The organism is Parasphingorhabdus halotolerans (genome assembly GCF_012516475.1).
Classification (GTDB): domain Bacteria; phylum Pseudomonadota; class Alphaproteobacteria; order Sphingomonadales; family Sphingomonadaceae; genus Parasphingorhabdus; species Parasphingorhabdus halotolerans.
The window spans coordinates 2,056,084-2,170,971 of sequence record NZ_CP051217.1 but is presented as its reverse complement, the minus strand read 5'-3'; the positions used below and the strand labels follow the sequence as shown (position 1 = coordinate 2,170,971).

113 protein-coding genes, 1 tRNA gene and 2 pseudogenes (2 of these 116 cut by a window edge) are annotated in these 114,888 nt (G+C 53.2%); 61 read left to right on the top strand and 55 right to left on the bottom strand.

From position 1 onward, the window contains the following. From HF685_RS10685 to HF685_RS10655, 7 genes are all read left to right on the top strand, one after another. Window positions 1-1,952 carry the 3' portion of a 3-hydroxyacyl-CoA dehydrogenase NAD-binding domain-containing protein gene (locus HF685_RS10685; protein WP_168819885.1) on the top strand. It extends 238 nt beyond the left edge of the window, so 1,952 of the gene's 2,190 nt are visible here — the last part of the coding sequence; its start codon lies off the left edge, out of view; the stop codon is at window positions 1,950-1,952. Between the two features lie 114 nt (window positions 1,953-2,066). Next, complete coding sequence (locus HF685_RS10680; RefSeq protein ID WP_168819883.1) at window positions 2,067-3,689, top strand: acyl-CoA carboxylase subunit beta; 1,623 nt, start codon at window positions 2,067-2,069, stop codon at window positions 3,687-3,689. Further along, window positions 3,686-4,498, top strand: coding sequence for an enoyl-CoA hydratase/isomerase family protein (locus HF685_RS10675; RefSeq protein WP_168819881.1), 813 nt, complete (start codon window positions 3,686-3,688; stop codon window positions 4,496-4,498). The genes HF685_RS10680 and HF685_RS10675 overlap by 4 nt, the downstream gene beginning before the upstream one ends. 106 nt (window positions 4,499-4,604) lie before the next feature. After that, window positions 4,605-6,614, top strand: coding sequence for an acetyl/propionyl/methylcrotonyl-CoA carboxylase subunit alpha (locus HF685_RS10670; protein ID WP_168819879.1), 2,010 nt, complete (start codon window positions 4,605-4,607; stop codon window positions 6,612-6,614). An 89-nt stretch (window positions 6,615-6,703) separates the two neighbouring features. After that, on the top strand, window positions 6,704-7,846 hold the full coding sequence (locus HF685_RS10665) for an NAD(P)H-dependent flavin oxidoreductase (RefSeq protein ID WP_168819877.1): 1,143 nt from the start codon (window positions 6,704-6,706) through the stop codon (window positions 7,844-7,846). 13 nt (window positions 7,847-7,859) lie between these two features. Further along, window positions 7,860-9,023, top strand: coding sequence for a CaiB/BaiF CoA transferase family protein (locus HF685_RS10660; protein ID WP_168819875.1), 1,164 nt, complete (start codon window positions 7,860-7,862; stop codon window positions 9,021-9,023). Between the two features lie 86 nt (window positions 9,024-9,109). Continuing rightward, on the top strand, window positions 9,110-10,753 hold the full coding sequence (locus HF685_RS10655) for an acyl-CoA synthetase (RefSeq protein ID WP_168819873.1): 1,644 nt from the start codon (window positions 9,110-9,112) through the stop codon (window positions 10,751-10,753). Here the strand turns inward: HF685_RS10655 and HF685_RS10650 are convergent. The 11 genes from HF685_RS10650 to HF685_RS10600 form a co-directional block, all read right to left on the bottom strand. Then, a complete protein-coding gene (locus HF685_RS10650; RefSeq protein ID WP_168819871.1) occupies window positions 10,750-11,841 on the bottom strand; it encodes an NAD(P)/FAD-dependent oxidoreductase in 1,092 nt (363 codons plus the stop codon). The two genes, HF685_RS10655 and HF685_RS10650, sit on opposite strands and share 4 nt — an antisense overlap. Before the next feature lie 7 nt (window positions 11,842-11,848). After that, window positions 11,849-12,778, bottom strand: a complete 930-nt coding sequence (locus HF685_RS10645) for an alpha/beta fold hydrolase (RefSeq protein WP_211051130.1) — start codon at window positions 12,776-12,778, stop codon at window positions 11,849-11,851. Window positions 12,779-12,803: 25 nt separating this feature from the next. Further along, window positions 12,804-15,539, bottom strand: coding sequence for an MSCRAMM family protein (locus HF685_RS10640; protein WP_168819868.1), 2,736 nt, complete (start codon window positions 15,537-15,539; stop codon window positions 12,804-12,806). Window positions 15,540-15,597: 58 nt separating this feature from the next. Then, a complete protein-coding gene (locus HF685_RS10635) occupies window positions 15,598-16,446 on the bottom strand; it encodes a fimbrial biogenesis chaperone (RefSeq protein WP_246218584.1) in 849 nt (282 codons plus the stop codon). A 246-nt stretch (window positions 16,447-16,692) separates the two neighbouring features. Next, complete coding sequence (locus tag HF685_RS10630) at window positions 16,693-17,205, bottom strand: DUF4402 domain-containing protein (protein WP_168819866.1); 513 nt, start codon at window positions 17,203-17,205, stop codon at window positions 16,693-16,695. Between the two features lie 257 nt (window positions 17,206-17,462). After that, window positions 17,463-18,395, bottom strand: a complete 933-nt coding sequence (locus HF685_RS10625; protein ID WP_168821484.1) for a ParB/RepB/Spo0J family partition protein — start codon at window positions 18,393-18,395, stop codon at window positions 17,463-17,465. A 62-nt stretch (window positions 18,396-18,457) separates the two neighbouring features. After that, window positions 18,458-19,240: a ParA family protein gene (locus HF685_RS10620; protein WP_168819864.1), complete on the bottom strand. Its 783-nt coding sequence runs from the start codon at window positions 19,238-19,240 to the stop codon at window positions 18,458-18,460. 40 nt (window positions 19,241-19,280) lie between these two features. After that, window positions 19,281-19,907 carry a 16S rRNA (guanine(527)-N(7))-methyltransferase RsmG gene (gene rsmG, locus HF685_RS10615; RefSeq protein WP_168819863.1) on the bottom strand — a complete coding sequence of 209 codons (627 nt, stop codon included), beginning with the start codon at window positions 19,905-19,907 and terminating at the stop codon, window positions 19,281-19,283. After that, window positions 19,904-21,769 carry a tRNA uridine-5-carboxymethylaminomethyl(34) synthesis enzyme MnmG gene (mnmG, locus tag HF685_RS10610; protein ID WP_168819861.1) on the bottom strand — a complete coding sequence of 622 codons (1,866 nt, stop codon included), beginning with the start codon at window positions 21,767-21,769 and terminating at the stop codon, window positions 19,904-19,906. Before mnmG ends, rsmG begins: the two co-directional genes overlap by 4 nt. A 74-nt stretch (window positions 21,770-21,843) precedes the next feature. Continuing rightward, window positions 21,844-23,142, bottom strand: coding sequence for a tRNA uridine-5-carboxymethylaminomethyl(34) synthesis GTPase MnmE (gene mnmE / locus HF685_RS10605; protein ID WP_168819860.1), 1,299 nt, complete (start codon window positions 23,140-23,142; stop codon window positions 21,844-21,846). A gap of 21 nt (window positions 23,143-23,163) precedes the next feature. After that, window positions 23,164-23,433: a DUF6489 family protein gene (locus tag HF685_RS10600; protein WP_246218583.1), complete on the bottom strand. Its 270-nt coding sequence runs from the start codon at window positions 23,431-23,433 to the stop codon at window positions 23,164-23,166. A gap of 127 nt (window positions 23,434-23,560) precedes the next feature. On the opposite strand from HF685_RS10600, the gene HF685_RS10595 reads away from it, so the two are divergent. Together HF685_RS10595 and HF685_RS10590 are read left to right on the top strand one after the other, a co-directional pair. Beyond that, on the top strand, window positions 23,561-24,262 hold the full coding sequence (locus HF685_RS10595) for a dienelactone hydrolase family protein (protein ID WP_168819858.1): 702 nt from the start codon (window positions 23,561-23,563) through the stop codon (window positions 24,260-24,262). A 35-nt stretch (window positions 24,263-24,297) separates the two neighbouring features. Continuing rightward, a complete protein-coding gene (locus HF685_RS10590) occupies window positions 24,298-24,660 on the top strand; it encodes a nuclear transport factor 2 family protein (protein ID WP_168821482.1) in 363 nt (120 codons plus the stop codon). Between the two features lies 1 nt (window position 24,661). Here the strand turns inward: HF685_RS10590 and HF685_RS10585 are convergent, their stop codons facing one another. The 5 genes from HF685_RS10585 to hemE all read right to left on the bottom strand — a co-directional run bounded on the left by HF685_RS10585 (window position 24,662) and on the right by hemE (window position 28,865). Then, window positions 24,662-25,189: a hypothetical protein gene (locus tag HF685_RS10585; RefSeq protein WP_211051127.1), complete on the bottom strand. Its 528-nt coding sequence runs from the start codon at window positions 25,187-25,189 to the stop codon at window positions 24,662-24,664. Window positions 25,190-25,235: 46 nt separating this feature from the next. Next, window positions 25,236-25,964: a TerC family protein gene (locus tag HF685_RS10580; protein WP_168819854.1), complete on the bottom strand. Its 729-nt coding sequence runs from the start codon at window positions 25,962-25,964 to the stop codon at window positions 25,236-25,238. Window positions 25,965-25,979: 15 nt separating this feature from the next. After that, the gene (rho, locus tag HF685_RS10575; protein WP_168819852.1) at window positions 25,980-27,236 is read right to left on the bottom strand and encodes a transcription termination factor Rho; all 1,257 of its coding nucleotides are present in this window, start codon (window positions 27,234-27,236) and stop codon (window positions 25,980-25,982) included. Between the two features lie 154 nt (window positions 27,237-27,390). After that, entirely contained in the window at window positions 27,391-27,834 is a 444-nt protein-coding gene (locus HF685_RS10570) for a CopD family protein (protein WP_168819850.1), read from the bottom strand. Next, complete coding sequence (gene hemE, locus HF685_RS10565) at window positions 27,831-28,865, bottom strand: uroporphyrinogen decarboxylase (protein WP_168819848.1); 1,035 nt, start codon at window positions 28,863-28,865, stop codon at window positions 27,831-27,833. The genes HF685_RS10570 and hemE overlap by 4 nt, the downstream gene beginning before the upstream one ends. 302 nt (window positions 28,866-29,167) lie before the next feature. Here hemE and HF685_RS10560 point away from each other — a divergent pair, with 302 nt between their 5' ends. From HF685_RS10560 to HF685_RS10510, 11 genes are all read left to right on the top strand, one after another. Further along, window positions 29,168-30,013 (top strand): pyruvate, water dikinase regulatory protein, encoded by an 846-nt coding sequence (locus tag HF685_RS10560; protein ID WP_168819846.1) that lies wholly within the window; start codon window positions 29,168-29,170, stop codon window positions 30,011-30,013. 8 nt (window positions 30,014-30,021) lie between these two features. Then, complete coding sequence (locus HF685_RS10555; RefSeq protein WP_168821480.1) at window positions 30,022-30,615, top strand: Maf family protein; 594 nt, start codon at window positions 30,022-30,024, stop codon at window positions 30,613-30,615. Then, complete coding sequence (locus HF685_RS10550; RefSeq protein WP_211051124.1) at window positions 30,612-31,430, top strand: shikimate dehydrogenase family protein; 819 nt, start codon at window positions 30,612-30,614, stop codon at window positions 31,428-31,430. The genes HF685_RS10555 and HF685_RS10550 overlap by 4 nt, the downstream gene beginning before the upstream one ends. After that, on the top strand, window positions 31,427-32,026 hold the full coding sequence (gene coaE, locus HF685_RS10545) for a dephospho-CoA kinase (protein WP_168819844.1): 600 nt from the start codon (window positions 31,427-31,429) through the stop codon (window positions 32,024-32,026). The genes HF685_RS10550 and coaE overlap by 4 nt, the downstream gene beginning before the upstream one ends. Window positions 32,027-32,053: 27 nt before the next feature. Next, complete coding sequence (dnaQ, locus tag HF685_RS10540) at window positions 32,054-32,761, top strand: DNA polymerase III subunit epsilon (protein WP_168819842.1); 708 nt, start codon at window positions 32,054-32,056, stop codon at window positions 32,759-32,761. Between the two features lie 41 nt (window positions 32,762-32,802). After that, window positions 32,803-33,378 carry a ribosome hibernation-promoting factor, HPF/YfiA family gene (gene hpf, locus HF685_RS10535; protein ID WP_168819841.1) on the top strand — a complete coding sequence of 192 codons (576 nt, stop codon included), beginning with the start codon at window positions 32,803-32,805 and terminating at the stop codon, window positions 33,376-33,378. A 158-nt stretch (window positions 33,379-33,536) separates the two neighbouring features. Then, window positions 33,537-34,013, top strand: a complete 477-nt coding sequence (locus HF685_RS10530; RefSeq protein WP_168819840.1) for a PTS sugar transporter subunit IIA — start codon at window positions 33,537-33,539, stop codon at window positions 34,011-34,013. Between the two features lie 9 nt (window positions 34,014-34,022). Continuing rightward, the gene (locus HF685_RS10525; protein WP_246218582.1) at window positions 34,023-34,502 is read left to right on the top strand and encodes a PaaI family thioesterase; all 480 of its coding nucleotides are present in this window, start codon (window positions 34,023-34,025) and stop codon (window positions 34,500-34,502) included. Window positions 34,503-34,536: 34 nt separating this feature from the next. Further along, window positions 34,537-34,875 carry a DUF1491 family protein gene (locus tag HF685_RS10520; RefSeq protein WP_168819839.1) on the top strand — a complete coding sequence of 113 codons (339 nt, stop codon included), beginning with the start codon at window positions 34,537-34,539 and terminating at the stop codon, window positions 34,873-34,875. 188 nt (window positions 34,876-35,063) lie between these two features. Next, window positions 35,064-35,786, top strand: a complete 723-nt coding sequence (locus HF685_RS10515) for a cell wall hydrolase (protein ID WP_168819838.1) — start codon at window positions 35,064-35,066, stop codon at window positions 35,784-35,786. 79 nt (window positions 35,787-35,865) lie between these two features. After that, the gene (locus tag HF685_RS10510) at window positions 35,866-36,399 is read left to right on the top strand and encodes an MmcB family DNA repair protein (RefSeq protein ID WP_168819837.1); all 534 of its coding nucleotides are present in this window, start codon (window positions 35,866-35,868) and stop codon (window positions 36,397-36,399) included. Between the two features lie 22 nt (window positions 36,400-36,421). On the opposite strand, the gene HF685_RS10505 is transcribed toward HF685_RS10510, so the two are convergent. After that, entirely contained in the window at window positions 36,422-36,877 is a 456-nt protein-coding gene (locus tag HF685_RS10505; RefSeq protein WP_425500157.1) for an ankyrin repeat domain-containing protein, read from the bottom strand. Between the two features lie 312 nt (window positions 36,878-37,189). Here HF685_RS10505 and HF685_RS10500 point away from each other — a divergent pair, with 312 nt between their 5' ends. The 3 genes from HF685_RS10500 to HF685_RS10490 are packed head-to-tail and all read left to right on the top strand — an operon-like array spanning window position 37,190 to window position 38,968. Next, window positions 37,190-37,810, top strand: a complete 621-nt coding sequence (locus HF685_RS10500) for an SCO family protein (protein WP_168821478.1) — start codon at window positions 37,190-37,192, stop codon at window positions 37,808-37,810. Further along, on the top strand, window positions 37,810-38,244 hold the full coding sequence (locus tag HF685_RS10495; protein WP_168819835.1) for a YcgN family cysteine cluster protein: 435 nt from the start codon (window positions 37,810-37,812) through the stop codon (window positions 38,242-38,244). Before HF685_RS10500 ends, HF685_RS10495 begins: the two co-directional genes overlap by 1 nt. Further along, window positions 38,213-38,968, top strand: a complete 756-nt coding sequence (locus tag HF685_RS10490; RefSeq protein ID WP_168819834.1) for a M48 family metallopeptidase — start codon at window positions 38,213-38,215, stop codon at window positions 38,966-38,968. Before HF685_RS10495 ends, HF685_RS10490 begins: the two co-directional genes overlap by 32 nt. A 15-nt stretch (window positions 38,969-38,983) precedes the next feature. On the opposite strand, the gene HF685_RS10485 is transcribed toward HF685_RS10490, so the two are convergent. Both HF685_RS10485 and msrB read right to left on the bottom strand, forming a co-directional pair. Next, on the bottom strand, window positions 38,984-41,119 hold the full coding sequence (locus tag HF685_RS10485; RefSeq protein ID WP_168819833.1) for a transglycosylase domain-containing protein: 2,136 nt from the start codon (window positions 41,117-41,119) through the stop codon (window positions 38,984-38,986). A 100-nt stretch (window positions 41,120-41,219) separates the two neighbouring features. Beyond that, window positions 41,220-41,618, bottom strand: a complete 399-nt coding sequence (gene msrB, locus HF685_RS10480) for a peptide-methionine (R)-S-oxide reductase MsrB (protein WP_168821477.1) — start codon at window positions 41,616-41,618, stop codon at window positions 41,220-41,222. A 153-nt stretch (window positions 41,619-41,771) separates the two neighbouring features. On the opposite strand from msrB, the gene HF685_RS10475 reads away from it, so the two are divergent. After that, the gene (locus HF685_RS10475; RefSeq protein ID WP_211051121.1) at window positions 41,772-42,308 is read left to right on the top strand and encodes a DUF4402 domain-containing protein; all 537 of its coding nucleotides are present in this window, start codon (window positions 41,772-41,774) and stop codon (window positions 42,306-42,308) included. 17 nt (window positions 42,309-42,325) lie between these two features. Here HF685_RS10475 and holA read toward each other — a convergent pair whose 3' ends face one another. From holA to HF685_RS10455, 4 genes are read right to left on the bottom strand one after another with little or no spacing between them, the layout of a single operon-like run. Then, window positions 42,326-43,348, bottom strand: coding sequence for a DNA polymerase III subunit delta (gene holA, locus HF685_RS10470; RefSeq protein WP_168819829.1), 1,023 nt, complete (start codon window positions 43,346-43,348; stop codon window positions 42,326-42,328). A 47-nt stretch (window positions 43,349-43,395) separates the two neighbouring features. Next, window positions 43,396-43,917, bottom strand: a complete 522-nt coding sequence (gene lptE, locus HF685_RS10465) for an LPS assembly lipoprotein LptE (RefSeq protein WP_168819828.1) — start codon at window positions 43,915-43,917, stop codon at window positions 43,396-43,398. Next, window positions 43,914-46,448: a leucine--tRNA ligase gene (leuS, locus tag HF685_RS10460; protein ID WP_168819826.1), complete on the bottom strand. Its 2,535-nt coding sequence runs from the start codon at window positions 46,446-46,448 to the stop codon at window positions 43,914-43,916. Before leuS ends, lptE begins: the two co-directional genes overlap by 4 nt. A gap of 27 nt (window positions 46,449-46,475) precedes the next feature. Further along, window positions 46,476-46,934 carry a DUF3576 domain-containing protein gene (locus HF685_RS10455; protein WP_168819824.1) on the bottom strand — a complete coding sequence of 153 codons (459 nt, stop codon included), beginning with the start codon at window positions 46,932-46,934 and terminating at the stop codon, window positions 46,476-46,478. Window positions 46,935-47,308: 374 nt separating this feature from the next. Here HF685_RS10455 and HF685_RS10450 point away from each other — a divergent pair, with 374 nt between their 5' ends. Next, window positions 47,309-48,055: a hypothetical protein gene (locus tag HF685_RS10450; protein ID WP_168819822.1), complete on the top strand. Its 747-nt coding sequence runs from the start codon at window positions 47,309-47,311 to the stop codon at window positions 48,053-48,055. Window positions 48,056-48,098: 43 nt separating this feature from the next. Here HF685_RS10450 and HF685_RS10445 read toward each other — a convergent pair whose 3' ends face one another. Continuing rightward, window positions 48,099-48,605 carry a thiamine phosphate synthase gene (locus HF685_RS10445; protein ID WP_246218828.1) on the bottom strand — a complete coding sequence of 169 codons (507 nt, stop codon included), beginning with the start codon at window positions 48,603-48,605 and terminating at the stop codon, window positions 48,099-48,101. A 102-nt stretch (window positions 48,606-48,707) separates the two neighbouring features. Here HF685_RS10445 and HF685_RS10440 point away from each other — a divergent pair, with 102 nt between their 5' ends. Beyond that, window positions 48,708-49,358, top strand: coding sequence for a YggS family pyridoxal phosphate-dependent enzyme (locus tag HF685_RS10440; RefSeq protein WP_168819818.1), 651 nt, complete (start codon window positions 48,708-48,710; stop codon window positions 49,356-49,358). 15 nt (window positions 49,359-49,373) lie between these two features. Here the strand turns inward: HF685_RS10440 and HF685_RS10435 are convergent, their stop codons facing one another. Together HF685_RS10435 and pdeM are read right to left on the bottom strand one after the other, a co-directional pair. Next, window positions 49,374-51,209: a cation:proton antiporter gene (locus HF685_RS10435; RefSeq protein WP_211051118.1), complete on the bottom strand. Its 1,836-nt coding sequence runs from the start codon at window positions 51,207-51,209 to the stop codon at window positions 49,374-49,376. Between the two features lie 58 nt (window positions 51,210-51,267). Then, window positions 51,268-52,002 (bottom strand): ligase-associated DNA damage response endonuclease PdeM, encoded by a 735-nt coding sequence (gene pdeM / locus HF685_RS10430; protein WP_168819816.1) that lies wholly within the window; start codon window positions 52,000-52,002, stop codon window positions 51,268-51,270. 90 nt (window positions 52,003-52,092) lie between these two features. Here pdeM and trhO point away from each other — a divergent pair, with 90 nt between their 5' ends. Continuing rightward, window positions 52,093-53,031 (top strand): oxygen-dependent tRNA uridine(34) hydroxylase TrhO, encoded by a 939-nt coding sequence (trhO, locus tag HF685_RS10425; RefSeq protein WP_168819814.1) that lies wholly within the window; start codon window positions 52,093-52,095, stop codon window positions 53,029-53,031. Further along, window positions 53,028-53,666 (top strand): glutathione S-transferase, encoded by a 639-nt coding sequence (locus HF685_RS10420; RefSeq protein WP_168819812.1) that lies wholly within the window; start codon window positions 53,028-53,030, stop codon window positions 53,664-53,666. Before trhO ends, HF685_RS10420 begins: the two co-directional genes overlap by 4 nt. A 381-nt stretch (window positions 53,667-54,047) precedes the next feature. On the opposite strand, the gene HF685_RS10415 is transcribed toward HF685_RS10420, so the two are convergent. From HF685_RS10415 to HF685_RS10395, 5 genes and pseudogenes are all read right to left on the bottom strand, one after another. Continuing rightward, window positions 54,048-55,016: an aspartyl protease family protein gene (locus tag HF685_RS10415; protein ID WP_168819810.1), complete on the bottom strand. Its 969-nt coding sequence runs from the start codon at window positions 55,014-55,016 to the stop codon at window positions 54,048-54,050. Between the two features lie 100 nt (window positions 55,017-55,116). After that, a complete protein-coding gene (locus tag HF685_RS10410; protein WP_211051115.1) occupies window positions 55,117-56,067 on the bottom strand; it encodes a retroviral-like aspartic protease family protein in 951 nt (316 codons plus the stop codon). A gap of 60 nt (window positions 56,068-56,127) precedes the next feature. After that, window positions 56,128-58,481: pseudogene (locus tag HF685_RS10405) on the bottom strand (ligase-associated DNA damage response DEXH box helicase). 134 nt (window positions 58,482-58,615) lie between these two features. Next, window positions 58,616-59,290 carry a crotonase/enoyl-CoA hydratase family protein gene (locus HF685_RS10400; protein WP_168819807.1) on the bottom strand — a complete coding sequence of 225 codons (675 nt, stop codon included), beginning with the start codon at window positions 59,288-59,290 and terminating at the stop codon, window positions 58,616-58,618. A 104-nt stretch (window positions 59,291-59,394) separates the two neighbouring features. After that, window positions 59,395-60,339, bottom strand: coding sequence for an MBL fold metallo-hydrolase (locus HF685_RS10395; protein ID WP_168819805.1), 945 nt, complete (start codon window positions 60,337-60,339; stop codon window positions 59,395-59,397). A 182-nt stretch (window positions 60,340-60,521) separates the two neighbouring features. On the opposite strand from HF685_RS10395, the gene HF685_RS10390 reads away from it, so the two are divergent. After that, window positions 60,522-61,613, top strand: a complete 1,092-nt coding sequence (locus tag HF685_RS10390; RefSeq protein ID WP_168819803.1) for an AI-2E family transporter — start codon at window positions 60,522-60,524, stop codon at window positions 61,611-61,613. Here the strand turns inward: HF685_RS10390 and HF685_RS10385 are convergent, their stop codons facing one another. Then, on the bottom strand, window positions 61,614-62,018 hold the full coding sequence (locus tag HF685_RS10385) for a DUF1801 domain-containing protein (protein ID WP_168819801.1): 405 nt from the start codon (window positions 62,016-62,018) through the stop codon (window positions 61,614-61,616). A gap of 8 nt (window positions 62,019-62,026) precedes the next feature. Beyond that, complete coding sequence (locus HF685_RS10380; RefSeq protein WP_168819799.1) at window positions 62,027-62,716, bottom strand: winged helix-turn-helix transcriptional regulator; 690 nt, start codon at window positions 62,714-62,716, stop codon at window positions 62,027-62,029. Between the two features lie 83 nt (window positions 62,717-62,799). Here HF685_RS10380 and HF685_RS10375 point away from each other — a divergent pair, with 83 nt between their 5' ends. Genes HF685_RS10375 through HF685_RS10360 form a run of 4 tightly spaced genes read left to right on the top strand, consistent with a single transcriptional unit; the run spans window position 62,800 to window position 64,963 of the window. Beyond that, the gene (locus HF685_RS10375) at window positions 62,800-63,279 is read left to right on the top strand and encodes a VOC family protein (RefSeq protein ID WP_168819797.1); all 480 of its coding nucleotides are present in this window, start codon (window positions 62,800-62,802) and stop codon (window positions 63,277-63,279) included. Further along, window positions 63,279-63,761: an SRPBCC domain-containing protein gene (locus HF685_RS10370; RefSeq protein ID WP_168819795.1), complete on the top strand. Its 483-nt coding sequence runs from the start codon at window positions 63,279-63,281 to the stop codon at window positions 63,759-63,761. Before HF685_RS10375 ends, HF685_RS10370 begins: the two co-directional genes overlap by 1 nt. Window positions 63,762-63,784: 23 nt before the next feature. After that, window positions 63,785-64,156, top strand: a complete 372-nt coding sequence (locus HF685_RS10365; RefSeq protein WP_168819793.1) for a DUF1428 domain-containing protein — start codon at window positions 63,785-63,787, stop codon at window positions 64,154-64,156. Between the two features lie 12 nt (window positions 64,157-64,168). Then, the gene (locus HF685_RS10360) at window positions 64,169-64,963 is read left to right on the top strand and encodes a VOC family protein (protein ID WP_168819791.1); all 795 of its coding nucleotides are present in this window, start codon (window positions 64,169-64,171) and stop codon (window positions 64,961-64,963) included. A gap of 54 nt (window positions 64,964-65,017) precedes the next feature. Here the strand turns inward: HF685_RS10360 and pgmG are convergent, their stop codons facing one another. The 3 genes from pgmG to HF685_RS10345 form a co-directional block, all read right to left on the bottom strand. Further along, a complete protein-coding gene (gene pgmG, locus HF685_RS10355) occupies window positions 65,018-66,427 on the bottom strand; it encodes a phosphoglucomutase/phosphomannomutase PgmG (protein ID WP_168819789.1) in 1,410 nt (469 codons plus the stop codon). A gap of 155 nt (window positions 66,428-66,582) precedes the next feature. After that, window positions 66,583-67,020, bottom strand: a complete 438-nt coding sequence (locus HF685_RS10350) for a J domain-containing protein (protein ID WP_168819787.1) — start codon at window positions 67,018-67,020, stop codon at window positions 66,583-66,585. A 3-nt stretch (window positions 67,021-67,023) separates the two neighbouring features. Further along, window positions 67,024-67,872 carry a division plane positioning ATPase MipZ gene (locus tag HF685_RS10345; RefSeq protein WP_168819784.1) on the bottom strand — a complete coding sequence of 283 codons (849 nt, stop codon included), beginning with the start codon at window positions 67,870-67,872 and terminating at the stop codon, window positions 67,024-67,026. 90 nt (window positions 67,873-67,962) lie between these two features. Between HF685_RS10345 and panC the strand changes: the two genes are divergently transcribed. Beyond that, window positions 67,963-68,808, top strand: coding sequence for a pantoate--beta-alanine ligase (panC, locus tag HF685_RS10340; RefSeq protein WP_168819782.1), 846 nt, complete (start codon window positions 67,963-67,965; stop codon window positions 68,806-68,808). Between the two features lie 169 nt (window positions 68,809-68,977). After that, on the top strand, window positions 68,978-69,274 hold the full coding sequence (locus tag HF685_RS10335) for an SEL1-like repeat protein (RefSeq protein ID WP_168819779.1): 297 nt from the start codon (window positions 68,978-68,980) through the stop codon (window positions 69,272-69,274). Between the two features lie 64 nt (window positions 69,275-69,338). Here the strand turns inward: HF685_RS10335 and HF685_RS10330 are convergent, their stop codons facing one another. The 5 genes from HF685_RS10330 to HF685_RS10310 all read right to left on the bottom strand — a co-directional run bounded on the left by HF685_RS10330 (window position 69,339) and on the right by HF685_RS10310 (window position 72,686). Beyond that, on the bottom strand, window positions 69,339-70,433 hold the full coding sequence (locus tag HF685_RS10330) for a GNAT family N-acetyltransferase (protein WP_168819777.1): 1,095 nt from the start codon (window positions 70,431-70,433) through the stop codon (window positions 69,339-69,341). A 73-nt stretch (window positions 70,434-70,506) separates the two neighbouring features. Next, a complete protein-coding gene (locus HF685_RS10325) occupies window positions 70,507-71,274 on the bottom strand; it encodes a glycerophosphodiester phosphodiesterase family protein (RefSeq protein WP_168819775.1) in 768 nt (255 codons plus the stop codon). Further along, a complete protein-coding gene (locus HF685_RS10320) occupies window positions 71,246-71,713 on the bottom strand; it encodes a RidA family protein (protein WP_168819773.1) in 468 nt (155 codons plus the stop codon). Before HF685_RS10320 ends, HF685_RS10325 begins: the two co-directional genes overlap by 29 nt. A gap of 11 nt (window positions 71,714-71,724) precedes the next feature. Further along, window positions 71,725-72,351: an HAD family hydrolase gene (locus tag HF685_RS10315; RefSeq protein WP_168821475.1), complete on the bottom strand. Its 627-nt coding sequence runs from the start codon at window positions 72,349-72,351 to the stop codon at window positions 71,725-71,727. 47 nt (window positions 72,352-72,398) lie between these two features. Continuing rightward, entirely contained in the window at window positions 72,399-72,686 is a 288-nt protein-coding gene (locus HF685_RS10310; protein ID WP_168819771.1) for a DUF3572 domain-containing protein, read from the bottom strand. A gap of 52 nt (window positions 72,687-72,738) precedes the next feature. On the opposite strand from HF685_RS10310, the gene HF685_RS10305 reads away from it, so the two are divergent. After that, the gene (locus HF685_RS10305; RefSeq protein WP_168819769.1) at window positions 72,739-73,107 is read left to right on the top strand and encodes a response regulator; all 369 of its coding nucleotides are present in this window, start codon (window positions 72,739-72,741) and stop codon (window positions 73,105-73,107) included. Window positions 73,108-73,125: 18 nt separating this feature from the next. Here HF685_RS10305 and rpmG read toward each other — a convergent pair whose 3' ends face one another. Next, window positions 73,126-73,293 (bottom strand): 50S ribosomal protein L33, encoded by a 168-nt coding sequence (gene rpmG, locus HF685_RS10300; protein WP_066741431.1) that lies wholly within the window; start codon window positions 73,291-73,293, stop codon window positions 73,126-73,128. 220 nt (window positions 73,294-73,513) lie between these two features. On the opposite strand from rpmG, the gene HF685_RS10295 reads away from it, so the two are divergent. From HF685_RS10295 to HF685_RS10285, 3 genes are all read left to right on the top strand, one after another. After that, on the top strand, window positions 73,514-73,849 hold the full coding sequence (locus tag HF685_RS10295) for a hypothetical protein (RefSeq protein ID WP_168819767.1): 336 nt from the start codon (window positions 73,514-73,516) through the stop codon (window positions 73,847-73,849). Between the two features lie 14 nt (window positions 73,850-73,863). Beyond that, window positions 73,864-74,430, top strand: a complete 567-nt coding sequence (locus HF685_RS10290) for a TMEM165/GDT1 family protein (protein WP_168819765.1) — start codon at window positions 73,864-73,866, stop codon at window positions 74,428-74,430. A 315-nt stretch (window positions 74,431-74,745) separates the two neighbouring features. Continuing rightward, a complete protein-coding gene (locus tag HF685_RS10285; protein WP_168819763.1) occupies window positions 74,746-78,324 on the top strand; it encodes an autotransporter domain-containing protein in 3,579 nt (1,192 codons plus the stop codon). Between the two features lie 204 nt (window positions 78,325-78,528). Here HF685_RS10285 and HF685_RS16570 read toward each other — a convergent pair whose 3' ends face one another. Together HF685_RS16570 and HF685_RS10275 are read right to left on the bottom strand one after the other, a co-directional pair. Further along, on the bottom strand, window positions 78,529-79,203 hold the full coding sequence (locus tag HF685_RS16570) for a cold-shock protein (protein WP_168819761.1): 675 nt from the start codon (window positions 79,201-79,203) through the stop codon (window positions 78,529-78,531). A gap of 185 nt (window positions 79,204-79,388) precedes the next feature. Further along, window positions 79,389-79,751, bottom strand: a complete 363-nt coding sequence (locus HF685_RS10275; protein ID WP_168819759.1) for a DUF4870 family protein — start codon at window positions 79,749-79,751, stop codon at window positions 79,389-79,391. Window positions 79,752-79,892: 141 nt separating this feature from the next. Here HF685_RS10275 and HF685_RS10270 point away from each other — a divergent pair, with 141 nt between their 5' ends. The 5 genes from HF685_RS10270 to rpoN all read left to right on the top strand — a co-directional run bounded on the left by HF685_RS10270 (window position 79,893) and on the right by rpoN (window position 84,306). After that, complete coding sequence (locus HF685_RS10270) at window positions 79,893-80,510, top strand: ribonuclease D (RefSeq protein WP_168819758.1); 618 nt, start codon at window positions 79,893-79,895, stop codon at window positions 80,508-80,510. 62 nt (window positions 80,511-80,572) lie between these two features. Further along, a complete protein-coding gene (gene lptC, locus HF685_RS10265; RefSeq protein WP_168819757.1) occupies window positions 80,573-81,217 on the top strand; it encodes an LPS export ABC transporter periplasmic protein LptC in 645 nt (214 codons plus the stop codon). Between the two features lie 6 nt (window positions 81,218-81,223). Beyond that, window positions 81,224-81,769, top strand: a complete 546-nt coding sequence (locus tag HF685_RS10260) for an LptA/OstA family protein (protein WP_168821474.1) — start codon at window positions 81,224-81,226, stop codon at window positions 81,767-81,769. Window positions 81,770-82,004: 235 nt separating this feature from the next. Then, window positions 82,005-82,775, top strand: a complete 771-nt coding sequence (gene lptB / locus HF685_RS10255) for an LPS export ABC transporter ATP-binding protein (RefSeq protein WP_246218826.1) — start codon at window positions 82,005-82,007, stop codon at window positions 82,773-82,775. 19 nt (window positions 82,776-82,794) lie between these two features. After that, window positions 82,795-84,306 (top strand): RNA polymerase factor sigma-54, encoded by a 1,512-nt coding sequence (gene rpoN, locus HF685_RS10250; protein ID WP_168819755.1) that lies wholly within the window; start codon window positions 82,795-82,797, stop codon window positions 84,304-84,306. On the opposite strand, the gene HF685_RS10245 is transcribed toward rpoN, so the two are convergent. The 5 genes from HF685_RS10245 to HF685_RS10225 form a co-directional block, all read right to left on the bottom strand. Then, on the bottom strand, window positions 84,303-84,824 hold the full coding sequence (locus HF685_RS10245; protein ID WP_168819754.1) for a GNAT family N-acetyltransferase: 522 nt from the start codon (window positions 84,822-84,824) through the stop codon (window positions 84,303-84,305). The two genes, rpoN and HF685_RS10245, sit on opposite strands and share 4 nt — an antisense overlap. A 45-nt stretch (window positions 84,825-84,869) precedes the next feature. Next, entirely contained in the window at window positions 84,870-85,853 is a 984-nt protein-coding gene (locus tag HF685_RS10240; protein WP_168819753.1) for an oxidoreductase, read from the bottom strand. Between the two features lie 117 nt (window positions 85,854-85,970). Beyond that, window positions 85,971-87,086: an alanine dehydrogenase gene (gene ald / locus HF685_RS10235; protein WP_168819752.1), complete on the bottom strand. Its 1,116-nt coding sequence runs from the start codon at window positions 87,084-87,086 to the stop codon at window positions 85,971-85,973. A gap of 190 nt (window positions 87,087-87,276) precedes the next feature. Beyond that, window positions 87,277-88,290 (bottom strand): peptidylprolyl isomerase, encoded by a 1,014-nt coding sequence (locus HF685_RS10230; RefSeq protein ID WP_168819751.1) that lies wholly within the window; start codon window positions 88,288-88,290, stop codon window positions 87,277-87,279. 102 nt (window positions 88,291-88,392) lie between these two features. Next, on the bottom strand, window positions 88,393-89,442 hold the full coding sequence (locus HF685_RS10225) for a peptidylprolyl isomerase (RefSeq protein ID WP_168819749.1): 1,050 nt from the start codon (window positions 89,440-89,442) through the stop codon (window positions 88,393-88,395). Between the two features lie 228 nt (window positions 89,443-89,670). On the opposite strand from HF685_RS10225, the gene HF685_RS10220 reads away from it, so the two are divergent. Next, window positions 89,671-89,758: transfer RNA gene (locus HF685_RS10220), tRNA-Ser, on the top strand. Window positions 89,759-89,779: 21 nt separating this feature from the next. Here the strand turns inward: HF685_RS10220 and HF685_RS10215 are convergent. Next, window positions 89,780-89,986 (bottom strand): DUF6471 domain-containing protein, encoded by a 207-nt coding sequence (locus tag HF685_RS10215; RefSeq protein ID WP_168819748.1) that lies wholly within the window; start codon window positions 89,984-89,986, stop codon window positions 89,780-89,782. Between the two features lie 301 nt (window positions 89,987-90,287). Here HF685_RS10215 and HF685_RS10210 point away from each other — a divergent pair, with 301 nt between their 5' ends. From HF685_RS10210 to HF685_RS10200, 3 genes are read left to right on the top strand one after another with little or no spacing between them, the layout of a single operon-like run. Next, complete coding sequence (locus HF685_RS10210; RefSeq protein WP_246218580.1) at window positions 90,288-92,072, top strand: ShlB/FhaC/HecB family hemolysin secretion/activation protein; 1,785 nt, start codon at window positions 90,288-90,290, stop codon at window positions 92,070-92,072. Window positions 92,073-92,076: 4 nt separating this feature from the next. Continuing rightward, the gene (locus HF685_RS10205; RefSeq protein ID WP_168819746.1) at window positions 92,077-99,381 is read left to right on the top strand and encodes a DUF4097 domain-containing protein; all 7,305 of its coding nucleotides are present in this window, start codon (window positions 92,077-92,079) and stop codon (window positions 99,379-99,381) included. 20 nt (window positions 99,382-99,401) lie between these two features. Beyond that, window positions 99,402-102,464, top strand: a complete 3,063-nt coding sequence (locus HF685_RS10200) for a CHAT domain-containing protein (protein ID WP_246218579.1) — start codon at window positions 99,402-99,404, stop codon at window positions 102,462-102,464. A 146-nt stretch (window positions 102,465-102,610) separates the two neighbouring features. On the opposite strand, the gene HF685_RS10195 is transcribed toward HF685_RS10200, so the two are convergent. Next, complete coding sequence (locus HF685_RS10195; protein ID WP_168819744.1) at window positions 102,611-103,735, bottom strand: M14 family metallopeptidase; 1,125 nt, start codon at window positions 103,733-103,735, stop codon at window positions 102,611-102,613. Further along, the gene (locus tag HF685_RS10190) at window positions 103,732-104,337 is read right to left on the bottom strand and encodes a DUF4136 domain-containing protein (RefSeq protein WP_168819743.1); all 606 of its coding nucleotides are present in this window, start codon (window positions 104,335-104,337) and stop codon (window positions 103,732-103,734) included. The genes HF685_RS10195 and HF685_RS10190 overlap by 4 nt, the downstream gene beginning before the upstream one ends. A 172-nt stretch (window positions 104,338-104,509) precedes the next feature. Between HF685_RS10190 and galE the strand changes: the two genes are divergently transcribed. From galE to HF685_RS10175, 3 genes are all read left to right on the top strand, one after another. Then, complete coding sequence (gene galE, locus HF685_RS10185; protein ID WP_168819742.1) at window positions 104,510-105,511, top strand: UDP-glucose 4-epimerase GalE; 1,002 nt, start codon at window positions 104,510-104,512, stop codon at window positions 105,509-105,511. Window positions 105,512-105,643: 132 nt separating this feature from the next. Continuing rightward, window positions 105,644-105,769 carry a type B 50S ribosomal protein L36 gene (ykgO, locus tag HF685_RS10180; protein ID WP_011415100.1) on the top strand — a complete coding sequence of 42 codons (126 nt, stop codon included), beginning with the start codon at window positions 105,644-105,646 and terminating at the stop codon, window positions 105,767-105,769. 119 nt (window positions 105,770-105,888) lie between these two features. Next, window positions 105,889-106,521, top strand: coding sequence for an HAD family hydrolase (locus HF685_RS10175; protein ID WP_168819741.1), 633 nt, complete (start codon window positions 105,889-105,891; stop codon window positions 106,519-106,521). An 89-nt stretch (window positions 106,522-106,610) separates the two neighbouring features. Here the strand turns inward: HF685_RS10175 and pyk are convergent. Further along, window positions 106,611-108,061: pseudogene (pyk, locus tag HF685_RS10170) on the bottom strand (pyruvate kinase). A 91-nt stretch (window positions 108,062-108,152) separates the two neighbouring features. Here pyk and HF685_RS10165 point away from each other — a divergent pair. From HF685_RS10165 to HF685_RS10150, 4 genes are read left to right on the top strand one after another with little or no spacing between them, the layout of a single operon-like run. Beyond that, window positions 108,153-108,461 (top strand): DUF1244 domain-containing protein, encoded by a 309-nt coding sequence (locus HF685_RS10165; protein ID WP_168819740.1) that lies wholly within the window; start codon window positions 108,153-108,155, stop codon window positions 108,459-108,461. Window positions 108,462-108,505: 44 nt separating this feature from the next. Beyond that, complete coding sequence (locus tag HF685_RS10160) at window positions 108,506-108,748, top strand: DUF2312 domain-containing protein (protein WP_074203789.1); 243 nt, start codon at window positions 108,506-108,508, stop codon at window positions 108,746-108,748. After that, window positions 108,748-109,236, top strand: a complete 489-nt coding sequence (locus HF685_RS10155; protein ID WP_168819738.1) for an arsinothricin resistance N-acetyltransferase ArsN1 family B — start codon at window positions 108,748-108,750, stop codon at window positions 109,234-109,236. The genes HF685_RS10160 and HF685_RS10155 overlap by 1 nt, the downstream gene beginning before the upstream one ends. A gap of 57 nt (window positions 109,237-109,293) precedes the next feature. Next, complete coding sequence (locus HF685_RS10150; RefSeq protein WP_168819736.1) at window positions 109,294-109,614, top strand: heavy metal-binding domain-containing protein; 321 nt, start codon at window positions 109,294-109,296, stop codon at window positions 109,612-109,614. Here the strand turns inward: HF685_RS10150 and HF685_RS10145 are convergent. Then, window positions 109,611-110,378: a CPBP family glutamic-type intramembrane protease gene (locus HF685_RS10145; protein WP_168819734.1), complete on the bottom strand. Its 768-nt coding sequence runs from the start codon at window positions 110,376-110,378 to the stop codon at window positions 109,611-109,613. The genes HF685_RS10150 and HF685_RS10145 overlap by 4 nt on opposite strands. Window positions 110,379-110,428: 50 nt before the next feature. On the opposite strand from HF685_RS10145, the gene HF685_RS10140 reads away from it, so the two are divergent. The 4 genes from HF685_RS10140 to HF685_RS10125 all read left to right on the top strand — a co-directional run bounded on the left by HF685_RS10140 (window position 110,429) and on the right by HF685_RS10125 (window position 113,091). Next, window positions 110,429-111,178, top strand: coding sequence for a YebC/PmpR family DNA-binding transcriptional regulator (locus HF685_RS10140; RefSeq protein ID WP_168819732.1), 750 nt, complete (start codon window positions 110,429-110,431; stop codon window positions 111,176-111,178). A gap of 3 nt (window positions 111,179-111,181) precedes the next feature. Continuing rightward, window positions 111,182-111,670 (top strand): crossover junction endodeoxyribonuclease RuvC, encoded by a 489-nt coding sequence (gene ruvC, locus HF685_RS10135; RefSeq protein ID WP_168819730.1) that lies wholly within the window; start codon window positions 111,182-111,184, stop codon window positions 111,668-111,670. Between the two features lie 108 nt (window positions 111,671-111,778). Beyond that, on the top strand, window positions 111,779-112,384 hold the full coding sequence (gene ruvA / locus HF685_RS10130; protein WP_168821473.1) for a Holliday junction branch migration protein RuvA: 606 nt from the start codon (window positions 111,779-111,781) through the stop codon (window positions 112,382-112,384). After that, window positions 112,381-113,091, top strand: coding sequence for an HNH endonuclease (locus HF685_RS10125; RefSeq protein ID WP_168819729.1), 711 nt, complete (start codon window positions 112,381-112,383; stop codon window positions 113,089-113,091). Before ruvA ends, HF685_RS10125 begins: the two co-directional genes overlap by 4 nt. A 146-nt stretch (window positions 113,092-113,237) precedes the next feature. Here HF685_RS10125 and HF685_RS10120 read toward each other — a convergent pair whose 3' ends face one another. After that, window positions 113,238-113,552 (bottom strand): GIY-YIG nuclease family protein, encoded by a 315-nt coding sequence (locus HF685_RS10120; protein WP_168819727.1) that lies wholly within the window; start codon window positions 113,550-113,552, stop codon window positions 113,238-113,240. A gap of 61 nt (window positions 113,553-113,613) precedes the next feature. Here HF685_RS10120 and ruvB point away from each other — a divergent pair, with 61 nt between their 5' ends. Together ruvB and HF685_RS10110 are read left to right on the top strand one after the other, a co-directional pair. Further along, on the top strand, window positions 113,614-114,645 hold the full coding sequence (ruvB, locus tag HF685_RS10115; RefSeq protein WP_168819725.1) for a Holliday junction branch migration DNA helicase RuvB: 1,032 nt from the start codon (window positions 113,614-113,616) through the stop codon (window positions 114,643-114,645). A gap of 113 nt (window positions 114,646-114,758) precedes the next feature. Further along, window positions 114,759-114,888: the beginning of an agmatine deiminase family protein gene (locus HF685_RS10110; protein WP_211051109.1), read on the top strand. Its footprint extends 977 nt past the window's final position; 130 of the gene's 1,107 nt are visible here — the first part of the coding sequence; its start codon is at window positions 114,759-114,761; the stop codon falls past the right edge of the window.

Genomic DNA, 114,888 nt, shown 5'->3' with positions numbered 1-114,888 from the left:
CCACAAAAGAGGCCTTTGAAATGGCTTGGGGATTAAACGCCAATTTGCGCCGCATGGAAACCGGTGGTCATTCGGCCAAGGATTTGCTCAAAGGTACAGCCCACGCCAAACCCGTCGCATGTGCATTGCATGGCCTTGCTCTGGGTGGTGGTCTGGAACTGGCGCTTGCCTGCCATTACCGTGTCTGTTCAGACAATCCGAAGATTCAACTCGGCCTTCCTGAAGTACAAGTTGGTTTGCTACCGGGCGGCGGCGGCACGCAACGCCTGCCACGCCTCGCTGGTTTGCAAGCGGCAGGCATGGCGATCATGATGGGCCAACCGATGAACCCGCAAGCGGCACTGGCGCAAAATATCGTCAACGAAGTCGTTCCGCACGACGAAGTGGTCGACAAAGCCAAAGCATGGGTAAAAGCCAATCCGAAAGCATCCGCGCCCTGGGATAAGAAAGGCTACAAATTCCCTGGAGGCGCCGGTTCGATGGACCCGCGCGCCGTGCCGCTTTACATGGGCAGTTCCGCGATCGCACTCAAACAGTCGAAAGGCAATTATGAGGCGGTCAAGGCGATCCTCTCCTGCCTTTATGAAGGTTCGATGTTGCCGATGGACACTGCGCTGCGCGTGGAAAGCAAATATTTCACGAAGCTCTTGAGCGGCCCGCAAGCCAAAAACATGATCCGCACTTTGTTCATTAACAAACAGGCGGCTGAAAAAGGTGCGGCTCGTCCAAAGGGCGTTCCCGCCTCTGACCTAAAGACCGTTGGCGTACTCGGTGCTGGCCTGATGGGTTCCGGCATCACCCACGTTACGGCCAAAGGCGGGATGAATGTAATTGTCCTCGACCGGAGTATGGAAGAAGCACAGAAAGCCGTCGCCTATAGCCAGAAGATCGTCGACAAGAATGTCGCGCGCGGCAAGATGACCAAGGAAAAGGCCGAAGCTTTCATGGCCTTGATCACGCCTACCGACAATTATGACGACCTCAAGGATGTCGATTTGATCATCGAAGCGGTGTTTGAGCGCCCCGACATCAAGGCCGATGTGATCAAGAAAACCGAAGCAGTGATCCGCAAGGATGTGGTTTTCGCCTCGAACACTTCGACCCTGCCGATCACCGGCCTTGCCAAGAACAGCGAACGGCCCGATCAATTTATAGGCATGCATTTTTTCTCTCCTGTAGAAAGAATGCCCTTGCTGGAAATCATCCCTGGCGCAGAAACCGGTGACAAGGCTCTGGCCGTCGCGCTCGATTACAATGCTAAAATCCGCAAGACACCGATTGTGGTTAAAGACGTTCGCGGCTTCTACACCAACCGCGTGTTCCCGCCATATGCCAATGAAGCAATGCTAATGATCGCTGAAGGCGTGAAACCGGCACTGATTGAAAATGCAGCTGTTGCCATGGGTATGCCGATTGGTCCGCTCGCCGTGGTCGACGAAACCACCTTGCAGTTGGGCTACGACATCATGACTTCGACCAAAGAAGAAATGGGCGATTCTTACGTTCCAAGCGGAACAGAAGACTTGATGGAGATCATGGTCAAAAAGGTCGATCGTCGGGGTCGACGCTTTGGCGGTGGTTTCTATGAATATGCCGATGATGGTTCGAAGAAGCTTTGGCCGGGTCTGGCTGACCATTTCCCGCTCGCCGATGAGCAGCCGGATGTTGAAACCGTCAAACAACGTTTGATGTATATCCAGCTTATCGCCACCGCCCAATGTTATCACGAGGGCGTTGTATCCGATCCGCAATCTGCTGATCTCGGCGCAATTTTTGGCTGGGGGTTCCCGCCTTATACGGGCGGCCCGATGAGCGAAATTGATACAATCGGCGTCGGGAATTTTGTGCGCACGGCAGACACGCTAGCTCAAAAACATGGCGAACGGTTCAAGCCTCCTATGAGCTTCCGCGAAAAAGCGGATGCAGGGGAAAGCTTCTACAAGGCGGCTTAGCTCGCTTCACGGTCTTAAAAATTCGGGGTCGGTTGCATCATGCAAACGGCCCCTTTTTATTGCGTGCTGTTCATAGTAGAGCATAGATAGAGAGAGGCAGGATAAAGATAGTATATGCCACAATATAAGTCGAAGGTCGCAACCGCGTCCGATAGTTTCGTACAAAATCGCACTGATATGTTGGAACTCATCGATCACCTAAGGTCGTTGGAAAGGCGCGCGGTCGAAGCGTCCGAGAAACGTCGGCCCACTTTTGAAAAGCGCGGCCAGTTAACCCCGCACGAGCGGCTTGCGCGACTACTTGATCCTGGTATGCCTTGGCTGCGACTTTATAATATGGCGAATTATCTCGTCGAGGATAGCAATCCCGAGACCAGCATCCCTGGAGGCAGTGTCATTTTAGGCATTGGTTTTGTCAAAGGTGTCCGCTGCATGATTTGGGTTGATGATAGCGGCATTCGTGCAGGAGCTGCGACAACGGGCGGATGGGATGCTTGCAAGGGTGCTCAGAAAATTGCGCAAGATTTGAAACTGCCCTTTATTCACCTGGTCGAAAGTGCCGGCGCAAACCTGATGGAATATAAGGTCGAGCTTTGGGCCTATGGTGGGATGCTGTTCCGCAATCTGGCTTGGCTGAGCGCGGCTGGTATTCCAACCATGGTCATCCTGCATGGGCCTTCGACGGCCGGCGGGGCGTATATGCCGGGCATGTCCGACTATGTGGTCGGGATACGCGAAAACGGCATGGCCGCGTTGGGCGGAGCAGCTCTGGTCCATGCGGCAACCGGCGAAGTTGCCGATGACCGTGAGCTGGGCGGCACCGAGATGCACGCCAGCACAACCGGCACGGTGGAATATCTGGCCGACGATGACGCACACGGCATTGCCATTGCCCGTGACACTTTGGGACGATTGGACTGGAACAAAAACACCATGCCTATCCGTCGCAACGATTATGAAGAACCAATATACGACATTGATGAGATCGCCGGGATTGTGCCTATCGATTACACGATTCCTTATGACGTGCGTGAAGTTGCGGCACGGATTGTCGATGGCTCTGATTTTGAGGAATTCAAATCGCGCTATGGCCCCGGAACCGTCTGTATGCAGGCAAGCATCATGGGTCACGCGGTCGGGCTGATCGGCAATAACGGACCATTCGACCCCGAAGCCGCCGCCAAGGCGACGCATTTTTTCCAGTTATGCGACCAATCACAGCTGCCGATCATTTTCCTCAACAACACCACCGGCTATATTGTTGGTACCGAGTCCGAACATAAGGGAATGATCAAGCTGGGCTCTAAAATGATCCAGGCGGTTTCCAACGTCCGGGTACCGAAATTATCACTGTATATCGGCGCAAGCTTTGGCGCTGGTAATTACGGGATGAGCGGCGTCGCCTTTGAACCGGATTTCCTGTTTAGCTGGCCCAATGCCAAAACCGGCGTGATGGCGGGCGCCTCGGCGGCCAACACGATGAGCCATGTGGCGCGGGTGCAGGCCAAACGAAAGGGTGTGGAACCGGACGAAGAGATGATCGCCAAACAGGACAAACGGATTCGGGATATTTTTGAGGCGCAGGAAAGTGCGTTTTTCACCTCTGGCCGGGTTTTGGATCATGGGGTGATTGATCCGCGCGATACAAGGAAGGTTTTGGGCTTTGCGCTGGAAACAATATTTGAGGCGCAGAACCGGACGCTGCACCCCAATGCCTTCGGGGTAGCGCGGATATGACCGAACTGCCAAAAACCGAAACGCTCGAACTCGAACTTAAACAAGGCTGGCTTACCATCTGGTTCAACCAACCGGACAATCGCAACGCGCTAAGCGACGCCTTGGTGGCGGAGCTAGCTGCTGTTCTAAAAAGCGTTCGTGATGATCGTGCGGTACGCGGCATTACTTTGCGCGGACGCGGCGGGGTATTTTGTGCCGGCGCCGATCTCAAAAACTTCAAACAAAATTTTCAGACGAGCGGTGACCGCAATGCGATCATCCAAATGTCCAGCGGCGCAGCGGAAATCTTTGATCTGGTCAATACTGCGCCACAAGTCGTTATCGTTTTAATCGAAGGCGCGGCAATGGCTGGTGGCTTTGGGCTCTCATGCTGCGCCGACGTTGTACTCTGCGAAACCGGGGCCCGCTTTGCGATGACCGAGACGGCGATTGGACTGTCGCCTGCACAGATTTCACCCTTTGTAATTCAGAAACTCGGCTACGCGACCGGGCGCAGACTTATGCTGACAGCTGCCCGCTTTGACGGGGCCGAAGCACATGAACTGGGTTTTGCCGACTTTATTGCGGATGATGTCGCAGGACTGGAAATCATCGAAACGCAAATCCGCAAGCAGGTTCTGGGCGCTGCCCCCGGTGCTATTGCAGCGACCAAGGAATTGCTCGGTCAAATCTCAGGCAAACGTCGTGACGAAGTGATCCACCTGGCTGCAGAGAATTTTGCTGATCGCATGGTAAGCGACGAAGCGAAAGAAGGCGTCGCGAGTTTCTTTGAAAAGCGCAAACCCAATTGGGTGGTGAAACCAGAATGAGTCTCGTGCAGCCATCTAATCCGTTCGTCCTGAGCTTGTCGAAGGACAGATCGTGCGAATTCATGCTTCGACAGGCTCAGGACGAACGGAGTGCAGGGAACTACATATGACGAAAATCAACACCCTCCTTGTCGCTAATCGCGGGGAAATTGCCTGCCGGATCATGCGTACTGCCATAGCGCAGGGCCTGCGCACCGTCGCTGTTTATTCCGATGCAGATGCCAAAGCTCTTCATGTTAAAATGGCGGATGATGCCGTGTGGATCGGTCCGGCACCGGTTAATGAATCCTATCTGCTAATCGACAAGATCATTCAGGCCGCTAAAGATACCGGCGCGGATGCGATTCATCCTGGCTATGGGTTCCTGTCCGAGAACGCCGCATTCAGCCAGGCTTGCGCCAATGCCGGAATCATCTTTGTCGGCCCGCCCGAAAAAGCCATTGATGTGATGGGCGACAAGGCGCGATCAAAACGCGCGATGATAACCGCAGGCGTCCCTTGTGTCCCCGGATATCAGGATGATGACCAGTCCGACGAAACCCTGATCTCCGAAGCAAAGAAGATCGGTGCCCCGCTGATGGTCAAAGCGGCGGCTGGCGGCGGCGGTCGCGGTATGCGGCTAGTGCATGATCTGGGCGAGGTCCCGAACGCAATAAAGCTGGCGCGTTCCGAGGCGGAAAATGCTTTTGGTAATGGCGAGCTGATTCTTGAAAAGGCAATCATTAAACCGCGCCATGTCGAGATACAGGTTTTTGCCGATAGCCATGGCAATACCATTCATCTCGGCGAACGCGACTGTTCGGTTCAACGGCGGCATCAGAAGGTTATCGAAGAAGCGCCTTGTCCGGTGTTGACGCTTGAGCTGCGAGCCCAAATGGGTGCCGCAGCGGTCGAGGCGGCGCGGGCTGTGGATTATGTCGGCGCAGGGACGGTTGAATTTCTGCTCGACCAGTCCGGTGAATTCTACTTCCTCGAAATGAACACCCGTTTGCAGGTCGAACACCCTGTGACGGAAGAAATTACAGGCCTTGATCTGGTGGCGCTCCAACTCAAAGTTGCGCAAGGCGACTTGCTGGGCATTACGCAAGATGACGTCAAGCTGTCTGGGCACGCGATGGAAGTCCGGCTCTATGCGGAAGATCCTAACGACGATTTTCTGCCCAGCACCGGTCATATCGATCTCTGGAAGCCCTCTGATCTGTCCCGCGTCGATAGCGGGATCGAAACCGGTGGCGAGGTTTCGCCCTTTTACGATAGCATGGTCGCCAAGATCATCACCCATGGCGCAACCCGCGATGAAGCCCGGCGACGGATGATCAAGGCGCTTTCCGAAACCGCTCTATTCGGTCCAAAAACCAATCGCGATTTCCTGATCGACGCGCTCGACAAGCCGGACTTTGTCGATGGTCAGGCGACCACGGCGTTCATTGCCGAAAATTATGGAGAGGGCGGCGTTGATCTGGGCACCCTTAGTTTTGAATATTATGCGATAGCAGCTGTTTTGCAGCATAAATTGCGGCAGCGGGCCGCTCATAAAATGGCGCTGAATGTCAATACCGAAATGCTCGATTGGTCCAACACAGGGGCTTTGGAAACAGTTGTGCAATATACTGGGCAAAATGAAGGGGACGAAGACAAGCAGAGCATCCATGTCCATGTGTCAGACCCGCATAAGTATAAGGTGACCCGTGGTGGTGATGAGGCAGACGTCGAGCTGCTGTCCATGTCCACCGACAAAGCAAAACTCAAGGTCAATGGTCATAATGTTATTGCCATTTATCATCACAATCATCGAACCCTGCATATCGCAACGCCCAAACGCTCGCTGACGGTCACCGACCTCACCGGCCTGAGTGCAATGGAAGATGCCGGTGGTGGCGGGACTGTGGTTGCACCAATGCACGGCCAATTGCTGGAGATATTGGTTGAAGAGGGAATGCGCGTTTCCAAGGGCGACAAACTAGCCGTTCTTGAGGCGATGAAAATGCAGCATGAGATTCTGGCGGAGATTGATGGCACTGTGGAAATGATCGCCGCCAAAGCAGGGACGCAGATCGCGGCGGATGACTTGATCCTGGAAATCGCGGCTGACGAGGACAAGATTGATGATACCTAAACATCTCGCCCTTCGCCGTGAACTTGTTGCAGTGTTTCAAAAACCGTCGTCCTTATGTCGACGGGTTCAGCGCAAACGGGGTTAGACATATGAAAAATAAAATATGCAATATGCTGGGAATTGAATTTCCGCTCGTCGCCTTTTCCCATTGCCGCGATGTCGTTGCTGCCGTGTCCAAAGCGGGCGGGATGGGCGTTTTTGGCGGAGTGAATTGCACGCCAGAAACCCTCGAAGAGGAACTGAGCTGGATCGACGATCATGTCGGCGGCAAACCCTATGGTCTCGATATCATCGTACCGAACAAGGTTGAGGGTCGCGGCGAACCATTTGACGAAGAGGCCATGCTTGCCCGTATTCCGGCAGAACATATCGCATTTACAGAAGAGCTTATGAAACGCCATGGCGTCGATGCAGGTGATCTTGATCCTGTGCGCCGCGAGCATGTTGTGGGTTCGCAAAACCTGATTGGCGACAATGCCGATGCGATTCTGGAAGTGGCCTTCCGGCATCCGATCAAGCTCATCGCCAATGCCCTGGGCATCCCGCCACAGGTGATGTTGGAACTGGGACAGAAACACGACGTTCCCGTTGCAGCGTTGGTCGGAACCAGAGAACACGCCATGAGTCAGGTCGCTGCGGGTGTTGATATTATCATTGCCGTTGGCGGTGAAGCTGGCGGCCACACTGGTGATGTTGCAACTATGGTTTTAATTCCGGAAGTCTGTAACGCGCTAACCGAGATTGGCGAGGAAACACCGGTGCTCGCAGCGGGCGGCATTGCGACCGGTGCCCAAATGGCGGCCGCCATGGCAATGGGCGCGGCTGGCGTATGGTGTGGTTCGGTCTGGCTGACGACGGTCGAAGCAGAGACGAACCCGATCGTGAAAGAAAAAATGCTGTTGGCAACTTCTCGCGATACGGTTCGGGCAAGATCCCGCACTGGCAAGCCTTCGCGTCAATTGCGATCCCCCTGGACCGACGCGTGGGAGGCAGAAAGTGCCCCAACACCGCTGCCTATGCCGCTTCAGTCTCTGGTCTCGGAGCCGCCGCTTCGCACAATCGACAAACTGTCCCAGGGAGACAATCAGGGTGCAAAAGATCTCGCCACCTATTGGGTCGGGCAGGGTGTTGGGCTGATGAACGAGCAAATGACAGCTGGCCAAGTGGTGCAGGAATTCAAGGAAGATTTCCTTGCCGCATACGAAAGATTAGCCGCCAATCTGGAAGAATAAACGGGAGAGAAGCATGGCCAACGTAACAGCACAGCAACCACTGGCTGGGATAAAGGTCGTCGAGTTCTCCACCATGATTACTGCATCGCTTGCCACCATGATGTTTGCGCAGCAAGGGGCGGATGTCATCAAGGTTGAGCCCCCCGGTATCGGTGATCCAATGCGCTGGCTGGGCAGTCAGAAAGCGGGAATTTCGGGCTTGTTCAACAATTGCAACCGCGCCAAACGCTCAGTTACCCTGGATCTGAAACTGGCGGAAGACGTCGCCATTGCCCGGAAATTGTGCCTCGATGCCGACGTCGTGATTCACAATTATCGTCCCGGCGTGATGTCCCGGCTTGGGCTCAGCAGCACAAGTCTGCGGGTTGAAAAGCCAGAACTCATATATTGCGCGATTACAGGGTTTGGCCGCGATGGGCCGCTCGCCGGACGGCCCGCCTATGATCATGTGATGCAAGCAATGACCGGCTTCATGACCTTGCAGGGTAGTCCCGATAGCTTTGCCTATGTCAAAACCCTGATCTGCGACAAGGTTACAGCTTACACTGCTGCCCAGGCCATAACGGCAGCTTTGTTTGCGCGGGAACGAACCGGAGCAGGCCAGCATATTGATCTGTCTATGATCGAAAGCTGTCTTGCTTTCATTTGGCCGGACGGCGGAATGCATCTTACCTTGCTTGACGACGACGTCGCACATGGCGCACCTTTTTCTGACTATTACCAGATGCCGATGCGGACGACCGATGGGGCTATTGCATATGCCGCGATGAGCGATGCGCATTGGGAGGCTGTCTTTGATGCCGTCGGCAGACCCGACCTCAAAGCGGAAGAAAAATACAAAGGCCTCGCCAATCGCAGCATACACATGGCGGAGCTGGCACAGTTAGTTGCGAATGAGCAACCCGGATTGGCCAGCGCAGAATTGGTTGCACGACTAGCCGAAAAAGATGTTCCGGCTGCGCCATGCATAGCGTTGGCGGATATTCCGGACCACGAACAGACAATAGCGCTTGGCAGTTTTGAAGCTGAAAATCACCCTCTTCTCGGTTCTGTCCGCAATGTCGCACCGCCAGTTCACTTTGGCGGCAAGAGAACAAAGCCTGCTGGCAACGCTCCAGCGCTTGGCCAGCATAATGACGAAATCATTCGACCATTGCGAAAGTCGCTGGGCCAATAGATGTTATAAATCAATCCAGACGGAATCGATTATCTTGCGAAGAACCGTGATATGACTATGCTCCCAAACAAACGGGAGAGATTCTTATGACCTGGCAAATGGCAGATATCTGGGAAAATATCGCTAAAGCAATTCCGGACAAGCCCGCGGTCGTCGACGGCGAAAAATGCTATAACTGGGCCGAATATGAAAACCGCGCGGCACGGGTCGCACAAATCTATACCGATCACGGTCTGGAGGCCGGTGCTAAGCTGGCAATTTATGCCTATAATTCAGCAGAATATATGGAAGCGCAATTTGGTGCATTCAAAGCGCGGATCTGCCCGGTCAATGTCAACTACCGCTATCTCGAAGCCGAACTAACCCATGTTATCAATAATTCAGACAGCGAAGCTTTGGTATTTCAAGCACAATTTGCCCCGCGTGTTGCAGCAATCCGCGATCAGTTGGAACAGATCAAGCTCTTCCTCGAAATTGACGATGGGTCCGGTGAGCATCTTGCTGGCTCGATACCATATGAAGAAACATTGCAAAAAACGGAGCCGATGCCGGTGATTGAGCGATCAAATGACGATCTCTATATGCTCTATACCGGCGGCACCACCGGCATGCCCAAAGGCGTGATGTATGATCACAAGAGTTTCGCCAGCGCCCTGCTTGCCAAAGGTTTCGAGATGCGGGAAATGGTTCCACCGACAGATGCCAACGGCTTTGGCCCGCTCGTTCAACAATTACATGCCGCAGGTGCAACTTCGCGGGGCATTCCCGCTTGCCCGATCATGCACGGAACCGGCATGTGGATCGGTGCGATGATCCCGCACAGCCTGGGCGGCGCTGTGATCCTGTTTGACAATAGCCATTTTGATCCCAAGGCTCTTTGGCAGCTCGCAGCGGATCAAAAAGCAACGGATATAACCATCGTTGGCGATGTATTTGCCAAACCGATGCTTGCTGCGCTGGAGAATGCCAAGGCGGCTGGTCAAGCCTTTGATTTATCGTCCCTTCAGATGATAGGATCGTCCGGCGTGATGTGGTCCACCGACGTGAAACGTGGCCTTCTGGACCATCTCCCCCATATCATGATTGTCGATAGCATGGGCTCAACCGAAGGCAGTATGGGTTCATCGATCACGACCAAAGACAATATTGATATCGACCAGACAGCCAAGTTTGAAATGAACCCAACCACGAAAGTGCTAACCGAGGATGGGAAGCCGGTCGCGCCGGGCTCCGGTGAAATGGGTATGATCTGCAATGGCGGGATGGTGCCGCTCGGCTATTATAAAGATGAAGCCAAGAGCGCCGCTACGTTTAAAACATTTGATGGTGTGCGCTATTCAATCCCGGGTGATTTTGCGACGGTCGAGGAAGATGGCTCAATCACATTGCTGGGCCGGGGTTCCGCCTGTATTAATAGTGGCGGCGAGAAAATTTTTCCCGAGGAAGTGGAAGAAGCCTTAAAGACGCATGAAAGCGTTTATGATTGCCTAGTCGTCGGCATACCTGATGACCGGTTTGGCCAGAAGGTCACCGCAGTCTTGTCACTATGTGACGGAGCGACGTTCGATGCAGACGCTCTGCAGGAACATGTTCGTGGACAACTGGCAGCTTATAAAGCGCCCCGGGCGATACTGCAGGTCGATACAGTTCCGCGGGCCGCAAATGGCAAAGCCGGCTATAAAGATGCCAAAGAAATTGCGCTAAAAATGCTCGATCTGGAAATAGTCTAGGGCGTCCAGTTGAACTCTTTATGATAGCGCGGAATAAACAGTTTCTTGCCCTTGATCATTGATGTGAGAAACGGGCCGGTCACGCCAAATGGCAAAGCACTTGCACCTTTATCCGGTCCGAGAGGTAATAAAATCAATGACTTACTCCAAGGTTTGTAGGCTTTTTGCGTTTCCATCGCTTTCCCGCCAATATGCGCTTTGAGTGCTTTTTGGAGCCAGCCAACTTGGCGGGTCAACCCCACAATTGTCATCGTATCGCCGGTACTTGCAATATCCCCGACAACAAATAGGCCCGGATTGGTCGTCGGTCGCAGCCAGTTGTCAACAATGATCCGGCCATGTCCGTCGATTGCAACTCCTTCAACCGACTGCATGAGTTCCGTATTCGGCTTCGCTCCAACAACCGGAATTACCATGTCGACATCTATCGGAAAACCATCGGAAAGCTTCAACTTACCCTTGGCAAGAACATAAGGCTCATCAGATCGCTTTAACTTTGTAATATGTTCACCGAGACGGACCTTTACGCCCAACTCGCCCAATTGCCGAAGCATCGCCCGTCCGAGCTTTGGCGGATAATTGGCAAATAATTTGTCACCGGACGAGATAAGCGTGATCTGTTTCTCTGGCCGCGCAAAAGCAATCTCGCCAGCCAGTTCGCAGCCAACCGCGCCGGCACCGACGATGGCAATATTTTTTGACTTATCGACCGCTCGGGCAACCTGCTTCGCCTTGCTGATGAAGGCTGAACTTTCATCGCTTTGCATTTTAAACGGGGCGGCATAGCTCGAGCCGGTGGCAACGATAACGAGATCACCCGCTACTTCGCCGCCATCCTCCAGAATCACATTAGTGCCATCAATCGCGGTAACACGACTTCTCACAATTTTTCCGTTTTTGAGCAAACCGTCATAGGGCATGACGATCTGATCAAGTAGCTGTGGCGTTGCCATCGCCCGAATCATCGCGACATTGTGGACCCATTTATCTCGCGGTTCGACAAGGGTGATCTGCGCCACATCATCAAGCGACCGCGCGAGCATTGCGCCGGCATAACCCCCACCAACAATGGTAATCCTGCTGGTCATCTTCGCCTCACGCTGCCTTGCAATGTCCCGCTATCAGCGCAACCATCGCGGGCAATTTGCTCGGCGGCAAATCATGCCCCATGCCTTCGACAAGTTCGAAGCGGGCATTGTTGACATTGGCCGCAATATCGCGGCCGCAAGCCGACGGGATTAAAGGATCTTCCGCGCCATGTATGACCATAGTTGGCGCAGCGATCCGTTTTGCCACCGGCCGCAAATTACCGGTTTCAATAATCGCTGCCATCTGTCGTTTCGGACCGGGAGGATAAAAGCCGCGATCCTGGGCCAATCGCATCAATTCCTTGCGCTCTTCTTTGCGGTTACGTCCTTCTTCTGAAGCGATCAGAGAGGAAAATGCCAGTCCAAGCTCAAGCGCTTCCTCTCTTGTCTTAGCTTTCGCACGCGCCGTTCTGAACAGCACTTTTCGCACTTCAGCGTCGGCACCCGGCAATCCCGGAGCGTTGGTCGATGACATTATAGGCGTGAAAGACAAAACCCGATCGCTGTGGTCTGCTGCTATAAGCTGGCCGATCATCCCGCCCATCGAAGCACCGACAATATGGGCTTTTTCAATCTCTAGCGCATCTAGCACGCCCACCGCATCTCTCGCCATATCCCCAAGGTTATAAGGCGCCAGGTTGCGACTCGGCAAAAAGCGTTTGGCGATCATCTGTCGAATGGGGTTTGGGGCTTTTACGCCGTCAAACTTATAGGAAAGCCCAACATCGCGGTTGTCAAAGCGGATCACGCGAAACCCATGATCGACTAACCCGTTGACCAAATCCAACGGCCAATAAACCAGCTGCGCGGTATAGCCCATAACCAACAATATGGCCGGATCCAAAGGATTTCCGTGATCTTCGACTTCGATATTAATGCCATTGGCGACAATTTGCATGGGATATTCCTGATGATAAAGCTGTAAAAGCCGTATCACAACTCTCAGCATCTGCAAGCAACTATCAGGGTATCTGGTCGGTGGAGTCCGCAGCAGCCAGTGTCCGTAGACCCGAAACCGTCACCGCACCCAATCTGGCAATGGGATTCTGGTCATCGACAATCGCCCTTCCCGCTAGCTGTGGTGACAGCTTTGTCGCCTGCGCCGATAGTTGGTCAATACGAACACGGTATTCACCATACGGCACACCTTCAAACAGGAAAAAACCGTCAAATTCAGTCCGTGTTTCTCGCACGACACGCCCTTCGCCGTCGAGCAACTCCAGTCCGACGCCCGAAATTGCCCCGCCGCCCTGTCGTACTAAAGTACCTTCAACCTCTCCTGCCGCAACCAGTGGCAACTCAACGGTCATGGCGATCCCGGGTCGCGGAGTTATCACGACACCGGGCAACGACGGCTGCACATAAGGGTCTGGCAGGCTTCCGGTATCAATACCGATAAGCACCGGCCGGAATGGCTGGAGATTATCAACCACCGAGCGCCCGTTTTTGTCGGTTGGCGTCAAGGCGGTGGACTGCCCCGCTGTTATTTCTACATTTTCTTCCAGCGGTTCGTTAGGCTGCCTGATCCCGTCGCGGTTTTTGTCGCGGAAAACGATAGCCAGCGCCTGCCCATTATTGGCCAGCTTATTGCTGGAGAAACGGAACTTGCCATTGCGCGGATCGGGGCCAAGGCTGAAAGCGAGGTTCAGCCCAGCGGCAACCGAGCCATCGGTCGCAGCTTCTGCACTTGCGGTAAGCGAGAATTTGTCAAACCGCCGTACATAGCCAATGCCTGCGCGCGCACGGTTGAACGGAACATCATAGCCGAGTTCAGCCCGCCAGTTAGATCGCTCTCCTGCGCCCCATTCGCCGGTGAAATTGACTCGTTCGAAACGTTTTTCCGGTGCGATCCTGTAGCTAGCCTCGCCTCGGAGGCGAACCTTGCCAATCCGCCCGTTTACCAGAATCCTTCCGGTTATCTGGTCTGGCGGATCCGGCCCAAAGGCGCTGAATCTCTTGCCCCAGATCAATTCGCCGGTAACCGAGAAACGGCGTAAATTGAATGATGTTCTTGCTCTCAGATCGAGAGAGTTGTTCCCGTCCGTCTGCGTTTCATATTGCGCATCTATATGGAACGGCACAATTTTTTCACCGAGCGTGAAATTATGGTCCACAGACAAGCCATGCCTTCCGTTCACCTTTTGTTCAATTCGGTCAGAGGTAAAGCCGCCCCTTGCCCATATGGTCTCTGCCGTAATTTGCGTATCGCCAAGTGCACCCAGCAGCTGCCCGCGAAGCGCCGTGCCGCCGATGAGATTTGAAGAAGCGGAAAGCTCAACCAAAGTCGGCCCAACCGCCCGGCGTAGGGAGCCCTCGAGATAATTATAACGGTTTCCATCAATCTGCAGGCTAAATAGCGAGGCGGCGACCGATGTTTTGGCGTTAAGACCACGCTCGAACCCGATTCCACCGCGCCAACCTGCTTGGCGGCTTGATGAAAAACCGCTCAAACGGATCAGATCTTCGCCAGCCTCGTGAACGCCAGCCCAATAGTAGGTTTGTTTGGGTGGTATGGAGTCCAATCCCACCGGGACAGTCTTATTATCTCGCTTCACCTGGCCTTGCGGGCCGTATAGCACCACTTCAAAGTTATTCTGACCATAGAGAAGCGGCACATCGATAAACTCATAGCGGCCGTCCGTCCGCGTTTCAGCGAAAGCCAGCAGTTGACCATTACGATAGAGCTCGGCCTCCCATCCTTCAGGTAACTCGCCGCGAAAACTGGTGCGATCGAAACTATCGGGGCGATCAACCGGCCTGTTGGTCACAAATCCACCGCGCCCTACCGTCGATTGCGACACCAGCGGAGTGGAAACAGTGGAAACATCGCCGAGCGCGAAATGTGTGGCCTTAAGCGGTCCCAATAGCTGCCCTTTTGGATCAGTACGGTAGGCACGGACCCGCAAATTTTGAGGAATTCCCTTGTCGGTGGAAGACAGGCGCGCATCAAACGATGCTTTGCCAACTTCACCAGAAGCAAAAAGCTCGTAGCGTAGATCAAATTGCTGCCCGGAGCGGTTATCCCTCAATCCACCTGCCGAAACAACGGCATCAACTGACGGCGTCCGCCACAGCTTATAGGGTTCGGTGGATTGCGGCAGGCTGGAAAGATCGAAACTACGCCTCGGGCGAATTTTTGCCGCTCGCTCTTTTCTCTCCAGCGCACTCTGGAACGGCAGTTTAGTATCCGATTTAAGCACCAGAAGCGCATTGGAAAGATCGGCCTGCAGTGACACATCAAGCCAGTTTTCCAAGCTCTTTACGTTAACGCACCACCCCTCGGGTGTGTCATAAATATCGCTCTGCTTCAGCTTTTTCCGCTCGTTCACCTTTTGTACCGTGTTACTATCGCGCTCGATGGTAAGCGTCTGATTTTCACTAAATATCCAACCAGTTGCGCGGCGCGACTTTTTGTCCAGCCGTACCGGGAGATCGAGGGCGATGATAACATCTGCCAGATCAACGCACACACCGGTGGCGGTTTGATAACCGCGCACACCATCGCCAAGTCGGTATTTACCGGACCGGATATCAAACAAGAGTGAATCGTCGTCATTGGCCTGCCAGGTTTCTGCAGCATGAGCGGGCGTTGCGATAAATGGACCCATAAACAACGATGCCGCCGAGATCATGCTGACCCCTGCGGCAAAGGCCGTCGCTTTCGCGCTTCGGCAGATTATGGAAATTGCTTTTTTCATATCAAATATTTGATATCAAGACGCTGCGACGTCATACCAAACTATTGAAATATATCGCTTATCTGAGAACCAATTGGCTTTTTGTGATAAGTCCGCCGCCAGCATTATCTGGTTCATAATATTCCACCGAGACCGGACCCTTGAGCTGGGCAGCGATATCTGGACCAACAGACAGTGTCACTTTTCGGCTCGATACTTCGGGATAAACAGCTATGCCGCGCGCAACGATAAGCGGCTCGCTTTCTCCCTGCTTCACAACGCGGATCTCGCCATATGTTGATCGGTCGCCGGACCGGCTGAGATCAAAAGCAAATGCTGGTGTGCCGTCTTCGGCTGTTTCCATCCGGGCATTGGCAATACCGGCCGTTGCTTCAAGATTGCCCTGGCGAATGATAACTGGAATGGTGACGCCATAGATCGGCACCAACGAGATGGAAAAGCCGCCTTCCGGATTTTCAGCCTGTGTTACTGATGTTGCCTTGGGAATAGCTCGAAATAGCAGGTGCGCACGATATTCGCCGTCGGGCAAACCTTGTGGCGGACGAACACCCAAGCGAATCGCTTGTGGTTGGTTGGGTGGCAAAGTCACCCGGCGTGGCGCGTAGCGGATCATTTCTGTTGCTGCCTGCTCGATAGCATTGGCCTGTTCGGGTTCCACATTCTCGAGCCGACCATCCGCTGTCATTCGCCGCAACTCGAGAGATATACGGTAGGTCGCGGTTTCCGCACCAATATTGTTGAGGATCACTTCAGTTCCGCGCTGACCATCCAAAATGATGCGGGTCGGAGCGACCAACAAGTCACCAGCGGCCTGAGCAGGCATAGCGCCAAGAGCAAAAGCCGACGCTGCCAGTCCCAATCCGATATATTGTTTGCCCAATTGCTTCAGACCCTTGATCGTCATCATCTTCTCCGGTTTAAAAATCAGTACCCATCGTGCCTTGCAGCAACGGTTTTTCAAATTTCATTATGGCGAGATAGAGTTACCAAAGCGCTAACCATGCCCACAATATTCGGGCGCTGGGGAATATTTGGCGCAAAAAGAAAATGGCCCACTTGAGTCTTTCCCCAAGCAGGCCATAATTTATTTCAATCGCACCACGATCGGCGCAACAAGCTTATGCCCAAAGCGGATAGCCCGGGACTAGTACGCTCAAGGATAGTCAGCAGTTACCGTAAAGGTACCGGTGTAAGCACCGTCAGCCTGACCACCACCAACTGCGAGCGAACCGCCAACAGAAAAAGTCGCTGCGCCAGAGCCGTCAAGCGTAACTTGGCCGCCGGTTACCGATGAAGTCAAAGAAGCTGTCATCGTAGCACCGCCAGCGTTGGCAAGTGAAACCGTGCCTGGAATAGTCACATTCACCAGTTCAGCCGCGGTACCACCAACAGTGAAGTCAGCAGCATCGGTTGTGCCGGTACATACCAGAGCGCCGCCACAGCTGCTCAGTGCGCCTGCGTTATCCACAACTACAGAACCGCCGGTTGCGTCAACAACGATGGTACCGAAGTTAAGCGATGTATTTGCATCATTAACGAGGGTCACTTCAGCAAGGATGTTTGCACTTGCATCAGCAGAAGCAGTTGCAGCCTGAGCAACATTTGCACTCATCATAGACGCGACAAGTACGGAAGAAGCCAAAGCGGCTTTGATAAACTTAGACATATTATATGGTCCCTATTTTACTTTCAAAACAAACGAAGCCACCTGCGGTGCATCCGAACAATTCCCACTGATCACGACGTCGCCATGCCGCTCCATTCGAGATTGCTTATCGAAGAAAGGTTATAAGGTTTTACTGCCAGCCATGGTTAATGGTTTCCTAACACTGAAAACTGTTGAAGATTGGCGGTTCTTGCGGGATTTACGGCTGTCCGATTGGTTAGTCGTTACAGTTATTTGCGTATATTTGTGTAGCAATGCTAAATATGTTCACCCGTCAGCCGCTGGCAAATCAGATCTAGCTGATCAAGATTGCTAAAACTGATCGTCATCAATCCTGCACCGGACGGTCCTGACTGAATTGACACCTTCAAACCAAGCAAATCACCCAGATGGTTTTCCACGGCGCGGATATCAGCGTCCTCGCCCTGCGGAGCAGTAGCTTTACCGCTGGCGGCGTTTTTCGAACTGCCCAATTGCTTGCGAACGAGCTTCTCCACGTCGCGGACGGAAAGTCCCTGCTTGACTGCCTGATTGGCGAGCTCGATAGCATTGGGCGCATTGATTAGCGCTCGTGCATGTCCCATTGCCAGCTTTTCTTCTGCAACGAGCGCGCGAACCGCCTGCGGAAGCTCAAGAAGCCGCATGATATTGGCGACATGGCTCCGTGATTTTCCGACCAGTTCAGCAAGTCGTGCCTGACTATGCCCGTAATCCTCGGACAATTTCACATAGGCTTCCGCTTCTTCAATCGCATTGAGGTCGCGGCGCTGGACATTTTCGACGATCGCAATTTCCAGCGTTTCTTCGTCATTAAGCTGGCGGATAATCGCCGGTACATGATGAAGCCGCGCCCGCTGTGCGGCACGCCAGCGACGTTCGCCGGCCACAATCTGATAGTTTTTGCCGTGGGGGCGCACAACAATAGGCTGAATAACCCCGCGACGCCGCATACTCAAAGCGAGCTCATCCAGCGCATCATTATCAAATGTCTGGCGGGGTTGATCGGGGTTGGGACGAATTTCCGAAATAGCAATGGATCGCAGCCCTTCAACGGCAGGATTCGTTAAATCTGTGGCATAGTCAGTGCCATCACCACTCCGGTCCGAATCGGAGGCACGGCCTGGAGGCGCAATTGGTTCTTCTTTCTGAATATCTCCAAAAAGAGAATTCAGGCCCCTGCCCAACCCCATAGGACGTTTTGCAGCGGTTTTTTTTCCTGTCCGTTCGCCTTCAATTTCTTTGTTTTCCGCCACTATGCTGCAACCTTTCTAACCGGCAGCCGACCAATTAATTCTCTCGCGAGATTAATATAAGCTTCAGAGCCGCTACAGCGATGATCATAAATAAGCGCCGGCAACCCGTGGCTCGGCGCTTCAGACAAACGGACGTTTCGCGGAATCACCGTGTCAAAAACTACATTACCAAGACAGGCGCGGACATCGTCGGAAACCTGTTCTGTCAGCTTGTTGCGGCGATCATACATGGTGAGCACGACGCCCATCACCGAAAGCGCCGGATTAAACCGCGCCCTGATGCGCTCAACTGTTTGTAATAATTGACTTAATCCTTCGAGTGCGAAAAATTCACACTGCAACGGAACGAGCAGTGATTCCACTGCAACCATGGCGTTTAATGTCAACAACCCGAGTGATGGCGGACAATCAATCAGACAAATATCCCATCGCCCGTCATCGCCAGCATCCAGCGCCGTTTTGAGACGATGCGTGCGTTCTTCAAATTCTACCAGTTCAATCTCGGCTCCTGATAGATCAACGGTAGCAGGGACAATATCCAGACCGGGTACACGTGTGGGAGATACGCATTCTGCAAGCGATAGATCGGAAATCAGCAGATCAAAGCTGTTACACTCTCGATCTGCCTGGTTAAGGCCTAGGCCTGTTGACGCATTACCTTGCGGATCGAGGTCAATCAGCAAGACTTTCCAGCCGGTCGCGGCCAAGGCCGTAGCCATATTAATGGCTGTGGTGGTTTTTCCAACACCGCCTTTTTGATTGGCTATCGCGATACGGACCATATTTTTACGCAATCCTATAATAAGCTAAGATAATGAAAAGCTAAGATAACTTGCCTTTCCCTACCAATATTCCCGCTTCCGGATCGGTTAAACTCTGTTCCACGTGGAACATTTTTCTGAGCTTATGCGGAAGTTCACTTACCTCCCTTACCGCATTTTTGCCTTTTGGTAAGAGCCAAACGGTCTTTTCTGTGGAAAACCGGTGTGAAATCGAGATGAGCCGATCAAGCGGAGCAAAGGCGCGAGCCGTAATCACGTCTACCGGAAAGCTCTTTACTGCCTCCAATTTGCTGCCCAAAACGACTGCCTGTTCGCCGAGGCTCAGCGACGCAAGGACCTCATTTAGAAAAGCCACTCTTCTTGTTCGCGATTCAACCATCTTGACGGTATCGTTTGTTAGAATAGCGATAATAATTCCTGGAAAGCCCGCGCCTGTGCCTAAATCAAGCCATGTTCTCCGATCAATTCCCTGCCGAGCAAATGGGATCAGCTGAGCGCTATCCACCACATGGCGAGACCATATATGCTCGGCGCTTGCCTTTGATATCAAGTTCTGTCTGGCCATTTCATCGTGCAATAGAAACAGAAATTGATCGAGCCGCGCCCATGTTTCACGTGAAACATCAAATTCCCGCTGCAACCATATCTTCGCTTCTTCTTCGGTCACGCAGCCAGATTCTTTTCTTCACGTCTCCGTGCATGAACAAGAATGGCGGCCAAAGCGGCGGGTGTAATGCCGCGAACCCGCGAAGCAGCAGCCAGAGTTTCCGGTTTTGCCTTGTTCAAACGTTCGACCATTTCGTTTGAAAGCCCAGCTATTCCGGCATAATCAAGATCATCGTTCAAGCGAATTTGTTCATTGGCCTGTAAATCCCGCAACTCTGCATCCTGCCGCTGCAAATAAGGAGCGTAGCGCGCATCCTCTTCAATCTCTGCCGACAGAGCCGGATCCAAATTAGCTAATCGAGCCTCCATGTCCTCCATCGCAGCAATGGTGATGTTTGGAAAACGAAGCCAATCAAACAGGCTTTGTTTGGTACCATCTTTGCGAACATTGATTCCAGCCGCGAAAATCTCTTCCGAAGATTTGATCGTCTGCAGCGCAGAAACTATTTCTTCGCGCGTCGTCTGTCGTTCCTCAAACCAATTTCGGCGCTCTTTTCCAAGGCAACCCAGTTCCAACGCCATACCGCTAAGACGGGTCGTTGCATTGTCAGCCCGAAGTCTTAACCGATATTCAGCACGGGCTGTGAGCATACGATAAGGCTCCGTAACACCCTGCAAGGTAAGGTCATCGACCATCACCGCCATATAGCTCGAACCGCGATCAAGCTGCAAAGCCGGTCGACCAAGCACTGCGCAAGTTGCACTGATACCTGCAATCAATCCCTGCGCTGCCGCTTCCTCATATCCGGTCGTGCCATTAATCTGACCGGCACAATAGAGTCCATCGAGATCCCGAACTTTCAAACTACGATCCAGCGCGCGCGGATCGATATAGTCATATTCCACCGCATAGCCGGGTACCAATATCTTGGCATGTGCCAAACCATCCATCGTCCGCACAAATTCCAACTGAACGTCTGCCGGCAACGAGGTGCTGATACCATTGGGATAAACCAGGTTGGTATCTAGCCCCTCGGGCTCCAGGAATACCTGATGCGAATCGCGGTCCGCAAACCTGTGAATCTTGTCTTCAATGGATGGGCAATAGCGCGGCCCTTGTGCATCGATGGCACCGCTGAACAGTGGCGAGCGGTGCAGCGAGTTTCTGATGATATCATGCGTGGATGCATTGGTCCGACTCACTGCGCAAAAAGTCTGCGGGACTTTTCGCCTCACAGTTAACGGCGACATCGTCCAGTCTTCTTCATCGGAAGGTTGCTCCGGAAGGCGAGCCCAATCTATTGTGCGACCATCAAGCCGCGGCGGTGTTCCTGTTTTAAGCCGGGCTATCGGCAGACCCGCTTCCCGTATCTGCTGACCGAGTGAGATCGACGATGCTTCGCCGGTGCGTCCACCAGCAACCGTTTCCTCACCACGAAATAATTTTCCGTTCAAGAATGTGCCGGTTGCGAGAATCACAGCCGGTGCAACTATGTTGTCGCCGTTTGCAAGGCGAATTCCTGTCACTTTGGAATCATCAAATATGAGAGAGCAGACCTCTCCCTCAATAATCGAGAGATTCTGCTGCGCTTCCAGCATGGAGTGAATAGCGCGCTTGTACAATGTGCGATCCGCCTGAACCCTTGGTCCCTGGACCGCTGAACCCTTGGACAGATTGAGCATCCGATAGTGAATGGCTGCTGCATCAGCAGCGCGGGCAATGAGCCCGTCAAACGCGTCCACTTCGCGCACCAGATGCCCCTTGCCGAGTCCGCCAATAGCCGGATTGCAAGACATCGCACCAATGCTGTCCCTCGTGAAGCTGACCAAAGCTGTGTGCGCACCCATCCGCGCGGCAACCGCCGCTGCTTCACAGCCAGCATGGCCGCCACCTACAACAATGATGTCGAACTTCTGATCCATGCCGCGCCCATAGCGCAAGGCAGGTTTCAGGTCAAAACGGATTCATCCTCATTCCAATGTTCCACGTGAAACATCTATTTGCCGATACAGAATTTTCCGAACAACGCATCAAGCATGTCTTCCGTACTCGCTCGCCCGGTAATCGCATCCAAAGCGCTGCGCACTAGGCGTAGCTGTTCGGCGATGATCAGGAAATCGGAGTGGTCAGCGATATTTTCGAGATAGCTTTGTGCACCCATCAAATGGCCGGCCTGGCGATTGTTAACACTGACCTCGTCGCCTGCCGGCAGAATATCCTTTGCTTCGCGCACCAACATATCCACCAGCGTCGTCATACCTTCACCCGTCACCGGTGACACGGAGATTATAGAATCGCTCTTCGGCTGATAATCAGGATGATCGGACCGGGCACCTATCTCAATAACGTTTCTGTGTGCAGGGCCATCTCCTTCTGGCCCCAGCCAAAGAATGATATCAGCCAGATCAAATTGCTGACGGGCGCGATTTATGCCGATACGCTCAATTTCTTCCACTCCCTGATCTCGAACCCCGGCGGTATCAATGAACAGGAAAGGTATCCCGCCAATTGCAATCGGCACTTCAATTACATCGCGCGTGGTCCCGGCAATCTCCGATACAATCGCGGCTTCACGCTCGACCAGTGCATTGAGCAGCGTTGATTTTCCGCTATTGGGTGGACCGCCGAGAACGATCCGCACACCTTCCCTCAGTTTTTCAGCACGCGGTCGGCAAAGAAGCGTTGCCAATTCTGCAGCTACGTTTGCGGCACCTAGCTGGATCGTGTCGCTATGTCCTTCCGTCACGTCGTCCTCGTCGGAAAAATCCAGCTCTGCTTCCACCATCGCTGATAACCGCAGTACCTCTGATTGCCACCCCTCAATTTGTCGCGACAAGGCACCACCAGCCATCTTTACCGCTGCCCGCCGCTGCATCTCCGTTTCTGCGAATAATAGATCGGATAGGCCCTCCGCTTCTGCCAAATCCATACGGCCGTTGGTAAAGGCCCGGCGGGTAAACTCTCCCGGCTCAGCCCGACGCAATCCATCCATGTCGTCCAGAGCGCTCTCGATTGCCCGAACAACCGCCCTGCCCCCATGGCAATGAATCTCGGCAAGATCCTCACCGCTCGCGCTATTGGGACCGGGGAAAGCAATCACCAATGCCTGATCAAGCGGTTCATCGGTTACAGGGTCCGTCAACCTCCGTAGACTTGGTTTTCGCGGCTCTGGCAAAGACCCTATTAGTCTAGCCAGGCCGTCAAATGCTCGGTCGCCGCTTATCCGGATAATTCCGATAGCCGCTGGCGGCTGGCCACTCGACAGAGCGAAAATGGTTTCAGCCGCTGAATCCATATCTATATAAATAATTGATATCTAATCCTTTTTCTTCGTTGAAGACTTGCTGCGGCTAGAGCCGCCGCCCATGGCTCCGGTCAGGAAAGACGAAAACATTTTCACGCCCGCCTCACCCATAGGCGCAATAATCTTGGTGAAATTCTGGAGTTGTTCGACAGAGTTGGCGCCTTGAAGGAATTTGGACAATTCCTTCACATAAGTTTCATTAAGTTTCGCCACGTCCGGCAGTCCAATCAAAGTGCGCGCTTCTTCCGGTGTACAATCGAGTTCAACGGTAACTTTCATCATATATTCCTTACTTGCTCGCGCAGCGAAGGTCCCTCCCCACTGCGACAGATCATCTTCAACCTTGCTTGCACAGGATATGGGGATATTGTGACCTAAAGATCAAGTCATGATGTCAAGGAGCACGAAAATGGGAAGCATGGAAAATATCAATACGCTCAGCGGCGAGGCAGAATTTCCCTGTCATGTAGCGAAGCCCGGTAGCGGGAATGCCAAAGCGGCTATAATCGTGATTCAGGAAATTTTCGGTGTCAATAAAGGAATCAAGGCCAAATGTGACCGTTGGGCAAGTCTAGGCTATTTGGCTGTTGCTCCTGACCTGTTCTGGCGAGTTAACGACGGCACTGATCTGGATGCTGATGTGGAGGCCGAATTTCAACAAGCACTCGATCTGATGGGACAATTTGATCAGGATCAGGGCATTCGCGATATTGAAGCGACGATTCATTACGCGCAGAACGCCATTGGTAATCATAATGTTGGTTGCGTCGGTTATTGCCTCGGTGGCCGCCTCGCCTTCATGACGGCCTGCCGGACTGATATCCGGGCATCCGTTGGGTATTACGGCGTTGGCATTGATGGCTTGCTCGGTGAAAAACATGCGATTGCGCATGAAGTCATGCTCCATATTCCGACCGCCGACGGCTTTGTGCCTGCCGATGCGCAAGCAGCAATGCATAGTGGGCTGGATGATCATCCCAAGGTTACATTGCATGATTATGAAGGGCTCGACCATGGTTTTGCGGCAGAATTTGGTGAGCGCCGGGATGATGCGGCAGCAACACTCGCGGATCAGAGAACAGAAGCATTTTTCAAGGAACATCTAGCGTGAGTACGGCTGAAAATCTCAAAGTCTGGCACGAGCATATGGCGAGCAAAAGCGAGTCAGGCCTCAGTGAACAGCTTGCGGACGACGCGGTGTTCCACTCGCCCGTCGTGCACACCCCGCAAGCCGGAAAGCCTATCGTCATGGCTTATCTCTCTGCCGCTGATGTGGTTCTGGGCAATGACAGCTTCCGCTATGTCCGCGAAATTGTTGATGAAAGCGCCAATATGGCAATGCTGGAATTTGAGCTCGATCTGGACGGCATCCATGTCAACGGCGTCGATATTATCCAATGGAATAGCGCCGGTAAAATTCAGGATTTCAAAGTGATGGTGCGCCCCTTGAAGGCGATCAACAAAGTGTGGGATGAAATGGGCAAGATGCTGGAAAAGATGAAGGGTTAGATCAGATCAGTTTGACCAGCATTTTCTCCGCTTTGTTTCTGACAGATCTACGCTCATCTTTGCCATGCTTGTGCAAAAGGGGCTTTAGCTGTTTCTGTAACCCATCATCTCGCGTGGCCCAACTTGATAGAGTTTCCATAGTTTGTGTAAGCACAATCCAGTCATTCGAATGCTTGAGATTTGATAGCAAGATTGTGACGGCTCTATCATATTGAGAGTCAGTCAAATCCGGCTTCATTTTGCGAAATATTTGCGCAAGCGTCCACTGTGTTGATGCCTGATCAATCTGCGCGATATTTTCGAGCAGATGGTCTGTCCACCGCAATAACCAGCTTGGCCGCGCAAGCTGAACACGCTTCAAGGCATTTGAAGTACGCAGCCTCACGACCTCATCAGAGGAATCGTAACATTCAATCAATTCTGTAAGCTTTTCTTGATCGGCGAGAATGTCATCAACAACATTCAGAGTGTCTCCCAAAGAATTTGGGTGACCACCTGAAAGCCTGTTTTCAAAACTATCTGACATCATCAAATCCAGCAAAACTGCGCTAGCACCGATAAGCTCGAACCGTCTATTACCCAAAAAACGACATCACTCCGATTGTCTGGTTATCACCAACCCAGCCGGTATAAATCATTTTGCCAGCGACATAGACGATCACAGCAAGACCGAGATAGGCGATCCATTTGTAGCGTTCGATATATTTCGCGATTACATTGGCAGCTAGGCCCATCAGCGCAACAGATAACAACAATCCGACCACCAATATTCCGGGATGCTCACGCGCGGCTCCAGCCACGCCAAGCACGTTGTCGAGGCTCATCGAGACATCGGCGGCAGTGACAGCCCAAACCGCGCCCCAGAAGGTCTTGGTTGGCTTTATGCCGCTATGTTCATCGCCCTCAATTTCAGGAGAACCAGCAGATTCGCCACTGTGAAATATCTCGCGATAAAAATTCCATGCTACCCACAGGAGCAACAAGCCGCCAGCAAGGACCAACCCGACAATTTGCAGCAATTGCACCACAATCAATGCGAATAAAATCCGCAAAACCAGCGCAGCACCGATACCGATCAGAATGACTTTCCGGCGTTGCTCCGGAGGCAAACCACCTGCCAGCGCGCCCACGACAATAGCATTGTCAGCCGCAAACACGAGATCGATCAAGATTACCTGTCCGAACGCCGCCATCGCCGCTGGTGTTCCGATATTCTGAAAATCATGGACGATAGCCGCCCAGATATCCGACAAAGAGCCGAGTCCGGGAGTGGCGGCCGCAAGAAACGAGAAAATATCAATCATGGTTTGAAAAGCTTCTTACTGGTTCATGCTGTCGAAGAAATCGTCATTGGATTTGGAATCCTTCATCTTGTCAAGCAGGAATTCCATCGCGTCGATCGTACCCATTTGCATAAGAATACGGCGAAGCACCCACATTTTCTTGAGCTTCTCGTCCTCGACCAGCAATTCCTCTTTCCGCGTACCGGATTTACCGACATCAAGCGCCGGGAAGATACGTTTGTCGGAGACTTTGCGATCAAGCACGATTTCAGAGTTGCCGGTGCCTTTGAATTCCTCAAAGATAACCTCGTCCATCCGGCTGCCGGTATCAATCAGCGCGGTTGCAATGATTGAGAGGCTTCCGCCTTCCTCGATGTTACGCGCAGCACCAAAGAAACGCTTTGGACGCTGTAGCGCGTTGGCATCAACCCCGCCGGTAAGCACCTTGCCCGAACTTGGAACCACGGTGTTATACGCACGACCCAGACGCGTTATGGAATCGAGCAGGATTACAACATCATGTTTGTGCTCAACCAGACGCTTTGCTTTTTCTATCACCATTTCGGCAACTTGTACGTGGCGGGTAGCCGGTTCATCAAAGGTCGAGCTGATCACTTCGCCTTTCACAGAACGCTGCATATCGGTCACTTCTTCCGGGCGTTCGTCGATCAATAGCACGAGAAGATAAACTTCCGGATGGTTGTCTGTGATGGCCTTGGCAATATTCTGCAGAAGGACAGTTTTACCTGTCCGAGGCGGCGCAACGATAAGTGCGCGCTGGCCTTTGCCCTGCGGTGAAATAATATCAATGACCCGTGCGGACTTGTCTTTTTCTGTTGGATCATGACAATCCAGCGTCAATTTTTCATCGGGATAGAGCGGAGTCAAATTATCAAAATTCACCCGATGGCGAACGGCATCGGGATCATCAAAATTGATTTTGGTCAGCTTGGTCAGCGCAAAATAGCGTTCACCGTCTTTAGGCGCCCGAATTTCGCCTTCAACCGTGTCACCCGTACGCAAACCAAATTTGCGAACCTGGTTAGGAGAAACGTAAATATCATCCGGGCCAGCAAGATAATTGGCTTCTGGCGAACGCAGAAACCCAAAACCATCAGGTAATACTTCTATTGTGCCGATCCCCATTATGAGCTCGCCTTCTTCGGCTAGCTCCTTCAGGATCGCAAACATCAAATCCTGTTTACGCAGGGTGGACGCGCCCTCGACACCAATTTCTTCGGCCATAGACACGAGTCCAGCCGGGGTTTTTTCTTTTAATTCTTTAAGATGCATGGAGAATTATCCAGATTTTATAGGATGTTACATTATATTTTGCATGTGCGTGGCGTGTCGCCGTTCAATTGTCACATGAAAATTCGCCCGGACGGGCTTTGGTAATTAATTACGCCTTTGCTGATTGCGTGTCAACCAGCCGAGAGGAACGCGATCAAAAAGGCTTCACGATAACCAAAATCACAATGATCGCTGCGGTAATCCCCGGCACTTCATTGACCAGTCGCAAACCTTTATCCGACATGGTCCGCTCTCCGCTAGCAAGTTTTCTGGAATAGCCGATCATCCAGCCGTGATAGCCGGATAACGCCAATACAAAGAGTAATTTGGCGTGGAACCAGCCTTGGCTAAAAGCGTCAATATTATAGGCGAGCAACAATCCTACCACCCAAACAATAACCAGCGATGGATTGAGAATGATCTTGCGCAGCTTGCCTTCGCGCTCGATCCATTTCGCGTCCTCCTGCGAACCAACAGCACTTTCCTGATGATAGACAAAGAAACGCGGCAGCATGAACAACCCCGCCATCCAGAAAATGACAAAGATCAGATGCGCCGCTTTTAACCAGAGATAGAGCATGGAGAGGATCTCATTCATTGTCTGACAAGTGTAAGCAGCTTTTCTACATGTTCAATGGGTGTGTCCGGTAAAATGCCGTGACCGAGATTAAAAACATGGGGGCGTTCTGCGAAAGTCTTGAGAATATGCGCAGTGGATTTTTCCAGCGCTTCGCCTCCTACAATCAACGCCAAAGGATCAAGATTGCCCTGAACCGGTAGGTCTTTCGGGAGATTTTTATCAGCCCAAACGGGATCAACCGTTTCATCGAGGCCAAGCGCGCTTGCTCCAGTTTCGTTTGCATAGGCGATGAGTTTTGCACCAGCACCTTTTGGAAATCCGATGATCGGAAGATCGGGATGGACAGCCTTTAACCGCGCAATAATTTCCGCATTGGGTGCAATAACCCATTTTTGAAATTGCGCCGGTGACAATGACCCCGCCCAGCTGTCGAACAACTGCAAAGCATCAACGCCCGCTTCAATCTGGCCGAGCAAATATTCCACAGTGTTATCGATGATCGCATCAATGAGTTCCGAAAAAGCTAATTCATCCTGATAAGCATAGCGCCGCGTAACGCTCTGGTCTTTGCTACCCTGTCCATGTGTCATATAAGTTGCGACCGTCCACGGGCTACCGGCAAAGCCCATGAAGGTGGTTTTATCATCAAGCTCCGAAGCAACCCTGCGCACGGTTGCATAAATAGCCTCAAAATGCTCTGGAGCGGCCTCCAGAGACGACAACGCCGCATCGACGAGCCTTGGTGCCAAGCGCGGTCCTTCTCCTGCCTCGAACCATAGTTTCTGGCCCATCGCGTGTGGCACGATTAAAATATCCGAAAACAAGATAGCCCCGTCAAATCCAAATCGCTTGATCGGCTGAATTGTCACTTCTGCAGCTGCCTCCGCATCATAGCAGAGTTCAAGAAACCCTCCCTTTTGGGTGCGTAACTCCCGATATTCTGGGAGATACCGACCGGCTTGCCGCATCAACCACACCGGTGTCTGATCGGATTTCTTGCCGCGCAATGTCTGGAGCAATAGTTTTTGGGAATCGTAATTGTCAGGCATGAAGTAAGGTGGGTCCAATATAATATATAAGTAAATTTTAGAATCTTGTTGTTGATGATAGGCCGTGGAAAATGGAGTAAACGGGCAGCGCCGATATTACAAACAGATTGACAGATCAGTGTTAACGGAAAATTTACCGAGTCCCGTTTTTCATCCCCGCTATCCACAGATTGTGGAGAAAAACTATCAATGTTGGTGGGCTGTGGGTAAAATAACGGATGTCGGGGACACAAGTATAGAGGTGTTTTATCCCCATTTTCATCCCTTGCTTTATCCCCGCTGAAATCACAAAGCTATAAGCTATGAATCGTCTTCATCTTCACATGCTATCAGACTCCACCGGCGAGACGCTCGAAAATATTGCCAAAGCCGCGCTCGCGCAATTTGATGGTGTCGAGATAATCAAGCATTTCTGGCCAATGGTACGTTCGGAAACGCATTTGAACCGGATATTGAGCGAAGTCGCCGATAACCCGGGGCTGGTTATTTTTACACTGGTCAACCGCGATATCCGCCAGCGGCTGGAACGGGAATGCCGCCACTTGGGGCTACCAACAGTAGCAGCACTTGATACCGTCACCGATGCGCTTTCCAATATGTTGGGCCAGGAAGCCAAAGCTAGGCCGGGTCGCCAGCACATATTGGACGCCGCTTATTTTGAAAGGGTGGAGGCGATCCAGTTCACCATTGCGCATGATGACGGCATTGGTTGGGAAAATTGGGAAGAAGCTGACATTGTTCTGGCCGGGGTTTCCAGAACATCAAAAACGCCAACGTCGATCTATCTGGCTAACCGCGGTTATAAAACGGCAAACATGCCTATCGTACCGGAATCGCCACCGCCGGACGCGTTATTTCATCTCAAGAACCCCTTGGTGGTTGGGTTGATAACCGGAGCAAGTCGGTTGGTACAGGTCCGCAGAAACCGTTTATTATCGCTCAATCAGGCACCGGAAACGGACTATGTTGATGAAGGGGCAGTGAAACGCGAAACTCAATATGCACGGCGGATGTTTGCTGACAACGGCTGGCCGGTTATAGATGTTACCCGGCGGTCGATTGAAGAATCGGCTGCTGCCATCATAAATTTCTATAATGAGCGGCATCTGGGTGCGCAGGCCGCAGTTGATCAAGGCGAGAGCGGATGAGTGAACCGATGCTGGTTCTCGCGTCCAAAAGCAAAGCGCGGAGTGCCATGCTGAAAGCAGCAGGTATTACCTTTGAGGCGCTTGCGCCCAATGTCGACGAGGAAGCGCTCAAAGAGGGTCTACTCGCAGAAGGTATTAGCGCCCGCAATCTTGCTGACGCACTGGCAGAAGCAAAATCCGTTAAATTGTCGCGCCGGCTTGGACCCGCCCTGGTTTTGGGTGCGGATCAGGTCTTGGCAATGGAAGATGGCCAAATGCTCGGCAAACCGGCAGATAAGGACGACGCGAAAGCACATTTGCGGCTTCTCTCCGGGAAGAAGCATATATTATTCAGCGCTGCGGTCATTTCTGATCAAGGCTCTCCGGTCTGGCGGCATGTCGATGTTGCAACGCTCACGATGCGGGCTCTAAGTGATGCGTTTATAGATGAATATGTCGAGATGGAATGGAGCAATATCCAATATTGCGTGGGATGCTATAAAATCGAGGGTCGGGGCGCGCAGCTATTTTCTGATTTAAGTGGCAGCCAGTTTACGATTATGGGCTTACCGCTGCTTCATTTGCTAGACTTTTTGCGGATTCGAGGAGTGCTGCCTTCATGAGCAATGCATTGCCCTATGCTGAGGTTATTGGCGACCCGATTGCACAAAGCAAATCCCCGATTATCCATAAATTTTGGCTGGAAAAACTGGATATTAATGCAGATTATCGCGCTTGTCATATAACATCAGATGGCCTGAAAGATTATATTGCGAACCGCCGGGGCGACAAAAACTGGCGGGGTTGCAACGTGACTATGCCCCATAAGCAAATGGTGATGGATCATGTCGCCGATCCGGGGAAGGTTCGCCACTCAATAGGTGCGATGAACACGATTGCCCGTGACGAGCAAAATGCACTTTTCGGCACCAATACCGATGCCGGTGGGTTTTTTGCTCCGATCGCAGATATGGAACTGGCTGGTCAAGATGTTATTGTGATTGGTGCAGGAGGCGCAGCGCGCGCCGTACTGTTTGCACTATCCAAAATACACGTGGGGCTCGTGACCGTCGTCAACCGCAACGCGTTGAAAGCATCAGTTCTTCTCGCGCATTTTGGACTTAAAGGACAAGCGCTAGAGCATGGCGCAACGCTTCCCCATGCCAAGCTGCTAGTCAATGCCAGCGCGCTTGGCATGGCAGGACAAGATGAGCTGAATATTGATCTGAGTATGCTGCTGGATGATGCCGTTGTGTATGATCTGGTCTATTCACCGCTCGATACCCGTCTTTTAAAAGCGGCAAAAAAGCGTAATCTAGAAACGGTTGATGGCTTGGCGATGTTGATTGGCCAAGCGGCTTTGGCCTTTGAAATATTTTTTGGCAAAGCACCGCCGCTCGAGCATGATGACGAGCTCCGAAAGTTGCTGCTGGTATGAACAAACCGCTGATTATTGGTCTCACAGGCTCCATCGGGATGGGAAAATCTACCGTTGCCCAAATGTTTGTTGATGAAGGCGTGCCGCTATTTGATGCTGATGCTGCGGTGCATATTTTGCAAGGACCAGGAGGCGTGCTGGTTGATGAGATTGAAGCTCTGTTTCCGGGAACAACGGGAGCGCAGGGTGTGGACCGGCAAAAACTCGGAGCGCGGGTTTTGGGTGATCCTGAAGCCCTGAAGCGTTTGGAAACGCTAATTCATCCCGCCGTCGGTGTCATGCGTATGAAGTTTTTCGAGGACCATCGAAATGAACCATTAGTCCTCTTTGATATACCGCTTTTATTCGAAAAATCAGGCGCTGTGGGCGTTGACCATATCGTAGTCGTCTCGGCTACAAAAGAAGACCAAGAGGCTCGCGTTTTGGCGCGACCGGGAATGACGGTGAAAAAATTTGAGAAGATCAAAGGCCTGCAGATGCCCGACGCGGAAAAGCGCAAAAAGGCAGATTCGGTGATTGATACGTCGATGACTTTGGATGAAACACGACAGCAGGTGCAAAATCTTGTGCAAAAATTGAAAGCAAGCCTTGCGTAACGGAAATTTCGGTCCGATATTGGCGTTATGCGGGAAATAATTTTCGACACAGAAACTACCGGTTTTGATCCTCAAAATGGTGACCGGATGGTCGAAATCGGCTGTATTGAAATGGTCGATCGCGTTGAAACCGGACGGACTTTTCATTGCTACTATAATCCGCAATGCCCGATGCCCAAAGCCGCAGAGGAAGTGCATGGCCTAAGTGATATTTTTCTGTCGGACAAAAAGCTCTTTGCCGATGGCGCAGCAGAGCTGGTTGATTTCCTGGGTGACGCCAATCTGGTTGCGCACAACGCCCAGTTCGACTTTAATTTCCTGAACGCAGAATTGCGGCTTTGCGGTCATACGGAAATTTCGCAATTCCGTATGGTCGATACACTCGCAATTGCGAAATCCAAGCACCCGGGCGCCAAACTGTCTCTGGATGCATTATGCTCTCGCTATGGAATTGATCGCAGCCACCGGTTAAAACATGGTGCGCTGCTTGATGCTGAATTGCTCACCCAGCTCTATATTGAGTTAACTGGCGGTCGGCAAATTGGCCTCGGACTTGCCGATGACAAAAAAGCTGATCAAGTAGAGCCTGAACGAGCGGCCTCCCACCGAGCTGCCTTTCGCAAAGAGTTCATTCCCCCCGCCCCCACAAGGCGAGTGCAGAAGAATTGGAACGTCACTCTGCATTTGTCGACGGTATCAAAGATAACCTTTGGGCGAAAACCTAAACGACCTTAACTCAGTTTGTAATGTGCGTACCTAAAAAATGGAGATAAAATATGGAAATTCGTGTTTCAGGTCATCAAGTAGACACCGGCGATGCACTTCAAACCCATGTCGGAGAGCGGATGAACGCGATAGCCGACAAGTATTTTCCAAAGGCGATTTCCACGCACGCAACACTTAGCAAGGCACCCCATAACCATTTCAAATGCGATATTGTTACCCATGTAATGCAGGGACTGATGCTAAAAAGCGATGCCGAAGCCGGCGATGCGCACCAGGCCGTTGAGCAAGCGGCCGACAAGATTGAAAAGCAGCTTCGCCGCTATATGCGCCGCTTAAACGACCACCATGTTCAAGCCCAATATGCCGCCAAACAGGAAGAGGCAGCTTATCGTGTATTTGATAGTGGAGACGAGGAGGAGGACGAGGCTGAAGATACATCCGATGCGCCGCCAATCATCGCTGAAACCAGCACAGATATTCCTGTAGCTAGCGTATCAAATGCGGTCATGATGATGGATTTGCGCAACACCAGTGCCTTGATGTTTAAAAATGCTGGAACGGGGGCGCATAATATGGTTTATCGCCGTTCCGACGGAACGATCGGATGGGTCGAACCACGCGGATAAAATCACATTGGCTAATATCTGTTAGCGAACCTTTCGAATAACTCCTTCAGTTTCGGTCTTCCATGGCCAAACCGATATGTGATCTGCGGCACGGCGGAGGCTTGCTTTTCGTTGTATGAAGATTGCTAGATGTTCCGCTGATAAGTTGAGGATATGAGATGACAAATTTGTCCATCAGATTGGATTTTGATGCAATATTATATGATGTGGATAGTACAAACACCCCATCTAAACCGGCTGTTGTTAAGATAATTGCTGATCAGGCCGCCGCAGCATATGATCTGGATGCTGGAGAGATTTATGCCGGTCTGCTGGCGCGAGAAGCGCTAGGTTCAACCGGATTTGGTGGGGCAACAGCGATACCGCATGCCAAAATTCCTGACCTTGATGAATGTGTGGGCGTTTTCGTCCGGTGGAATAAGCCCATCGGATTTTCCGCACATGATGGAAAACCGGTCGACGTAGTCTTAGCCCTACTTTCGCCGGAGAATAGTGGTGCGAAGCATCTAAAGGCGCTTGCTGAAATATCGCGATTGCTGAGAAATGACCAATTCATGGGAAAACTAAGGGGCGCCAGCACCGTCGACGCACTTTTTGCCCTACTGTCTGGTCAGCGCGCGCAACAAGCGGCATAGACTTTCATCATGTCTATGAATCAAGAAAATGAAGGCGAGTCGAATGGTGCTATGGAGCATTTCCATGCGCTGGAGCGGCTCTATGCAGAGGCGCCGATCAACACTCTGTTTGATTCGAAGCTGAAAATTACCGAGCGCGGCCACGCCCGCATCACTTTTGAAGTCGATGAACGCCACTATCATGCTGCAGGCGCTGTACATGGCACCAGCTATTTCAAAATGCTCGATGACGCCGCCTTTTATGCAGCCAATAGTCTGGTATCAGACCGCTTTCTGCTAACAACCGCCTTTAACCTGCTATTTACACGACCGCTAAAGGCAGGAAAAGTCACGGCAGAAGGGCGCTGGGTCAGCGGTAAACGACGGGTTTTCGTAGCAGATTCGCGGCTGATTGATTCGCAAGGTGAAGAGATTGCCCGGGGAACCGGGACTTTCATGCGTTCGCATATCCCGCTGGCCGGTCTCCCCGGCTATAAAACCGGATCGTGAATATTGCCATTTCCGCGCGAAAAAGGCGATTCCTGTGATTGAACCCCGACTATCGAGCGAGTTCTTCATAACGGCGCTGCTCAAGAAAGTGAATCAGGAGGGCGGGTTTGGTGCGGTGATTCGCAAAGGCGATCGGATCTCGGGATCCATTCTTGTCATCTGCGTCGAAAAGGGTGAAAACCCTAGGCTCCTGGAGAAAATGCCAATGCTTGATGGGTCTTCGATGTGGCAGAAGATTTGGCCGCAAGACATTGAAAAACAACAGAATTTGGATGAGTATCTCGCGCGGCGTACCAAGTTTGACCCCGATATCTGGTTAATTGAACTGGATATCCCGGATGCTGAACGGCTCATCGCTGAAATGGGTCAGTAAGTTTGACTTTGTTGCAGTGCAGTATATCTGACGGTCAACTTTTGAAGCGAAGGTTGCCGCTGGGGATGTCATTCGGACAGGTGGTAAACACGCAGACGGGGGAACGGGGATAAGCCGTTGGCTGGTTTTTAGGCTTATTCAAATCTGCTTTTGCAGACACTGGACTCACCGCATAAATTAACAGGTTTATGAGCACAGTTTTTAAAGCAGCAAGCGCATTATCGCTTGCCCTTACAACAGTTGCGGCTTTGTCGGTTACCGATGCATCATTTGCTTTTGAAGCATCAGATGAGGTTCCCGAGGCGGATATTGTTATTGATCCGTCGCTTCTGGAAACAAGCGATGAAGCGGTTGACCAAAGAGTGGTTTTTGCTGACTTTGTAGAAGTTTCTTCAGAAATTCCGCAGGACGTTATCGAAGCTGACCGGCTCGCTAATGAAAAACGGGCAGAAGAGGCAGCTGCTGCTGAGCAAGATGCTGATTTCAACAACAGCGATGCATCATCATTGCAAGAACTGGTAAGCCAACAGTCGATTGACGGCCCCCTTAGCGACGAAATGCAGTGTTTGGCAGGTACGGTATATTTCGAATCCAAAGGCGAGACGTTGGCAGGCCAATTGGCTGTTGCCCGCGTCGTTATGGCTCGCGCCGAGTCCTCTCGGTTTCCAGACAGCATCTGTGGCGTCGTATACCAGCGTAGCCAGTTTTCGTTTGTTCGCGGTGGCAAGATGCCGCGCATCAATACCGGACATCGACATTGGCGCAATGCGGTTGCGATCGCGAAGATTGCAATGAATGACGCTTGGGACAGCAAAGTTGAAGGCGCTTTGTTTTTTCACGCCCGCTATGTATCTCCGGGCTGGCGCCTCCAGAGGATTGCAACCATCGACAATCATATTTTTTATCGCTGAAGCAGATGACAATGGAAATTTATAGAGGCTCCCAATCGGGGGCCTTTATTTTGTTCTTTTTATGTTCTAACGATCGAGAATGACAGCTTATAGCAATAATCCTGATCTGACAGAGCAAACCCAACCTGGACAAATAGATTCTGAGGATATTTTGTCTGGTGCCAAGGCCGTAGAGCGCGGAGTCGCTCGTCTATTCTATCGACATGACATATTGCTGATGCCGGAAATGAGCCTGCCCAATCATCGCAGGGCTGACCTTATGGGACTGGACGCCAAGGGGCAGATTATCCTCATCGAAATCAAGGTCGCGCGAGGTGATTTGTTGGGCGACAATAAATGGCGCGAATATCTGGACTATTGTGATCGTTTCTACTGGGCACTGCCGCCTGAATTGGATGCTTCACCGCTTGATCAGCCAGATTTTTTGCCCGAACGGGCCGGCGTTATTATAGCAGATGCCTATGATGCAGAGATTGTGCGACCGGCAAAAACTCAGGCGCTGTCAGCAGCGCGACGCAATAGCGAGACCCGCAGAATCGCGCGCAGAGCGATGCAGCGTCATGCTATATTAAAAGGCTGGGATGATTCTGACTTGAATCATGTCCATTTTTGAAACCGCGTCCGGCTGAGGTGACTTAGCCTTCTGGGCCGAAAAATTGGCCAGTTGACTCAGGCTTCTTTTTGCTATCCGCCTTTTCGATTTCCGCCAAAACTGCTGCCGCCCGCCGATCCCGCGTCGCGTAATCACGCGCAGAAAGGCCGGCAATTGTATCTGTAAGATCCGGATTGGCACCCTGTTCCAGTAACACCCTGGTCAGCTCTGAATCGCGAAGCTGGACCGCGCGGATTAACGCCGTCTCGCCTTGATTATTTGCCTCATCAATCTTGGCTTTTTGGCTGAGTAATACCCGCACGCCTTCAATGAAGCGCAATTGGGTCGCCAGCATCAACGGCGTTGTTCCGGACTTATCGCGCACATCGGGATTGGCCCCTTTTTGTAACAAAAACCCAGTCCAAGTGGCATCCCGGCGGGCAACAACAATATGCAGTGCGGTTTCACCGGTCTTGAAATCTCTCGTATTCACGATCACGCTGCCGGGCTCGTTCAAAAATTTTGTGGCCTCTGTCCCATCCCGATCCTTCACAGCTTTCAAAAAATTATAACTCGCTGAAAACTGAGCCGAAGCAGGGGTCGGAGATAATATTGCCAGCGCCAAAAAGAACCCAGCGAACAAACGCGGGACCTTGAAAAGTTTGGCGCCAGATTTTGAAATATTGGAAATAGCACTAAACATAATTTTGCCCTGTTAAACCGTTTATGCACCGCTTGTCGCGCTACAAGTCATTATAGCCCCATTTGCAGGTTGAATTATTTAATGTAGCAGACCATGTCTGGCCGCATGATGAACAAACTTAAAACCGCCTGCTTCGGATTGCTTGCAGTCTTCTTAGTCGCGGGATTATCAGGCTGCAACCCATCGGACTCCGCTGATATCGCGGCGCAATCTGCCGAACCACCGCTGGCTGGCGCTAAAATCGGCGGCAGTTTCATTTTAACCAATCAGGATGGCGGAAAAACGGCAGATAGTGATTTTGATGGCCAATATCGTTTAATGTATTTTGGCTATACCTTTTGTCCGGATGTTTGTCCGGTTGATTTGCAGCGATTGATGCAGGGATTGCGGCTGGCCGAAACAGCAGACCCTGCTTTGGAGCAGAAAATTCAGCCGATCTTCGTTACCATTGACCCGGAGCGGGATCAGCCAGAACAAATCAAACAATATGTTGCAGCTTTCCATCCGCGATTGATGGGGTTAACCGGTACGGCGGAAGAAATCGCGGATGTCGCCAAAAAATATCTTATTCTTTATGAAAAGCGCCAGGAAGACGGTGCGAGTGAATACCTTATGGACCATAGCAGGCAGGCGTATCTTTTTGGTCCCGAGGGCGAACCGATTGCGCTGTTGCCTTATGATGGCACGCCACAGGAAATTGCCGACGAAATCAAGCGATGGGCGCAATAATGAATGGCGCCCCTTTTTGGGAAGCACCCCTTGAAACGCTGGACCGTGCGCAGTGGGAAGCCCTGTGCGATGGCTGTGGAAAATGTTGCTTGCTGAAGGCGGAAGATGAGGATGATGGTCAGATATATATGACCAACATTGCCTGCAAATTGCTGGATGTGCAAAGCGCGCAATGCAGCGATTATCGCCGTCGGCGTTATTATGTGCCGGACTGTGTTCGTCTGACGCGGACGAAACTGGAGCAGTTTGAATGGTTACCGGATAGCTGCGCCTATAAAGTGCGTGCGCGAAACGAGCCGCTGCCTCAGTGGCATTATCTGATATCAGGCAGCCGCCAGACAATTCATGAAGCCGGGGCGTCTATTCGCGGGAAAGTAATAACGGAGGTGGAAGCTGGGCCGCTTGAACAGCATATTCTCGACCGGCCCCTCTAAGGTTGGGCCGGCAAGCGATACGCTGGAAATCTTGCTTAATGGCGAGGTTTATCCGTTGCGTGTTCGCAAACTCGCCCAGTCGCGCTCTATTGCGGTCTCGGCTGATACTATAAAGCGCGAGGTTCGGCTGACTATGCCGAAATACGCTAACACCGTTCAGGCTATACGATTTGCGCAATCAAAATCAGATTGGCTTGCCGCGCAATTTGCCAGTGCGCTGCCCTTGATACCCATTAAGAACGGCGCTCAAATAGCTATGTTTGGCGAACCAATCATTGTCTGTTGGTCGCCCCAGTTTGCGCGCAGGCCCGTGATTGCGGGTGGCGAGATACAAGTGGGCGGCCCCGAGGCTAACATCCAGAACCGAATATTAAACTGGATGAAAGAACAGGCGAAAGAAACCTATGCCGCAGACCTCGCCTTTTATTGTGATCGCGCGGAAACGCCCTTGCCGCTGTTATCGGTTGGCGACGCGCGCCGGCGATGGGGGAGCTGCTCCGGCCGGAAAGCCATCCGGCTGAGTTGGCGCCTGATTATGGCTCCGGTGATGGTTCGTCGTTCGGTCGTTGCGCATGAAGTCGCTCATTTGACGCACATGAACCATAGCGCGACTTTTTACGGCCTGCTTGACAGTATTTTTGAGGGGAACCGGCGCGCGGCAGACCGCTGGCTGAAACAGCATGGCAGCGCGCTGCACCTTATTGGCCCAAAGGTGGTAAGCTAAGCTTATCGATCGAGCTTATTCGTCCAGCGGAGCGGCCGGACCAACAGCTGGCTCTGTTCTTGCAGGTCTTGTCGGCTTTGGTTTGTCCGCAGGTGGTACCGCAGGCTTTGCAGATGGCTTGGCCGGCGGTTTTTTCGCTGCCGGATTGTCGCTACGGCCAAGGACCGAATCTATCCATTCTTGATCCAATTGCTGAGGGTCGTTGGCTGCATCGCCGCCTTCAAGATCATATTCATAAGGTGGGCCAGATTCTATCGGCATACCGTTTTCATCAACAAAAAGGCCTTCCTCAGGCTCGCCAAACAGTGCTTCGTCATCCGGCTCAAGCTGCCATTCAGGGAGCACTAATTCGGTATCGAATTTCTCGATCTTCCGTTTGGCGACCGCCACTTTCATGAAGGCTGCAAACGCTGCTGCCGGGGCTCTTCCCCCCTGAAGGCCATTGACCGGTTTGGCATCATCGCGACCCATCCACACGCCGGTAGTAAGGCCACTGGAAAATCCCAGGAACCAGCCATCTTTGTTGCTGCTTGTCGTGCCTGTTTTACCTGCCACAGGTCGCCCGATCTGGGCAGCGCGTCCAGTACCCGCATTCACTGCCGTTTGCATCAGGTCAGTGATGCCCGCCGCAACCCATGGATCGACGAGCACACGGCTGCCGTCAAATTTGCTTTGATAGAGCAGTTTACCCTTCATCGTAGTCACTTTGGTAATCCCGAAAGGTGTCACCGCAACACCCTTTGCGTTTATCGAAGCGAAGGCGCGCGTCATATCGAGCAAGCGTACGTCGGATGTTCCCAGCACCATGGAGGGGTTTACGTTGATTGGCGTGGTAATGCCAAATCGCCGCGCCATATTGGCGATGGACGAGGTGCCGATATCATTGCCAATTGCTGCGGCAACGGTGTTTTTGGAATAGGCAAAAGCGTTACGCACAGACATGTCTCCGGCATAACTGCCGCCACTGTTTCGCGGCGTCCAACCGCCAATGGTAATCGGTTCGTCGGTCACTGTGTCGTCGGGTGAATAGCCTGCTTCGAGCGCCGCCATATAGACGAACACTTTCCATGCCGAGCCAGGTTGGCGTACGGCCTGGGTTGCCCGATTATAATTGGACGTGACATAATCGGTGCCGCCGACCATTGCGCGGACCGCTCCATCACGGTCTATTGCAATTAGCGCGCCTTGCGCTCCGGCTGGTGCTCCGGTTTGAATGGCATTGGTCGCCGCGCGCTGCATCCCCAGATCGAGGGTGGTCCATACTTCAATGGGTTCGACGGCTTCATCAATGATCAGATCAAGTTGCGGTAGCGCCCAATCAGTAAAATAACGCACACTGTTCTGCCTTGGTTCGGGTGCGAGTTTTACAGATTTTGGTTTCGTCGAGGCGGCCTGAGATGCTGTTATTGTGCCCGCATCCTGCATCACCCGCAATACAACGGTGGCGCGGTCGATTGCAGCCTGCGCATCTGCGGTGGGAGAATAGCGTGACGGCGCTTTTACCAGTCCGGCGATAATTGCCGCCTCGGCCAAATTCAAATCTCTGGCACTATGGGCAAAAAACCGGCGGGATGCTGCGTCAATGCCATAGGCCCCGCCGCCATAATAGACCTTGTTAAGATAGAGTTCCAATATTTGCTCTTTGGAAAATTTTCGCTCCATTGCCAAGGCAAGCAACATTTCACGGCCCTTTCGGCCAAAGGTCTTATTGTTGTTGAGGAAGATGTTGCGCGCCAGCTGCTGCGTAATCGTGGACGCGCCTTGCGAGAAGCGACCTTGCTCGAAACGGACTTTAACGATGCGCATCAAGCCTATGGGATCAACACCAAAATGGCTCTCAAACCGCCGGTCTTCCACCGAAACCATTGCGTCTTTCATTACTTGTGGAATATCGTCATAATCCAGCCATTCGCCATAGCTCGGGCCCATAGAAAATAGTTCTGTTCCGCTGACATCCAGCACCCGGATCATCTGGCCATTTGGCGAGGACTTGAGATCTTCGTAACCCGGTAATGACGATCTTACAACAAGCACAGCGACAGCAAGAGCTATGGTACCGAGAAAAGCCGCAATCAGCCCGGTTTTAAACAGCCGCCAGAACCACTTTTTAAATGTTCCTGGCTGTTTGCTTCTCTTTTTGCCCCGCGCCATATATTCCGTTCACCTGCCGCTAAAAATAGAATTTTCTAGCGTGAATTTGTCTTACTGCACGCTGAACGACAACGCCTAGCGCAAAGTTGAAAAATAACCGTTAACCATTTTTAGGATCAAATTCCAAAGCGGCGCTATTCATGCAATAGCGCAGGCCATTTTCCGCTGGCCCGTCTGGGAAAACATGCCCCAAATGCCCATCACAAGAGGCACAACGTACTTCAATGCGGCGCATGCCGTGACTCAAATCTTCGATTTCCTTGACCGCGTCTGTATCTGCCGTTTCGGTGAAACTCGGCCAGCCACAGCCACTTTCGAATTTTTTATCTGCATCGAATAATTTTGTGCCGCAGCCTGCGCAGAAAAATTCACCGTCGCGCTTCTCTGCATTTAACTCACCGGTGAAAGCCCGTTCGGTGCCAGCTTGCCGTAGCACATGATATTGCTCAGGGGTTAGTTTATCGCGCCATTCTTCGTCGCTCAAGATCACTTTTTGCATGATTACTAATTGGGGAAGGAACACGGTCAGGTCAAGTGATCCCAAACTCTGGGGACGGCGCGATACCAGAAATTGCGTCAGCATAGCGCCGCAATGAAATTTTAACCCCATTTTCAACTCTTGTTGGCAAGGTGCGCTGGAATGTTTCGTTTGATGAACATAATTTCCACTCTGTTGGCCTTCATGATGGCTTTTGCCGTCTGGACAGGCACGGCTTTGGCACAGTGCCGATTATGTGCGGAACCGGCTGGCAGCGATGCTTCGTCGGCGCAATCGGGTTCGACACCATCAGAAATGCCATTGCGCATCGAAATAACAGCTGATCTGGATTTTTCGCGCCTCGCTTTAATGAACCGCTCTGGCGGAGAGGTGAGTATCGATCCGTTGTCCGGCCAACGCCGGATCAGCGGCGGTATTACCGATTTGGGCGGAATGTCGCTACACGGCCAAGGCCGACTGGAAGGCGAGCCGGGGCGTTATGTCAGCGTCAATCTTCCCGACCGGATCACGCTGAGCGCGCCTAATGGATCAACTGCAGAGTTGGTGAAATTGGAGACAAATCTTCCTGTCCGAGCCAAACTTGATAGCAGGGGTCAATTGACCTTTTCTTTTGGAGGAAAACTGCAGGTTACAGGCAATGCTAATGGTCAATTCCGTGGCAGAATATCGATTACCGCTGACTACGAATAGGTAAGAATGCTACGACCTTATCGCGATCGCGCGGCCTTGCGTACTATTGTTAGCAATTCCTGCTCAACCAAAACGCCATTTGGCTGTCCGCTGCTCTTCAGTGCCACCTCCAGCGACAAAATCCGCTCGATTAGGCGCGCAATATTGCTCGCGGACCAGATACCCAGCTGCCGCGCAATATTATCCTTGTCCTTGAAGAACACGCTCCTCATCAGCGTATCCATCCTCGCGCCTTTGTCGGCCTTTGCGCGCAGATCAGCCAGCTTGTTCAAATGGCTGAGCATCAACCGGATCAAACCAATTTCGCTAAAGCCGATCATTTTTACCGTCGCTAGCTCAGCCGAAAGCTTTGCTGCTTCGCCGCTCAGCGCGGCATTATACAATAGGCCGAGATCCTCTTCGTCGTTTTCGGCGCCAAGCAGTGCAAGTATCCCGGCATCAACCTTTTGCGGTTGGTCCGGGCTAGCGTCGAGATAAAGCGTGATTTTCTCGATTTCGATTTTGGCGAGTACCATGTCATTGCTGGTCAGGCCAGCGATGGAAAGCGCGATATCGCGGGACATACTCAGACCTTCTGCGCGCGCCATGCCGGATATAGCCGCTGCGGCCTCGCCAATAGTCGTCTCATAGCAAGTTGCGATCACAGCATCAGGGGCTGCTGCCAGCCTTTTGGCCAAAGCGGTTTTGTCCGCCATGCCTGCCGCGACAATGAATACCGGATCACCTTTGGATTCACTGTCCAGCAGATTTTCGATCGCCGCTGCGGCGCGGATGGCCTCACCGCTGTTCAGTCGCAGCACGATATAGCGCTTGTCACCAAATAATGAGGCTGAATTGGCTTCGTCATTCAGGCGCGCAGGATTGTCGTTGAGATCGGATATCGAAAGGTCAACGCGCTCGGCCGTTTTTGCCATCGGAGCGACCAACTCATCCACCAGAGCCTGACAACGAGTGGCATTGGGCCCGCAAAGCAGTGCCAAACGGAACTTGTCCGGGTCGGAATGGAAGCGCCGGACAATTTCCTGGTCTTTTACCTTCATTGGGACCAGACTTTCATTGGGACCGGGCCTTCATTAAGTCCACGTCGTCATTGCGCAACGTCAGCGCCTTCCTGCTCCCGCGCGAACTGGGATAGCCTTGCTACGATCTGGCTGGCAACGCGGGTGGAGAGATTCTCAAGTGCTGTGTCTTCAGCAGCAACCGTTGCAAATTCGGAAGAGACCACATCAATGCCTGCGTCTGATCCTGCTGTCGCGTCCAGAACCACGGCGCTGTCGTTTAGGCGAACCAACTGGTAACGCGCGCGTAAAGTGCGCCGTTCCCGGGTGATCCGGTCATCGCTCCGCACACCAAAGCCGGCAATTTTGTCATCCAGTTCTATAATTAGGCGATATTTGGTTTCGCTGCCTTCAAACACGGCCAGTTGATCGCGCAGTGCATTGCGCATCAGCCAACCCGCCTTGCCTTGAATAGGTTCCACTTCGACATTGCCAAGCTGGGTCGCAACTACGCCGTTAGTTCCGCCCGAATATAGCGGCTGTAGCCCACAAGCGGCGAGCAGGGCTGATGTTCCCAGAACCAACAGCATGTTTGCACAGAGTTTCATCATATCACGATATTGACCAGCCGGTCGGGCACTACGATCACCTTCTTTATTTCTGCCCCATCTATCGCACGCTGCACTTTCTCTGACCCAAGCGCAAGGCCCTCAAGCACGGCTCTATCGGCGCCCTTCGCTGCGGTAAGCGTATCGCGCAGTTTGCCGCGGACTTGCACCGCGATGGTAACCTCATCCTCAACCAACAGGCTTTCATCAACATCTGGCCAAAGCGCATTGGCAATGAGCTCGGTTTCACCCAGCAACGCCCAGGCTTCTTCGGCGAGATGCGGCACCATTGGCGCGACGATCCGGGCAACTGATTTAATCGCGGTATTTCGGTCTTGCGAAGGCTTTGACTTCTCAATCAGGTTGACTAGTTCAAAAACTTTCGCAACGGCCTTGTTGAACGACAGCGCTTCAATATCTTCGGCGACACCGGCAATGGTTTGATGCAATTTGCGTTGGAGAGCTTTGTCCTCTGCGTTGGGAGCATCGGGATTATCTGCTACCGAAACAAACAGGCGCCATAATCGTTGGACAAAGCGCCAGCTGCCGTCGATGCCTGCCTCCGACCAGGGTAGATCACGCTCCGGCGGGCTGTCGGACAGCACGAAGAAGCGCACTGCGTCGGCTCCATATTGTTCGATAATCGGATCAGGATCGACGACGTTTTTCTTCGACTTCGACATTTTCTCGACGCGACCAGCGATTACAGGCGCCCCATTTTCCATGGCCACCCAATCGCTGCCGTCTTTGCGCACTTCATCGGGCGAAAGCCAACTGCCATCGCCGAGACTGTAGGTTTCATGCGTCACCATGCCCTGGGTAAACAGGCTCTCAAACGGCTCGGTAAAATCCAGCTGCCCGATATGCGCCAGCGCCCGTGTCCAGAACCGTGCATAGAGAAGGTGTAAAATCGCATGTTCTACGCCGCCAATATATTGTGTGACCGGCATCCATTGCTTGACCACTTCGGGATCAAAGGGCCGGTTATCCGGCTGGCTGGCAAAGCGCAGAAAATACCAGCTGGAATCGACAAACGTATCCAGCGTATCGGTTTCGCGCTGCGCCGCTTTGCCGCATTTCGGGCAATCGACATGTTTCCACGTGGCGTGACGCTCCAGCGGATTGCCCGGTGTTTCAAAATCAATATCCTCCGGCAGGACGACCGGGAGCTGATCCTTTGTTACCGGCACAGGGCCGCAGCCATCACAGTGGATGATCGGGATCGGCGTGCCCCAATAGCGTTGCCGTGACACGCCCCAGTCGCGCAGACGCCAAGTGGTTTGGGCTTTTCCCCATCCTTCGGCCTGGGCCTGATCAATGACGGATTTTTGGGCCGCATCAATATCCATACCATTGAGGGTCCGGCTGTTCACCAGTTTTCCGGAGCCGGTATAGGCTTCATTGCCGGTAAACTCCGCCGCAGTCTCTTCGCCGTCAGCGACAACGCGCCGGACCGGCAGGCCATATTTACGCGCAAAATCCAGATCGCGTTGATCATGAGCGGGCACGCCGAACACAGCGCCGGTGCCATATTCCATCAACACAAAATTGGCGATGTAGACCGGCAATTCCCAATCCGGATCAAGCGGATGGACGGCTTTCTGGCCAGTATCATAGCCCTTTTTCTCCATGGTCTCGAGCTCGGCTGCTGTCGTCCCGCTTTTTTTGCACTCTTCGTTAAACGCGGCGAGTTTGTCGTCACCCTCTGCCAGTTGCTGCGCCAGCGGATGATCGGCAGAAAGAGCCACAAAGCTCGCACCGAAAATGGTATCCGGGCGAGTGGAAAAGACTTCTACCGACTGAATTGCACCCTGTTTTTCAGCCAATTGAAAATGAAACTGCAGGCCTTGCGATTTACCGATCCAGTTTTCCTGCATCAGCCGCACTTTGTCCGGCCAAGCCTCCAAGTCTTCCAATCCTGTCAGCAACTCCTCGGCAAAATCGGTTATTTTCAAGAACCACTGGCTCAGTTTGCGCTTTTCCACCTGCGCGCCGCTGCGCCAGCCCTTGCCGTCAATAACCTGTTCGTTGGCCAGCACCGTCATATCGACAGGATCCCAGTTAACCGCCGATTCCTTGCGATAAACCAGTCCACCTTCAAACAGATCAATGAACAGGGCTTGCTCATGGCCGTAATAATCAGGCTCACACGTCGCTAGTTCGCGGCTCCAATCAAAAGCAAAGCCAAGGGTTTTCAGCTGACCGCGCATGGTGGCAATATTCTGGCGTGTCCAAGCGCCGGGATGAACTTTGTTTTCCATCGCCGCATTTTCCGCCGGCATGCCAAAAGCGTCCCAACCCATCGGGTGCAAGACTTCAAAGCCCTGCATCCGGCGGAACCGCGCCAGAACATCGCCCATTGTATAGTTGCGGACGTGGCCCATATGGATGCGACCCGAGGGATAGGGAAACATTTCCAGCACATAGCTGCGTGGCTTGGGGCTATTATCATCGGCCTCAAACACACGCGCATCTGCCCAGCGCTTTTGCCAGCGCTTATCGGCCGCCAGAGGATTGAATCGCTGATCGGTCATATGTGGCCTGACGTTTGAGAAGAAAGATTAGTTGGAAATGGCAGCACGGCGCAGATCGCGCGCTTTGGTCAATATGATCTGTTCCAGCTTTTGCGTCGTCGCGGCCTGCACCGGTGCATCCACCCAGGTACTACCGCTGCGCACTTGACGGGATGCCGCTACACGCAATGCGTCGGCACGCAGATCCTGATCGAGAATCGATACATTGAGCTTCATGCGTTCAGACGGATTTTGCGGATTAACATACCAGTCGGTCAGGATCACCCCGCCGTTGCTGTCGGTCTGGGTGAGCGGCATAAACGAAAGGCTATCGAGGGATGCACGCCACAAGTAGCTGTTCACACCGATAGTCGTAATTTGCGATGCAGCAAGATCAGCCTTTGGCCGGTCTTTTCCGCCGCTTGAGCAGGCAGAAAGCAGGGACAGGGCAGCCAATCCAATTATCGCGGGACGCATTATAAGGGCGTTTGATTTGAGGCGGGACATAGTGGCTCCTGTCTGGTCTTAATATTTGCAAATTCAGGTCCGATTGCAGGCCCGTTTGCGACAAAATCATGATATTAGCGCTCTCTATAATTGCTTTACCTGTAGGGGCAAGCAGAAGCGCAAAAATTGCTCTTGAAAACGCCCATGAAAAACAATGCGTGAACCCCAGTTGAATAGGCCATTGTCTTGACGGGGTGTCATAATCTCCCGTTCATCATCGCCATGATAAGGAACTTGATATTGGATATAAACCGTAACCCAAGTGCAACAGATTCTCGCTGGATGAGAAAAATCAGACAAAAACAGCATGTTGACTCGTGCATACCGTAATTATTTGGTATACAAAATCTCGTTAAGGGGAACTTTGGGACGTCATGAAAAAAAATGGCAACAATTTGGGGTGGTTAGCAGCGGGACTCGCGCTATCCGGTCTTGCCATGACGCCAGCCCTTTCGCAGGCTATTGCAAACAATATCGACCGCGTATCGCTTCGTTCACTGGGATCGATCGGATCATTTACCGTAACAGGTGCTTCTCCAGAGCTGGCAGCTAAATTTAATTCAAAGCCCTTGCTCGGAAACGCGAAATTCAAATTTACCCCGGCGGGTGGCTCCACGACGGGCGACCGTGCCGTCACCGTGGTCGTCCGGCAGAATAGTTCGCTAAACGCTGTATCGATCAGAGAAAATGTTATTGCTGCTGCGCCTGGCGCTGGCAATTTGGTGCCAACAAAAATTGCTCCCGTCTCTTATAGTCTCGGCGCTGCAAAAGGCCTGAAGAGCTTTGCCATTCCGGTCAAGAAATTGGGCAATAATTTGCCAGATCTGTCTGAAATCGATGTCGGTCGTGGAATATTGGATAAACAAGAAACCAGCAAGAGAAGCCGCTTCAACACGAGCTTCTCTATCGATGCCAAAGCTCCTGTTGAAGCAGCGCCGCGCGCTTTGAAAGCCAGTGAAAAAGATTATACTCTGGATATGGGCGGCAGCTATTCCGTGACCCGCAATCTGGACGTAACTGCGGGTGTTCGCCTCAATAACGAACGTGATCGGATGGCGCCGCTGACCGATTCGCGGCAAGACAGTCAAGCTGTCTATGTTGGAACAAAATTCCGCTTTTGATTTCTGGTTGAATTCGGTTCTTTGCGGTTCAAGATAATTCAGACTAGCGCAACCCGTCAATTGCAGCCCAGCCATGTGTATCAAGATCGGCATAGTGGCGGAATCTGTCTCGATCCATCCCGCCAAGCAAGACCACTGGTTTATCGCAAAACCCTATCAAATGTCGCAACTGAAGTCTATTTAGCGAGGGTTTGCCTAGATGAGAGCGGGTTTTGGCAACGGGCGAAAGTAAAATTATATCTGCCCCACTTCTTTTTGCGGCATTGATTTCCCTCATATTATGTACCGGAGCACTGCATAATAGACCATTTTTGAGACTGCGGTTATGATCACGGCTATGCACGCCGTCGGCGTTCCAAGCGCGCGCTAGTTGGGGAGCTCCAGCAAGGAAAATAAGATGGCCGTATGTTTTCGCGATCGCCTGGACAGATAAAAATCTGGCTTTGCGGGGAGATGCATCGAGATGATAGTGTCTGAATATTATACCGCTGCCGCGCGGTAATCTTTTGATCACATCTTCCAGATCGCTATCGTTGCGCGCATCGGTCATCAACCATACGCGCGGCAAAATCGTTTTTCGGCGGGGGTGGTGGAAAGCCATCCGCTCTCATATAGCGGCAACCACTGCAATTGAGAACCAAATGGCAAACATATGACCTCACAGCTTGAAACGACCATGCATAAAATTTGGGAAAACGCCAAGAGAGCCGGCCGGAAGCCCGATGATATTGCATTGATTGCGATATCCAAAACACGCAGCGTCGAAGAAATCAAACCCCTGCTGGAATCTGGACATCGCTTATTTGGCGAGAACCGTGTGCAGGAAGCGGTCGAAAAATGGACAGAATTGCGGGAAGCATATCCTGATGTGAAAGTGCACCTGGTCGGTCAATTGCAATCAAATAAGGCGGAAGATGCGGTAGCATTGTTTGATGCCATCCATTCGCTAGATCGCATGTCACTGGTCAAGGCGCTCGCCAAAGCCATGCATAAGCTGGAGCGCAAAGTGCCGTGTTTTATTCAGGTGAATATTGGCGAAGAGCCGCAGAAAGGCGGTTGCGACATTGGCGCATTACCTGATCTGGTTGCTGCAGCGGAAGATGCGGGAATTGCTGTGGAAGGCCTTATGTGCATACCGCCGTCGGGTGTAAATGCGGCGCCCTATTTCGCTCTGCTGGCTCTGCTGGCGCGGGAGCATGGGCTAGACAATCTGAGCATGGGCATGTCAGGGGATTTTGAAACCGCTATTATGGCCGGCGCGACCCACATCCGCGTTGGAACCGCCTTGTTCGGCCAACGATAACGCGAAGATTAAGGCTTACACACCATTTTTCTCAGCGTCTTTCGCCGCGCGATCTGCCTTGCGTTCCTCTGGCGTATCCGGCGCGACAAAACTGATCACAACGTCGCCATTCTCAATCACTGGCTTGGCATCTGTCGCAAAAAATAGCAGTCGCCTGTCTTTCTTGAGCACGGCTAGCGGTTCTTCTCCCGCCGCCAGATTTCGGCGATATTCTTCACCTGAAAATATTTCGGTAATATTGGTTTTGCTGAAGCGCCACCCGTCCCGTTCCTTGTCCAGCAGTGACGTATAATCCGCACCAGATTCAAACAACAGCCTGCCATGTCCAACTTTGCTTTTGCTGCGGGAATCATTGGACAGCCGGCTGATTTGGTCGAAACCCATTTCCGGACCCAAATCGGCGGTAATTAGCTGATTGTGGCTATCATTTTCAGTTCCTGCAATGAGGTGCTGATATTCGCCCAAATCGATATTATCATTGTGCGCTTCATCAAGTATATCGCCATGATGGATGGTGAGATTCTCGCTGCGCGCTCGGCGCAGAGCGAATTTGCTAGTGTCCGCAATGGTAACCGGGATTTCAAGCGTTTGAAGCGCTTTCCCAAGCGCGACAGACCAGCGATTCGCCCCGACTATTATGACGCCTTCACCCTTGCCTTCATTGATCCCCAATCTTTCGGCGACCCACGCTGCGGAAAATCCATGGGCAAAGATGGTTGCGATGACCACTGCGAAGCTCAACGGGACCAAGGCCTCTGCGCCGGGGAATCCGTGATCCACCAACCGCAACGCAAACAGACCGGTAATGGCGACAGCAACGATGCCGCGAGGCGCTATCCATGCTATAAACAATCGCTCACGCCAAGGTACGGAACTAAACAACAAAGCGACCAGTACCGAAATCGGTCGTACAACGAATAGCAGGAGCAGCAGAAAGATTACAAACTGTGGTCGGAATTGTTGCACTGTTTCCCAATCCAATGTGGCGGAAAGAATGATAAAAACACCGGAAATCAGAAGGACAGCGAGATCTTCCTTAAACCGGTGGAGTGCTTGGCTGGAGTAGATCTGGCGGTTAGCCAGCACCACGCCCATCACCGTTACGGTGATCAGGCCGGTTTCATGTTTCACCAGATCGGCGATTACAAATCCGGCGATAACCGTCACCAGCAGAAACGGTGCTTTTAGATATTCAGGCACATGTCCGCGCGGAAAAAGCCAGGTAATGGCAAACCCTAAAGCGGCGCCCAGGGCCGCTGCGACAAAACTCGCGGCGAGTACATCCATGCTTATCACTGCGATATTGGCGTTGGGGCCTTCATAGGTGATATAAGCATAAATGCCGACTGCGAGCAGCGCACCGATCGGATCATTTACAATGCCTTCCCACTTCAAAATATTGCGCACACGGGCAGGAACCCGTAACGTCCGGAGCATCGGGCCGATCACCGTAGGTCCGGTTACGATCATGATCCCGCCAAGCAGCGCCGAAATTTCCCAGGATAATCCAGCACCAAAGTGCGCTGCTGCCGTCCCCAATACCCAGGCGATAGGACCGGCAATGATTACCATCATCGTCACTGCGCCGCCTGCTTGCCTGAGTTCGCGGAAATTAAGGCTAAGGCCGCCCTCAAATAATATAACCGCAACAGCGAGTTTGATAATCGGTTCCTGCAGCGCGCCGAAATCACGTTCGGGATCTATAATGCCTAAAACCGGGCCTGCTAATATGCCGACAATAAGCATAAGAGCGATGGCCGGTCTGCCTGTGCGCCATGCGACCCATTGTGCGCCAATGCCAAGCAGGCCAATCAACGCAATTTTCACCATCAACGAATCAATTATTAGCATTGCCGCTCCATGCAAGTTTTCAGGCTTTTATGCAAAACTATACGCTGCTCAAAATGACTTAGGCCCGCGCAGCTGTGCGCGGTTCCGGAAAATCAAATTGAGTCTGCCCGGCATTGACGACAGAGCGCGATGAAAAGCCGAGCGGAAAGTGCAGGGCCAGCTTGTCCAAACCAATAATCGCGTCTGCCGGGCCGCCGACAACGCTCTCAATTGCCTGATCGTCGGCTGACATGCCTCCGGTGAGCGCGCCGAATGCGGGCATGATTAGATGCATTTTGCCCATCACAAAGCAGCATCTGGAAAGATTCCGCCCACGCACTTGAACCCGGTATTTGGGGTGATAGTGGCCAGAAATTTCTGGCATTTTAGGATTTTTCGTCGCTTCGTGCCGCAAAACCAATCCGCCATCAGTCCATTCGCGCATCACTCGGCCTCCCCAAAGACCACTGACATCCCGATCGTGATTACCGCTAATCCAGATCCACTCGATTTCTCGGGTCAATTTCTTGAGTAGAGACGACGCTTTGCTCTCTAGGCGCTTTTCGCCGCCGTCATCATGATAATTATCGCCCAGGCAAAATACCTTTTGCGCCCCGGTTTTTGTGATGAGGTCGGAGAGTGCATCCAGAGTTGCCTGACTATCATAGGGCGGCAACATCTGCCCCTGGCGCGCAAAAAAGCTGGCTTTTTCCAGATGAAGATCGGCGACTAGCAGCGCTCGTTGGGCGGGCCAGAACAACGCTGCCGGAGCAACAACATCAAATTCATGACCGGCGAACGAAAGGGGAACCATGACGATGCTATGCTATGTTCGCGGAGCTTGTGCAAGGGCCGAGCCGCAGGGGGTTGGAAATTTGGCAGCGGAGGGACTATATGCGCCGGTATGAGTAACTCCCAATCGTCCTGTAAAGTCGCGGCTTTATACCATTTCGCTATTGTTGTTGATCCGGCAGCGATTCGCCGGGATATTTTGGAGCAATGCGAGAAGCACGGTCTCAAAGGCACGATATTGTTAGCGCCCGAGGGTATCAACGGTACGATCGCGGGTTCACCCAGCGGAATCGATGCTACCATTTCCTATTTGCAATCGTTACCGCAATTCGCCGGACTGGAAGTAAAATATTCCAGCGCTAGCGAAATGCCGTTTCTGCGGATGAAGGTTCGTCTGAAAAAGGAAATTGTCACCATGGGTGTTGACGGCATTGATCCTGCTCGCGCTAAGGGCAAATATGTCGATCCGCTCGATTGGAATGCGCTGACGGCCGATCCCGACACCGTAATTATTGATACGCGCAATACCTATGAAGTGGCGATTGGTAGCTTTGAGGGTGCGATTAATCCGCAGACCGAAAGCTTCCGAGACTTTCCGGCCTGGTTTGATGCTTTTGCAAAAGAACTGCAGGAAAAATCAGATAAACAACTAAAAATTGCGATGTTTTGCACCGGTGGTATAAGGTGTGAAAAGGCGACCGCTTATGTGAAATCGCTGGGTTTTGACGATGTACACCATTTGAAGGGAGGAATTCTCAAATATCTCGAGAATGTTCCAGAAGAACAGAGTCGGTGGAACGGTAATTGTTTCCTTTTTGATCAGCGGGTTGCTGTGGGGCATGGCCTGAAAGAAAGTGACTACGACCAATGTCATGCCTGCCGGATGCCACTTAATGTTGAAGAGCGCGCATCGGAGCAATATATCCCCGGCGAGGCTTGCCCGCATTGTTACGCCGAGCGCTCCGATGAACAGCGGGCACGCTATCGCGAGCGGCAGCGGCAAGTGGAAAAAGCCGCAAAAGAAGGCCGCCAGCATCTCGGCACAACATGAGCAAAATGCCCGTTCTGTATAGCTTCCGGCGTTGTCCTTACGCGATGCGGGCGCGGATGGCTTTGCTGGTGAGCCAGACACCGGTGAAGCTACGCGAAGTGATATTGCGCGACAAACCTGTGGAAATGATTGATGCCTCCCCCAAAGCGACTGTACCAGTTCTCGTACTTGATGATGGCCAGGTTATCGATGAAAGTTTGAATATCATGCATTGGGCGTTGGGTCGCAACGATCCCCGAAACTGGCTGGAAGCGAAAGAATTGGTAACTGCCATTGTCGCAGAGGCGGATACCGATTTTAAGGAAAATCTCGACCGCTACAAATATCCAACCCGTTATGATGGGGTTGATCCTTTGGAGTATAGAGCCAAAGGCTTGTTATTCTTACAAAAACTGGATGGTTTGATCGCAGGTCAAGGGCAAATATGCGGTTCAAGACCAGGATTTGCGGACCATGCAGTTTTTCCGTTCGTCCGACAATTTGCCAATTATGACCGCATCTGGTTTGACGCCCAATCGCTGCCCGCCTTACACATTTGGCTTCAGGGCCACTTAAGTTCGGATATTTTTGGCAAATCCATGCAAAAATATCAGCAGTGGAAGACCGGCGACGAGGAACCAGTATTGGGTGCCTGAGTCTTGGGGGCTTGCCGTGAATTGCAACATACAGGAGTCCTAAAAATGAAAATCTATTCGAAAAAAGCACCGCTGATTACAATATTCGGCCTGTCGATTGTTTCCTTCAGCCTATCAGCCTGCGCCGAACCTGTTGAGGCACCGGTCCAGGATGAATCGGCTCAGGATGAAATGCTGCAGGAAGAATCCGTACCGGAGGCGTCGATGGCAGACGGGGTTGTTGACGGCGGCGCGACAGACGATGCCATGCCCGGGGATATCCCGGAAGAACAAAACGCTGAAGACCCCTTGGCGATATCAGTTCTGATGCGGCCGATGACGCAGCGACGGCGACGGAAGGCGCAATCAAGAAAGAATAGCCCTAAACGTGATGCCTTGCGCTTAAAACCGACCTTTTTTGGCGCCGATTCCTTCGAAACGCATTGCTTCTTTGGGCAAAACCAAGTGGACACGGCGCTTTTCGAAATCAATCGCGACCTTGTCAAATTTGCGCAAGGTATCCATTCCCAACAAAATCGCAGGTTTGCGTTCGAGATTTAGCTGCTTGAACGGTGGCGCATCCGCAAATGCCACCAGCATATTTGCAAAGCCCGCGCGATCCATTCGAAAATCCCGGACCAAGCCCATATCAACACCAAGAGTTTCTCCCGTAACAGCGATCAGCGAGGATTGATCGCCGTCTCTAGCCTGCCGTCGCAGTTTTCTTTGGAGCGCGAAATTCCCGATAGTCACTTCGCCGCCGGTATCAATCACGACATCGACAGGGATCCCAGAGACTGTCGCTTTCGTGAATATCAATTGGCCGGAGCGGCGTTTGCCAGTGACTATGATTTCACGGTAACCCCGCGTGGAACTGGCTGCGTCGGCATTTTCTACGCTGAGTTCCTTATTGAGGAAATCGAACAACACCCTGCGATTTTGGAGGCTATCGAGACCCAATATGCCGTCTGCGCCGATATGGCGGCCTTTGAGTACCGGGGCAATCAGGCTGCCGTAGCTTTTTCTGCCCATCGTCAGTTCTGGCACATAGACCATATCAACCATCGAACGTCCCGCAATGCTGATCAGTTCGGCCTGTTCTTCCGCTTCCAGCCCAAGCCGCTCGGCGATCATCTCAGACACGACAGTCCGTTCCGCGCCGGTATCAATAACGAAGGAAAACGGTCCCCGGCCTTCGATACTGACCGGGACGGTCATCCGTCTGACCCGGTCCTCATCAATCGTGACCGTGTCGCTGTCCGAATCTGTCAGGCTGCCTGGAGCTATGGATTGCCCCATCGGCACCGGATAAGCGAAGGAGAGCGAGGAAGCTAGCAAAGCGGGGGCGAAAATTGCTGATATACTTGGCATAAATTCTCCCGAAAAATTTTCGATACCAGTATATCACCAAATCGTGATATCTCCCAATCTGATAGCGACAGACGTTAGTAATGGTTCGACCAAAGACTTCTTACGCACCATCAGGAAGCAAAAAATAGATTTTCCGGTTAGCAAAATCTATCGCGACGCGGTCAAAGTTGCGTAGCGCATTCATGCCGAGAAACATTGCTGGTTTTTTGTCGAGCTTGAGCGCCCTAAACGGCGCAATATCGGCAAATGCGATTGGAATGACACCGAAACGCGCTCTCCCGATAAGCAGTTCTGCCGCTAAGCCATAATCGGCCGGAAACGATTTTCCGGTTACATCAACGAGATTTGTCTGCTCGAGCGAGGAAGATCGCATTCGCAGTCGCCGCTGCAGAGCCTTATTGCCAATGGAAATCTCTCCGCCGGTATCGATAATCACACTGACTTTGATGCCTCCGATGGTCGCTTCGGTGAAAATCAACTGACCCGAGCGCCTCTTTGCGGTGACGACAATCTCTCGCCGGGAACGGCTTGTCAGTTTTTCCTTTGTATCCTCGACCGCAATTTTGCGACCAACAAAATCGAATAATATGCGCTGACCTTGCAAACTGTCGAGGCCGAGCACTCCATCTGCGCCAATGTTGCTCGCCCGAAACGTCGGTGAAATAAGGCCGCCATAGGATTTTGTACCCAAAGTAAGCTGCGGCACATAAACGGTTTTTACGGTCGTGCTACCAGACAATGCGATTATGTTGACCTGGTCCTCGATCTCAAGCTCCAGACTGCCTGCAATTTCCGTCGACAATATTGTCCGCTGCGAAGCGGTATCGATAATGAACTCGAACGGCCCCATACCCTCGATATTCACCGGCACGGTCATCCGTTCCAGCCTGTCTTCGGCAATATCAATTTGCTCGGCGTCGGGTCTGATAAATCCCCCGGGTAGAGAGTCCGCTAAAATCGCTTCGGGCGCAATCTCTTCAGGCATCGCGGTAGATGCCGGTATCGCTTGTGCGGCAAGAATTGGACCTAAAAGGGAATTGAAAAGCGACATATAATAGGGTTACGCTAATTAGACGGCCGCAGCAATTACCTTGCGATCAATATATGCTCGCTAGTCCATCATCATCGCCTCATTAATCAGGCCCTCTGCTTCGATCAGCAGTTTGTCATCAGTCGCGCCGCGCGCCACATGCTCATGCCCGATCATCACCAACACCGGAACAGCGAGTGGGCTGACGCGCTCCAGTTCAACATGGATCATCGAATCGACGGCCCGGTCCATCAGGTTGCCCAAACGCTCGACATCGGTCAGCTTGGTGCGGGCGTCGGCCCAAGCTGCCTCCATGAGCAAATGATCGGGTTCATATTTGCGCAGCACGTCAAATATAAGATCCGTGGAAAAGGTAACTTGTTTGCCAGTTTTGCGTTTGCCGGGATGTTGCCGGTCAACCAGGCCGCTTATTACAGCCACTTCACGAAAGGCACGTTTAAGCAGATAGGAGCCTTCGACCCAGTCGATAAATTCGTCGGTCAATATATCGGCGCTGAACAAAGGAGCCGGGTGAGTTACCGGTTCAATAGAATAACAGGCCAGCGCATAATCATTAGCGACAAAGCCAATAGGTCCCAAGCCCTGTGTTTCCATCCGCCGGGTGAGCAACATGCCGAGCGACTGGTGCGCATTCCAGCCTTCGAACGGATAGGCGACCATATAATGCAAATTTCGGTGCGGGAACGTCTCAACCAATAGTTGTCCGGGCTCAGGCATGATCGAACGATAATCCTGCACTTCCAGCCATTCGCGGACATCATCAGGAAAGCGCGCCCATCCCGCCCGATCGGTCAGAAAACCGCGCACTCGGTCCGACAAATGAGTGGTAAGTGGCAAACGTGCGCCCATATAACTTGGTATCATGGCGGCTTTTTTCGACGCGCGAACCAGCACATCGGCAGTTTCGAGCTTGAGCACTTCCAGGCTCATACCGGCGAAGAAAAACGTATCGCCTGGGGTCAGCATCGCGGCAAAACTCTCCTCCACTTTACCAAGATTGCGGCCGTTTTTGAAGCGCACTGATAACATCGCAGAGTCGACGATGATGCCGGCGTTGAGGCGATGCTGAGTCGCGAATTTTGGGTGAGTCAGTGTCCAAACGCCTTTTGCATCGCGGCGCAAGCGCTTGAATTTATCGTAGGCCTTCAACGCATAGCCGCCATCACGGGAAAACCCGAGCACACGGTCAAATTGTTCTTTGGAGAGCGCACTGTAAGGCAACGCAGAATGCAGCTCGTCGAGCAGTTCATCTTCCTGAAACGGAGCAGCACAAGCGCAGGTCATCACGTGCTGAGCGAGCACATCAAGCCCGCCCGCACGAAACGGTTCGCCGTCCCGGCGGCCTTCATTGACGGCATCAAGCGCTGCTTGTGCCTCAAGATATTCAAACCGGTTTCCCGGTACGAGAAGCGCTTTGGACGAGACATCCAGCCGGTGGTTAGCACGACCAATGCGCTGCAAGAGTCGTGAGGAACCTTTTGGAGCCCCCATCTGGATAACGCAATCGATATCCCCCAGTCAACGCCAAGATCTAATGACGCCGTACAAACCAGCGCGCGCATTTGCCCTTTGGCCATGGCGTTCTCAATCTTCCGGCGCGCTTCCTTGGAGAGGCTGCCGTGGTGGATACCGATAGGCAGGGTTTCCTCGTTGATCTCCCAAAGCTTTTGGAAAGTAAACTCCGCCAGAAAGCGCGTGTTACAAAAGATCAGGGTCATCCGGTTGGACTTGATCTGCTCCATCACCTGCGCCACGGCATAGACGCCGGCATGCCCAGCCCAGGGCACACGGACCGGGTCACCGTCGGGTGTTTCGGGGATCATGATTCTGATATCAGCCGGTGCGCCTTCATCACCCAATACATGGGTGACTGTGTCGATATCCCCATAAGGCGCGAGCCAGGCGCGATAATCATCGGGGTCAGCGACGGTTGCAGAAAGCGCGGCGCGCTGCAGGTTTGGAGCGATTCTCTGAAGTCGTGCAATGGAGAGAGCAAGCAAATCGCCACGCTTGCCGGTTGCAAAGGCATGGACTTCGTCAATGATCACACGTTTGAGATTCGCGAACAGCGTGAAGCTATCTTCCTGGCTGAGCAACAGGTTGAGCGACTCCGGTGTGGTCAGAAGAATATGTGGCGGCTTAATGCGCTGTCTGGCTTTGCGATTGGCCGGTGTGTCGCCGCTGCGCGTTTCAACCTTTATCGGCAGTCGCATTTCCTCGATAGGTGAAAGCAGGTTGCGCTGGACGTCCACGGCCAATGCCTTGAGCGGGGAGATGTAAAGGGTATGGAGAGTATCGCTCTCGGGTTGCCCAATGAGATCCACCAATGTCGGCAAAAACCCGGCCAATGTTTTACCAGCACCCGTCGGCGCAGTGAGCAAGGCATGGCGTCCAGCCGCGCTTGCTTCCAGCATCTCCAGTTGATGCCGGCGCACCGTCCATCCACGCGTTGCGAACCAATCGGCGAGTGGTTTGGGAAGATTTGGAGCTTTCACAAATCGAGAATAGGCCACTTTCTCAAATTTGCGACAGTTTTCAGCGTCGTGGTTTAGCCATATTTTCCAATAGCTGCGGAGATCAAATCAATTGTTGGTTGCCGCAGTAGCAACTTATTTGCGCCATAGGCCCGGCCCGGTAATTTTCCGAGTTGTGATGCCACTGCAACCGCCGTGTTGATCGTTGAACCGCGCTCTGCCAGTTGATCAACATAGCCAACCTCCAAAGCTTTATCGGGGTTGTACATCTGCGACTGGATAAGCGATGCGGTGAGGTAAGCGTTGCGCAGCCGGTCTCTTGGCAATTCCACTGCGAATACCGGTAAATTCATGTTGTTCATGGTTTCGTTCGCGCCAAATTTATAGTCGCCTTTGGTACCAATTCTTGAGTCGCAGGTCAGCAGCAGAAACGCCCCCATCGCGATTGCATGGCCGGTGCACGCCGCGACAACCGGCCTCGGGCTGCCATAGACACGGATTACCATCTGGCTTGCCAGATCAAGCAGGAGTGGCCCCTTTTCTGCACCATTGGTCGCCAGCCATTTGAGATCAAACCCGCCGGAGAATACGCCGTCCCGTCCGGCAATAACAATGGCGGTCGCGCCAGCTTCTGCTTTGCTAAATGTCTCGATGAATGCGGCCATCCAGTCGGGATTTATTGCATTGGCCTTGCCATCATCCAGTGTGATGGTAGCGACGTCGTCTTCGATAGTTAGAGCAATAGTCATTTTCTGATCCTTCAGGCAATAATTTAATCAACCGGTTAAATGCCGGACAAACGGATTAACGACAATCGCTGAAATCGATAGCATGTTTGGCAGGGCGATCATGGTCAGCGAAGCTCGGCCATCAAACCAAAAAGCTGCACGACATTCGGCGGAGCGGTATCGCCAGAATATTCCCGGTAAAGCGTTGAAACATTGACCGCTATCCGCTCGCTGTCACCCCAGCTGGAAAAATCGCCCAGCTTGATATCATGTGCGGCATCACGCACAGATAGGTCGGCATCGTAGCGTTTGCGCGCTTCAATATCGATATAGTGTAAATAATCCTGTACGCGGCGGACCCCGGCTTCGTCGGTTATGGGTCCGTGCCCCGGGACAATAGTGTCTGGCTTTAGATCGATAATTATGTCGCAAGCTGCAATCCAGTTCGCCACCGGTCCGGCCCACATGATCGGCGTGCCTTCGACAAACAATATGTCCCCTGTAAAGACGGTTCTATCTTCCGGCACATGGACTAGTACATCACCGGCAGTATGGGCCGGGCCAACTTCGATGAGGTCAACCCTTTTGTTGCCGACCGTGACACTGTGCTGTCCGGTAAAAGTCTGTGTTGGATGCTTTTCGGCGACATCGCGAAAGTTGAAGCTGCCGAATATATCGACCAGATATTGCCCGGCCGGGCCCATTGCCTTCGCCTGATCCATAATCGCCGCCAGATCCCCGGCAGATAACTCAGCCATTTCTCTGGCACTGGCGTCTGAGGCAATGACTTCAGCATGTTTGCAAAGTCCATTGCCATGGCAATGATCGCCATTGGCATGGGTGTTGACGATTACTCCGATGTCATCGGCCCCTACGCCGGCTGCATCTGCCATGGTGCCAAGCATTTCGCGCGTCAGGCTGGCATCGAATAATGTATCGACCAGTAAAGACTGACCCCCATCCGTAATAAGTCCCGCATTGGACCAGCCCCACCCGCCATCGGGTTGCAGATAAGCAAATATTCCGTTGCCGGTTTCATAAAGGCCTTTTTCAAAGGGGGTTGCGGTCATCCTGTTTCTCTTCACCATTCTTTTATGGCCTCAATCCTACAGGCATAAATGGTTTTGAACAGAAGATTTTTGGATGATAATTGTCTTGGCCTTACCGGGATTGTTGCGCCATAGCCGGTTAGCTTGTAAACATTTGAAATGTTTGAAGCTCTCCCAACCATGCATCGTCATTGCACCAATTCATGACCAACCCGCTTCCCACCAAAAAAGGCGTCGAATGGGGCTTTCTGGTTACGCTTCTGGTCGTTATCTCGCTCGCTTTTGCGCTGCTGATAGAGCCGTTTTTCGGAGCGATATTATGGGGCGTCGTTGTTGGTGTCCTTTTCCGGCCGGTTTACGAATGGCTACTGAGAGTCTTCTCCGGCAGGGCTAATCTGGCCGCAGCGGTGACGATGGTCTTAATTCTGGTGCTGGTGGTGGCGCCATTGACCATGCTCGGCATCGCACTGGTTCAGGAAGCATCCGATGTGTACCTCCGGATCCAAAATGGCGACATTGATTTTGCGGACGCGTTTGCTGCCCTTGAAAATAGTCTGCCATCATCGGTGCAAGGGCAACTGGCAACCTTTGGTTATGATGATTTTGCGGGTATTAGAGCACGGATTGAAGAATCGATAAGTGGCATATTACAATTCATGATCACCCAGGCATTTAGTGTCGGTCAAGGCGCTTTCAGTTTTATGCTCAGCCTTGGCGTGATGCTCTATCTGACCTTTTTCATGTTGCGTGATGGTCGCTCGCTCGCTGACCATATCGAAAAGCTCATCCCGCTCGCCGATGATCATCGGCGTATGTTGCTCGACAAGTTTCTGATTGTCATCCGGGCGACTATCAAGGGCAGCTTCGTGATCGCGATTATGCAAGGCACCTTGGGCGGATTGGTGTTCTGGGCGCTGGATATCCGCGGAGCCTTGCTCTGGGCAGTTTTGATGGGAGTCATGTCTTTGATCCCGGCGATCGGTACAGGCATCGTCTGGATACCAGTTGCAATTTATCTGCTGGTTACTGGCGCGATCTGGCAGGGGATCGTGCTCATTGCCTGCGGCGTTTTTCTTATCAGCATGATCGATAATCTCGTTCGCCCTATTTTGGTCGGCCGGGATACCCGGATGCCGGATTATGTGGTTCTTATTTCAACCCTTGGCGGGTTGCAGCTATTTGGCCTCAACGGCATTGTCATTGGCCCGCTTGTCGCTGCATTATTTATTGCGACCTGGGCAATTTTTTCCGAAGTGCACGAGACAGAAGTTGAGGGACAGCCCGAAGGAACTTAATCATTTGAGATGATAGGTCAGGGTCATCTCAATGCAATGTTTCACTGCACCCACCGGAAGCTTTTTGCGCACATTGAAAATCACAGCGCGCGTGCCTTCGAATTTCAGAACATCGCTGTAGAGCTGCTTGTAACGCTCCACCAGATCGGTTTGGCAATGCACATACATCGCATACTCCGTTTCGGATTTCTTGTGCGCGTTGATTCGGATGGTCGTGCCGGATTTTGTAGCGGAGGTTAGAAAAGCAGGCTCGTTCCATTTCAGCGTTTCTTCGAGTGGGCCGATGGACGAATTTTCGGCTGCGGTTTCCAGAATCAATGCGCGTAAAGTCTCCAGCCTTGCGCGCATTTCTTTTGGAACATTAACAAAGACCTGTTCTGTGCCCCGGGGAATTGCATGGGTCATAATTTTCCTCAAAATTTCTCGGGCAAGGGGAAGAGGGTGATGAATTTTTGCGCCAGTTTCCGGTCGCCTTCAAATATTATCAACCCCGCAGATTCCAGGTTTTGCACAGGCTCTTTACCATAGACTATCGCCGCAATATTTTCGGCCTCGCCAGTAATGGTAAAGTCCGCGCCGTCCGTATCGCCCCGCTGTGTTTCGATCTCGCCATTGCCGATTGTCACAATAAACCGGTCGGTTCCCAAACGGAATCCGGCCTTGGCGTTAAACCCTGCGGCGCGCTCTGCATCGAACATCGTCCGGAATGACATTATGATGGATGCCGCGCTAAGCGGCAGGGTGGGGTCGTGACCGGGATGCCGCGTAGCCCATTTGCCCAGCATCTGCACAATATCCTCCGCCTCATACCCCCACTCGGTCAATTCATAAACCTGCGCTGATACTGGCGGAGGTAGCTGGCGTTTTTGCAGGATGCGCAAAGCCTCCAGCCCGTCAAGTCGCTGTGTCAGGATTTTGGCACTGATACCCGGCAACCCCGCCCGGAGCTGGGAAAAACGCCGCGGCCCGAACATTAGTTCGCGCATAATCAAAATACTCCACCGCTCGCCAATCAGCTCAAGGGCAAAGGCCGTTCCGCACGCATCATCATACCAGCGATTTCCAACATGTTGTCGCCATTTTTTTTCCTTTTGTAACTTCATAGTTTCCTTTTGTAACTTCATAGTTGCTTTTTGTAACTCATTCGGTAATTTTCGTCAAACACTGAGTCGAAAAGGACCTAGACATGACAAAAGCAACCATTTGCCTATGGTATGACAAGGATGCCAAGGCGGCGGCAGAGTTCTACGCAGCCACGTTTCCCGACAGCGAAGTCGGTGCCGTTCACATCTCGCCTGCCGACAATCCGGGAAACAAGGCGGGCGACGAGCTGATGGTTAAGTTCACAGTGCTTGGGCTGAAATGCATCGGCCTGAATGGCGGGCCAATTTTTCCGCACAGCGAAGCTTTTTCCTTTCAGGTTCATACCGACAGCCAGCAAGAAACTGACCACTACTGGAATGCTATCGTCGGCAATGGCGGCGAAGAAAGCCAGTGCGGCTGGTGTAAGGACAAATGGGGTATCAGCTGGCAGATCACACCACGCGTGCTGACCGATGCGATGGCCCAGGGCGGCGATGTCGCCAAGCGAGCTTTCGAGGCGATGATGCCAATGCAGAAGATTGATATCGCCAAAATTGAGGCGGCGGTGCGGGGAGAAGAATAATGTCTGCACCAGCAGAGGAAAACTACGAACTATCCGTCACCCGACACATTGCCGCACCACCGGAAAGGGTCTGGCAAGTGATGACCGAACGCCAGACCGAATGGTGGTGTCCGAAGCCGTGGCGGGCCGAGATTATCGAACAGGATTTTGTCGCCGGTGGTCGCAGCGCGATGATGTTCAAAGGCCCCGATGGCGAGGAAATGCCACAGGAAGGTATTTTCCTTGAGGTCACTACGGGCAAACGTTTTGTTTCCACAGATGCCTGTCAGCGCGATGCCGACGGCAACTGGCAACCCAGTGGCCCATTCATGATCGGCAGCTGGGAAATCGAGGCAGAGGAATCCAACGGTGTCCGGGGCACCCGCTACACCGCCACCGCGCGACACTGGACGCAGGAGGCACATGACCAGCACAAGGAAATGGGCTTCGAAGATGGCTGGGGAGCATGTGCCGACCAGCTTGTGAAATTGTGCAAGAATTAACGACGAGCAAAGAGGAGATTGAAATGAGCTATATTGACGGATTCGTAATCGCAGTGCCCACTGCCAACAAACAAAAATTCATCGACCATGCTGCAGGCGCGGATGAAATGTTTCTGGAAATGGGAGCGACCCGCGTTCTTGAATGCTGGGGCGATGATGTTCCCAAAGGAGAGACGACCGATTTCCGTATGGCGGTCAAAGCGAAGGACGATGAAACCGTCATCTTCTCGTGGATCGAATGGCCCGACAAGAAAACCCGTGATGCGGCGATGGCGAAAATGATGGACCCTGATAACAGCGACCCCCGCATGGACCCGGTGAAAAATCCGATGCCGTTTGATGGCAAGCGGATGATCTTTGGAGGATTTGTGCCGGTCGTAACGCTGGAGAAATGAGGAGTAAGAACAATGCCCAATAAACATGGTGATTTTATCTGGTACGAATTGATGACGAACGATGCTGATGCCGCGCAGGATTTCTATGGCGCTGTGCTTGGTTGGGATTTCGCCGATAGCGGCCAGACTGGTATGGACTATCGCCAAATCTCGATGAAGGGCAATGACGTAGGCGGTGTCATGCCGCTAACGCCCGAAATGACAGCGGGCGGCGCGCAGCCCTGCTGGAGGGGCTATATCAATGTCGAGGATGTTGATCGTATGGCGGAGGCGATAACATCAGCCGGTGGCAATGTTTTTATGGACCCGCAGGATATAGGGGGCGTCGGCCGGTTCGCCTATGTCGCCGATCCGCAAGGCGCGATGTTCTATGTGATGAAACCGACACCACCTGCCGACAATCCTGATGCCACCAGCATGGCCTTTGCCGCAACCGAGCCGATGGTTGGGCACTGCGCCTGGAACGAATTGGCCACCAGCGATCAGGATGCGGCGATCAACTTCTATCATGATTTGTTCGGTTGGGAGCAGAAGGATGAAATGGATATGGGACCGATGGGTTCGTATAAATTCTTCCATCATGGCCCCGGCATGATCGGCGCGGTGATGACCAAGCCCGATGAAATGCCGGTTTCCGCATGGACCTATTATTTCCGCGTGGCAGATATTGACGAAGCCGTGAAAGCGATCAGGTCAAATGGCGGACAGATTACACTGGAGCCAAGCGAAATTCCCGGTGGTGAATTCCAGTTAAATGCCATGGATCCGCAAGGCGCAGCTTTCGCGCTGGTTGGTGCGAGACACTAGACCTGGAAAAAAATCAGATTTGGAAATATCCGGCCTTTAGCGGGCTATCTGCCACTAATGCCCCACTGGTTCTCCGCGGTGCAGGCCGGATAATTCCAGTTGCATGTCAATCTGCTGCATCAACCGGTTTAATCCTTCTTCGGACTTTGCCTCAGCCCGCGCCACCAGCACGTCTTGCGTATTGCTGGCGCGTAGGAGCCACCAGCCGTCTTCGGTGTTTACGCGAGCGCCGTCGGTGTTATTGACCTCTGCGCCGTCTGCTTGCAATCGAGCAAGCACTTCGTCGATCACCGCGAATTTGCGGCTTTCATCGACTTGAAAACGCATTTCAGGAGTATTGATCATTTCAACCATATCGCTGCGCAACTGGGTAACGCACTTGCCGATATTGGTCGCGGCCTGAATCAGGCGGACGGCGGCATAGGGCGCGTCGTCAAAACCGTAATAATCATGCTTGAAGAACACATGCCCGCTCATTTCGCCGGCCAGCGGCGAGCCAGTTTCCTTCATTTTGGATTTAATCAGGCTATGTCCGGTTTTCCACATCAGTGGCTTGCCGCCCAGCTCTGCAATCCGGTCATATAATGCCTGGGACGCTTTAACATCGGCGATAATCGTCGCACCCGGCTCGCTTTTAAGCACGTCTTCGGCGTATATCTGAAGCAATTGATCGCCCCAGATCACCCGGCCTTCGCCGTCAATCGCACCGATCCGGTCGCCATCGCCATCAAAAGCCACTCCGAAATCGAGGTTTTTCTCCGCGACAAGCGCCTTTAAATCCTCCAGATTCTTTTCCTCAGTGGGGTCGGGATGATGATTGGGAAACGAACCATCGACATCAGTGTAGAGAAGGTGATGCTCGCCGCCGTTCAAAGCAGTGAGACTGGCCGTCAGCTTTTCTACTACCGGCCCTGCTGCACCATTGCCGCAGTCCCAAGCGATATTAAAAGGTTTGCCCGTGAAGTTCTTGAGCAACCGCGCAACATATTCGTCTTCGATAAAATAGCTTTCCGAAGTTCCCGTTCCATTGTCCCAGTCGCCGCCCGCAGCCATCGTTCCGAGCTTCAAAATGTCCGCCCCAAAAAATGGTCGTCCCTGAAATACCATCTTGAAGCCATTATAATTGGCGGGATTGTGGCTGCCGGTTATCTGAATACCGCCCTGCACCTGTTCTAAAACGCATTCGGCGTAATAGAGCATTGGCGTTGGACCCATGCCAACGGATATGGCATTGATCCCGGCATCATTAAGGCCCCTGATCAGCGCCTCTTCCAGCATTGGTGAACTCGTTCGGCCGTCAAGGCCCGTGGCGACTGCAGTTCCACCATCGCGGGCGATTAATGTCCCGAAACCGCGACCAATTGCATAGGCATCATCTGCACCCAAGGTTTCTCCGATAATACCGCGGATATCATATTCACGCAGGCTGGAAGAATGGAACTGATGGGATGTGAGGGCGCTCATCTTGTGAAAATCCTTATAGTCGAGACCATTGCAAGAGCCCGCTCTGTAGAAAAGGTTTGTAGGAAAAGCCAGCGCTGGCTTTTGCTTGGCATCAATTACTGGCAAAAAATAAGCTGCGACATTGGCAAATGGTCAACGAGGCCGTTTCGATGCGATTAGTAATCACGACTTTGAGCCTCCATCTGTTCCAAGAGAATATCGCGCGCGCGGTTGATTTGCTTCGCCAATTGCTCGTCGCCGCCTTGGCCTGGATGATGCTCCGCCAAGCGATCCCGCCAAGCTGCATCAATTGTTTCGCGATCTGCATCCTCGCTGACGCCGAGTAGAGAACGCGCCCGATCAAGCTCAAAGTCGCGCGGTTTGCGGACGTTTATTTTATCAGACTTTGCAGGAATTAATATGCGCCAGCCGCTCAAAAAGGCAGCGCCAGCCAGCATTGATCCGCCAAATATCCAGTTGCCGCCGCGCAGCATGTTGGCTCCGAGAAGCGCCACGACCAGCGCTAACCATTGATTGCCAGTCATGGTTTTGGCTTTGCCCGAAAATACCAACCACGCGATGATAGCGCCGCCGATGATCAGTATCGGGGTCATCAGTCAGGCAACCAGCTGCGGTTTGCCGAACTCTGCTCCACCCGCGTTCGGCTGGGGCAAAGAGAGATGCTTGATCAATTCACGCAATTCCTGCCGGGCGGCAATGTGGCTGGTGGCGAGGCGACCGAGGTGATCTTTGTCCAGCATCGTCAAGCCAGCGGGGAAAAGTTCACGGTAAATCACCCGTTCGCTAAGTCCTGGAATGATGCGGAAGCCAACCCGTTGCGAGAGCTCGGTCAGCGCATTTACGATGCGCTTCATATTATGCGCTTCAACATATTGGGTGCGGTTACGTAGCACCACCCAGTCAATCGTGGTGCCATCCGCCTTGGCTCGCGCCTTGCGCGCTTCCCAGATAAGCTCGGCGTAAAAGCTGAGTTTGCGGACCTTGTAGGTTTCCGGATCGACCTGCCCGATAAGATCAAAATCAACAAAGCTATCGTTGATTGGCGTAACTAATGTGTTGGCACGGGTTGCTACAAAGCGGGCGAATTTGTCATCGCGACCGGGTGTGTCGTAAAGTAGATAATCAACCCCGTGGCTCATTCGCCGGACGAGCTGTTCCAGTCGCGCAAGATTATCGGCATCAAAAACTTCAAAAAGGGGCTGCGGAATATCTATGTTCAGCCGTTTCATAGTCGCGACGCGATTTTCCAGGTAGCGATAGGATGTGCGCTGGCGCGGATCGAGATCGATAATCGCGACTTTGTGGCCCTGATAGGCAAGCGCAACGGCAATATGAACGGCGGTTGTCGATTTGCCGGTTCCGCCTTTCTCATTGGCAAAAACAATATGATGCGTCTTGTCCGTCACTTGGCTGTTGGTGCGCCCCGTTTTTCCAGCAATCAGCATATCGCTAATCGTAAATGCTCTTGCGATAGGTGAACCATCACCGCATAGTTCGCAAGCAGATCAACTGAATCTACCGGCATTGAGAGGCCTATGCAAATCATAAGACAGCTTGGCCCGCTTCGGGACGCTCTACGGGGCTTTCGCGGAACCAATTGTAAAATCGGACTGGTGCCGACCATGGGAGCCCTACATGCGGGCCATATGCGTTTGGTGGAAGAGGCGATGGCGCAGTGCGATCTGGTCGTAGCGTCAGTTTTTGTGAACCCGACGCAATTTGGTGAAGGAGAGGATCTAGATAGTTATCCAAGACAGGAGGCCGCCGACGCGACGCTTCTGGATGCGGCGGGTGTTTCCATTCTCTGGGCGCCAGAGGTTGATCAAGTCTACCCCGATGGCTTTGCGACCAATGTCAGTGTGAGCGGCGTGAGCACAGGCCTTTGTGGTGGTTCGCGCCCTGGTCATTTTGACGGGGTTGCGACGGTCGTCGCGAAATTATTTAACCAGATACGCCCCGATGCCGCTTTCTTTGGGGAGAAGGATTATCAGCAACTCGCGGTGATCCGGCGGATGGCGCGCGATCTGGATTTCACACATGATGTTATTGGCGTTCCAACCGTGCGCGATCAGGATGGATTGGCGCTTTCGTCTCGAAACGCATATCTGTCTCCCGAGCAACGCGCCAATGCGGTTGCTTTGCCCGATGCTATGCGAGAGGCGGCCAAAGCCATTGCCCGAGGCGGGAATATCAACGAGATATTGGAAGGTGCCAAAAGCCAATTATTAGCCTCTGATTTCCACAAAGTGGACTATTTTGAACTGCGAAACGGCGAGACGCTTGAAATAATGGACAAATTTACCAGTCCGGCCCGTCTATTGGTTGCGGCGCACATTGGCAGCACCAGACTGATAGACAATATCGCCGTAACCCAAAGTTAACGGGGCCTGAGGTTAACCTTGCAAAATCGTGTAAAATGTCGGTTTTCGATGGAAAATCTATGCCCCGAATCGATTTTTTCCATTTCGCGTTAACCATTCCTTTAAGAAATTCGTTTGAAAGTCTCTCTGTCGCCAGAATTGCGGTGACAGAAACAGGGACTGAAAGACTATGGGCAACAGCATGAAAAGCGCAGCCTTTTTAATCGAAAGCCGACTTGCAGAAGCGGCGCAGGGTGACAGCGACGCTTACTATGAATTGGGTATGATTTACTCGACCGGTGCAGAAGGCGTTGGGGTCGATCTCATTGAAGCGCATAAATGGTTCAATCTGGCATCTTTGACAGGCCATGATGAGAGCAAGGTGTGTCGTGCAGAAATATCACTGGATATGACTGCTCGTGAAATTGCCGAAGCCCAGCGGGAAGCGCGCAGTTGGTTGCAGGAATCCACCCGCCGCGCTGCTTGATTAAGCGCTCTTTACCCATCACTTGGCATGTCCTTCGACAGGCTTGGGATGAGCGGGAGCAAATTTAACCCGTCTTCTTGAACGGACCCATTTCGGCGAGAAACTCGATATCGGCAGCAACTGCTTGCCGCTCGCGCGCCAGATAGTCGGCAATCGCGCTGCGAAATCCCGGATCCACAATATAATGTGCGGACCATGTTGGCACTGGCTGATAGCCTCGCGCTAATTTATGGCTGCCCTGCGCGCCGGCTTCCACTGTTTTAAGACCGCGCGCAATGGCCGCATCAATCGCCTGATAATAGCAAACCTCGAAGTGCAGAAACGGCACATCGCGTGTGCAACCCCAGTAGCGACCATACAACGTATCCGCGCCCATTACGTTGAGTGCGCCGGCGATTGGGATATCATCTTGCAACGCCAAAATGAGCAGCAGCTTGTCGCCCATTTTCTGGTTCATTAAATCAAAAGCGGAGCGCGTCAGATAAGGCGTTCCCCATTTGCGTGCGCCGGTATCCTGGTAGAATTCCCAGAAATAGTCCCAATGCTCCGCTTGGATTTCGTCGCCAACCAGATGGATGATTTCTGCCGATGCCTGCGCCTTGGCACGCTCTTTTTTTATCGCCTTGCGCTTGCGGGAGGATAAGGCGGCGAGGAAGCCGTCAAAGCTCTGATATCCCTCATTCTTCCAGTGAAACTGGCTGTCCGCGCGGATCATCCACCCTGCATCCTGGAAATAGTGCAGTTGGTCTTCATTTACAAAGGTCGCATGAACCGATGAAATCCCGTTATTCTGCGCAAGTTGCTCGGCCGCCTTGAGCAGTGGCAACGCCGTCGCCTCATCGCGCAACAGAAGCCGTGGACCCGGTACTGGCGAAAACGGCGCAGCGATCTGGATTTTGGGATAATATTGCCCGCCCGCGTTCTCGAATGCGTGGGCCCATTGCTGGTCAAAAATATATTCGCCCTGGCTGTGCGATTTGAGATAGCTGGGCAGGGCAGCTGCAATACCTAGGCCATCTTCAATAATTATCGGCAAAGATTTCCAACCGGTTCCCGGACCAACACTGCCCGACTCCTCCATTGCAGAAAGAAAGGCATGAGACACAAACGGATTAGTAGTGCCAGCGCAGGCATCCCATTGTTGTGGCGATAGATCCATGATGTTGTCGGCAACTCGCGCGACTATTTCTGTTTCAGTTGATCGGGGGAATCAGACATATTTGCTGATGCTATCAGCTTTGAGGGCGCTCATAAACCGGTTCATCTGCATACATTGCTGCAATCCGCTCTTGCTCGGCGGTCCGAACGGTCCAGGTTACCACGGGTAAACCGCGAGATCTTTGGGACGCTGCGAAACTGGAAGGAAAATCTCGTACGTCATAGGCCAGAAAATCCGGTTTCGCGGCCCACAGATTGCGATGCCGCGCAATCCGTCCGCGCCAGTTTTTGGTATCTTCCTCGGTGACTACCAATCCGCGCACAACATGCTCTGCATTCTTGCGGAACCATGCCGATACCAGTGGATTGAATGACATGATGGCTGCTTTGCCCGTGTAACCTTCCAGTGCCCGGCGCACCGACAGGCAAAGCGGGCCGACCCGCATATTTTTTGATTTGATCTCGATCAGAACTGGCACTCGCCCGGCGATTTGGTCCAGCGTTTCCCGAAGGCGCGGAATTTTACCGTGACCGTCTTTGAGTTGAACCCGATCAATATCCTCGGGCCGCATTCTCGCCAGAACACCCGTTTGGTCGGTCAATCGGTCCAGCTCATAATCATGAAATACAAAAGCGCGCCCGTCTTCAGCAGCCTGCACATCGCACTCAATGCCGTGACCTAATTGTATTGCTGATTCGAAAGCAGCCGAACTATTTTCCAATATGCCACTGCCGTGCAGCCCTCGGTGTGCATAGGGTTGACCCTTCAAAAACCCGACGCGCTCAGGTTCTGGTGCCGGTGCTAACCAGCTATCAAGCGGTTTTGAGAGAAACAATCGCATCCACCTCAACTGCTACTCCCAAAGGCAGCGCGGCAACGCCCACTGCCGCGCGCGCGTGCTGTCCGGCTCCACCGAAAATGACTTCCATCATGTCCGAACAGCCATTGGCTACTTTTGGGTGATCGGTGTAATCAGGGGTGCTGTTTACAAAGACTCCGAGTTTGACGATACGGTCGACCCGATCCAGCGATCCAGCGGCGGCTTTTATCTGGGCGCAGATCATCAAAGCGCAGGCTTTGGCCGCTTCCTGACCCTGTTCAAGCGTCATATTATCGCCAAGCCTGCCAGTGATGAGTTTGCCGTCCGCCATTGAAACCTGGCCGGAGATATGGAGTAATCCACCGACTTCGACGGCGGGGACATAAGAAGCAACTGGCGCTGCGGGTGTCGGAAGGGTGATGCCCTTGGCTTCCATTGCTTTTTCAATATTATCAGTCATGATTCCAATTCTCACGCATGGTTGGCAGGGTCAAGGTTTTCGGAGGGGATATCCATTGCTGGCGCAGCGACGCGCTTTTCCAGTTTGTCGCCGATCCAAACTAATGCCTCGCTCCAGCTATCAATACGCGCATGGGCTGCCGGATTGGTTTTGATATGTTTCGCTAATATGGGTTCACCGACCATCTGCAGGCGCCAGACCTCAGGAGCGTGTTTGGCGACGCTGCCATGCTGATGGCCAAGGTCATCGACAAATACCGTCACGCTTGGCTGATATTCTGCCAATATTGAACTGAGCGCCTCGCCTTTGCCACCTTGATTGCAATAGACGGGGCAATCGATGCCGACGGCACGCAATTGCTCGGCTCTGGCTTCCTGCCGATCATCCATAAGATTGGTCAGGATGACAACATCCGCGGTGTCCGAGAGTTTGTTGATGGCCTCTACGGCACCATCTATTGCGCCTTGCCGGTACATTTCCGTATCGAAAAATTCCTTGAGCATAGGCCATATTTGTTCCGGTAAAACTTGCGTGCCATCATGTTTGTGACGCAGCGCATTGGCAAAATCACTGCCGTTTTCGAGGTCAAAATGGATGTGTTTGTCCGCGTCCAGCCACTGCTGGAACGGGACAACCATGTGCAGCAACACCTCGTCGCAATCGCTGATCAGAAGGGGTTTTTTATTCAAGAAAAATCTCCGGGATTGTTCAGATATTCTGCCGCTGCGGCTAGCCTTGCCGGTTCAACATCAATAGCTTCGGCGCAAGCAAGCAGGTCGGGCTCGTGATTGGCCAAAAATCCCAGGAGTGACGTAAGCATCGCAGGATCTTCCAGCCCCGAGCGTAAATCGCGCGGATCCAAACCGGTCAGCGCGAGAAGCCGCTGCGCCCGCTCGCTATCTTCCAAAACCCAGCCGAGCGCCTTCAACGCCAGAATTTCGGTTTCTTCGCTGATATTGGGATTTGTTTCCATTTGGGCTTTCGCCTAAAGGGTTGGCACGCAGTTGCAAAGGGACAAATTCATAGTGGCAAAAAGAGTTTTGGTTGTTGAGGATAATGAACTCAATCTCAAACTATTCTGTGATTTGCTCCGCGCGCATGGTTTTGTCGTCGAACCGGTGAAAGATGGCCGCGAAGTGATTGATAAGGCGCGCAGTTTCGTGCCCAATCTGATCATCATGGATATCCAATTGCCGCATGTCAGTGGGTTGGAACTGATCGAACAGATAAAGAAAGATCCGCAGCTCAAGGTCATTCCGATTATGGCGGTGACCGCATATGCCGGCAAAGGTGATGAGGACCGGATATTGACGGCCGGAGCCGAGGCTTATGTTTCAAAGCCGATATCAGTCGCGAAATTTATCGAATCAGTGCAGAAAGTTTTGCACCGCTAGCAGGAATCAGAAAGCGACTTACTTAATCTTCGCTTCTTTGAACTCGACATGCTTGCGCACAACCGGATCATATTTGCGCTGCACCATTTTCTCGGTCAGGTTGCGCGGATTTTTGCGGGTTACATAGAAAAAACCTGTGTCCGCGGTGCTGACGAGTTTGATTTTGACATTGGCTGGTTTCGCCATGGAGCGTTCCTTGAAATTGGTCTTAAAAGCAGATGCTGAAATTAAAAAGCGGCAGCTCGGCTAAGAGCAACGCCGCATCAATTGAGCGCGCTAATGGTCAAAAGCGCTCATATTGTCAAGGGAAAGCAGCCGCCCTCGTACCTGACGCGTCAATCGACCTCTTTACCCTTTGTTAACCATATTTTTGCATGGTGGCATCTTGCACAATGGGGGCATTGTTATGGACCATGATCAAAATCTATTCATTCAGGCAGAAATGCTCGGTTTACTGGAAAATATTCCGTCCTCTTTGGTGGAGAAACACCCATTGCAGTTTTTGATGCACCTCGACCAGATTCGCCAGAAGGCGGCGCAGCATCACCTGTCCGGATTGCATGATCTGGCGTGCGCATTTGAATCGGCCCTGCAAAAGGGATTGGAGCACGGCAGCGGCGTGATGATCGCACGCTCCTATCTTAAAGCGATGCGCGATGCTGTCGGTTGCGGGCAGATTGATGCCACTATGTCCGAAGCCATCATGGCCGACGTTGCTCTACGCCTTGGTGGCCAGCCATAAGGGCTGTAGATTCTATGGATGCATTCCTAACTTCCCTATTTGCTCTTGCTCTGGCGGAAATCGGGGATCGACCGCAAATCCTGTGCGCGGCGCTGGTTATCAGATACGGCAAAGCTACGCCGATTCTGTGGGGGCTTGGCCTGGCTACAGCGCTCAATTGTTTCATCTCAGCGCTGGGCGGGTCGGTCGTCAACCAGTGGATTAGCGAAGAGCCGCTAAGGCTCTTCTATGCCATTTCGCTTATATTCGCCGGTGCAGGCATGCTGGCATGGCGGCGCCCGGTTGATCTTCTGGAAAAGTGGACCATAGGGCCGTTCTGGACTGCCTTTCTGGGTATTTTCATTTTGCAGCTTGGAGACAAGGGGCAATTTATTCTGGCTGCCACAGCCGCGCGGACAGATATGTGGGCCTTTGCAGCTATCGGTGGCTGGATTGGTGTCATGATCGCCTGCGTTCCGGCATTGGTATTCCAGGAAAAGCTCGCACAGATGATACCAATAACAAGAATCAGACAATTCGGCGGCGTGATTTTCCTGATAATCGGTGGAGTGATGGCATTAAGCGCATGGGGCATTCTATGACCTCTCATTTGCTTGGCCCTTTATTTGGCCCGCCGTTCGGGTGCGGTCACAATAGTCCTTGAGCCGTTGTTTTTACTTGATTCCTTTTGGCACTGAACCTCAAATTCACAAAAAAATGGCGGAAACTGTGGCTAAATGATCACAGAAGCAACTAAATCTTAGTTTTTCGCACTAGCTAAAAGCCCCAGAAAACCAGCATTTTCCAGAATATTGACAGTATTTCCGCCATTTTTGCCTTTGCTTTGAGTTGTAAAATTGAGCAAAGCTCTCATTGAGGGTCTATTCTGACTTGAGAAAAACAAGGGATTTTGACAAATGGCTAAGGATTTTCGACAATTCAAACGCGCGACACTCTTGCGCACAACAGCAGCAGGCGCAATCGCGGCATTGGCGCTCGTTTCGCCGGCACAGGCTATTGTACCAAATGACAATCAGACACCCGCAGACATTGTAGATAATAGCGGCGTAAATGGTGTTGGTATGTTTGCTCGCGGCGACGGATTTGTATGTTCCGGTACTCTGATCAACCCACGAACCGTGTTGTTTGCAGCACACTGCGTCAACGATCGTCCGGAAAGCGACTATGGTCCGGTCGTCAAGACCGCGTGGTCCTTTGATTCAAACGCCATTCAATTGCGGAACTTTATCCGCGATCAATTGGGTATTACGACCGGAACATTTGAACAGTCGATCAATACATTTTTGGTAAATCAAATTCTTTGGAACCCGCAATCAAACGAACGCCCAGATAGCTTCGGTTTCCTCGAAGGCGATATTGCCCTGGCCAGCCTCGCGACACCAGCCGGCAAAATCCCGACTTGGGCATTGCTGTTCTCCCCTCTCCCGACCCCCGACTCAATCAGCGACGCCGATGGCACTGGCTATCACGTCAATATTACCGGCTATGGCCGCACAGGCAGTGGAACGGCCGGAGCTAATGTCGGTATCGACTTCCGTCGCCGTGCAGCCGAAAATATGCTCGGATCGCTATCGTCATTCGACAATCGCAACAACTTCCTGTTTGGTCAGCCGTTTGGCGACTTGCCACAGGTTCTCTATCGTCTCGACTTTGACGATCCGAACAAGACCAATCCTTTCGATTTCAACCTCTACAAAGACGAGCCGCGCGTACGTGAAGGCACAACGGCTGGCGGCGATTCCGGTGGCCCGTTGATTCTGGATGCAGCCAATAACAGCCTGTCGACCGAAGACCTTCAGATTGGCGTATTGTCCGGCGGTTCACGCTTCTTTGGCCCACAGGTGTTTAGCTCCTACGGCACGGAAAGTTTTTACCAGCCATTGTTCTTGTTTGCGGATTATATCGCAGCCAATAACCCATATCGTTATGTCAGCGCAAAAGCGGGCGATGGCGCATGGGAAGATGCAACCCATTGGCAAACTGACCTTGATCCCGCTTATCGGATCATCAATGCCAGCGGTGCAGTAGTTAACGGATTTCCTGCTACGCAGTCTGCGGGACGTTTCGGTGACACACCGGCTTTTGGTGAAGTTTGTTTCGACCCGGAAGGCGACAACCCTGGTGAGGGTTGTTTTGATTTGGCAACCGGAACGGATACGCCACCTTCGCGTCCGGCGCCAACGCCGACGCCAATGGCTGGCGGTAATCTGACCTCCGGTATCGGCATCGTTGAAGTAAACGATGTTAGCGCAGCACCCGAACTTGCTGCTGGCGGAGATTCGCAAGCTGCATCCGAGGCAGCGTCATCTGTTGCGGCATCTGCGGCGCCAACAGAAGTTGCTGCTTCAGCGGCCGCTCCTGGTGCCCGCGCAGGGATGATCATGGGTTCCGAACATCAGGCCCAAGCAAATGGAAATGGCGTGGAATTTGCTGTTGAAGCCCCGCATAACGGTGTCGAACTGGCGGATAACGAGGCGCACGCTGCCGGGGGACCGGAAGCCGCTCAAGAAGAATCACAAGCTCCTGGTGATCCCCAGCCGGCGCCAACATTGGCAAATGGTCTTGCTGGAGCAACCAATTTTGTTCCTGACAACATTGAGCCAGTGATCAGCACTGATCCTGCTCTTCAGGTGAACTCGCGTTACTTCGAAGTCACGCTGAACAAATCCGGAACGACCACATTGAGCAGCACACGGACCATTGACCGGCTGAATGTCGGCGGAGCTGCTGGCTTAAGCGTCGCAGCAAGCGGTACGTTGAACACGTTGATCGACGTCAATCAAACCGGTGGCCGCGTTGCGGTCAATGGCGCTATCAACAGCACAGGCGATTATTCGCTGTTTTCGGGCATGTTGTCCGGTTCGGGTACCGTTAAGACACCTTTCCTGACGAGTGTTGCTGGTGCAATCGCGCCGGGGACATTGGGGACAGTCGGCAATCTTACCATCGACGGCAGTGCGATTTTGGCTTCAGGCTCGACGCTATTCGTTGATATTGGTGCTTCCGGCACCTCCGACAGGTTGACCGTAACTGGCCAGGCCAATGTTGGCGGCAATGTCGCAATTGGCAACATCGCCGGTTTCCAGACTGCGACCCCAAGCACGTACCGCATTGTCAACGCGGCGGGCGGCGTAACCAATCAATTTGCTGGCGTTTCAAACTTGTCGGCGATTCTGTTGTCGAGCCTGTCTTATAGCGCCAACGCTGTTGATCTTCGGGTTCGGGCACAGAGCTATCAGAATGTGATAGACCGGACCAATCCTCTGCAAGTTAGCTTTGCCGGTCTTATGGATCGAAATCGTGGCAATGGAGCTGTCGCGGGACTATTTTCCTTCCTCGATTTCACCGATGCAGCTACGATTCGGGCTACCTTTAACAGTTGGGCTCCGACGACAGAGTCGACGGTCCAGTCTTTGGCCCGCGGTTTTCTTGGTAATGTGTCGGACTTCTATCAGAACCGCATAAGTTTGGCGGACCGTTCTTCGAACGGCGGCACTGTTGCCGTTTCTGGTCAGCCGTTGCAATTGGCATCTGCTTCGTTGAGTGGAATGAACATTCCCGGCTCACCAGCTATCATGAGCGATGCTGCCACCAGTGCAGCGCAAGGCGAAGTAATGTCAGGTGGTGTCAATGAAGACATGGCGGTCTATTTGGCCGGCGGTTTTGTCAACGGTGACACAGGATCAATGCCTCTCACAAATCCTGGCAACGGGGCGGACGGTGATGATGAGTTTGACGGCTTCTTTATCGCCGGTGGTCTGGAATATTATCTGGATGAAGCCTCGTTCATCGGTGTGTCAGCTTATTATTCCGATGTCGATGGTGTTGCGTCGTTGGGGAACTCGGCCAAGGCTACGACGATCATGGGCTCTGTCTATGGCCGCGCGAAAACCTTTGCAGACCTCGTTCTGGATGCGCGCTTGAGCATCGGTACATACAACGCAGAGACATTGCGTACTGTTGGTTTGGGCACGCAGTCATTCAGCCTGACGACTGACGATGACAGCTTGGTCTATTCAAGCGAGATTGGCCTTTCCAAAGAACTGTATCTGCTGGATGCGATAATCGCACCTGGAATCCGGGGCCGCGCGGCTAAAGTCAATTTCAGCAATGTCAACGAAGTCGGCGGAGGACCGGCTCTGGCAATTGTTCGTCCGGACTATAACAGTGTTCAAGGCTTGGCCGGAGTGGAGTTTAAATCCAAACCGGGTCATAAACTGCAACTGCGGGCTTCCATGAATTATGTTCATGAATTTATTGATAGTCCCAATACATTCGCAGCGAACTTTGTCGGCGGTAACGGCCTGCCAGCGCCATTTGCTCTGGTAAACCAGGACCGCGATTGGGGTGAAGTTGGCGTCGGTTTGCGGTATAACGCAGGCAATGTATCTCTGGATCTGTCCGCCGATTCAACAGTTGGAAGATCCGATGTTCAAAGCCAAGTATATTCAGGCGCTGTAACATTCCGCTTCTAGGCTTATAAACTGATTAAAAACCCGCCAGTAAATCTGGCGGGTTTTTTTGTGTCCAATGCGTTTGAAGCTTGTCTATCCAGCAGTCCTAGGGTCGCGTTCTAATACCATACGGTCAGTCTGATTCAGCGCAAAAAAAAGGCGGGACCATGCCCGCCTAATTCGCAATTTCTGTATTCTATCTCCAAATAGCGTTACCAACGCGCCTTATTTGGAGACCAGATTGACTGCAGCAGTCTTGCCGCGTTGATCGACTTCCAGCTCAAACTCAAGCTTGTCACCTTCTTCAAGGCCGCTCATGCCAGCGCGTTCCACGGCTGATATATGCACAAATGCATCTGGCTCGCCATCATCGCGCTGGATGAAGCCAAAGCCTTTCATGCTATTGAAAAATTTAACCGTACCGGTCGCTTTTTCACCGGTTAGTTCTCTTTTCGGTGGGCTACCGCGATCTGGTCGGTCCGGTGCGCCCTGAACTTCGATCAAATCGCCATCAATCTGAATATCCGATGCCGAAACCTTGCCGCCGCGATCTACCAACGAGAACTTGAGGCCTTGACCTTCAGCCAGGCCTTTCAGTCCAGCGCGCTCGACTTGGCTGATGTGAACAAACACATCCTCGCCACCTGCGTCTTGCACAATGAAGCCAAATCCTTTCTGCGCATTAAAAAATTTCACCTTGCCGGTGCTTTCGCCAACAACTTGATCTGGCATTCCGCCACCTTGGCCGCCACCACGGCTACCGCCGCCGAAATCATTGTCAGGGCGCGTGTATCTTTCTACCGGTGGGCCGTTATCACCTTGATAACCGTCAAAATTCTCATCACCAAAGCTATCGCGCTTGTCCCGGCCTCTGCCACGCCGGTTTCTATCAAAACCCATTCTTCAATCGACTTTCGCTTCGTCCGTCATATATCATCCAATGTCGTCGCGGACGAGCGCACGATCATTATCTTGCGCGAATCTACATTTCACGCAGCGCAACTATATAGAAAAATATGGGATTATGCGAACAAAAATCCATACATGGTGAATTTAGCGCTAAGCCAATCCCGAAAGCATCGATTTTAAAATAATAGAGTTTTGGGATCAGGCATTGGTTCATGCTTTTGCGCCTTTAACAGGGCGATAATGGATCGCACCAAAACCCAAAGACCGACGGCCAAAAGAATCAGTATGCCTATGCCGAGGATTATCAGCAGAAAACCTATTATTCCAGCAATCAAGCTCACGATGAAGGTCATCACATGATATTGCAAATGACTTTCTTCCCAAGTGCCTGCCACTTCATCTTTCCAGATAAGCGCGAGGATAAACGCAACAATGCCGGTAATGCCGACGACAAATCCAGCTATGTAGAGCAACGATATAATAGTGGATTTGTTAAAATCAAAACCACCGGATGCGGGCTGTGGTGTTTGTTCGACCATATGATATCTCCCCAATCATAACTTGCTGTTTTGTTTGTGCTGCGGCAAACAGCATAGCCACGGACGCTTCCCTGTCAATTTTGATTTGTGCGACACATGCGAACATCCGAGACCAGATAAATTGAAAATAAGTGAGACATAATGGCCGTATATTTCCACGAAGAAGATTTGCCACTTGATGTGTTGGCAAATGGTCCGGTAGCAGTTGATACAGAAACAATGGGGCTGCAAACGCTGCGGGACCGTCTTTGCTTGTTGCAAATTTCTGATGGTGGAGGCGATGAACATCTGGTGCGTTTCGGACCCGATAGTGACTATGCAGCGCCGAATTTAAAAGCCGTTCTCGCTGATCCGACGAGAGTGAAACTTTATCATTTCGCGCGTTTCGATCTCGCGGCGATCGACCATTATATGGGCGTCATGGCAGAACCCGTATTCTGCACTAAAATCGCTTCTCGCTTGATCCGCACCTATACCGACCGGCATGGTCTCAAGGAACTGGTGCGCGAACTTTTGGGACAAGATATATCAAAGCAGCAACAATCGAGCGATTGGGGCGGGCCAGTATTGAGTGAAGCGCAGCAGGATTATGCCGCTTCGGACGTCCGCTTTTTGCACCGCCTGAAAGATGAACTGGAGCTTCGTCTTGCTCGGGAAGGACGGACGGAAATGGCGCAGGCCTGTTTCGACTTTTTGCCGCACCGCGCGCGCCTTGATGTTGCGGGCTGGCCAGAAGTTGATATTTTTGCTCATGCCTGAGTTTAATAACCAAATCGAGTTCAGCTACCATAAACGCGGGAAAGCGGTTTAATAGGCGCGAAATGACGGAATTGATCGAACATCGAAAAAGCAAGCGACAGATATTTGCCTCTCCTGGCAGCCGTCATGATCGCAATGTTAAGTTGCTCAGGATTATACTGCCGCTCGGTGTAGGGGCATTGGCGGCGGTGCTGGCATTGGCTCCGTTTACGATGAGCGGCGAACTGAGCTTTGTGCTGGATAAGAACAGTGTCGATGTCGCAAAAGAACGCATGCGCGTAACAGAAGCGCTATATCGAGGTGAAGATGGGCAAGGGCGACCATTTTCGATCAAAGCCGGGTCGGCGGTTCAAAAATCGTCTAGTGAGCCGGTGGTTCAGCTCAAAGACCTGTCGGCGCGGATTTTGCTCAACGAAGGTCCGGCACAAATCCAGGCAGGCCAGGGGCGATATGATATGGACCGCGAAAATGTCAAGGTTGACGGGCCTTTGCATCTCGAAGCGGCAGGTGGATATCGGTTGACTACCGATAATGTGACCGTGGATTTGAAAGCCCGTACCCTAAAAAGCGATGGTGCTGTAAAAGGGCGAACCAATATCGGCACCTTTCGCGCTGACAGGCTAATGGCGGATATGGAAGCCAGAACGGTAACGTTAGATGGCAACGCCCAGTTGCGTATCGAACAAAATGGATTAAGAAGACGATAAATGACAATGCGAACCGCCTCTTTCATAACTTTGGGAGCTGCTTTACCGGCTCTGGCCCTATTGGCTATCGCTGGACCAGCTCCGGCGCAGGTTTTTGGCGGGCATAATTCCAATGCGCCAGTGAACTTCAATGCTGGCCGTATCGAAGTACAAGACCGCGCTGACCGCGTGGTGCTCTCCGGTGCCGTCCGGGTCGAGCAGGCTGGACTAGTCCTAAATGCGTCGCGGATGACCGTCGCCTATAGCAATAGCGGCGGCATTGATGTGAACCGGATTGATGCTGCGGGTGGCGTTACAATTACCAAATCCGGGGATAAAGCACGAGGCGATGTCGCAATTTATGACCTCAACCGCAGACTGATCACCATGGTTGGCGGCGTTACATTGACTCAAAGCAATGGCAATCGCCTATCGGGCGGCCGGGTGATTATTGATCTCAATTCTGGTAGGTCAACGATTGATGGGCGGGCTGCTGGCGGTTCCGCTCCCAATACGAGCAATTCAGGCGGCCGGGTTACTGGCACATTTACAGTGCCGCAACGCAAAAACTGATCCTCGCCGAGAGGTCTAAAATTAGCGCTCAAGATCCAGAATTGCTGCTGACTGGCTGTTTTTTGACACCCTGGCGTTGAACATCTGGCCAGAAAGCTCCATTTTCGATCGATCATGCATAAAGCTTGCCAATTTCGATGGAATTGGGCCATGCTGTTAACCATTGGACAATCATATCCGGTGCAAACCCGGATGGTAACGAAAGACACAAATGGACAACCTATCCCCTCTTGATATGCCTGCAATGGCTGATCCCGGCGCTGCCATGGCCAGCGATGCGATGGAACATGGACTTGCTGTCGTATCAATAGCGAAAAGCTATGACAAAAGAGCAGTGCTTTCGGATGTATCCCTGTCCGTAGGGCGAGGTGAAGTTGTCGGACTGCTCGGGCCAAACGGGGCTGGTAAAACGACCTGCTTCTATTCTGTAATGGGTCTCGTGCGACCCGACGCCGGACGGATCATGCTGGATGGAGAAGATATTACGCCGCTTCCTATGTATCGCCGGGCGATATTGGGTTTGGGGTATCTCCCGCAAGAAACCTCAATTTTCCGTGGCATGACAGTGGAGCAAAATATCATTGCTGTGCTGGAGATGGTTGAAATTGACAAAGCTGTGCGGGCAGAGACACTTGACCGGTTGCTGGATGAGTTTGGCCTTACAAAGTTGCGGAGTTCTCCGGCCATGGCGCTTTCCGGTGGTGAACGGCGGCGCTGCGAGATAGCGCGGGCACTGGCGGCCAGCCCGTCGATCGTACTGCTGGATGAGCCGTTTGCCGGGATCGATCCGATCTCGATATCCGACATTCGCGACCTTGTCGTGCAATTGAAAAACCGTGGCATTGGTGTGTTGATCACGGACCATAATGTTCGCGAAACACTCGATATCGTCGACCGCGCCTGCATAATCTATGACGGCCAGGTATTATTTGCCGGAAGCCCTGAAGCGCTCGTCGCCGATGAGAATGTCCGTCGCCTCTACCTTGGCGAGGGGTTCGCGCTGTGATTATGGAATGTCTCAAATAATGGCAATAGGCCCACGCCTCGATCTACGGCAGAGCCAGTCTTTGGTGATGACGCCGCAATTGCAGCAGGCGATCAAGCTTCTGGCACTGTCCAATCTGGAGCTGGAAACTTATATTTCCGACGAGATCGAAAAAAACCCTCTTCTGGAAACCGGAGACCTGTCAGCCGAAAATAACAATGACGATGGCGGGCAAGCAAAGCCGGAACCAGGCGAGCAGGGCAGTGACGAGATACTATCTGCTGGCCCGGCAGAGTCCGAAGCGCCTTTGGACATGCAGGGCGACGCGGACCAATTTTCTAGCAACAGCCTGTCAGATAGCGATGGCGCACTCGATGGGCAGTTGGGACTAAATGGCGCGAGTTCGCCCGGCAGTGGTTCTATGGGCGGTGAAGCGCCAGACTTTGAAAATATGCTGGTTGCGGAGATCACACTTGCAGATCATCTGATGGAACAAGCGGGCGCGATATTGTCGGGTACGGATTTATTTATTGCCCAGCATATTATCGACCAGATTGATGAATGCGGATATCTGCAAGCTGATCTGCTGGAACTGGCACATCGGCTCGGCGTTCAGTTGCATGATGTTGAGCGGATATTGACCGAGGTGCAAAGTCTCGAGCCCGTCGGCGTTGGCGCGCGGGATCTTTCCGAATGTCTTGCGCTGCAGGCAAAAGAAGCGGACCGCTATGATCCGGCGATGGCGCGGCTTATTGACAATCTGGATGTGCTAGCAAAGGGAGCACTGCCGCAACTAAAGAGAATTTGCGGCGTCGACGATGAAGATCTGATGGATATGATATCAGAACTTCGCGCATATGATCCCAAGCCGGGATGCAAAATTGGCGGCGGCGATGTGCAGGCGGTGGTGCCTGATATTTTCATCGCCGAGCGGGCCGGCAAATGGATTATCGAAGTGAACAGCGCCACGCTTCCCAAAGTGCTGGTCAACCGCACCTATTTTACCGAGCTGAAAGACGGCGCGCAGGACAAGGCCTCGAAAGAATGGCTGAATGAATGTCTCGCCGATGCCAGCTGGTTGATCAAAGCACTGGATCAGCGTCAGCGGACAATCGTGAAAGTTGCTACCGAGATCGTGAAGCAGCAAGAAGCGTTTTTTCGCAAAGGGGTTGAGCATCTGCGACCGTTGACGCTCAAGAATGTTGCCGATGAAATCGAGATGCATGAGTCGACGGTGAGCCGGGTAACCTCCAATAAATATCTCTCCTGTTCGCGGGGGACATTCGAGCTTAAATATTTCTTTACGAGCGGTATTCAGTCTTCCACCGGCGGTGAGGCGGCATCAGCCGAGGCGGTTAAAAGCCACATCAAATCGCTGATCGACAATGAAGACCCCAAGAAAATCCTGTCCGATGACAAGCTGGTCGTTTTGCTCAAGGCCAAGGGCTTTGATATCGCTCGCCGAACGGTAGCCAAATATCGCGAAGCTCTCGGCCTCGGCAGTTCGGTGCAACGCCGACGGCAAAAAGCACTTGAAGGCAAGGCTGCCTAGAGCGCCTTGCGCAACACCAGAAATTCCAGTTCCCGTGTTTTTGGCATACCATATTTCGGATCATCCAGCGGAAACGGTCGTTTCTCTCCGGTCATTGCGTAACCGCGCCGTTCGTAATATGCGATTAGCTCAAGGCGTTGTTTGATCACGGTCATTTCAATCGCACCTACCTGCCATTGGCTCGCGACGAATTCTTCGCTGGCTGCCAGCAGCTCCTTGCCAAGGCCCTTCGCCTGAATATCCGGATGAACGGTCAACATGCCGAGATAGGCTGTATCGCTCGACTTCCGCTCGAGTTGAACACAACCGATGAGCCCATCACCATAATCTCTGGCGGTGAGCATCGCCTGCCCGGGGTCGTCCAATATTGTCTTTAGAGACGCTAGGTCGGTACGTTGGCCGCCCAGTAAATCGGCCTCATGCGTCCAGCCTTTCTTGGCGCTGTCACCGCGATAGGCGGATTCCACCAGTAGATGTAATGCCCGAATGTCGGACGCTTGCGCGACTGCTATTTTCATGCTCGCGGCACGCTTTCTGTTTTCAAATATCCACCGATAGAAAACTCAGGCTTCGGCAAGCAACTTCTCGCTGATATCCCACAAGCGTTCTGCGCTTTCATCGTCGCAGGCGTGCGGGGCTACATGGAGAAACGGTGGTGATTTTTCATCCATCAGCTGAGCAACATCACAATCTTCACAATAGAGTCCATGCTTGCCATCCAGCATCGGCGATGTCGCGGCCCATAGGCTTGTTGTGCAGCCCTGGGTCGTGGATTTGAAAATCTCCGCAACCATTGGCGGCACAGATCCGTCCTTGTTGAGCCAGCCCAATTCGACTTGCTCTTCAATCGGCAGATACCGTTGCAGCGGCGTAAATATACCGCCAGGATGGACAGAAAAAGCGCGACCACCAAAGCGGGCCATCCGTCGGCTCAAGCCATTGGCAAACAGCGCATTGGCGCTCTTGGCTTGCGCGTAGGCAACCCATTTTTGATATTCGCTATTTTCAAACTGGATATCATCCCATAAAATCCCGTTGCGTTTGTGGGCGATCGAAGACAGCGCGACCACACGCGGAGCATCCGCTTGCTCGAGCAGCGGCATTAGCGCTTTGGTCAGCGCAAAATGACCCATATGATTGACGCCAAACTGGCTTTCCCAGCCATTGCTATTTTCGGGACCGACCCGTTTCAGAGGGCAGGCCATAATCCCGGCATTGTTGATCAGCATATCCAGCTTTTCCAACTCTCCAGTCATCTGGTTTGCAAAGGATTTTACCGATGTGAGATTGGCCAAATCCATCGTCGCGGAGCTAACATCACCTTCTACGCCGGACAGATTCTCCGCCGCTTTCGCTTCATCCCGCACCGGAACGATCACTTTTGCGCCCTTGCTTGCCAACGCCCGGGTTGTTTCCAGGCCTATGCCGGAATAGCCTCCGGTGACGATGGCGGTCTTGCCGGTCAAATCAATCCCGGCGAGTATCTCATGCGGTTCGCTTTTTGCGGGGAAACCCGAACCGAGCGGTTTCTGATCTGCTGCTGCCATGAGTTTGTCCTTTTAAAAATCCGTTCGTCCTGAGCTTGTCGAAGGACAGTTTTCTGTCAATGTAAGCGGTTCGACAAGCTCACCACGAACGGCGGGAGGAAATATTGGATATTTCCCTTATTTCCCGACTATCTCTGACACCGGCATATAATCATAGCACAAATCGTCCGCGACTGCCTTATAGGTGACATGGCCGTTCCAGACGTTTAGCCCTGCGGCGAGATGATGGTCATCCCGAAGCGCTACTTCCCATCCCTTGTCAGCAATCGCCAGTGCATGGGGCAGAGTGACATTGTTGAGCGCATAAGTGGATGTGCGCGACACGGCGCCCGGCATATTGGCAACGCAATAGTGGACGATGTCATCGACCACATAGGTCGGGTTTTCATGGGTGGTGGCTTTGGAGGTTTCAAAACAGCCCCCTTGGTCAATCGCGACATCGCAGAGAACAGAGCCGGGCCGCATGGTCGAGAGCATTTCGCGGGTCACCAGCTTGGGCGCCTCTGCGCCCGGAATCAGCACCGCACCGATCACCAGATCGGCATCTGCGACGCATTCTGCGATATTGGCTTTATTGGAGAATCGTGTTTTCGCTCGCGATTCGAAATGGGTGCCGACCGATTCCAGCACATCGGGATTGCGGTCCAATATTGTTACGTCCGCGCCCAAGCCTGCCGCCATCTGCGCGGCGTTAAAACCAACAACGCCGCCGCCGATCACCGTGACCTTGCCCGGCGCGACACCGGGTACACCGCCCAGCAATATGCCGCGGCCGCCATGGGCTTTTTCCAGCGCCGTCGCGCCTGCTTGGATCGACATCCGCCCCGCGACCTGACTCATCGGTTTGAGCAGCGGCAATCCGCCAGTACCGGTCACAGTCTCATAGGCGATGCAGATCGCTTTGGATTTCACCAGATCGGCGGTTTGTTCGGGGTCTGGTGCAAGGTGGAGATAAGTGAAAAGGATCTGCCCTTCACGCAGCATCGCCCGTTCGGCGGCCTGTGGTTCCTTTACCTTGACGATCATTTCACATTCGGCGAACAGCTCGGCGGCAGTTTGCTTGATCGTCGCGCCGGCATCAACATATTCGCTATCTTCAGCGCCAATGCCAAGACCCGCGCCGGTTTCCACCCAGACATCATGGCCGTGCGCTGAAAGCTCGCGCACCGATTCCGGCGTCAGACCAACACGATATTCATGGTTTTTAATTTCTCTAACGGTTCCGACGCGCATGGGGCAATTCCTTCAATTGGCCAATTGGTTTCAAATGAACCTATATCGACTTTTTTGTCCTTGGGTTAGATAAACCGGATAGTAGCGTGAACAATTGTAGCTTTCCGTCATTACGAGCGCAGCGAAGCAATCCAGGGCCGCACGTACCGCTCTGGATTGCCGCGTCGCTTCGCTTCTCGCAATGACGGATTCATGGTGCCGCCGATCTTGTCGGATAACCCACTGTGCAAATATTACCATAGCCGCCATGCGCTGCGATATATTGCAACAGGGAAGGGCTGTAGCTCGCGAGATATTCATAGCGCGGCTGCTCGGCTAGAGGCAGTTCGCTGGCCAGCCGAATGGATGTGATCGGAATATGGCTGCTGTTGCTGGCATAAAAACCGCCAGCGGCGTCACCGGGCGGCAAATTCACCAGATGCTCAAGCCCGTCGATCACCCGTCCGACCATGCCAAACGTCGTATCAAGGCTGCGCGCTGCTTCGCCGGTCACCACGGAAATTTCCGCGCCGCTGCCCGCATCTGGTGGATCATAATGGGCCGGCGACAGCGAACCGCGGCAGGTGATCGGAAAATATTTCATTTCGCCGTCGATCGTCTTGCTGCCAATCGGCCAGCCCGCGCCAAAGCCGACTTTTGATGCGCCGGTATTTTCATAAATGATTTTCATCAGCGGCTTGATGTCGGTCTTCTGATATGCGTTTGCATAAGCGACGGCGGCATCCAGCGCCTGCATATCCGTATCGCTCCTTGCGCCCAGTGCGGCGTTAAAATATTCGCTTTCCGGCACCGTCTCAAGGTTCTTGGGCAGCGCTTTGCCGTCAGGATTGCCGCCGAACTGGGTGACAAAGTCCTTGGCGACGCGGTAGATTTTTGTTCCGTCCCACCAGCGGTTCTGCGCGAGCTTGCGAACATTGCGCACATGGCCGCCCGAGAGATTGGCGGGGAGCAGCTGGATGATCGCTTGGCGCGGTTTTCCGTCTGCCGCATCGGGCAGGGTGAAAATCATCAGGTCGTTGACTGGAATCGGCAACCAGTGTTCGGCAGGCGCGGCGGCGAGCACGTCTTCGGGGGTTGGGTCTTGTGCTTGCGTGCTATCATCCTGTGCCAATGCCGCTGTGCTGCAAAGCAGGAAACAGGACAGGGTCAGTGATGAAAAAAACCGGGAAGGCGAAGAAGGGGAAAGTGCGGGGGTGGCAGACATAGGCGGGTTTTAGCGTTTTGCAGTCCTGTAGGAAAGGCAATTTTTCCTTTGTTGGTAAACCACAATTTCAGACCCCGTTCTCCCGAGAAAGCGGGAGCACAGTCATTCTCCCTTCACCCGCCGCACCGGCACCGGAATATTGCAAATATCCGCGCCGCCAGCAGGCATAATAAAAAACGGATCGCGGCGATTGGCTCTGGCATCGGCATATTGGGCGAAGGTTTCGCCTTCGGTACTAAGATATTCAAAACGCGGCTGGTCGGCTGTCGGAAGATCGCTGACCAGGCGGATCGACTGGATCGGCACACGCTCGTCGGCGGTTTCATAAAAGCCCAAAGGCCCGGTTCCGCGCGGCAGGCTGGAGAGATGCTCGATACCTTCGATAATGCGCCCGACCACGGCAATATTGCGATCCAGATGCCGCGGCGCATGGCCGATCACGGTGTAGAGCTCCGCGCCGCTTCCGGTATCGGGGGACAAGTTGCGGCCAACGCCGACCATACCGTAGCAGTGGACGGGCCATATTTGGTTTGGTTTGTTTACACGGCCTACACGATACTCGACCTGACGACTATATGTCATAGCGATCGGCATACTACCAATAAAGCCAACCGCATCAAAAATATCACCGAAATTTGGTGGCGGTGCTTTGTTTGCCTCTGATACTAAGGAGGGCCTAGGGATTTCTGTGAATTCTGCCTTTTGCCGCCCATCATATCGCCATACAAAATCAAACAATCCAGCATTGTAAGTCGAAGTATACTCACTTTCCGGCACAGTCTCCAAACCCTCCGGCAGCGCCTTTTCCTCACTCGCATCGCCCCATTGCACGACATAGTTGTCCTGCACCCGGTTGATGCTGGTGCCGTCCCACCAGTTCGCGGCCGCCAGCTTGCGGATATTGCGGATCCAGCCTTGCGAGAAGGGTTCCGGCATCAGCTGGATGACCACGCGGCGGTCTTTGCCCGCCGCATCGGGCACTAGCTGCATCACCAGCAAATCGCTCGCCGCAATCGCCCGCCATTGCTCCGGCGCGGCTTTGTCGACAATTTCATTGGGGCTGGGGAATTCCGGTTTCTCGGCTTCCTGAGCGATGGCGGGTATCGTGCTCAACAGGGTGGCCAGTGAAGCGACAATGGTCAATTTTTGCATTTAATCTTCCCCAAATTCCGTTCGTCCTGAGCCTGTCGAGCCGAAGGCCAAGCGAAGCTTAACGACCTTTGCGTATATAAAGTGATGCTTCGCGAAGCTCGGCACGAACGCTGTTGTATGTTTGATGACATCCTAACGCGACACAATCACTTGCGAAAGCCCGTTTCCCGCACTAGGGAAGCGGCGTTGTTTGATGTTCGACCAAAAAACTGATTCAGACAGCATTGCGGAGTCGTGGCAGAGTGGTCGATCGCGCACGCTTGGAAAGCGTGTATAGGGCAACCTATCGAGGGTTCGAATCCCTCCGACTCCGCCATTTATTTCAGCAGCGAGATTGTCAGTCTCCTATCGCCTCCATGCATTGTAGCAAAAACACGACGGAAAATTTCCCGCGGCTTATCTTGTTGCGCAGATTGGGTTCGTTTTCCTTCACGCCTATTGCTGTCAGCCGCGTGGCAAGTTGGGCATAGGTCATATCTTTTTTCGCAAGCTCTGCCTTCAACAGTCTTTTGGCCTGATTTTGCCATTCTGCGGCAGTTTTCATTTTGGCTTACTCCTGTAGATGTCATTCTATATGATACTATAGTAACCCATATGATGATACTCCAGTGCATTTTCTGAAAATGGCAAATTTGCCACTGCCTGTTCATCGACGGAAAATAAACAAGCTGTGTCAATGGCTTATTTGTATCGATACCCCTTACCGTCATTGACATTGCTCCAGTTGCCATTAACCATGAGGCCATATTCACTACCTGTTTGGATTCGAATATCGGTTCCACCTACGCCGTGAATATTTGGTTAACTGCAGTTCAGGGTCGCAGCTGATCAACAGGGGTATGATTTTGATCTTTCCAGTATCTCACGGACGAGGGCATCGTCTGCGTGGCCCGCATCAAGTTTTAGTCGCAGCGGTATTGTTTGCTCTGGCAATCGTCGCACCGGCGCCGTCACATGCACAAACACCGGGCAATATCGCCGCGCCAACCCGCGACGAATTGCGACCGCCATCCCGATCGACACCGACGCAGGAGCGCAGTGTCAAGATTGAAGGGGGGGTCGAACGCACCTCCTGCCCTCTTGCCGCGCCGCAATATAAAGATATCCGGGTCCAGATCGATCAGGTCGAATTTAACAATTTGCAAGCTGTGAGCCCATCGGAATTGCGGGAAACTTACGCGCAATATCTCGGCTCTTCCCAGCCGGTAGGGGTTATTTGCGAAATCCGCGATTCGGCCGCCACATTGCTGCGCAATCGCGGGTATCTGGCAGCAATCCAGGTTCCCACCCAGCGGATTGAAAATGGCACAATCAGGCTCGAAGTGCTCTATGCCAAAGTGACGGCGATCCGGGTGCGCGGCGATGCCGGGCGGTCCGAAAAGCTGATCCAGTCCTACCTCGAAAAACTGACCGATACACCGCTGTTTAACCGGTTTGAGGCGGAGCGCTATCTACTCCTGTCCCGCGATTTGCCGGGCTATGATATCCGCATGACGTTGACCCCGGCGGGCACCGGGCCGGGCGAACTGGTTGGCGAGGTCACAGTTTCCAGAACGCCGTACCGGATTGATCTCAACGTCCAGAATCTCGCTGCGCGCGATACTGGTCGCTGGGGTGGTCAAATCGGCGGGGAAGTCTACGGGATAACCGGCCTGGGCGACCGGACCTATGCGTCGTTTTACACAACCGCAGAGTTTCAGGAACAGCAAATCCTGCAATTCGGCCATGATTTCCGGATTGGCAGCGATGGGTTGAAGGTCGCGGGACAATTTACCTATGCCTGGACCGAACCGGATATTGGCGCTGCGGCAGGCGCCGCGCGGATCAAGGCGGAAACATTATTTGCCTCGGTTGAGGCAAGCTACCCGCTCATTCGTCGCCAATCGGCTTCGCTGCAGGTGGCGGCAGGTCTGGAGTTTATCGATCAGGATATCCGCTTCATCGGGCCTTTGACCAGAGACCGGTTGCGGGTCGGCTTTGTGCGGCTAGACGGCGAGGCGATCGATTTCCGTGGTGGACAATCGCCCAACTGGCGGCTCCGCGGTTCACTCGAATTCCGCCAAGGGCTGGACATATTTGGGGCAAGCAAGCGCTGCGACATCATCTGCCTGTTCACCCGCACACCGCCAAGCCGGTTTGATGGTGATCCTACTTCCAGCGTGGTGCGGTTTGAAGGCGAGGGCGAACTGGCGATTTCGGATGATCTCTCCTTCTATGTCCGCCCGATGGCGCAATATGCATTTGACCGGGTGTTTAGTTTTGAAGAGTTTTCCGGCGGTAATTATACCATCGGGCGCGGCTATGATCCCGGCGTGATTACCGGAGAAGACGGCGCTGCGATCCAGTTTGAACTGCGCGCCGCCCGCTACAAGCCGTTTAAAAAGAGCGATGTCACGGTCCAGCCCTTTGTCTTTGCCGACGCGGCGTGGGCATGGGACGATTCGCGCAATGCTGCGAATGATCCGCATCGCCTGCTCTCGGTTGGTGGCGGTGTGCGGTCAAACCTGTCGGATCGTTTCCGGCTGGATTTAACCGTCGCGGCCCCAACCCGCCGTGCTGGCTTGCAACCGCGCAAAGGCCCGGTCCGGTTCCTGCTGTCACTAACCGCCAAATTGCTGCCCTGGAGATAATGAAATGACCAGTTTTTCGACACGAAAATCGCGCATTGCTTCCAGTCTCGGCAAGCATGTGCTGGTATCGACATTGGCGCTGGCGGCGGCGAGCGCCGCCAATGCGCAGGTTGCTGGCGGCGGCAATAGCTATGACGCCGGCGATCCCACCATCGCTTCGGGTAGCGTGACTTTTGATCGTACCGGTACGCCCAATACCGAGACCTATACGATCAACAGCAACACGGCAGTGCTCGATTTTATCCCCAATGATATGGGCACTGGCGGTCCGATCAATTTCCAGTTTGCGGGCACCATCGCACAATATCTTGGTGGCTTGGGTATTACCGATTTCACGGTGCTCAACCGGATTTTTGCGGCTGATCCGAGCCGGGCTATCCAGCTGAACGGCACAATAATCAGCCGCTTGCAAGCAAGCCCTACGACACCCGGCGGGTCGGTTTGGTTTTATAGTCCTGGCGGTATCGTCGTTGGCTCCACGGCGGTGATTGATGTCGGAAACTTGCTGCTCGCGGCCGGTGATCCCACTGGCGGAAGCGGTGTTATCACTAACCCGAACCAGTTTACGATTAACAGCGTGCCTGATTCCGGTGCGGCAATTACCGTGCAAGCTGGCGCGCAGATTACCACGTCCAATCCCGGCAGCTATGTCGCCCTTGTTGCACCTGCCATAATTCAGTCCGGCACGGTCAGCACCAACGGCAGTGCCGCCTATGTGGCCGCAGAACAGACGACACTTACGTTCAATAGCGGCCTGTTCAATATCCAGACCACGGTGGGCTCAAACGCGAATTCCGACACGCCTTTGGTTCACGATGGCACCACGCGGTTTATCGATGATACCGGCGCGCGCCGCGCTTATCTGGTTTCGGTTGCCAAGAACGATGCCATCACCATGCTGATTGAAGGCTCAGGCCAGCTCGGGTTTGATATGGCGACGGGCGTGAACATTGATAACGGCGTCGTTGTCCTCTCCGGTGGCTATGACGTTAATGACACAACCTATACAAATCTGGCTGGCACGGCAGGCGCCCTGCGGCACGATATCCAGATCACCAGCCCCACCAATAATGCCGATATCCAGGGGCAGGTTAATCCGTTTGCAGCCAGTGAGATCCGGATAAATTCTCTGGGGCAGGCCCAGAGTTTTGCCGGGGATGTATCGATGAATGCGGGCGCTCTTGCCTCGCTAACCACCCAGCTGGGCGGGACGATTGACATTGTTGGCGACCTTGACCTTTCGACTTTGGTTTACGGGTTCAGAGACGCCAACTTTTTGGGTGGAAATGTCGTTATCGATGCCAGTCTTGGCAATATCTCGATAGGCGGCAATACGTCGCTCACCTCGTTCACCGACGCCGATTTCCTTGGCGGCATTGATCCGGCAGGCACAGTTCAGGGCGGCACGATCGCCGTTATCGCGGACAATGGCAACGCAATTAATATGTTTGGTAATCTTGACGTGCTGGTGGAAGCCAATGGTGCAGATCAATTGCTGACCAGCCAGACAAGCGCCGGCAATGCTGTGGGCGGCAATATCATATTTGCCAGCTCCGCCGGTTCCACATTGTCGGTTGGCGGCAATGCCAACATAAACAGCACGGCAACCGGCGGCATTGTCCAACTGGGCAGCGCTACTGCGGGCAATGCCACTGGCGGGGCAATAAATATCTTTGCTACCGACGGCGATATTAGTTTTGGCGGTAATCTCTCGGTTTCGGCCACGGGCAGAGGCGGCCAGGTCAATGCCAGCGGCACGACTGCGGCTGGCACTGGCACCGGCGGGCAGATTAATATCACGGTGGGCACCGGTGATTTGACGGTGGGCGGTGGTTTGACCGCCGATGTGTCGGGTTTTGGCGGCAGCACGCAGTTTGCGACAAGCCGCAACGGCGGCGATGGCACGGGCGGTACCTTTACCATGAATCTGGTTGGCACAGGCAATATTGATGTCGGCAACGACATGATAGTGTCGGCCGATGGCTCGGGATCTGCCGCCGTTGGTGCGGGCAATAATGGCGGTTCAGGGATCGGCGGCTCGGCTCAGGTTCTGGCGCTCGGCGGCGCGATGAATTTCGGCGGGATTGTCTCGATGAGTGCCTTCGGGCGCGGAGAATCCGGATCGGACAACAGCGCGGTCATTGCTCAAGGCGGCACGCTCGCCTTGCAAGCAGATACCGGCGCTATATCAATTGGCGGCAATCTTGACATGTTTGCGCAGGGCCTCGGCCAGGTGGTTGGCGCGGGGCAAGATGGCGCAAATGCGGTGGGCGGCTCCAGTATTGCCTCGGCGACCAATGGCGGAACCCTGGATGTAACCGGAATAGCAGTTGTCTCTGCAACCGCTGTTGCGACCGGAAGCAATGGTGGAATAAATAGCCGGGGCGGAGATGCACAGGGCGGCAACGCACAATTTGTTGCGACCGGCAATGGTGTTATCACTATCGGCCAAGGCGCAACTGCCTCGGCCGGCGGTTTCGGTGGTGATGGAATGGTTGCTGGAACTAGCGGTGGCGATGGAACCGGTGGCACAGCTTCAATTTCGCAAGGAACAGGGGGACTCGTAAATATCACGGTTCCTGCAGGCCAATCAGCGGTTATTTCGACGGACGGCATCGGCGGCGCAAGCATGGGCGGCGGCGGACTTGGCGGTAACGGAACCGGCGGCGATTCCCGTTTTGTTTCCAATGACGGGACTATTGTTCTGAATGGCGCGCTGTTCATCAGTGCGCAGGGCGAGGGCGGTGCAAGCGACGGTATCTCTGGCGGCGATGGCATCGGCGGGCTTGCGAATATCGGTGCGGACACCGGGCTGACGCAGATTACCGGCAATGCAACGGTGCGATCCGCGGGCATTGGTGGCGCGGGAACAGGCACAACAACCGATGGCGGAGACGCGACCGGTGGCTCGGCCATTATTGGCACCATCGGAACCGGTGCCATTACAATCGGCGGTACGCTCAACGCCAGTGCCAACGCCGTTGGTGGCATCGGCACGGGTGCGAGCGGAGGTAACGCCATTGGCGGTACGGCACAAATTTTCAGCAGTGGTGGCGGCACCGCAAATATTGCGCAATCTGCGGTCCTGAACGCTCAGGGAACCGGAGGAGCTAGCAACGCACAGGGCGGCAATGGTACCGGTGGTTTCGCGAGCATATTGACGAGCGGAACGAGCAGTGTTTCCATTGGCGCGCAAGCTACGCTGGATGCCGTTGGTGAAGGCGGCTCCGGTGCTGACGGCGGCAACGGCCTTGGTGGAACGGCCCAGATCGCGGCCATTGGCGACAGTATCGTTACCGTCAATGGCGGTGTCCAGTTGCGGGCCCAAGGGCGAGGCGGAGCCGGATTGAATTCTGGCGGCGACGGGACCGGCGGTTTTGCTGACGTATCCGCGGCTGACCCTTCCGTAGGGGGCGGCACAATTAACATTGGCCCGGTTTTCTCCCAAGTCAGGGCGGACGGAATTGGCGGCGACGTCAGCGGCACCGGCGGGACCGGTGGCAATGGTACGGGTGGTTTTGCGAGGATTTACACGACCGATGGGTCCCTCACATTCAACGAGCAGATTTGGGTTGTAGCTGGTGGCAATGGCGGAAACGTGACCAGTGGCACCGGCAATGGCGGTGACGGAAACGGTGGAAACGCGCAGGCATTTGTGCAGGGGCCGGGAATTATCAATGCGCTGGCCCCTTCAACCGGTCCGGGTTCTATCAGCCTGAGGGTGGCTTCGAGTGGCTTTGGCGGTATAGGCAGTGGCATTGGTTTCTCGGGCGGCGATGGCACCGGGGGCCTTTCAACAACGCAGGCCAATGGCGGCGGAACGATAAACATTGCGGGGGGTTTCCTCTCGACAGCTTCCGGATTTACAAATTCCTCATTTACGGGATTGCCCGCCCCCGATTTTGGCGGCACCGGAACCGGCGGTACGGTAAATGTAATCGCCGGTGGCGGGACAATTAATGGCACGTCGGACGTTTCCCTTGTCGCAGATGGAATAGGCGGCGAAGGATTTGTAACTGGCGGGAATGGCATTGGGGGTCAGGTTCTTATAGCTGCAGCTGTGGGATTGATTGATTTCACATCAGGGACTGGAGATTTGCGCGCGAGCGCCTTTGGCACCGGCGGAAACGCCGCAACCGAAGTCGATGCAAGCGGCAATATCATTCGCGGCGGCGGTGATGGTGGTGATGGTGTCGGTGGAGCTATCAACCTGGTCTCGGGGCTTGCAGGTATTCCGGCGACCGGTGAATTGCGACTCGGCAATGTTATCTCGGGTGATCTTGTCGGCGGCCAGGGTGGTACAGGCGCAATCGGCGGTGCGGGAGCCGCAGGTGCTGCGGGACAGGATGGTGGTGATGGCGGCGATGCCACCACTGGAATTATGTTCATCGGTGCTAACGCGGCAAATGGCATTTTGCGCGCAGGTAACGTTACGATGGGTAGCGTTGCCACCGCCGGCGCGGGCGGTTTGGGCGGCCTTGCCGATGCGGGCGGTGTCTTTGGAAATGGCGGCGATGGTGGCGATGCCTTTGGCAGGTCCATGGGCTTGGGATCTTTCACCGATAATGGTGCCAGTACGACCGGTTTTGCAGAATTTGGCGATATTATTATGGATTTGGCCGCAATCGGCGGCAACGGTGGCAACGCGCAGGGTGGTACTGCAATTGGCGGCACCGGCGGCGCGGCTCGCGAAGGGACTTTGGTGCAGGGTTTGTCCATAGCTGGTCCGTTCATCATTTCGCGCGCGATGCGTGTTTCGTTTAACGACGCGACGTTGACCGGTCGTGCTGTCGGAGGCAATGGCGGTGTTGATGCTGCAGGTGGCAGAAGCGCAGGAGGTATAGCGGAAGGTTTCGCAACCTCACTGTCAGCGACGTTTGGGTTTGTGGACAATTTGGGTCGTGGCCTTGTCACGGGCAACGCCTATAGTGGTAGTGCTACGAGCCAGGGTGGTCTGGGTGTTGGCGATATTCGCGAAAACAGCTTTATGGGCTCGTCTGGTGTCTCCGCAGTTGGCGGCGATCTTCAACTTGCCAGTGCCATAATTGAAACGCGTGGACTAACGCAGCGTACTGACGTCGATCGCAATCTTTTTGCACCATTTGCCTTTGTCGCGGCGATTGACGGCATTATTGATATTGCCGGTGACGTAACCATCAACAGCGACAATGAATTTAATTTGATACCCATTGGCAGCGGCGAGATAAATATTGGTAATGACCTTATTGTCAACGCAGGGCTGGGCAATAATCAGGATGTTTCACCTTTCGGTCCTGCCGTCGATGAACTCAATATCGGCAATAATGTCATTTTGAATCTGGGTGGAAACTTTGTTTTTGCAGCGGACATAGACGTTGTCGGTCAGTTTAGTGTCAATGCGCAAGGCCTGATCAATACGGCCAATATCGCCGCAGGCGCAGGTATAAACCTGCAAAGCGGCAGCACCATCACGACCAGCAACCTGCTGTCCAATGGCAATATTTCGCTGACCGGCATGGCTAATCCGGGTCTCGGACTGACGGCTTCGATCTTGACGGGAGATATAACCAGTGTTTTGGGCCTGATAGACATCGTGACAAATATCGGTGACATTACAGTCGGCAATCTTACCGCCGCAAACGGAGCGACGGTCACTGCAAATACTATAGACGGCGGGGATATCGTTATCGGCGGGGTCCAAGCGTCTGATCTTAACATAACTGGTGTAAAAAATCTCAATGTCGGGGATATTAACGTCACCAATGCGGCGACCTTGTCGCTGGTGGGAAGCGGAGCGATCAATGCCGGGAATATATCAGCTGGAAATGATATAAGTTTAACCACCGGTATCGGTGATATTGACGCCGGTTCAATCCAGAGCGCAAATGGCGCGGTTCAAATGACGACAGGTGACGGAGCCATTCAAACAGCGGCCATCTCTGCGGGTACTAGCGTCAACGTCAATGGATCAAGTGGGATTTCAATTTCCGGCGTTGTAACGGCGAACCAATCGGCAAGCTTTGATACGAACGGCACCGCGACGTTCGGAGGTCTTGTTGACGCGGCAAATATCACTGTCACATCATCCAACATTGTCATTGGTACCAATGGCGGTCTTGGCAGCACAAACACGAATGACCTTGAAATTAACGCATTGGGCATTGGTCAACCGATCATCTTTGGTGGCGACGGTACGGGCGGCGGTTATAATCTGAGCGCGATTGAAGCGACGAAACTGCGCTCGCGGACGATTCGGTTCAACGCGCAGCAAATCGCTGGACCTGCTGCCGATATTACGATTCGGGACTTCACCCTGCAAGGTTCACTTGGCGGCGCGAATGCTAACTTGCTCGCCTCTGATCTGTTCATCAATTCGCCGGGTAACATCCGGTTGATCGGTAACGCGCGGATCGAAAATGCCGGGGTGAATGACATGGTTTCATTGCGGGCATCCGGCCGGGTCGAGATAGTTACCGATCAGGGTGGGCAACTGCGTATTCTAGGAGCTAACGGTGCGGCAGCTGGCAGGCTGGATATTTCGGCCCAGAATCTGTGGGTCGGCACCCAGTCATTGCTGAGCCAGCTAGCGGCTAACTCCGCGTTTGCAGGACGGGAAGATGCGATCGCAGCGCCCGACGGTACGAACCGGCCGGAAGGCAATATTGAAGCGGGCGCAATTGCCATTAACGGCAACCGTTCGATCATTATCCAGAACAGCAACACCGCGGCGCTACGCGGCGGGTTTACCGCTGGTGCGGGTGGCCTGACGCTGTCTAATTTCGGCAATCCGCTGAACAGCCCGGCGACGGACGTATTCGTCAATGGCCGGATACTGAGTGCCGGGTCTTTCCTCGAGAACGCAACCACCCGTAATTCGGTTGTGCTGCAATCCGGGCAGGGCGGCACCTTTGCCAGTATAGCGACCGCTAATGGTTGCCTGCTGAGCGGGGGAACTTGCACGCTGTTTGATCCGCCTGCACCTCCACCGACCAACCCCGGTCCCGATCCCGTTTCGCCGCAACCCGATGGGGATCAAGATGAACCGGATACCATCGCGTCGGATGTCCGCGAAATAATTCACGGAGACGATCAACAAGGCGAATCCGAGGATCAGGAAGAGGAAGAACGCGCCGCTGAACTGCAACCCGAAGCCACCGGCAAGAAAAGTCCGATCGCGCCCAATGTTCCGGTGGTCAACACCAAGCGGCTCTCTAGCTCGCCGATCATTGCTGATCCGATAACCGGCAGCGGTAATCCCAACTTTATCAGCCGTGATCTGGGGAACGAGCCATCGCCGCCGCCTGGCATCGAAAGCGAAGGAGGCCTATGATGGAAACGTTGATACAAACGATGGCCAAGATTTCCCGGCGGGCCGCTCCAGCTTTGGCGGCGGTTTTGCTTTTCGAGCCAGCCGTCGTCCATGCGCAAGCCGATCCGCTCTCCATGAAAAGCAGCTTTCGTATTGGTTCTGCAGGGGTGATTTGTTCGGCAGAATATAGCGCCACCGATAAACGGCTGCGTTCCATGTTTGATCGTGCGTATCAAATCGTGTGCCGCGACGCTGCCAGTGCGGTTGGTTCCATGCTGGTATTGCGCAATGAAGCGAACATGCCGCTGGCCGATTTTCTCCGGTCGCAAGCCGCTGATTTGCAATGCACAGAACCGCAAGATTCGCAGATTGAGACATTGGGCAATGTCACGGTGCTGGAATGTCTCGACACCACCCAGTCGGTTGACCGGAAATTTTATGCCGTTCAGCAACGCGGCAAGATTCTGATGGCAGAAGGTCTCAAGGGCTATGATTCCGCCCTCCAGCTCGGGCTGGCGTCTTTGTTTACAGACCGCACGGTAGAAGGCAGCGTTGATGTTGCGACCACCTCGCTAAGTGATCCGGCGGCTTTTGCACGGATCAGGGCCGGGCAACTGGGCGCAGGTGCAGCCCGCAAACAGGCCTATGAATTGAACAACAGCGGGAGCTTCTCCGAGTCCTCCGAATTTTTTGAAACATTGCTCGGCAATGACGAAATAAGCGACGGTCGCAACGCGGAGTTTCTTGCCAATCAGGGATTGCAGCAATCCAATCTCGGCAGTTTCCCGAATGCGGACGAATTATTTGACGAGGCTGAAAAGGCCGTCACGCCGGATGATGGCGTAACCCAGCGACTGATCCGCAATTTCAGAGCAATCCATTATATTAACCAGAATAGGCCGGAAGATGCGCTGGTAGCTTTGGCCAAACCGGTCGCCGTATTGGTGGATGATAGCGTTGATGGCGATATTGGTAGCGGCATCATCGCGGAGCAATTGGCCCGGCAGATTAACCGGGCCAATGATGACCTTAAGCTGCTCGGTGCGGTTGGCACAGGTTTAAGCGAAGCAGAAACCGCCGTAATTCTGGATGGTCAGGCGAGCCAGATCCAAGGCTCCGCGCTGCGCATGCAGGGCAATTATGACGAAGCAATTCCCGCCTTGTCATCGGCTATCACCATGCTGGACTCGGTGCGGGAAGGCCGGGTCAGTTCCATCGCATGGCTGATGATGGAGGCGCGTTACGAGCTTGGACTTATTGCCGAAATTCAAGGCGATCAGCCAAGAGCTGTGAGTGCGTTTCAGGAAGCGGTAGACTTTGCCGCTCAAACCTATCCCCAAAGTCCTGCGCAGCTAACAGCCAAAGCCCGGCTTGCTTCCTATCTTGGTCGTCAGAACAAGGCAGATGAGGCGCTGGCGCTGTTTGAAGAAATTGTGCAGGAAAGCGATGATATCCCAAGCGCGGCTGCTTCCATGAAAGACCTGCTGGCTCCCTATTTTCAGCTTCTCGGAGACCGCATTGCCAGCGACAACAGCGTTGGCCCGAAACTTTATCATGCTGCGCAACTACTCCAGCGTCCCGGAGTCGCCCAGACCCAAGCAGTGTTTGCGCGCGAATTGTCAGAAGGCGATGACGAAGCCGCGGCTCTATTTCGTCTGACCGTGTCCCGGACCCGCGCGATTGCCCGAACCGGCGCTGATATCGCGCGGCTTTCCTCGTTGCCGGAACTCACCCCTGCGGGGCAGCTAGCACTGGCCGAAGCACAGGAAAGCCTCCAGACGCTGCAGAAAGAACAGACGGCGTTGCAATCCCGGCTCGGAGATTTTTCCCAGTATCGCGTGTTGTCATCCAGCCGGCTCGAGCTGGACGAAATGCAAAAATTGTTGCGTCCCGGCGAGGGCTATTACAAGGTCAGCATGATCGAAGAGCAGGCTTATGCGCAATTAATCCTGCCCGATGGCCTGCGCTCGGTGCGCTTGTCCGCCAGCGTTTCGGAATTGTCTGACATGGTAGCGGTTTTGCGGGATTCCATTGTTGTTTTTGAAAATGGAGCCCCGACCACCTATCCTTTTGACGTCGCGAAAGCGCGAGAGTTATATCTGATATTATTTGGCGAGCTGGAAGACGAACTGCAGAAAATCGATCATCTGATTTATGAGCCGGATGGGGCGCTGCTCCAGCTTCCTCCGACGTTGCTGGTTACCAAGCAAAAGCCCGTCGATGACTATCTTGAACGGACGCTCGATATTGATGCAGACGCGTTTAACTTCACCGGCATTGATTGGCTGGGCCGCGATAAATCCGTGTCGATTGCAGTTTCGCAGCGTGCCTTTGCCGATATTCGCAATATCGCTCCGGCTCGCGCCAAAAAACAGTATCTCGGGGTCGGCCAAAATGCGGAACCGCAACCCTCGATGATGCCCGCGAACCAAACTTCGGGCTCGATAGAGGACAGATGCGCGTGGCCGCTCAACACTTGGCAGAACCCGATTTCTTCTGCTGAACTTTATCTGGCACAGACACGGCTTGGAAGTCGAGGTAGCGATGTCGTCACTGGCCAAGGGTTTAGTGATACGGCGCTGCTCCAGCGCGATGATCTCAACGATTATAAAATAGTCCATTTTGCCACCCATGGGCTAGTCACCGCTCCGCGCCCGCAATGTCCGGCCCGGCCGGCCTTGCTGACGTCATTTGGCGGCGGCGATTCCGACGGTCTGCTGAGCTTCAAGGAAATATTCGACCTGCGTCTCGATGCTGATCTGGTGATCTTGTCAGCGTGCGATACAGCTGGCCTGGCAACCGTGGCAGCGTCACGGGAGGCGGGGATTTCCAGCGGCGGCAACTATGCGCTGGACGGCTTGGTGCGAGCCTTTGTTGGTGCCGGAGCGCGTTCCGTACTGGCCAGCCATTGGCCGGTACCGGATGATTTTGATGCAACCAAAACTCTGATTTCCGGAATTTTTACCGTCGGCCAAGCGTTGCCTGTCGGCCAATCGCTGGCGCAAACCCAGCGCAAGATGATGGATGATCCACTAACCTCGCATCCCTATTATTGGGCTGCGTTCATATTGGTCGGTGATGGCGCGAAAGTCGTGATTCAATAAACTTAGGCCCGCCCATTTGGTTTGAGGTTGTGTGTTCAACTATTCGGTTCAACCTGAGCTTGTGGAGGGATCATTAAACACACGACAAGTCCTTCGACAGGCTCAGGACGAACGGCTTTTTCAAGCCCAACAGGCGCGCCAACCAGTTAGATGTCGTCGATCAGTTCCGCCAGTGTCGCAAGGCATTCCCGTGCGAGCAGTTTTGAACGCTCGGGCGACCAGCCTTGCTCGTCATCGGGCAAATCACGATTATCCTTGAACGGCATTTCCAGCGTCATCGCCACCGCGCCAAAGCGTTCGGCGACCTGGTTGGTGGACATCGAGAGATTGGCTTTGCCCTTGGCTGCCGTCGGATAACCAAGCTTGGTCTGGAAATCGGGTGTGCGCTGGGCGAGGCGGTCGCGATATGTGTGATAATGTTCGAGCTGCTTTTTGGTGATTGAAGGAATACCCTCAAAGCCTGCGATAAAAACCGCCGGAATTGCTTCATCGCCATGCACGTCCATCGCAAAATCAACGCCGGTTTTATCCATCGCATTGCGGACGCATAGCACTTCGGGTGATTTTTCGACGCTTGGCTCATGCCACTCGCGATTGAGATTGATGCCAGCGTAATTGGTTCGTAAATGCCCTCTGCACGATCCATCCGGATTCATATTGGGCACGATATGGAAAGTGCATTTATCGAGCAGCCGCCGCGCATGCGGGTCAGCATAGTCGGTGAGCATTTCCAGTGCGCCTTCCATCCACCATTCGGCCATGCTTTCGCCGGGATGCTGGCGTGCGTAGAGCCAGACTTTTTTCTCGCCATTACCAAGGGTCAGGCAGTCAATTGGCTGGCCCTCCAGAGAATGGCCCAATGTCTGGCAGATGACGCCTTCGACCGAAGCAACCTCGGCGATTAAATCGTGATGGCGATCCATGCTGTAAGGCGCAAAATAGGCGAACCAGACGATATTGCTGGCCGCGATATATTTGATCGACAGTGTTCCTATGGCTTCATCATAGCTGGAATCAGCGCGGCCCCAATATTCGCGATCTTCACTCACGCACGCGTCATATTTTGGCCAGCCTTGCGGATAGGCCGATTCCTTCAGACCAGTGATATTGAGCGACAACTCGTCGCCAATTTCGCAGGTGACGCGAAAGTGGAACCACTGGAAAAAATCACTATCCTTGTCTTTGCGGATTGAGAGTGTTGCAGACGTGCTGTCAATTTCGTGAACTTCGATATTTCCGCTATCGAATGCGCTGGTGATCTGGATGGTCATGGAACCCTGATAGTGGTTCCTGCCTCTCCGGGGAAGTCCCTGAATAAAGCTTCTGCCAATTTAGATGCAGCAAGGCCTGGTTGTGCAGCAGGCGAACCTTCTTTGGCTTCAACCGAAGACCGCCCTTCCCAGATAACATCGCTGTTGGAGCGCCGCGCAATCCGTACTGACAATTCGGTAGCGATTTTATCTTTCGGCCTTCCGCCAAGATTGATGCCGATGCCAAGTCCAACGCCGGAACCATAGCTGCCAGTGCTGCCGCCAACACCCACAGAAACTGGAGAGCGATTGCCTGCTGCGGTGATCCTTGCCTGATCGATCGAGACGCGCGCGATATATTCGCTGGCAGCGGCTTGATTTCCTGTATCGGTAAAGCCTACGCGTTGCAATTCGCGCATCACGGCAGCTTCAAAAGTCTTCTGTTCCAGCAAACGGTTGCTATTTTCATCGATCACCGAACCGATCGCAATAGAACCGCGGGAAATAGGCTCGCGGTCGGCATTATGAAAGCGCGTGACCTCAACAGGCGGCATCGACGCGACACAGGCCGCCAGGGCAAAGGTCAAACCGGCGCTACCGATAAGCTTATGAAAACGTGACATAACCAAACTCCAAACTCATTTTCACCGTGCCCTTGAAGTGACAATAGACCAAAATGATCCTTTGCGAGGTAAAAAATTGCATCCATCTTCGGGCTTGGTTAATCGGATGCATAGTTTTTCCAGTTATCGATGCTCCAAAGCATATCGACTGCTCACTATTTAAGGACAATAAATGCCAGATCGCCTAACCGTTTTAGTCACCGGCGGTGCCGGGTATATCGGCAGCCATGCGGTGCTCGCTCTCCGGGATGCGGGATGGCCGGTTGCGGTTGTTGATAATCTGGTGACCGGTTTTCGCTGGGCTGTCCCTGAGGATGTCGCTTTTTATGAAGGCGATATTGCCGATAGCGCGTTGGTCGCAAAGATCATCGAAGAGCAGAATATCGGCGCGATCATGCATTTTGCAGGTTCGGTCGTGGTGCCCGAATCGGTAGAAAATCCGCTCAAATATTACGATAACAACAGTGCAAAGAGCCGAAGCCTGATCGAATCTGCGGTCAACGGGGATGTAAAGCATTTCATCTTCTCCTCGACCGCCGCGACTTACGGGATTCCTGATGTCAGCCCGGTCAGCGAAGACACCCCGCAAAAACCGATCAACCCCTATGGCATGTCGAAATTGATGACCGAACATATGCTACGGGATGTTTCCGCAGCGCATGATATGAATTTTTGCGCATTGCGCTACTTTAATGTCGCCGGGGCGGACCCCGAAGGACGCACCGGGCAATCCACTGTCGGTGCGACCCATCTTATAAAAATTGCGGTGGAAGCGGCTCTTGGCAAGCGCGAGAGCGTTGCGGTGTTCGGAACGGATTATGACACCCCGGACGGCACGGGTGTGCGTGATTATATCCATGTATTCGATCTTGCCGCCGCCCATGTGCTGGCGCTGGAAGCATTGATAGACGAACCTCAGCAAAATCACCTGCTAAACTGCGGCTATGGCCAGGGATTCTCGGTGCTCGAGGTGCTGGACGCGGTTGACCGGGTTACCAATTTGAAACTGAACCGTATAATGGAAGCGCGCCGGGCAGGTGATCCCGATTCGCTGATTTCCGACAATAGCGCGATCATGAGAAGCTTTCCGTGGCAGCCAAAATATGCCGACCTCGATCAAATTGTCACCCATGCACTGGCGTGGGAGCGCAAATTGGGCGAAATTCAGGGGTAAGGGGCGCTTACAATGCTTGACTTTGGCCGATGCCGCCCTTAACTGCACCGTCTGCACGCGGACTGATGGCATATGAGCCCGCTTTCACGAAAATGGAAATTTAGAGCCCTGACTTCAGGGTGGAGTAGAAAAATGAAAGTCCGCAACTCTTTGAAGTCGCTTAAAAACCGTCACCGCGATTGCCGCGTAATTCGCCGTCGTGGCCGGACCTATGTGATTAACAAGACGAATCGCCGCTTCAAGGCGCGCCAGGGTTAATCGGGGCTGGGCTAGACAAGGCAGGACGGACACACCGCTCATCCTGAGCTTGAAGACGGACGCCTTTCACCAATCACGATGCTTCGACAGGCTTAGCACGAGCGGGTTCTGTAGGCAGCATGAGCGAAGCACATAAAATCGATACGGTCATATTTGATGTCGGCAATGTCCTTTATCATTGGAATTTGCGCTGCCTTTTTGAAAAGTTGATTGCGGATGCAGAGGAACTGGATTGGTTTCTTGCAAACGTTGTAACGCCCGAATGGCATTTCCAGCACGATGCCGGGCGGCCGCTGGCAGAAATGCTGCCAGAACGTGTTGCGCAATTTCCTGAGTATGAAACCCATATACAGGCCTATGCCGAACGTTTTAACGAGACCATATCAGGTCCGGTAAAGGGCTCGCTGGAACTGGTAGAACAATTGTCGAATAGCGGCGTTACGATCTTTGGAATCACAAATTTCGGTTCCGAATTCTGGCAACAATTTCGTCCCACAGCGCCGATTTTTGATCTATTCGGCGATATCGTGGTTTCTGGCGACGAGAAGCTGGTCAAGCCTGATCCCGCTATTTACCGGCTCGCGCTGCAACGGTTTGATCGCAATGCCGGGCAATGCCTGTTCATTGATGATCGCGCGGACAATATCGAAGCGGGTGAAGCGCTTGGGATTAAAGGGCATGTTTTTGTCGATGCCGTGGTGCTGGAAAAGCATCTGTCAAACTTGGGCTTGTTAAGAGACCTCTCATTCTGAGCCTGTCGAAGGACACGCGCTGAGGACAGTATGGTTCGACAGGCTCACCATGAGCGGCTTCCCGAAAAGGTTTCCGGCTTGGTCAGCAGCTACTTCCGTTTCAGCTCGTCCCCGGTCAGCCGCACAACATGTAGCAAGTTTGTTGATCCTGGTGTCCCAAACGGCACGCCAGCGCAAACGATCAATCGTGAACCCGCCTCACCCAATTTATGCCGCAATGCCATGCGTTTGGCCTTTGCGATCATTTCCTCAAAATTTGTCACATCGCGCGTAATGACCGCATGGGCCCCCACAATAGACCAACCCGCCGGGCGGTATTGCGATTGGGTGTTAGCACCAGTAGCGGCACCGAAGGCCGTTCACGGGCCATTCGCCGCGCTGTCGAGCCCGATGTGGTAAAGCAGACTATAGCGGAGGTTTCGATGGTTCGCGCAATATTATAGCTTGCCGCAGCGAGCGCATCGGCTGTTGTTTCGTCTGGCAGTGTCTCGGTGAAATGGACACGTTTGGAATAGGATGGATCATTTTCAACGCGTGCTGCGATCCGGTCCATCATCGTCGCCGCTTCAATCGGCCATTGGCCAACGGCCGATTCCGCCGATAACATGATCGCATCTGCGCCATCATAAATTGCGGTAGCTACGTCTGATACTTCGGCCCGCGTTGGTGTGGGCGAGGTAATCATCGATTCAAGCATTTGCGTCGCCACCACGACGGGGCGACCCATTTTGCGGGCAGCAGCAACAATCTGCTTCTGTAGTGGCGGGACCTGCTCGGGCAAAAGTTCTACACCTAGATCGCCGCGGGCGACCATGACAGCATCGGACAGTTCCAATATTTCATCGAGCCGGTCGATGGCTGCCGGTTTTTCGATTTTTGACAGCAATGCCGCTTTGCCGCCGATGAGCCGCCGGGCCTCGGCAACATCTTCCGGGCGCTGGACAAAGCTAAGCGCGATCCAGTCCACATCCTGCCCCAGCGCGAAGGTTAAATCCTTGCGGTCCTTGTCTGTGAGCGAACTGACTGGCAGCACTACCTCTGGTACATTCACGCCTTTACGATCCGATATCGGGCCTCCGACGATCACTTTGGTTTCCACGCTCTGACCGTCTGCCTTGGTGACCTCCAGGCGGATTTTTCCATCATCAAGCAGCAGCATATTGCCCGGCCGGAGCGTTTCAATGATCTCCTTGTGCGGCAAGGTAACCCGCTGCGCATCGCCCTTCTTTTTTTGCAGATCGAGGGTGAATTTCGCCCCTTCTTTCAATTCCACAGGAGCATTCGCAAACGTCCCGATACGCAGTTTTGGTCCCTGCAAGTCGGCCAATATGGTAATCGGACGACCCACCTTTTTTTCCAGTGCACGGATTGATTTCACATTGGCGGCGTGGGCCTTATGTTCGCCGTGGCTCATATTCATGCGGAACGCATCGACGCCGGCGCGGTACATCTTCTCGATCATTTCTGGACTGCCGCTGGACGGACCCAAGGTCGCTAGCACCTTTACTTTGCGGTTGCGGGAGAACATATGCGATGCCATTCGAAAATCCTGTTTTGTCGCGCCGTATCGGCGGCCTCATTCGTGGCGATTCATGACAGGATAAAAACAACAAAGCAACGGAAGCATTTTTATGAGCAACGAATTTTCTGATGAAGCCGCCGCAATCGCGTTCCGCCGACTGGTGGCACATCTGCAGCACCGTCATGATGCCGAGAATATCGACCTGATGGGGCTGGCGGGCTTTTGCCGCAATTGCCTGGCTGACTGGGTAATGGAAGCGACCAATGCGGCTGGCGGGAACATGGCGAAGGAAGAGGCGCGCAACGCAATTCATGGCATGCCATCGCAGGAATGGAAAAGAAAATTCCAGACCGAAGCGACACCCGAAAAACTCCTGAAGATGAAGAACAGCATGGCCAAGAACGCTGCACCCGACTAGAGACGCTTTCCGAATCCAAATATTAGAATTCAGAGGAAATCAGAATGAGCGAAGGCAATGTTGCCGCAGACCAGCTGCGTCTGTTTATTGAGCGTATCGAGCGACTGGAAGAAGAGAAAAAGGGTATCGCTGACGATATTCGCGATGTGTATTCCGAAGCGAAATCACAGGGCTATGACGCCAAAATCATGCGGCAGATCGTAAGATTGCGGAAGATGGAAACCCATGACCGGCAGGAAATGGAAGCGATACTGGACACTTACAAGTCTGCGCTTGGACTGGCCTGATGATTGCGGTTCGTTCGGCAACGGTTGACGATGCTGAGCGATGTGCAGAAATTTACGCGCCGTTTGTGACAGACAGCTGGGTCAGTTTTGAATTGGAACCACCGGATGCTGCCGAAATGGGCAAACGGATGGAAACCGCATTGCAATCATACGCCTGGCTGGTTGCGGAAATCGACGGGACCGTTGTCGGCTATGCCTATGGCTCACAACATCGCTCGCGCGAAGCCTATCAGACAAGCTGTGATGTTGCTGTGTATGTTGATCCTCGCTTTGCCGGACAGGGGGTTGGGCGCTCGTTATATCAATCCCTTTTCGCCAGATTGAAGGCTCGCAACGTGCACGCATTATTTGCTGGCATCGCTTTGCCCAATGATGCCAGTATAGGTCTGCATCAATCCACGGGCTTTATCTCCATCGGTGTATATCGTGAAGTGGGGCGCAAATTGGGTGGATGGCGGGATGTGCAGTGGTTCCAGCGATTACTTTGAACGGCGCTGTTGCTTGGCCATGCTGGGAACGCACAAAATGGATGAAGGAGAACTGGCATGATTGTTACCACCACCCCCTCTATTGAAGGCCGCAATATCACTGATTATCGCGGCATTGTGATTGGCGAAGTGATTGTCGGAGCCAATTTGTTTCGCGATCTGTTTGCCAGTATCACTGATATTGTCGGCGGGCGTTCAGGCAAATACGAGAATGTATTGAAACGCGCCCGAGACGAGGCATTGCAAGAAATGCAGGCTGAGGCTGTGCGGGTGGGCGGCAATGCAGTTGTCGGCGTTGATCTGGATTATGAAGTGGTGGGTGACAAAGGGTCCATGCTGATGGTGTCCGCTTCCGGCACGGCTGTTGTGGTTGGCTAAAGGACTTCGGGCCGGGTGAGCAGCACGTATAATAACCCGCTGGTGGCAATCAGGTTATACGCCATGTGCATCGCTATGCTCGACCACCAGCCAAAACGGATTCTGGCATAACCCCAGATCAGACCGCCTACCATTTGCGGCAAAACAAATGGCAGCAAGGCAATGGGATTGTCGCCCGCATAGTTGAACACATGGATAAAACCGAACAGCAACGCCTGACCCCAGAAGATGGCGGGAAATATTCGGGCATACCAGCGCGGAACCGGCCTTTTCCAGAAGCCGATCAAACCAGCCAATATACCCGCGGCAATAATTGCGACCAGAATCGGGACCGCTGTTGGACTGGTTTCGGCGAGGCCAAATTCTGACAGCGCATATGATCCGCCAATCCATGCCAGCATGCCACCAAAAGGGACTAATAACCGGGGTTGCCCGCTGATCCACGTGCGGAACATCAGTTCTTCCATAATCGGCCCGACCACCACCACGAAGAGCATCAACTGCCAGACCGGACGTTTGAACATCTCCGCCATATCGCCCGACATCTCGACCCCGAAGGCAAACATCAGCGGGAAAAGCACTGCTGCGATGATGGCGACGATGATGCAATTCAGCACGAAAAGCCAAGCCAGCTCGCTGGCCTTGTTGGCGCGGGCTATGTGTTGAGGATGGACAGTTGGCGCGCGAAGAAAAGCCAACAGGTCGCGGGCGACGCGCTGCAAATGGTGGATTGGCCATCCAATGGTTGAGTTGGGTCTAAACATGCGGCAAAGAGCCTTCAAATAATCCAAATAACAGGTAACGGATAAATCTTATGGCAGGCCATAGTAAATTTAATAATATCAAGCACCGGAAAGGTGCGCAGGACAAGAAACGCGCGGCGCAATTCTCCAAGTTATCGCGCGAAATCACGGTGGCGGCGAAAACCGGCATGCCGGACCCGGACTTTAATCCGCGCCTGAGACTGGCCGTCAATAGCGCCAAGGCAGTGTCGATGCCCAAGGATAATATCCAGCGTGCGATCGACAAGGCCTCGGCCAGCGAAGGTGATGATTATAATGAAGTGCGCTACGAGGGTTTTGGTCCCGGCGGTGTGTCGCTGATCATTGAAACGCTGACCGACAACACCAACCGCACCTTCACCAACGTCCGTACGATCATGTCGCGCAATGGCGGCAATCTGGGAGAAAGCGGCTCGGTGTCGCATGGTTTTGAACGGGTCGGTTATATTCAGTATCCCGCGAGCGCTGGCAGTGAAGACAAGGTGCTGGAAGCTGCGATGGAAGCGGGGGCAGAAGATATTTCCTCCGACGATGATGGCCATGAAATCTGGACCGCGATGGAAGATTTGCACGAGGTTTCCGGCGCGCTGGAAAAGGCGCTCGGTGAAGCGGAAAGCGTGAAACTGGCATGGCGTCCTTCGGTTCAGGTGGAAGTGGACGCTGAACAGGCCGAAACTTTGCTCAACCTCATCGACATGCTGGAAGAGGATGATGACGTGCAAACGGTCTGGGGCAATTATGATGTGTCCGACGAGATTATGGAGAAGTTGAACGCGGAGTAGCCGTTGATCATTCTCGGCCTTGATCCCGGGCTTGGCACAACCGGCTGGGGCGTGATCAGCGCTGAGGGCAACCGGCTGTCGCATATCGCAAACGGTCAGATCAAGACCGATCCCAAGATACAACTGGCCAGCCGTTTGCTGAAACTTGACCTCGAACTCACCGATATCATGCTGGAATACAGGCCGGATGCTGCTGCGGTGGAGGAGGTGTTTGTGAACTCCAATCCGCAAAGTACTTTGAAACTAGGGCAAGCACGGGGCGTGGTTCTGCTCGGCGCATCGCGGTCCGGGCTGGAGATTGGTGAATATTCTGCGCGATTGGTGAAAAAATCGGTTGTCGGTGTCGGCAAGGCGGACAAGGACCAGGTGCAGGCGATGATCAAAATATTGCTGCCGGGCGTAAAGCTGGCCGGGCCGGATGCCGCCGATGCGCTGGCGGTGGCGATCACCCATGCGCATCACCGGAAACGGCTGGGTCTCGCGTCATCCTGAACTTGTTTACCTTCGGTGGCCTGACGGCTCAGGATCCCCCGGATAAATGAAATCCTTGCCAAACCAGACGAGATGCTGAAACAAGTTCAGCCTGACGGGATTGAAAATATGATCGCAAAACTGACCGGCATGATTGATGAAATCGGCACTGACAACCTCGTGCTGGATGTGCAGGGCGTCGGCTATCTGGTGTTTGCCAGCACGCGGACTTTGGCGGCGGTTGGCGGCGTGGGCGATGGCGCGACTATTTATACCGAAATGCAGGTTTCCGAAACCGACATGCGCCTGATGGGCTTTGCCACGGCGAGCGAGCGCGACTGGTTCCGCAAACTCATTTCGGTGCAGGGCGTCGGCGGCAAGGTCGCGCTGGCAATATTGGGCGCGCTGGAAACTGGAGAAATTTCCCGCGCCATAGCGACCGGTGACAAGGCGATGATTTCGCGGGCGAACGGCGTTGGCCCAAAACTGGCCCTGCGGATTGTCAATGAATTGAAGGACAAAGTCGGCGGACTGATGGTTGATCCGTTTGTCGGCGCAGGCGGGGCGGTTCACGCGCCATCGAGCAACAGCGCCGATGCGGTGAGCGCGTTGCAGAATTTGGGATTTAAACCGGTTGAGGCAAGCATGGCTGTTGCTGCTGCGGATGCCGAGGCTGGGGATGGTGCGACGCTGGATGCGCTGGTCAGGCTGGCGCTGAAGAAGGCGGCGAAATGAGAAAAGTGCAAAGAGAGCTGCATCCAGAGCTTGTCATTCAAAAAATGAAAGAATTTAGAAAGGACGAGCAAGCATTTTTCAAAAAATACGGCGGTGGACCCTCTGTTGGTTATGATTTGCTTGACGAGCAAGGTAGGAAATACCCTCCAGCGGCCATCGTTCAGGCCGCCTTGGACTGGGAAGACGTCAAAGGAGGAGTGAAGGCGCGGGATTCTGCTGGTCGAGCACTGAGAATGCATGGTTTCAGAGTTGTAAAGAAAGGAGTCCGCCTTAAATCCTCTCCAAAGAATAAAGATGTAATGCTTGAACGGTTGAAAAATATCGAACGAACGGAGCAACGACGCAATTCTAAAGTCAGAATAGGTTCTCGCCCTTTGCGAGAATTCGCTTTGCGACATAAAATTTGTTGCGAAGTAACGGGCATCGACGATGATCCGCTGCTCCGTGTTTCCCACATCATTCCGTGGAGCCGTGATGAAAAAAACCGCCTAAATCCAGAAAACATCATTTTGTTGTCTGCGCATTGGGATGCTGCTTTTGATCGCGGACTTGTCTCCTTTGACGATGAGGGAACTGCGATTTATTCCTCCAATCTATCAGAGTGTGCAACTTCAATCATGAAGTCGAGCGAGTATACTACTCTTTCTTTGACGAGTGAGCGAATGCAGTTTCTTGCTAAGCATCGAAAAAAGTTTGGTTACCATTGACCAAAGACCCTCACAAATCTCCAATTGACACACACCGTCACCCTGAACTTGTTTCAGGGTCCACTTCTCCTCGCTCGCAGGCGGCGATTTGGTTCATGGTGGATGCTGAACCGAGTTCAGCATGACGGGTTGTAATGACAACCCGATCACTCCTGAATCGCTGGCAACCCCAAATTCACCGCCAGATCAACCCACTGCGGATTTTCCGATTCAATCAGATTGATCTTCCAAGGGCGATGCCAGTTCTTTAGCTGCTTCTCGCGTGTAATCGCGGACCGCATGTCATCAAGCATCTCGAAGCGCACCAGTTTGTAAACCGCGTGCTTTGATGTGTGTCCCGGCACCAGACCGTTGCGATGCTGGTAAAGTCGCTTTATCAGAGCGGACGTCACGCCGATGTAGAGCGCGCCATAAGGCCTGCTTGCTAATATATAGACGCAGGGGTTTTTTTCATTATGCATAAGGCAGTGACTGACCCGGAATGGTCCCTGAAACAATTTCAGGGTAGCGGGTTTGGGGAGAATGGCCGTTTCTGATAATCCAGATCTTACTGCAAAACGCCAGCCCGAAGATATCGACGCTGCCCTGCGCCCCAAGACGCTTGACGAATTTATCGGGCAGGAATCGGCGCGCGGGAATTTGCGGGTGTTTATCGAGGCGGCCCGTTCCCGCAAGGAAGCGCTTGACCATGTGCTGTTCTTTGGTCCGCCGGGACTGGGCAAAACCACGCTGGCGCAAATTGTTGCCAAGGAAATGGGTGTGGGGTTCCGCTCCACTTCCGGGCCGGTTATCGCCAAATCCGGAGACCTTGCGGCGCTGCTGACCAATCTTGAAGAAGGCGACGTGCTGTTCATTGACGAGATTCACCGCCTCAATCCGGTGGTCGAGGAAATTCTCTATCCGGCGATGGAAGACCGCGCGCTGGATATCATGATCGGCGAAGGGCCATCAGCGCGTTCGGTGCGGATTGATTTGCCCGCTTTCACGCTGGTCGGCGCGACCACGCGGCAAGGGCTGCTTACGACCCCATTGCGCGACCGCTTTGGTATTCCGGTGCGGCTGAATTTCTATAATCACGACGAACTGGAACTGGTCGTGCGCCGTGCCGCAAAATTGCTCGCGCTTGATATTGCCCCTGATGGCGCGCAGGAAATTGCCCGCAGGGCGCGGGGAACGCCGCGCGTTGCCGGACGCTTGCTGCGCCGCGTGCGCGATTTCGCCAATGTCGCCAAAGATAGCATGGTCACCGCGAAATCTGCCGACGCTGCGCTGACGCGTCTCGAGATTGATGCGCTCGGGCTGGACGCGATGGACCGGCGTTACCTCCACATGATCGCGGATATTTACAAAGGCGGCCCGGTCGGCGTCGAGACGCTCGCCGCTGGCTTATCGGAACCGCGCGATACGATTGAGGAAGTGATTGAGCCGTATTTGATCCAGCTCGGCCTGATTGCGCGAACAGCGCGAGGCCGGGCGCTCAATGATCGGGGATGGAAGCATCTCGGGATGGCTCCACCGGCGGACAAAGCGGTGGATGGGGAGTTGTTTGATTAAACGCGTCATTGCGAGCGTAGCGAAGCAATCCAGAGCGGCACGCGCAGACGCTCTGGATTGCCGCGTCGCTTCGCTCCTCGCAACGACGAAACCGGAGAAATTTGGACATGCGAATGAATCGCCGAAATTTCAACAAACAGGTCAGCGCCTTCAGCGCAATGGCCGCCGTCCCTGCGATGGCTTCCTGCGCAGCGCCTGCTAGTATGTCCGGCACCGGCTTCTGGATGCCCGAAGAGAGCCAGC

Coding starts and splice junctions, on each gene's coding strand:
- HF685_RS10680 (WP_168819883.1), top strand. CDS start 2,067: ATGCCACAATATAAGTCGAAGGTCGCAACCGCGTCCGATAGTTTCGTA.
- HF685_RS10675 (WP_168819881.1), top strand. CDS start 3,686: ATGACCGAACTGCCAAAAACCGAAACGCTCGAACTCGAACTTAAACAA.
- HF685_RS10670 (WP_168819879.1), top strand. CDS start 4,605: ATGACGAAAATCAACACCCTCCTTGTCGCTAATCGCGGGGAAATTGCC.
- HF685_RS10665 (WP_168819877.1), top strand. CDS start 6,704: ATGAAAAATAAAATATGCAATATGCTGGGAATTGAATTTCCGCTCGTC.
- HF685_RS10660 (WP_168819875.1), top strand. CDS start 7,860: ATGGCCAACGTAACAGCACAGCAACCACTGGCTGGGATAAAGGTCGTC.
- HF685_RS10655 (WP_168819873.1), top strand. CDS start 9,110: ATGACCTGGCAAATGGCAGATATCTGGGAAAATATCGCTAAAGCAATT.
- HF685_RS10650 (WP_168819871.1), bottom strand. CDS start 11,841: ATGACCAGCAGGATTACCATTGTTGGTGGGGGTTATGCCGGCGCAATG.
- HF685_RS10640 (WP_168819868.1), bottom strand. CDS start 15,539: ATGAAAAAAGCAATTTCCATAATCTGCCGAAGCGCGAAAGCGACGGCC.
- HF685_RS10635 (WP_246218584.1), bottom strand. CDS start 16,446: ATGATGACGATCAAGGGTCTGAAGCAATTGGGCAAACAATATATCGGA.
- HF685_RS10630 (WP_168819866.1), bottom strand. CDS start 17,205: ATGTCTAAGTTTATCAAAGCCGCTTTGGCTTCTTCCGTACTTGTCGCG.
- HF685_RS10625 (WP_168821484.1), bottom strand. CDS start 18,395: ATGGGGTTGGGCAGGGGCCTGAATTCTCTTTTTGGAGATATTCAGAAA.
- HF685_RS10620 (WP_168819864.1), bottom strand. CDS start 19,240: ATGGTCCGTATCGCGATAGCCAATCAAAAAGGCGGTGTTGGAAAAACC.
- mnmG (WP_168819861.1), bottom strand. CDS start 21,769: ATGGATCAGAAGTTCGACATCATTGTTGTAGGTGGCGGCCATGCTGGC.
- mnmE (WP_168819860.1), bottom strand. CDS start 23,142: ATGGATTCAGCGGCTGAAACCATTTTCGCTCTGTCGAGTGGCCAGCCG.
- HF685_RS10600 (WP_246218583.1), bottom strand. CDS start 23,433: ATGATGAAAGTTACCGTTGAACTCGATTGTACACCGGAAGAAGCGCGC.
- HF685_RS10595 (WP_168819858.1), top strand. CDS start 23,561: ATGGGAAGCATGGAAAATATCAATACGCTCAGCGGCGAGGCAGAATTT.
- HF685_RS10590 (WP_168821482.1), top strand. CDS start 24,298: ATGGCGAGCAAAAGCGAGTCAGGCCTCAGTGAACAGCTTGCGGACGAC.
- HF685_RS10585 (WP_211051127.1), bottom strand. CDS start 25,189: ATGATGTCAGATAGTTTTGAAAACAGGCTTTCAGGTGGTCACCCAAAT.
- HF685_RS10580 (WP_168819854.1), bottom strand. CDS start 25,964: ATGATTGATATTTTCTCGTTTCTTGCGGCCGCCACTCCCGGACTCGGC.
- rho (WP_168819852.1), bottom strand. CDS start 27,236: ATGCATCTTAAAGAATTAAAAGAAAAAACCCCGGCTGGACTCGTGTCT.
- HF685_RS10570 (WP_168819850.1), bottom strand. CDS start 27,834: ATGAATGAGATCCTCTCCATGCTCTATCTCTGGTTAAAAGCGGCGCAT.
- hemE (WP_168819848.1), bottom strand. CDS start 28,865: ATGCCTGACAATTACGATTCCCAAAAACTATTGCTCCAGACATTGCGC.
- HF685_RS10560 (WP_168819846.1), top strand. CDS start 29,168: ATGAATCGTCTTCATCTTCACATGCTATCAGACTCCACCGGCGAGACG.
- HF685_RS10555 (WP_168821480.1), top strand. CDS start 30,022: ATGCTGGTTCTCGCGTCCAAAAGCAAAGCGCGGAGTGCCATGCTGAAA.
- HF685_RS10550 (WP_211051124.1), top strand. CDS start 30,612: ATGAGCAATGCATTGCCCTATGCTGAGGTTATTGGCGACCCGATTGCA.
- coaE (WP_168819844.1), top strand. CDS start 31,427: ATGAACAAACCGCTGATTATTGGTCTCACAGGCTCCATCGGGATGGGA.
- dnaQ (WP_168819842.1), top strand. CDS start 32,054: ATGCGGGAAATAATTTTCGACACAGAAACTACCGGTTTTGATCCTCAA.
- hpf (WP_168819841.1), top strand. CDS start 32,803: ATGGAAATTCGTGTTTCAGGTCATCAAGTAGACACCGGCGATGCACTT.
- HF685_RS10530 (WP_168819840.1), top strand. CDS start 33,537: ATGACAAATTTGTCCATCAGATTGGATTTTGATGCAATATTATATGAT.
- HF685_RS10525 (WP_246218582.1), top strand. CDS start 34,023: ATGTCTATGAATCAAGAAAATGAAGGCGAGTCGAATGGTGCTATGGAG.
- HF685_RS10515 (WP_168819838.1), top strand. CDS start 35,064: ATGAGCACAGTTTTTAAAGCAGCAAGCGCATTATCGCTTGCCCTTACA.
- HF685_RS10510 (WP_168819837.1), top strand. CDS start 35,866: ATGACAGCTTATAGCAATAATCCTGATCTGACAGAGCAAACCCAACCT.
- HF685_RS10500 (WP_168821478.1), top strand. CDS start 37,190: ATGAACAAACTTAAAACCGCCTGCTTCGGATTGCTTGCAGTCTTCTTA.
- HF685_RS10495 (WP_168819835.1), top strand. CDS start 37,810: ATGAATGGCGCCCCTTTTTGGGAAGCACCCCTTGAAACGCTGGACCGT.
- HF685_RS10485 (WP_168819833.1), bottom strand. CDS start 41,119: ATGGCGCGGGGCAAAAAGAGAAGCAAACAGCCAGGAACATTTAAAAAG.
- msrB (WP_168821477.1), bottom strand. CDS start 41,618: ATGCAAAAAGTGATCTTGAGCGACGAAGAATGGCGCGATAAACTAACC.
- HF685_RS10475 (WP_211051121.1), top strand. CDS start 41,772: ATGAACATAATTTCCACTCTGTTGGCCTTCATGATGGCTTTTGCCGTC.
- holA (WP_168819829.1), bottom strand. CDS start 43,348: ATGAAGGTAAAAGACCAGGAAATTGTCCGGCGCTTCCATTCCGACCCG.
- lptE (WP_168819828.1), bottom strand. CDS start 43,917: ATGATGAAACTCTGTGCAAACATGCTGTTGGTTCTGGGAACATCAGCC.
- leuS (WP_168819826.1), bottom strand. CDS start 46,448: ATGACCGATCAGCGATTCAATCCTCTGGCGGCCGATAAGCGCTGGCAA.
- HF685_RS10455 (WP_168819824.1), bottom strand. CDS start 46,934: ATGTCCCGCCTCAAATCAAACGCCCTTATAATGCGTCCCGCGATAATT.
- HF685_RS10450 (WP_168819822.1), top strand. CDS start 47,309: ATGAAAAAAAATGGCAACAATTTGGGGTGGTTAGCAGCGGGACTCGCG.
- HF685_RS10445 (WP_246218828.1), bottom strand. CDS start 48,605: ATGACCGATGCGCGCAACGATAGCGATCTGGAAGATGTGATCAAAAGA.
- HF685_RS10440 (WP_168819818.1), top strand. CDS start 48,708: ATGACCTCACAGCTTGAAACGACCATGCATAAAATTTGGGAAAACGCC.
- HF685_RS10435 (WP_211051118.1), bottom strand. CDS start 51,209: ATGCTAATAATTGATTCGTTGATGGTGAAAATTGCGTTGATTGGCCTG.
- pdeM (WP_168819816.1), bottom strand. CDS start 52,002: ATGGTTCCCCTTTCGTTCGCCGGTCATGAATTTGATGTTGTTGCTCCG.
- trhO (WP_168819814.1), top strand. CDS start 52,093: ATGAGTAACTCCCAATCGTCCTGTAAAGTCGCGGCTTTATACCATTTC.
- HF685_RS10420 (WP_168819812.1), top strand. CDS start 53,028: ATGAGCAAAATGCCCGTTCTGTATAGCTTCCGGCGTTGTCCTTACGCG.
- HF685_RS10415 (WP_168819810.1), bottom strand. CDS start 55,016: ATGCCAAGTATATCAGCAATTTTCGCCCCCGCTTTGCTAGCTTCCTCG.
- HF685_RS10410 (WP_211051115.1), bottom strand. CDS start 56,067: ATGTCGCTTTTCAATTCCCTTTTAGGTCCAATTCTTGCCGCACAAGCG.
- HF685_RS10400 (WP_168819807.1), bottom strand. CDS start 59,290: ATGACTATTGCTCTAACTATCGAAGACGACGTCGCTACCATCACACTG.
- HF685_RS10395 (WP_168819805.1), bottom strand. CDS start 60,339: ATGACCGCAACCCCCTTTGAAAAAGGCCTTTATGAAACCGGCAACGGA.
- HF685_RS10390 (WP_168819803.1), top strand. CDS start 60,522: ATGACCAACCCGCTTCCCACCAAAAAAGGCGTCGAATGGGGCTTTCTG.
- HF685_RS10385 (WP_168819801.1), bottom strand. CDS start 62,018: ATGACCCATGCAATTCCCCGGGGCACAGAACAGGTCTTTGTTAATGTT.
- HF685_RS10380 (WP_168819799.1), bottom strand. CDS start 62,716: ATGAAGTTACAAAAGGAAAAAAAATGGCGACAACATGTTGGAAATCGC.
- HF685_RS10375 (WP_168819797.1), top strand. CDS start 62,800: ATGACAAAAGCAACCATTTGCCTATGGTATGACAAGGATGCCAAGGCG.
- HF685_RS10370 (WP_168819795.1), top strand. CDS start 63,279: ATGTCTGCACCAGCAGAGGAAAACTACGAACTATCCGTCACCCGACAC.
- HF685_RS10365 (WP_168819793.1), top strand. CDS start 63,785: ATGAGCTATATTGACGGATTCGTAATCGCAGTGCCCACTGCCAACAAA.
- HF685_RS10360 (WP_168819791.1), top strand. CDS start 64,169: ATGCCCAATAAACATGGTGATTTTATCTGGTACGAATTGATGACGAAC.
- pgmG (WP_168819789.1), bottom strand. CDS start 66,427: ATGAGCGCCCTCACATCCCATCAGTTCCATTCTTCCAGCCTGCGTGAA.
- HF685_RS10350 (WP_168819787.1), bottom strand. CDS start 67,020: ATGACCCCGATACTGATCATCGGCGGCGCTATCATCGCGTGGTTGGTA.
- HF685_RS10345 (WP_168819784.1), bottom strand. CDS start 67,872: ATGCTGATTGCTGGAAAAACGGGGCGCACCAACAGCCAAGTGACGGAC.
- panC (WP_168819782.1), top strand. CDS start 67,963: ATGCAAATCATAAGACAGCTTGGCCCGCTTCGGGACGCTCTACGGGGC.
- HF685_RS10335 (WP_168819779.1), top strand. CDS start 68,978: ATGGGCAACAGCATGAAAAGCGCAGCCTTTTTAATCGAAAGCCGACTT.
- HF685_RS10330 (WP_168819777.1), bottom strand. CDS start 70,433: ATGGATCTATCGCCACAACAATGGGATGCCTGCGCTGGCACTACTAAT.
- HF685_RS10325 (WP_168819775.1), bottom strand. CDS start 71,274: ATGCGATTGTTTCTCTCAAAACCGCTTGATAGCTGGTTAGCACCGGCA.
- HF685_RS10320 (WP_168819773.1), bottom strand. CDS start 71,713: ATGACTGATAATATTGAAAAAGCAATGGAAGCCAAGGGCATCACCCTT.
- HF685_RS10315 (WP_168821475.1), bottom strand. CDS start 72,351: ATGGTTGTCCCGTTCCAGCAGTGGCTGGACGCGGACAAACACATCCAT.
- HF685_RS10310 (WP_168819771.1), bottom strand. CDS start 72,686: ATGGAAACAAATCCCAATATCAGCGAAGAAACCGAAATTCTGGCGTTG.
- rpmG (WP_066741431.1), bottom strand. CDS start 73,293: ATGGCGAAACCAGCCAATGTCAAAATCAAACTCGTCAGCACCGCGGAC.
- HF685_RS10295 (WP_168819767.1), top strand. CDS start 73,514: ATGGACCATGATCAAAATCTATTCATTCAGGCAGAAATGCTCGGTTTA.
- HF685_RS10290 (WP_168819765.1), top strand. CDS start 73,864: ATGGATGCATTCCTAACTTCCCTATTTGCTCTTGCTCTGGCGGAAATC.
- HF685_RS10285 (WP_168819763.1), top strand. CDS start 74,746: ATGGCTAAGGATTTTCGACAATTCAAACGCGCGACACTCTTGCGCACA.
- HF685_RS16570 (WP_168819761.1), bottom strand. CDS start 79,203: ATGGGTTTTGATAGAAACCGGCGTGGCAGAGGCCGGGACAAGCGCGAT.
- HF685_RS10275 (WP_168819759.1), bottom strand. CDS start 79,751: ATGGTCGAACAAACACCACAGCCCGCATCCGGTGGTTTTGATTTTAAC.
- HF685_RS10270 (WP_168819758.1), top strand. CDS start 79,893: ATGGCCGTATATTTCCACGAAGAAGATTTGCCACTTGATGTGTTGGCA.
- lptC (WP_168819757.1), top strand. CDS start 80,573: ATGACGGAATTGATCGAACATCGAAAAAGCAAGCGACAGATATTTGCC.
- HF685_RS10260 (WP_168821474.1), top strand. CDS start 81,224: ATGCGAACCGCCTCTTTCATAACTTTGGGAGCTGCTTTACCGGCTCTG.
- lptB (WP_246218826.1), top strand. CDS start 82,005: ATGCCTGCAATGGCTGATCCCGGCGCTGCCATGGCCAGCGATGCGATG.
- rpoN (WP_168819755.1), top strand. CDS start 82,795: ATGGCAATAGGCCCACGCCTCGATCTACGGCAGAGCCAGTCTTTGGTG.
- HF685_RS10245 (WP_168819754.1), bottom strand. CDS start 84,824: ATGAAAATAGCAGTCGCGCAAGCGTCCGACATTCGGGCATTACATCTA.
- HF685_RS10240 (WP_168819753.1), bottom strand. CDS start 85,853: ATGGCAGCAGCAGATCAGAAACCGCTCGGTTCGGGTTTCCCCGCAAAA.
- ald (WP_168819752.1), bottom strand. CDS start 87,086: ATGCGCGTCGGAACCGTTAGAGAAATTAAAAACCATGAATATCGTGTT.
- HF685_RS10230 (WP_168819751.1), bottom strand. CDS start 88,290: ATGTCTGCCACCCCCGCACTTTCCCCTTCTTCGCCTTCCCGGTTTTTT.
- HF685_RS10225 (WP_168819749.1), bottom strand. CDS start 89,442: ATGCAAAAATTGACCATTGTCGCTTCACTGGCCACCCTGTTGAGCACG.
- HF685_RS10215 (WP_168819748.1), bottom strand. CDS start 89,986: ATGAAAACTGCCGCAGAATGGCAAAATCAGGCCAAAAGACTGTTGAAG.
- HF685_RS10205 (WP_168819746.1), top strand. CDS start 92,077: ATGACCAGTTTTTCGACACGAAAATCGCGCATTGCTTCCAGTCTCGGC.
- HF685_RS10200 (WP_246218579.1), top strand. CDS start 99,402: ATGGCCAAGATTTCCCGGCGGGCCGCTCCAGCTTTGGCGGCGGTTTTG.
- HF685_RS10195 (WP_168819744.1), bottom strand. CDS start 103,735: ATGACCATCCAGATCACCAGCGCATTCGATAGCGGAAATATCGAAGTT.
- HF685_RS10190 (WP_168819743.1), bottom strand. CDS start 104,337: ATGTCACGTTTTCATAAGCTTATCGGTAGCGCCGGTTTGACCTTTGCC.
- galE (WP_168819742.1), top strand. CDS start 104,510: ATGCCAGATCGCCTAACCGTTTTAGTCACCGGCGGTGCCGGGTATATC.
- ykgO (WP_011415100.1), top strand. CDS start 105,644: ATGAAAGTCCGCAACTCTTTGAAGTCGCTTAAAAACCGTCACCGCGAT.
- HF685_RS10175 (WP_168819741.1), top strand. CDS start 105,889: ATGAGCGAAGCACATAAAATCGATACGGTCATATTTGATGTCGGCAAT.
- HF685_RS10165 (WP_168819740.1), top strand. CDS start 108,153: ATGAGCAACGAATTTTCTGATGAAGCCGCCGCAATCGCGTTCCGCCGA.
- HF685_RS10160 (WP_074203789.1), top strand. CDS start 108,506: ATGAGCGAAGGCAATGTTGCCGCAGACCAGCTGCGTCTGTTTATTGAG.
- HF685_RS10155 (WP_168819738.1), top strand. CDS start 108,748: ATGATTGCGGTTCGTTCGGCAACGGTTGACGATGCTGAGCGATGTGCA.
- HF685_RS10150 (WP_168819736.1), top strand. CDS start 109,294: ATGATTGTTACCACCACCCCCTCTATTGAAGGCCGCAATATCACTGAT.
- HF685_RS10145 (WP_168819734.1), bottom strand. CDS start 110,378: ATGTTTAGACCCAACTCAACCATTGGATGGCCAATCCACCATTTGCAG.
- HF685_RS10140 (WP_168819732.1), top strand. CDS start 110,429: ATGGCAGGCCATAGTAAATTTAATAATATCAAGCACCGGAAAGGTGCG.
- ruvA (WP_168821473.1), top strand. CDS start 111,779: ATGATCGCAAAACTGACCGGCATGATTGATGAAATCGGCACTGACAAC.
- HF685_RS10125 (WP_168819729.1), top strand. CDS start 112,381: ATGAGAAAAGTGCAAAGAGAGCTGCATCCAGAGCTTGTCATTCAAAAA.
- HF685_RS10120 (WP_168819727.1), bottom strand. CDS start 113,552: ATGCATAATGAAAAAAACCCCTGCGTCTATATATTAGCAAGCAGGCCT.
- ruvB (WP_168819725.1), top strand. CDS start 113,614: ATGGCCGTTTCTGATAATCCAGATCTTACTGCAAAACGCCAGCCCGAA.